The 83312-nt window shown below is 38.0% G+C and carries 68 protein-coding genes, 19 tRNA genes, 7 pseudogenes and 1 riboswitch; of the genes and pseudogenes, 23 read left to right on the top strand and 71 right to left on the bottom strand.

Annotation, left to right across the window (positions count from 1 at the left end; translation table 11 throughout):
- Nucleotides 1-8: 8 nt before the first annotated feature.
- Nucleotides 9-1165 (top strand): IS3 family transposase gene (locus MKZ02_RS23890; RefSeq protein WP_340856945.1). Its coding sequence is split into 2 segments (ribosomal slippage): nt 9-258 and nt 258-1165, totalling 1158 coding nucleotides; the frame shifts between segments, so codons are not numbered across the junction.
- An 87-nt stretch (nt 1166-1252) separates the two neighbouring features.
- On the opposite strand, the pseudogene MKZ02_RS23885 reads toward MKZ02_RS23890, so the two are convergent.
- The 4 genes and pseudogenes from MKZ02_RS23885 to MKZ02_RS23870 all read right to left on the bottom strand — a co-directional run bounded on the left by MKZ02_RS23885 (nt 1253) and on the right by MKZ02_RS23870 (nt 5224).
- A pseudogene (locus MKZ02_RS23885) lies at nt 1253-1986 on the bottom strand (SMP-30/gluconolactonase/LRE family protein).
- Between the two features lie 126 nt (nt 1987-2112).
- The gene (locus MKZ02_RS23880) at nt 2113-3051 is read right to left on the bottom strand and encodes an SDR family oxidoreductase (protein ID WP_340856920.1); all 939 of its coding nucleotides are present in this window, start codon (nt 3049-3051) and stop codon (nt 2113-2115) included.
- Nucleotides 3052-3524: 473 nt separating this feature from the next.
- A complete protein-coding gene (locus MKZ02_RS23875) occupies nt 3525-4007 on the bottom strand; it encodes a hypothetical protein (RefSeq protein ID WP_340856919.1) in 483 nt (160 codons plus the stop codon).
- Nucleotides 4008-4073: 66 nt separating this feature from the next.
- Nucleotides 4074-5224 (bottom strand): IS3 family transposase gene (locus MKZ02_RS23870; RefSeq protein ID WP_445324346.1). Its coding sequence is split into 2 segments (ribosomal slippage): nt 4074-4987 and nt 4987-5224, totalling 1152 coding nucleotides; the frame shifts between segments, so codons are not numbered across the junction.
- A 264-nt stretch (nt 5225-5488) separates the two neighbouring features.
- On the opposite strand from MKZ02_RS23870, the gene MKZ02_RS23865 reads away from it, so the two are divergent.
- Genes MKZ02_RS23865 through MKZ02_RS23855 form a run of 3 tightly spaced genes read left to right on the top strand, consistent with a single transcriptional unit; the run spans nt 5489 to nt 9157 of the window.
- A complete protein-coding gene (locus tag MKZ02_RS23865) occupies nt 5489-6580 on the top strand; it encodes a GerAB/ArcD/ProY family transporter (RefSeq protein WP_340856914.1) in 1092 nt (363 codons plus the stop codon).
- Nucleotides 6567-8030, top strand: a complete 1464-nt coding sequence (locus tag MKZ02_RS23860) for a spore germination protein (protein WP_340856913.1) — start codon at nt 6567-6569, stop codon at nt 8028-8030. Before MKZ02_RS23865 ends, MKZ02_RS23860 begins: the two co-directional genes overlap by 14 nt.
- Nucleotides 8027-9157, top strand: coding sequence for a Ger(x)C family spore germination protein (locus MKZ02_RS23855; RefSeq protein WP_340856911.1), 1131 nt, complete (start codon nt 8027-8029; stop codon nt 9155-9157). Before MKZ02_RS23860 ends, MKZ02_RS23855 begins: the two co-directional genes overlap by 4 nt.
- A 237-nt stretch (nt 9158-9394) precedes the next feature.
- On the opposite strand, the gene MKZ02_RS23850 is transcribed toward MKZ02_RS23855, so the two are convergent.
- From MKZ02_RS23850 to MKZ02_RS23815, 9 genes and pseudogenes are all read right to left on the bottom strand, one after another.
- Nucleotides 9395-9601 carry an IS3 family transposase gene (locus MKZ02_RS23850; protein WP_340856910.1) on the bottom strand — a complete coding sequence of 69 codons (207 nt, stop codon included), beginning with the start codon at nt 9599-9601 and terminating at the stop codon, nt 9395-9397.
- 6 nt (nt 9602-9607) lie between these two features.
- A pseudogene (locus MKZ02_RS24045) lies at nt 9608-9862 on the bottom strand (DDE-type integrase/transposase/recombinase); the annotation flags it as partial.
- Nucleotides 9863-10786: 924 nt separating this feature from the next.
- Nucleotides 10787-11023, bottom strand: a complete 237-nt coding sequence (locus MKZ02_RS23845) for a hypothetical protein (protein ID WP_340856908.1) — start codon at nt 11021-11023, stop codon at nt 10787-10789.
- A gap of 525 nt (nt 11024-11548) precedes the next feature.
- Nucleotides 11549-11752, bottom strand: a complete 204-nt coding sequence (locus MKZ02_RS23840) for a hypothetical protein (RefSeq protein WP_340856906.1) — start codon at nt 11750-11752, stop codon at nt 11549-11551.
- A 23-nt stretch (nt 11753-11775) separates the two neighbouring features.
- Nucleotides 11776-12294, bottom strand: a pseudogene (locus MKZ02_RS23835) (GGDEF domain-containing protein).
- Between the two features lie 1656 nt (nt 12295-13950).
- Nucleotides 13951-15603, bottom strand: coding sequence for a DUF4368 domain-containing protein (locus MKZ02_RS23830; protein ID WP_340856904.1), 1653 nt, complete (start codon nt 15601-15603; stop codon nt 13951-13953).
- Nucleotides 15604-15660: 57 nt separating this feature from the next.
- The gene (locus tag MKZ02_RS23825; protein WP_340856903.1) at nt 15661-15864 is read right to left on the bottom strand and encodes a transposon-encoded TnpW family protein; all 204 of its coding nucleotides are present in this window, start codon (nt 15862-15864) and stop codon (nt 15661-15663) included.
- Nucleotides 15865-15939: 75 nt separating this feature from the next.
- Nucleotides 15940-16839, bottom strand: a complete 900-nt coding sequence (locus tag MKZ02_RS23820; protein ID WP_340856901.1) for a phage major capsid protein — start codon at nt 16837-16839, stop codon at nt 15940-15942.
- 273 nt (nt 16840-17112) lie between these two features.
- Complete coding sequence (locus tag MKZ02_RS23815) at nt 17113-19407, bottom strand: phage/plasmid primase, P4 family (protein ID WP_340856900.1); 2295 nt, start codon at nt 19405-19407, stop codon at nt 17113-17115.
- A gap of 641 nt (nt 19408-20048) precedes the next feature.
- Between MKZ02_RS23815 and MKZ02_RS23810 the strand changes: the two genes are divergently transcribed.
- From MKZ02_RS23810 to xerS, 10 genes are all read left to right on the top strand, one after another.
- Complete coding sequence (locus tag MKZ02_RS23810) at nt 20049-20288, top strand: helix-turn-helix domain-containing protein (protein ID WP_012103576.1); 240 nt, start codon at nt 20049-20051, stop codon at nt 20286-20288.
- Complete coding sequence (locus MKZ02_RS23805) at nt 20281-22185, top strand: DNA methyltransferase (protein WP_222125550.1); 1905 nt, start codon at nt 20281-20283, stop codon at nt 22183-22185. The genes MKZ02_RS23810 and MKZ02_RS23805 overlap by 8 nt, the downstream gene beginning before the upstream one ends.
- Nucleotides 22186-22199: 14 nt before the next feature.
- Nucleotides 22200-25160, top strand: a complete 2961-nt coding sequence (locus MKZ02_RS23800) for a type III restriction-modification system endonuclease (protein ID WP_144928087.1) — start codon at nt 22200-22202, stop codon at nt 25158-25160.
- A gap of 22 nt (nt 25161-25182) precedes the next feature.
- The gene (locus MKZ02_RS23795; protein WP_340856895.1) at nt 25183-26802 is read left to right on the top strand and encodes an ATP-dependent nuclease; all 1620 of its coding nucleotides are present in this window, start codon (nt 25183-25185) and stop codon (nt 26800-26802) included.
- A gap of 461 nt (nt 26803-27263) precedes the next feature.
- Nucleotides 27264-27416, top strand: coding sequence for a hypothetical protein (locus MKZ02_RS23790; protein ID WP_340856893.1), 153 nt, complete (start codon nt 27264-27266; stop codon nt 27414-27416).
- Nucleotides 27417-27526: 110 nt separating this feature from the next.
- Nucleotides 27527-28647 (top strand): IS3 family transposase gene (locus MKZ02_RS23785; RefSeq protein ID WP_340856892.1). Its coding sequence is split into 2 segments (ribosomal slippage): nt 27527-27776 and nt 27776-28647, totalling 1122 coding nucleotides; the frame shifts between segments, so codons are not numbered across the junction.
- 441 nt (nt 28648-29088) lie between these two features.
- On the top strand, nt 29089-29325 hold the full coding sequence (locus MKZ02_RS23780; protein ID WP_120038391.1) for a hypothetical protein: 237 nt from the start codon (nt 29089-29091) through the stop codon (nt 29323-29325).
- A gap of 196 nt (nt 29326-29521) precedes the next feature.
- On the top strand, nt 29522-29932 hold the full coding sequence (mntA, locus tag MKZ02_RS23775) for a type VII toxin-antitoxin system MntA family adenylyltransferase antitoxin (RefSeq protein ID WP_340856944.1): 411 nt from the start codon (nt 29522-29524) through the stop codon (nt 29930-29932).
- Nucleotides 29922-30326, top strand: a complete 405-nt coding sequence (hepT, locus tag MKZ02_RS23770) for a type VII toxin-antitoxin system HepT family RNase toxin (RefSeq protein WP_340856890.1) — start codon at nt 29922-29924, stop codon at nt 30324-30326. Before mntA ends, hepT begins: the two co-directional genes overlap by 11 nt.
- Nucleotides 30327-30423: 97 nt before the next feature.
- The gene (gene xerS / locus MKZ02_RS23765; RefSeq protein ID WP_340856889.1) at nt 30424-31539 is read left to right on the top strand and encodes a tyrosine recombinase XerS; all 1116 of its coding nucleotides are present in this window, start codon (nt 30424-30426) and stop codon (nt 31537-31539) included.
- 610 nt (nt 31540-32149) lie between these two features.
- Here the strand turns inward: xerS and MKZ02_RS23760 are convergent.
- The 16 genes and pseudogenes from MKZ02_RS23760 to MKZ02_RS23685 form a co-directional block, all read right to left on the bottom strand.
- Nucleotides 32150-32287 (bottom strand): hypothetical protein, encoded by a 138-nt coding sequence (locus MKZ02_RS23760; protein WP_340856887.1) that lies wholly within the window; start codon nt 32285-32287, stop codon nt 32150-32152.
- A gap of 30 nt (nt 32288-32317) precedes the next feature.
- Complete coding sequence (locus tag MKZ02_RS23755) at nt 32318-32575, bottom strand: YciI family protein (RefSeq protein ID WP_340856886.1); 258 nt, start codon at nt 32573-32575, stop codon at nt 32318-32320.
- A gap of 12 nt (nt 32576-32587) precedes the next feature.
- Nucleotides 32588-33744: pseudogene (locus MKZ02_RS23750) on the bottom strand (aldehyde dehydrogenase family protein).
- Between the two features lie 115 nt (nt 33745-33859).
- A complete protein-coding gene (locus MKZ02_RS23745) occupies nt 33860-34153 on the bottom strand; it encodes a hypothetical protein (RefSeq protein ID WP_340856884.1) in 294 nt (97 codons plus the stop codon).
- A gap of 48 nt (nt 34154-34201) precedes the next feature.
- A complete protein-coding gene (locus tag MKZ02_RS23740; protein WP_340856883.1) occupies nt 34202-34642 on the bottom strand; it encodes a riboflavin kinase in 441 nt (146 codons plus the stop codon).
- Nucleotides 34623-35183, bottom strand: coding sequence for an NADPH-dependent FMN reductase (locus MKZ02_RS23735; protein ID WP_340856881.1), 561 nt, complete (start codon nt 35181-35183; stop codon nt 34623-34625). Before MKZ02_RS23735 ends, MKZ02_RS23740 begins: the two co-directional genes overlap by 20 nt.
- A 53-nt stretch (nt 35184-35236) precedes the next feature.
- Entirely contained in the window at nt 35237-36736 is a 1500-nt protein-coding gene (locus MKZ02_RS23730) for an aldehyde dehydrogenase (RefSeq protein WP_340856879.1), read from the bottom strand.
- Between the two features lie 12 nt (nt 36737-36748).
- Nucleotides 36749-37555: an alpha/beta fold hydrolase gene (locus tag MKZ02_RS23725; protein ID WP_340856878.1), complete on the bottom strand. Its 807-nt coding sequence runs from the start codon at nt 37553-37555 to the stop codon at nt 36749-36751.
- The gene (locus MKZ02_RS23720) at nt 37555-38133 is read right to left on the bottom strand and encodes an amino acid synthesis family protein (protein WP_340856877.1); all 579 of its coding nucleotides are present in this window, start codon (nt 38131-38133) and stop codon (nt 37555-37557) included. Before MKZ02_RS23720 ends, MKZ02_RS23725 begins: the two co-directional genes overlap by 1 nt.
- Nucleotides 38117-39283 carry an LLM class flavin-dependent oxidoreductase gene (locus MKZ02_RS23715; RefSeq protein ID WP_340856875.1) on the bottom strand — a complete coding sequence of 389 codons (1167 nt, stop codon included), beginning with the start codon at nt 39281-39283 and terminating at the stop codon, nt 38117-38119. Before MKZ02_RS23715 ends, MKZ02_RS23720 begins: the two co-directional genes overlap by 17 nt.
- A gap of 21 nt (nt 39284-39304) precedes the next feature.
- Nucleotides 39305-40012 (bottom strand): GntR family transcriptional regulator, encoded by a 708-nt coding sequence (locus MKZ02_RS23710; RefSeq protein ID WP_340856874.1) that lies wholly within the window; start codon nt 40010-40012, stop codon nt 39305-39307.
- 212 nt (nt 40013-40224) lie between these two features.
- Entirely contained in the window at nt 40225-41811 is a 1587-nt protein-coding gene (locus MKZ02_RS23705) for a BCCT family transporter (protein ID WP_340856873.1), read from the bottom strand.
- Nucleotides 41812-43179: 1368 nt separating this feature from the next.
- On the bottom strand, nt 43180-43494 hold the full coding sequence (locus tag MKZ02_RS23700) for a hypothetical protein (RefSeq protein WP_340856871.1): 315 nt from the start codon (nt 43492-43494) through the stop codon (nt 43180-43182).
- Nucleotides 43495-43810: 316 nt separating this feature from the next.
- Nucleotides 43811-44836, bottom strand: coding sequence for a ketopantoate reductase family protein (locus MKZ02_RS23695; protein WP_340856869.1), 1026 nt, complete (start codon nt 44834-44836; stop codon nt 43811-43813).
- Between the two features lie 117 nt (nt 44837-44953).
- Nucleotides 44954-45916, bottom strand: a complete 963-nt coding sequence (locus MKZ02_RS23690; RefSeq protein WP_340856868.1) for a 3-hydroxyacyl-CoA dehydrogenase NAD-binding domain-containing protein — start codon at nt 45914-45916, stop codon at nt 44954-44956.
- A gap of 19 nt (nt 45917-45935) precedes the next feature.
- Nucleotides 45936-46676 carry an acetoacetate decarboxylase gene (locus MKZ02_RS23685; protein WP_340856867.1) on the bottom strand — a complete coding sequence of 247 codons (741 nt, stop codon included), beginning with the start codon at nt 46674-46676 and terminating at the stop codon, nt 45936-45938.
- A 171-nt stretch (nt 46677-46847) separates the two neighbouring features.
- Between MKZ02_RS23685 and MKZ02_RS23680 the strand changes: the two genes are divergently transcribed.
- Nucleotides 46848-47735 (top strand): LysR family transcriptional regulator, encoded by an 888-nt coding sequence (locus MKZ02_RS23680; RefSeq protein ID WP_340856866.1) that lies wholly within the window; start codon nt 46848-46850, stop codon nt 47733-47735.
- A gap of 195 nt (nt 47736-47930) precedes the next feature.
- Here the strand turns inward: MKZ02_RS23680 and MKZ02_RS23675 are convergent, their stop codons facing one another.
- From MKZ02_RS23675 to MKZ02_RS23660, 4 genes and pseudogenes are all read right to left on the bottom strand, one after another.
- Nucleotides 47931-49856: a TRAP transporter permease gene (locus MKZ02_RS23675; protein WP_340856942.1), complete on the bottom strand. Its 1926-nt coding sequence runs from the start codon at nt 49854-49856 to the stop codon at nt 47931-47933.
- Between the two features lie 46 nt (nt 49857-49902).
- A complete protein-coding gene (locus tag MKZ02_RS23670) occupies nt 49903-50415 on the bottom strand; it encodes a DUF1850 domain-containing protein (protein ID WP_340856864.1) in 513 nt (170 codons plus the stop codon).
- Nucleotides 50416-50462: 47 nt separating this feature from the next.
- Complete coding sequence (locus tag MKZ02_RS23665) at nt 50463-51449, bottom strand: TAXI family TRAP transporter solute-binding subunit (RefSeq protein WP_340856863.1); 987 nt, start codon at nt 51447-51449, stop codon at nt 50463-50465.
- 168 nt (nt 51450-51617) lie between these two features.
- Nucleotides 51618-51932, bottom strand: a pseudogene (locus MKZ02_RS23660) (DDE-type integrase/transposase/recombinase); the annotation flags it as partial.
- Between the two features lie 398 nt (nt 51933-52330).
- Here MKZ02_RS23660 and MKZ02_RS23655 point away from each other — a divergent pair.
- From MKZ02_RS23655 to MKZ02_RS23645, 3 genes are read left to right on the top strand one after another with little or no spacing between them, the layout of a single operon-like run.
- Nucleotides 52331-53389: an ABC transporter substrate-binding protein gene (locus MKZ02_RS23655; protein ID WP_340856862.1), complete on the top strand. Its 1059-nt coding sequence runs from the start codon at nt 52331-52333 to the stop codon at nt 53387-53389.
- 29 nt (nt 53390-53418) lie between these two features.
- Nucleotides 53419-54237 (top strand): ABC transporter ATP-binding protein, encoded by an 819-nt coding sequence (locus MKZ02_RS23650; protein ID WP_340856860.1) that lies wholly within the window; start codon nt 53419-53421, stop codon nt 54235-54237.
- Nucleotides 54238-54257: 20 nt separating this feature from the next.
- Nucleotides 54258-55082: an ABC transporter permease gene (locus MKZ02_RS23645; RefSeq protein WP_182917191.1), complete on the top strand. Its 825-nt coding sequence runs from the start codon at nt 54258-54260 to the stop codon at nt 55080-55082.
- Between the two features lie 673 nt (nt 55083-55755).
- Here the strand turns inward: MKZ02_RS23645 and MKZ02_RS23640 are convergent.
- Nucleotides 55756-56877 carry a class II histone deacetylase gene (locus MKZ02_RS23640; protein WP_340856859.1) on the bottom strand — a complete coding sequence of 374 codons (1122 nt, stop codon included), beginning with the start codon at nt 56875-56877 and terminating at the stop codon, nt 55756-55758.
- A gap of 148 nt (nt 56878-57025) precedes the next feature.
- Here MKZ02_RS23640 and MKZ02_RS23635 point away from each other — a divergent pair, with 148 nt between their 5' ends.
- Nucleotides 57026-57742: a LuxR C-terminal-related transcriptional regulator gene (locus MKZ02_RS23635; RefSeq protein WP_340856858.1), complete on the top strand. Its 717-nt coding sequence runs from the start codon at nt 57026-57028 to the stop codon at nt 57740-57742.
- 239 nt (nt 57743-57981) lie between these two features.
- Here the strand turns inward: MKZ02_RS23635 and MKZ02_RS23630 are convergent.
- A pseudogene (locus MKZ02_RS23630) lies at nt 57982-58433 on the bottom strand (asparagine synthase-related protein); the annotation flags it as partial.
- Nucleotides 58434-58714: 281 nt separating this feature from the next.
- Nucleotides 58715-60667 carry an S-layer homology domain-containing protein gene (locus tag MKZ02_RS23625; protein ID WP_340856856.1) on the bottom strand — a complete coding sequence of 651 codons (1953 nt, stop codon included), beginning with the start codon at nt 60665-60667 and terminating at the stop codon, nt 58715-58717.
- A 279-nt stretch (nt 60668-60946) separates the two neighbouring features.
- Here MKZ02_RS23625 and MKZ02_RS23620 point away from each other — a divergent pair, with 279 nt between their 5' ends.
- A complete protein-coding gene (locus MKZ02_RS23620) occupies nt 60947-61468 on the top strand; it encodes a WGR domain-containing protein (RefSeq protein ID WP_340856939.1) in 522 nt (173 codons plus the stop codon).
- 32 nt (nt 61469-61500) lie between these two features.
- On the opposite strand, the gene MKZ02_RS23615 is transcribed toward MKZ02_RS23620, so the two are convergent.
- The 9 genes and pseudogenes from MKZ02_RS23615 to MKZ02_RS23580 form a co-directional block, all read right to left on the bottom strand.
- Complete coding sequence (locus MKZ02_RS23615; protein ID WP_340856855.1) at nt 61501-61800, bottom strand: antibiotic biosynthesis monooxygenase family protein; 300 nt, start codon at nt 61798-61800, stop codon at nt 61501-61503.
- Between the two features lie 315 nt (nt 61801-62115).
- Nucleotides 62116-62310 (bottom strand): DUF6980 family protein, encoded by a 195-nt coding sequence (locus MKZ02_RS24040; protein WP_406910346.1) that lies wholly within the window; start codon nt 62308-62310, stop codon nt 62116-62118.
- 60 nt (nt 62311-62370) lie between these two features.
- A complete protein-coding gene (locus tag MKZ02_RS23610; protein ID WP_340856854.1) occupies nt 62371-62931 on the bottom strand; it encodes a hypothetical protein in 561 nt (186 codons plus the stop codon).
- A 539-nt stretch (nt 62932-63470) separates the two neighbouring features.
- Nucleotides 63471-63620, bottom strand: a complete 150-nt coding sequence (locus MKZ02_RS23605) for a hypothetical protein (protein WP_340856852.1) — start codon at nt 63618-63620, stop codon at nt 63471-63473.
- A 20-nt stretch (nt 63621-63640) separates the two neighbouring features.
- Nucleotides 63641-63726: riboswitch (cyclic di-GMP riboswitch) on the bottom strand.
- Between the two features lie 1387 nt (nt 63727-65113).
- Nucleotides 65114-66264 (bottom strand): IS3 family transposase gene (locus tag MKZ02_RS23600; RefSeq protein WP_340851290.1). Its coding sequence is split into 2 segments (ribosomal slippage): nt 65114-65991 and nt 65991-66264, totalling 1152 coding nucleotides; the frame shifts between segments, so codons are not numbered across the junction.
- A 421-nt stretch (nt 66265-66685) separates the two neighbouring features.
- Nucleotides 66686-68371, bottom strand: coding sequence for a methyl-accepting chemotaxis protein (locus MKZ02_RS23595; RefSeq protein ID WP_340856851.1), 1686 nt, complete (start codon nt 68369-68371; stop codon nt 66686-66688).
- A 270-nt stretch (nt 68372-68641) separates the two neighbouring features.
- The gene (locus tag MKZ02_RS23590) at nt 68642-68878 is read right to left on the bottom strand and encodes a hypothetical protein (protein WP_340856850.1); all 237 of its coding nucleotides are present in this window, start codon (nt 68876-68878) and stop codon (nt 68642-68644) included.
- Between the two features lie 395 nt (nt 68879-69273).
- Nucleotides 69274-69820, bottom strand: a pseudogene (locus MKZ02_RS23585) (site-specific integrase).
- A gap of 178 nt (nt 69821-69998) precedes the next feature.
- Nucleotides 69999-70460 carry a hypothetical protein gene (locus tag MKZ02_RS23580; RefSeq protein WP_340856849.1) on the bottom strand — a complete coding sequence of 154 codons (462 nt, stop codon included), beginning with the start codon at nt 70458-70460 and terminating at the stop codon, nt 69999-70001.
- Nucleotides 70461-70892: 432 nt separating this feature from the next.
- Between MKZ02_RS23580 and MKZ02_RS23575 the strand changes: the two genes are divergently transcribed.
- Both MKZ02_RS23575 and MKZ02_RS23570 read left to right on the top strand, forming a co-directional pair.
- On the top strand, nt 70893-71381 hold the full coding sequence (locus tag MKZ02_RS23575) for an RNA polymerase sigma factor (RefSeq protein ID WP_340856846.1): 489 nt from the start codon (nt 70893-70895) through the stop codon (nt 71379-71381).
- Entirely contained in the window at nt 71378-72286 is a 909-nt protein-coding gene (locus MKZ02_RS23570) for a zf-HC2 domain-containing protein (RefSeq protein ID WP_340856844.1), read from the top strand. The genes MKZ02_RS23575 and MKZ02_RS23570 overlap by 4 nt, the downstream gene beginning before the upstream one ends.
- 459 nt (nt 72287-72745) lie before the next feature.
- Here the strand turns inward: MKZ02_RS23570 and MKZ02_RS23565 are convergent, their stop codons facing one another.
- On the bottom strand, nt 72746-73276 hold the full coding sequence (locus MKZ02_RS23565; protein WP_340856843.1) for an immunoglobulin-like domain-containing protein: 531 nt from the start codon (nt 73274-73276) through the stop codon (nt 72746-72748).
- 174 nt (nt 73277-73450) lie between these two features.
- Nucleotides 73451-73885: a hypothetical protein gene (locus MKZ02_RS23560; RefSeq protein ID WP_340856842.1), complete on the bottom strand. Its 435-nt coding sequence runs from the start codon at nt 73883-73885 to the stop codon at nt 73451-73453.
- A 485-nt stretch (nt 73886-74370) separates the two neighbouring features.
- Here MKZ02_RS23560 and MKZ02_RS23555 point away from each other — a divergent pair, with 485 nt between their 5' ends.
- Complete coding sequence (locus tag MKZ02_RS23555) at nt 74371-74739, top strand: hypothetical protein (protein ID WP_120038691.1); 369 nt, start codon at nt 74371-74373, stop codon at nt 74737-74739.
- A 656-nt stretch (nt 74740-75395) separates the two neighbouring features.
- Here the strand turns inward: MKZ02_RS23555 and MKZ02_RS23550 are convergent.
- The 24 genes from MKZ02_RS23550 to MKZ02_RS23435 all read right to left on the bottom strand — a co-directional run bounded on the left by MKZ02_RS23550 (nt 75396) and on the right by MKZ02_RS23435 (nt 83311).
- The gene (locus MKZ02_RS23550) at nt 75396-75656 is read right to left on the bottom strand and encodes a hypothetical protein (protein WP_340856840.1); all 261 of its coding nucleotides are present in this window, start codon (nt 75654-75656) and stop codon (nt 75396-75398) included.
- A gap of 137 nt (nt 75657-75793) precedes the next feature.
- Complete coding sequence (locus MKZ02_RS23545; protein ID WP_340856839.1) at nt 75794-76609, bottom strand: transcriptional regulator; 816 nt, start codon at nt 76607-76609, stop codon at nt 75794-75796.
- A gap of 319 nt (nt 76610-76928) precedes the next feature.
- Entirely contained in the window at nt 76929-78035 is a 1107-nt protein-coding gene (locus MKZ02_RS23540; RefSeq protein ID WP_340856838.1) for a hypothetical protein, read from the bottom strand.
- An 85-nt stretch (nt 78036-78120) separates the two neighbouring features.
- The gene (locus MKZ02_RS23535; RefSeq protein ID WP_340856837.1) at nt 78121-78828 is read right to left on the bottom strand and encodes a YiiX/YebB-like N1pC/P60 family cysteine hydrolase; all 708 of its coding nucleotides are present in this window, start codon (nt 78826-78828) and stop codon (nt 78121-78123) included.
- 960 nt (nt 78829-79788) lie between these two features.
- Nucleotides 79789-80909 (bottom strand): IS3 family transposase gene (locus MKZ02_RS23530; RefSeq protein WP_340856835.1). Its coding sequence is split into 2 segments (ribosomal slippage): nt 79789-80660 and nt 80660-80909, totalling 1122 coding nucleotides; the frame shifts between segments, so codons are not numbered across the junction.
- 591 nt (nt 80910-81500) lie between these two features.
- Nucleotides 81501-81574, bottom strand: a tRNA-Arg gene (locus MKZ02_RS23525).
- Nucleotides 81575-81583: 9 nt separating this feature from the next.
- Nucleotides 81584-81674 (bottom strand) — tRNA-Ser (locus MKZ02_RS23520).
- Between the two features lie 13 nt (nt 81675-81687).
- A tRNA-Asn gene (locus MKZ02_RS23515) sits at nt 81688-81759 on the bottom strand.
- Nucleotides 81760-81765: 6 nt separating this feature from the next.
- Nucleotides 81766-81839 (bottom strand) — tRNA-Ile (locus tag MKZ02_RS23510).
- Between the two features lie 11 nt (nt 81840-81850).
- Nucleotides 81851-81924 (bottom strand) — tRNA-Gly (locus MKZ02_RS23505).
- 9 nt (nt 81925-81933) lie between these two features.
- Nucleotides 81934-82008, bottom strand: a tRNA-Gln gene (locus MKZ02_RS23500).
- A 16-nt stretch (nt 82009-82024) separates the two neighbouring features.
- Nucleotides 82025-82100, bottom strand: a tRNA-His gene (locus tag MKZ02_RS23495).
- Between the two features lie 9 nt (nt 82101-82109).
- A tRNA-Tyr gene (locus MKZ02_RS23490) sits at nt 82110-82194 on the bottom strand.
- A gap of 37 nt (nt 82195-82231) precedes the next feature.
- Nucleotides 82232-82307: transfer RNA gene (locus MKZ02_RS23485), tRNA-Phe, on the bottom strand.
- 51 nt (nt 82308-82358) lie between these two features.
- Nucleotides 82359-82435: transfer RNA gene (locus MKZ02_RS23480), tRNA-Asp, on the bottom strand.
- 3 nt (nt 82436-82438) lie between these two features.
- Nucleotides 82439-82512, bottom strand: a tRNA-Met gene (locus tag MKZ02_RS23475).
- 23 nt (nt 82513-82535) lie between these two features.
- A tRNA-Ser gene (locus MKZ02_RS23470) sits at nt 82536-82628 on the bottom strand.
- A gap of 3 nt (nt 82629-82631) precedes the next feature.
- Nucleotides 82632-82705 (bottom strand) — tRNA-Met (locus MKZ02_RS23465).
- 21 nt (nt 82706-82726) lie between these two features.
- Nucleotides 82727-82799, bottom strand: a tRNA-Ala gene (locus MKZ02_RS23460).
- A 25-nt stretch (nt 82800-82824) separates the two neighbouring features.
- Nucleotides 82825-82901 (bottom strand) — tRNA-Pro (locus MKZ02_RS23455).
- A gap of 14 nt (nt 82902-82915) precedes the next feature.
- Nucleotides 82916-82992: transfer RNA gene (locus tag MKZ02_RS23450), tRNA-Arg, on the bottom strand.
- Between the two features lie 13 nt (nt 82993-83005).
- Nucleotides 83006-83094, bottom strand: a tRNA-Leu gene (locus MKZ02_RS23445).
- Between the two features lie 6 nt (nt 83095-83100).
- Nucleotides 83101-83175, bottom strand: a tRNA-Gly gene (locus tag MKZ02_RS23440).
- Nucleotides 83176-83229: 54 nt separating this feature from the next.
- Nucleotides 83230-83311 (bottom strand) — tRNA-Leu (locus MKZ02_RS23435).
- Nucleotide 83312 lies beyond the last annotated feature (1 nt).

Genomic DNA, 83312 nt, shown 5'->3' with positions numbered 1-83312 from the left:
TGTCCGAATTGGAACGTAAGCCTGCAGGTAAAAAATATAATGATGACTTTAAGAAAACAATTGTGGATTTATATCATTCCGGTAGCTCAGTTAAAGAGTTAAGCAGCGAATATGGCGTATCAGAAGTAACGATTTATAAATGGTTGAAAGATTTTACCCCCATCAGTTCGGAGAAAGAGGCCCTGACACCGAAAGAGTTAGCGGATATTCAGAAAGAAAACCTTCGGTTAAAACAGGAAGTAGAAATCTTAAAAAAGGCTATGGCCATATTCGCGAAAAAGTAACCGAAGCAGAGCTTAATGATTTTATCGAGGAACACAAAGATCAATACCCTATCCAGAAAATGTGCGAAGTACTGGCCGTGCCAAGAAGTAGCTACTATGATTCCCTTGAAAAAACAACTTCAAAGCGTGCGATAGAAAACCGGGAACTCACGAAGGAAATCCGACGGATTCACCTGGAAAGTAAGGCTCGTTATGGCGCTCCAAAAATTCATAAAACCTTATTAAACAGAGGGTTTTTCCTAAGCCTAAAGCGCGTCCAGCGCCTAATGAAAAAGGCCGACATCCGTTCGATTACCAAGAAGAAGTATCGTTCCTATCCCTCAAAGGAAAAGGTCGTGCAGCTGGACAACCTTTTAAAGCGAGACTTCTCTACCTGCACAATCAATGAAAAATGGGTGGCGGATATTACCTATATCCCTACGGCAAGAGATGGCTGGTGCTATTTGGCCTCTGTATTGGATCTGCATTCGAAAAAAATCGTTGGCTATTCTTTTTCTCGTTCTATGACATCAGAATTGGTAATCGAAGCACTTCAAAATGCCTGTTTTTCCCAAAAGCCCCGAAAGGGCTTAATTCTTCATACCGATCTTGGCTCACAATATACCAGCAGTAAGTTTACTCGGCATGTTCAAAAACAAAGAATCAAGCAATCTTTCAGCCGGAAAGGCTGTCCTTATGATAATGCCTGTATAGAGTCGTTTCACGCTATATTAAAGAAAGAAGAAGTGTATCATACGCAATACACGGACTATCTAGCTGCAAAGCTGGCCATATTTCAGTTTATAGAAGGCTGGTATAACCGAAAGAGAATTCACAGCAGCATTGACTATCAAACGCCTCAAGCCATTGAGGATCAAGTAGAAGAACAGCTTAAGACTTAACTTTTTTGTGTCCAAATTATTGACTCAAATCCAGTAATCAAGTTTTCTTAAGGGTTTAATGAACACTACATGTATTTAAACAAAACCTTAATATAAATATAGATAAGAGGACATAGCATGAAAAACCCTACTTACCCTCCAAAGGCATATGTTGGAAGACCTCTTACTTTGGGTATTGACAACAAATAAGCCGCCAGTATAAGATTCCTTCGCCAATATCCTTTCTTTCAAACCGATCCGAGCAGAGGGAATATAGAGTTCATGCAAATCATCACCGCCAAATACGTAAGAGGTTGTGTGAGTTGCAGGAACATTAACAATTTCAAGAAGCTTACCTGTTTTTGGATTCCACCTTGTTACAGCACTACCGTTCCATATCGCAACCCAAAGCATTCCTTCTTTGTCGGTGAATTGATATAGTACATCGTTGAATTGTCAGGACTCCAAGTGATACCATTCGAAATAGTGACATTGTCTAACACCTTTTTGATTCTCCAATCAGTCTCCAGGCACTAAAGAGCTCCGACATTCAGAGTCGAGTCATGACTCGTAGTACCCGCTCAGAAACGTCCAGCCGCGTCGCATTTTCCGTCATTAAATCGTTTGCTTGGCTTATGCAACTCGACAGCCCCGATAAATGTCATATTCCCTGTTTCGAATTCATAAACATAAAACCCATGTTTTAATGTGATCACAACGCCATCCGATTTTCTCGGAACAACTGAGCCAATATACTGTCCGCTGTCAAAGATCGTATGTTTATTCTTCGATGGACTATATACATGCAACTTTTGCCTTGTACACTCTACCCAGTACAGCACTTTTCCGCGTGAATCCCAACTCGGCCCCTTACTAAGTTCAGCTTTTGCATCCAGAACTAATTAAATTGAATGCATTTTTTTCCTCCTTCAATAGCTTAATTTTAACAGTTGGACAGACACCTTTAATTAGGATGACGTCCATTCCCCTCCGTTAACATGAACTGTTTGACCTGTCACGAAACGCGAATCGTCGGAAGCAAGATAAACATACGTAGGGGCAAGTTCAAAGGGCTGACCTTGACGTTGCATTGGATTTTCAACAAGTGTAACCTGGTCCGCAGAGAAACTTGCTGGTATGAGAGGTGTCCATATCCTTCCAGGAGCAACCGCGTTTACCCGTATGCCTTTATCTATAAGGTTGTTTGCTAAAGCACGGGTGAAACCAACAATAGCCGCTTTAGTCGCTGTATAATCAATCAATTGTTTATTCCCAATATACGCCACAACAGAAGCTGTATTTATTATTGAACTACCTGCTTTTAGATACGGAAGTGCTGCTCGAGTTGTGTAGAAGTGTGAGTAGATATTTACCTTAAAGGTATCATCAAATTGCTCATCGGTAATATCTAGCAGGCTTAATTGTTGAAACTGGATACCAACATGGTTACAGAGGATATCGAGACGCCCGAACGTATTTACTGTTTGTTCCACAATGGCGATACACTGTTGTTTGTCTCGCAAGTCACCTGACAATAACAAACAACGTTGTCCAACCTCTTCAATTCTCCTTTTTGTTCGGTTCGCATCCTCGTGTTCGTCTAAATAAGAAATGGCAACATCAGCTCCTTCTTTAGCAAACGCGATGGCGATTGCTGCACCAATTCCACTGTCACCGCCTGTGATAAGTGCGACCTTTCCTACCAGTTTTCCGCTTCCCTTATAATTGGGATTTTCAATAATAGGCCTTGGAACCATCAGCTTTTCTACACCAGGCTGGCGAAGCTGACGTTGTTCTGGCACAGTAATTGGAATGTCTTCATATCGTGTTATTTTCCCGTAGTTTGGATACATTGGATAACCTTGCTCATTTGTGTTTTGTTGATATTTTTGATGATCTTGTGACATAGTGCTCCTCCTCGAAATAACCATTCTTCGGTTACTTTATGTTGTATGGGCTAATAAAGTGCATGGTCAAGTTAATTTGCTAAACACTATCGTTAGTACGGGCTCAATACTTTGAAAAGTTGAATAAGGTGAAGGAAAAAGAAAACTCTAGGGAGGTTATCACTTTGCATTATTATAATCCAGAAGTAAGGTTTTTGTTGGTGGATCACTCTAATGAAAAGATTGAAATGTTATACGATTTCAACTCTCATCCTTGGCAAATGCCTAAAATTGGACCTAGACCACCATATTATTGTAATCCACGGTATGAGCAGTATTATCCAGTCATCTAATCAATCGTATTTTGATTTATAAGAAATCTTTTATTAAACTCCCGCAAGTTTTGGGGAATTATTCCTTCTTCCATTGGAAGCTACTGTGATAAGTGCTTTTAGTTGAAGAAGGAAATCTGCATTTTGTCGGCAGGAACCCACTTAATAATCATTTGACTTTTTTATTAAAATTATTCCTAATATTCCACCTAAAAAATATCCGCATAAACCTAAAAATATTGGTCCTGGGACATGTTTAGCCCCTATAATAATCCCGACTGTTGAACACATCCCAGATAAAATAAATGGAAGGTAATGAGAAGTAGGCATTGAACTTAGATATTGCTTCTTATACCCTTCCCTATACCCATCACAATGAGAAGCAGTAAAAAAAGCTGGGTAGTATAAAATCCATTGAAAATCCAACAAAGCTTGAGATTTATCAATCTCACCGTAAAAGGAGTATAGAATTGCTTCATTTAAATGACCCAATTGGTTGTTGATAAAATTAGGAATTAAAAAAAGTAAAGCTTTAAAATATTGACGGTTATATAATTGCGAAAACCCTGTCATTAGCCACCCAAAGAAAATTGCCATAAAAGCTTTATTATTAACAATTTTAAATAATTTTTCGTTAACAGACATTTTTTCTCCTTTTTATTATATATTTTTGGATTTGAGTCAATAATTTGGACACAAAAAAGTTAAGTCTTAAGCTGTTCTTCTAACTTGATCCTCAATGGCTTGAGGCGTTTGATAGTCAATGCTGCTGTGAATTCTCTTTCGGTTATACCAGCCTTCTATAAACTGAAATATGGCCAGCTTTGCAGCTAGATAGTCCGTGTATTGCGTATGATACACTTCTTCTTTCTTTAATATAGCGTGAAACGACTCTATACAGGCATTATCATAAGGACAGCCTTTCCGGCTGAAAGATTGCTTGATTCTTTGTTTTTGAACATGCCGAGTAAACTTACTGCTGGTATATTGTGAGCCAAGATCGGTATGAAGAATTAAGCCCTTTCGGGGCTTTTGAGAAAAACAGGCATTTTGAAGTGCTTCGATTACCAATTCTGATGTCATAGAACGAGAAAAAGAATAGCCAACGATTTTTTTCGAATGCAGATCCAATACAGAGGCCAAATAGCACCAGCCATCTCTTGCCGTAGGGATATAGGTAATATCCGCCACCCATTTTTCATTGATTGTGCAGGTAGAGAAGTCTCGCTTTAAAAGGTTGTCCAGCTGCACGACCTTTTCCTTTGAGGGATAGGAACGATACTTCTTCTTGGTAATCGAACGGATGTCGGCCTTTTTCATTAGGCGCTGGACGCGCTTTAGGCTTAGGAAAAACCCTCTGTTTAATAAGGTTTTATGAATTTTTGGAGCGCCATAACGAGCCTTACTTTCCAGGTGAATCCGTCGGATTTCCTTCGTGAGTTCCCGGTTTTCTATCGCACGCTTTGAAGTTGTTTTTTCAAGGGAATCATAGTAGCTACTTCTTGGCACGGCCAGTACTTCGCACATTTTCTGGATAGGGTATTGATCTTTGTGTTCCTCGATAAAATCATTAAGCTCTGCTTCGGTTACTTTTTCGCGAATATGGCCATAGCCTTTTTTAAGATTTCTACTTCCTGTTTTAACCGAAGGTTTTCTTTCTGAATATCCGCTAACTCTTTCGGTGTCAGGGCCTCTTTCTCCGAACTGATGGGGGTAAAATCTTTCAACCATTTATAAATCGTTACTTCTGATACGCCATATTCGCTGCTTAACTCTTTAACTGAGCTACCGGAATGATATAAATCCACAATTGTTTTCTTAAAGTCATCATTATATTTTTTACCTGCAGGCTTACGTTCCAATTCGGACACATCCTCTCAAAATAATTGTAAGGACTTAATTAAACTGTGTCCATGAAACTATACTAACTCCACTCCAGATAATAGTCTTTACATACAGTTTAATTTCATAATAATCAAGTTAAACCATACTTAATATTTTAAAAAGCATACTAATAAAACTTATTTAAGTTAAGAATGTCTCTAGAGTAATATGAAAAATATGAATACTATGAGTTGTTTTTGGAAAGACAATATTATAAATAGGTTTAATGGAGGGATTGTGGAATGACAAAAATCAACATCCCACAGCTTTTTTCAATCTTTATATTAAGCATAGGGTTAACTAATCATGTCATTATAATCCCGTTTTTAATTGATGCTGCAGGTCGTGATGCATGGATAAGTGTAATTATTAGTTATGTAGTAACCCTTTTGTTCTCGTTATTATTACTGTATGTTACTAGAAAATTTCAATCAGTATCTATTTTTGAATGGATATCATCTACATATTCCAAATTGCTTAGTCGAACGATTGCTTTTTTATTGGTTATTTATTTGTCCATAACTGGTTTTATTACCTTAAAAGAAACGGTATTGTGGATAAATGAAACTTTTTTGTTTAATACACCGGTAGTAGTAATATCTCTATTCATTTTGACAGCATCCATTTATATTTCATACGGTAAGATAAATGTAATCGCCATTTGCGCAGGTGTTGTACTTCCATTAGTTATTATATTTGGTTTGTTTGTCGCAATTGGTACCACTCCTGATAAAAACTATAAACTTATTACACCTGTATTAGTTGAAAATGGGTGGAAGGAAGTGTTTCATGGTTCATTTTTTGCATTTGGTTCAGCCATCGAAATAATATTGCTGATATTTTTACAGCATCACGTCGATAGAAAACTGAGATTTTTACACATTTTATTGCTTATCACTTTTTTATGCATTCTAACAGTCGGACCATTACTTGGCAGTATTTCAACCTTTGGAGTAGAAGAAGCAGGGAAGTTGAGATATCCTGCGTTTTCTCAGTGGCGTATCTTAGGGATAGGTAATTATTTTAATCACCTAGATTTTTTATCCATTTATCAATGGTTATCTGGTACATTTATCCGTATCAGTATGATTTTATATATGATTACACAGCCCTTTGACATAAAAAAGAAAAAACATCGCTTTTATATTCAGGCCTTTATTTGTGTTATCTATCTAATTGTTATTGTGTTACCTATTTCAAATGAGGAGTTCTTTATTTTTTTATCCCGTTTTTACTACTTTGGAAGTATCTTTTTTGGTGTTTTTATCACAGTTTTTTTTGCTTATTTAATTAAAACTTCAACGAATAGGGTGTCTACAAATGAGAAGAAATAATTATCAAATAGATGAAGAATATATTACGAATCTTTTCCGACATTCAACAGATGTATCTATTGAGAAACAACACCTATACGGAAATAAAAAAAAGGAACAAATCCTTATCATTTACTGCAATGGGTTAATTGAACACAAATTATTAATAAATAGTATACTTCCAGACATTCAAAACAAATACTACCGCGATGGACTAAAAGGTGTAGATAACATAAATTGTTCTGAACGCATTACATTGCGTAAGCATGAAATAAATATTGATAATAAGCTTCAAGAAAAAATCTTCAATGGCTATACAGCAATACTGATTACTGAAAATTTATATTTCTTTAATACATCCAGTCCACCAAAACGATCACCTGAAGAATCCCATACCGAGGTATCTTTGCGTGGTCCAAGAGACGCTTTTGTTGAAGATTTGAGTACAAACATTGCTTTAGTAAGGAAACGACTTAAATCAAATTCTCTGGTAACAAAGTCTTTTACTCTTGGTAAAAGAAGTAAAACGCAAGTTCGATTAGTATATATAACAGATATACAAAATAATAAGATGATTAAAGAAGTTACTCATCGTTTAAATAGTATTGATATAGATATTGTAAACAGCGACAATCAATTACTGGAAATTCTTGGTGGTTCTAATTACTCTCTTTTTCCATTAATGCAATCTGTATCTCGTCCAGATGGTGTTGTCAGCAGCCTAGTTAGAGGCAGATTTGCTATTTTTATTGATAATGTCCCAAATGTATTAGTTGCACCAGCAAATTTGGGATTACTTCTCCATACTGCTGAGGACGAACATACACCATATTACTATGCCTCTTTTGAACTTTTACTTAGACTTTTGGGCTTGATGTTGGCTTTGTTTTTACCAGCTTTTTGGGTTTCGTTATCTGCATTTAATGTAGACCAAATTCCATTACCGTTACTTGCAACAATATCATCTTCCAGGCTAGGTATACCCTTTAATACAACAGTAGAAGTATTATTAATGCTTAGTCTATTTGAGTTATTTCGCGAAGCAGGTGTCCGATTGCCAAAAGCAGTTGGGCAAACCGTAGCAGTTGTAGGTGGATTAATCGTAGGTGATGCAGCAATTAGAGCAGGTTTAACGTCTCCAACTATGTTAGTTATTTCTGCAATTACAGCTGTTTCAACCTTTACACTTGGTAATCAGGCTCTTTATGGTACAGTTTCAATTATGCGATTCTTTTCCATTCTTCTTTCTTCTGCTCTAGGATTGTTTGGCTTTTTTATTAGTGTCTATCTAACACTTGGCTACCTTGCGAAGCTAGAATCATTTGGTGTTCCTTATTTAAGTCCAGTCTCACCATATGTAAAAAGCGATTTCTCTAAATCTTTACTGAAATATCCAGTTGTTCAACAAGATGAACGCGCAAAGATCCTTGACACAAATGATACTGACCGTCAGGGAGATGAAAAAAAATGAAACAATTAATAATAACGCTACTATTAGCATTGGTATTATTGATTTTAACAGGGTGCTGGGATGAACGCGAAATTGGTGAAGTCAATTACGCCACAACAATAGCAATTGACTATAAAGATGAAAAATATATAATTTATGTTCAAATTCTTGACTTTTCCAATGTAGCTAAAACGGAAGGTGGCAAAATGGGACAACCCGTACCACTATATATAGGCAATGGCTCAGGTCGTACAATTAATGATGCTATTTTCGATTTATATCGAACATCCCAACAAACAATGAACTGGTCACATATAGGAACGATTATCTATACAGAGTCTGTTTTGGAAAAAGGTATAAAAAAAGTGGAGGAATCCTTGAAGAAAAATGGAGAATTTCGTTATACACCGTGGATGTTCGGGACAAAAGAGTCAATTGAAGAAATACTTAGCTCTACTGGTTTTTTTCAACTCCCTCCAATATATACGATCTTGTATAAGCCAACAGATACATACCATCAATATTCTTATATAAAACCTATGCGATTGCATAAATTTGCTTCGATTTATAACGAACCAGGAGGGACAGCTTTGCTGCCTTCTATTTCTATTGACGAAACCGATTGGAAGGAATCTACTACAGAACCAAAGACTAAAAACACCCTGAAAATAAATGGGGCTTTTCCTGTGAGTGAAGGAAGCTATAAAGAGTGGATGTCGTATGAAGAGCTTATTGGTCTTAGATGGACGCAAACAAATACTAAAAATACACCAGTAAATATTATTGAGGACAATGAAATAAAAGGGGTTGTAAGAATAACGTCACCATCTGTAAAAATAAATGTAGTTAAGGATGGTGGGAATTTCCATTTTAACATACATGTTGATGCAAAAGGAGAATTAACAGATTTGGAAGAAGACTTTTCCTCAAAAAAAATAGAAGAATTGGTAACAAAACAGATTAAAAAAGAAATAAGGTCCACTTATCTGAATGGAATTGATAAGGAAATTGACGTATATAATCTAAAAAATATACTTTTCCATGATGGGGTTAAACCACAACAATTAAAAGATTATACGTTATCTGCTAATTCTATAAAAAATGTTACGGTAAATTTTCTCTTGGAAAACAAGGGTCTATATAATTGAAACTTGAGTTAGGCAAACTTAGTTGTGGAGTCAAATGATTTTTTTATAAATATTTAAAGCAGTAATATAAAGTGAATAAATTACTTAATGATGAAAAAGAGTAAAATAAAAATGTCTGGGAGACTATTATGAATAAATCTAACGGTAATAAGAAAAGTAATTCCCTTACTTCTTTACAAGTAGCATCACTTTGGGGACTGTACATGTGGATCGTCAACACTAGATCAGACAACTTTTTTAAGGGACAGCCGTTTGTTTGTATTCAATCAGGCTTACATGGCCTAGTGCCCCATGAATTCTTAGCTTGTTAAACAAGTTGACATAGTCACTGAATCCAAGTGTAAGATGCTCTAAATTATCAAGCTTTATTTGTCGGACAGATTCCGTTTTAATAATTTTAAACGTGGCTTCTGTCACCGTATTATCATATAGACAGCCTTTCATGCTTAAAGAGCGGCCAATCTGGAAGGTTGCTAGCGTTTTATCAATGAGCTGGTTTTTAAATTCGCTACCACGATCAGTGTGGAATAGCTGAATGTCCCACAGATCACTTTGAATGGAAGAAAAAGCCTGTACGACAAGGTTTGCATCTTTGTTTAGTCCTGTACTAAATCCGATGATTTCGTGGTTAAAGAGGTCGACAAGGATACATACGTAATGCCATTTGTTTTTGACTTTGACGTATGTTAAGTTACTGACGACAATTTTTTCTCTTCCGTCTGCTGAAACTCACATTTCAATTCATTTGCCTAAGCTGATTGGTTCCATGATCAGTGCGGCTTGTTTTAAAATATCATTTTCCATCCTCAACTGCTTTTAGTCCCTTGCGAGGTTCTAAGAGCTCCTGCTGTTCAGGAGACCGGTTGTTCTTCTCTATAAAAGAACTGGAGGTTTAGTCGATTTTTTGGGGAGCTTTTAATCAAAATTTCTTCTAAAATTGTGCAAAATATATATGTTTTTCATTAAAGGGCCTTCGAGCCTTTACATAATTGATTTTAAGCTCAACGAACATAAAGCGCTTAATGAATTTCACGATATATCGTATTGTCTATGTTGTTTGGATTACTAAAATAAAAGTAAACCATGTATTAAATTAAGGGAAGCTAAAGTTTTCGGATTGTTTTAATCTTCCTAGTGATCATTCTATCCGGTTGTTACTTGAAAGTACCCCAAAAGACCCCGGTGATAACCGGGCTTTTTTGGGGTGAATAATGAGCTTTACAATGAGAAAAACCGCACGGTGTCTTGGTGGACAGGCGGTTTTTTCCGGCCATAAGAGGAAAGAGCTCCTGGTGTGGCTTCCTAACATTCATCCTGCCACATAGGAATGAACTTTATTCAGAAATCAAGGAGTAGGGAAATGCAAGTGACAAGTGTGTTCTTTGTTTTGTGAGCGAGATTATCCCACACATGAAAAGTGGATCTCTTTTTACTTTATGTCACAATTCCATACAAGGTTCCGGTCATATTTTTTAAAGATGTAGGATAAATCTCTATTTAAAAAACCGGAGAATCCAGGGGAATATTTCTGTAGCGCACCAACAATAGAGAATCGAAAACCAGCAAAGAAAACCAACAAAAAGAAAGATATACTTGAATATTTTCATGGATATAATACGCCCTTCAGGCTTAATATTTTTCGTTTTTTTCTTGGTTTTCTAGCAGTTCTTTGTTGTTGTCCAAATGCACAGCAATATGCTGAAATAATAAACCATTTCCAAAACAAAGAAGCATACTTTTCCAAGCTTCTAATACAGGCAAATGCACATTTGAATAAAACATGATATGTAAGCCTAGAACGCCTCCGTATAAAATGAAAATCATGGAGTCTAGGATTAACATCCATTTGATTACTTTTTTAAGCATGTATCTTCATCTCCTCTCCGAATAGCAAGAACTTCATGTAACTAGTATGATCTTCGTTTGATCAGCTTATGATAATTTATTACAAAAAAGGGGATTGAATGGAATGTTATTCAAACTCATATAAAAAGGAGAAGGTTGCTTGCCCTTCTCCTTTTTTGTACAACCCAAACAAGTTGAGTATTAAGCATGAATAAAGTTTACACACGGGTGTTTTACTTCGGATGCCAAGCATTCACAACCTAATGGTATAAAGACTTTGCGGAAGACAGGGAAAGAGGGTGGTTCCTTTAGATGAGGTTTACACATTGCTTTAACATGTTCTCGGGAATAAGCCTTTTTGAGCCTTCTTTATTTCTTCAGGTTTAAAAAACTTTTACAGCGTGACTATACTTATAATATGAAGAAGATTTAGGATGCAAGATGAACCCCGTTCACCTTGTATGGTAACTTTCTTGCTGTAGCGGTCAATTTTTGTGACTTTCCCGACTCTTGATACAAGGCATCCACTCTTCCAAGCGGTTACTTTTAACAAAGTGTTTTCCTGCAAACTTTTAACAAAGTGTTTTCCTGCAAACTTTTAATTAAAAGCTGCTCCATTTCTTTGGCTTGTGTTTCGTCAGGATGAGGATGGGAGAGTTTGTAATCATTCTTACTATCATTCCTCAATAGTTTTTTATGTTTAAACATTAAGGTTCCTTGCCATCTTACGGTTTCGCTATCTCGCAGCATTAAAATCGCTCCTTTTTATCTTTTTATTTTAAGAACGTTTGATTATGCGTTGATGTCGCCTGCTCCTTGAAAAGCACTTTATTTGCCTGTGTTTTTGCTTTATACATTTTCTGATCAGCAACATAAAGAAGTTCATCTAGTGAACGGCCTTCCTCCGGATAAAAGGCATATTCAATCGAAATTCCAATTCCTATGGAGGGTTCGGCTCGCGTACTTTGATCGAATATTTCCTCTTCCAACCTGTCCACGAACTTTTCCACATCCTCAGGAATAAAATTAGGGGCAATAATGACAAATTCGTCGCCGCCTCAGCGGACGAGCATATCGGATTTTCTGGTATGATCTAGCAGCATCGACAGCCTTTTTAAAGTGCAGTCTCCCGATTTGTGGCCGAATCGATTATCTCTTTGAAATGATACACCTACCATAAAAACTGCCAAAGAAGAATAGGAAGATCTTGCGCTCCTTTTTGAAAACATATTTAAGGCAAATCTTCGATTATATATTTCCGTCGGGTCATCATGATAGGCATAAAAACGCATTTTATCATACTGTATGCCGATAAACCAGACAATGGCTAAAGACAGCAGGCCATCTATCATCTGCTTATGAACCAATTCACCCAAAAAAGAACCTATATGAACGAGAAAATAAGTACGATACTGATAAAACTGATTTGACCATAATATTTCATTTTAAAGTACCTCTATTATTTATTTGCCGGTGTCTAATGAGTATACCACGAAAAAGGTAAAATTACCCCATTTTTTAGGGTCCGTTAAATAATCTTGACAATATAAATTGGTTCCCTTATTTTCCATAGAATCGGCTCCTACATAACACAATCACTAGGAACAGTTAAGTAAAAGGCTAGGAAAAAGAACCAAAGAATGAATCACTAAATGAATCTTAAATGGTTGCGCTCTTTTAATACGATTAATTCAAAAAGCGGCAAAGCGTTTTCTTTTAATAACGCAAAAAGGAATAAGGTTAAGAGAAGCACCTGTCCTAATGGTGAGAGAATATAATTGCGAAATTTCACAAGGAACTCTCTGTAAAAAAGAGGTCCAGCCAAATGCATACTGAACAAATTTTATGCGAATATAGCAAAGGGAAAAATAAGTGATGCAAGTTGAGAGAGATAGCTGATTTTTGGAAACCAAAGTTGTGTTTTCACTTTCGTTATGGTTTCATGCAAGTTTTAAAGTTTTAGGCTACTGTAGGTAGCGCTGTTGAAAGGCGCTACAGGTCTTTCTTCTTGATTTTTTCTTCATCAAGGGATTTACATTTTATTTCAATAATGTATGAAAATACCGATATTATATTGTATATATAAGGATTTGGATTAGGGGAACTTTTGTCTTCATACGAACAACTGCCAGATAGTCTTTTAGCCGGCCTTTTTGTGGAAATCAGTAAGAGGATAAAAAAGGGGATTCTTTCTGAGGCGATGTATCATGAGATCGCCCTCATCAAGGCAGTAGGAGAAAAAAAGGTCTCTCAGAACTAGATCTCCAAAAGATTCACCTGGAACAGATTCACTCTCAATATAAAAAAGTGTAGACAAAATCCTGAAGTTTAGGGATTTTTTAATTTGGCCAAGTCCCGTTATTTTGTTTACTCCATACAATTAGCTTATTATTTCTCAATTTTTTTCCTTTTGAACAAAAAATATCAATAAAATTACTATACATCCTATGCTGGTCTATTTTCTCCACTTTTTTTGAATGGATTTCTATACAGACTGGATTTTTTTATCACAATGAGTGGAAGCTTTGGTATTCTGCATTGTTATACCCAATCATCTTTTTTACCCTTGTGATTAATATGAGGTTTGTCCAAAAGATTAACAGATAGCTTTTAGTACTCATTCAAGTAAAAATGGCACGATTGTTGAGAAATATAGATAGAAGTGATCAAATTTTTTATAAAAGAATGAGTCAATTGAAAATATTAGTAGTATATTTTGATCAATCTTTTTTTCAAAACATGTTCTTTTCTTTTGTTCGTTTATAAAGATTAATAATATTGTTTCAATTAAACATTATTTCAAAGCTACATCTATACGGACAAAAAACGAACAAAAATCGGACAAATTCCGGACAAAATGGGTACCATTTAGGAGCGGTCAGATAGGGATTTATAATTCCTGAAAAATTCGGCATAGTCGTTGATATTCGGCTATGCCGTTTTTTCGTTTATTTTGGTAAATCGATAGCGCCAATGCAGTTATAAAAAATTTGAATCCGCTGGGTTCTGCGGCCATCTACCTTTTCAGCCTTAAATACTATAATTTTATCAATGAACTCTCGGATAATCTCTGCATCCAATTCTGTAATTTCTGTGTACTTTTTAACCAGTGCCAAAAAGCGGTCGGTATTGAGGGACTGTTCATTTGCTGTATCAATGGTATGCTTTAATTTGATTATCCTTTCTTCCAGGACCTTCTGCTCGGCTTCATATTCAGCCGACATCTTGTAAAAACGCTCTTCGGGAATTTTGCCCATCACATTGTCCTCATATAGTTTCCGAATGATTTTGTCTATGTCAGCAATACGAGTCTGTGCTTGTTCGTACTCCTTTTGACTTTGGCGGAGTTCCTTGGCAAGTTCCTTTTCTGAATTATTCATAACTATACGAATGAATTCCTGTTCATGGTCTTTGGCAAAGGAGGTTACACGTCTTAAGTCTTCTAAAAGAAGCTGTTCCACTACAACATTGCGTATCTGATGTGAACTACACATACCCTTTTTCTTGCGGTAAGTCGCACAAACGAAGTATTCCTTATCGTGTGTCCATCCCTTGCCTCTAACCTGATACAGCTTTGCTCCACAGTCGGCACAAAACATCATGCCAGAAAGCATTCCCATTTCACCTAATCGTGATGGTCTTCGCTTGCCATCTCTAATTTTCTGCACTGTTTCCCAAGTACCCTCATCAATAATTGCTTCATGGGTATTTTTGAAAACCAGCCAATCTTCTGGATTGTTCAATATCTTGACTTTGCTCTTATATGACTTTTTAGAAGTCTTGAAATTTACCGTGTGACCTAAATATTCCATTTTAGCCAGAATATCTGATACGGTACGAGCCGACCAAGCATATGGGTTTTCAGGTGGTCTTGCTGGAGTGTTAATACCCATTTTGCGAAGATGCACCGTAGGTGTATCAATGCATCGCTTTTCAAGTTGCTTTGCTATCTGCGTGGGTCCAAAGCCAGCCATGCACAGTCGGAAAATATCTCTGACCACTTCGGCGGCTTTCTCATCTATAATCCAGTGCAACTTGTCTTCAGGGTCTTTAATATAACCGTAAGGCGGATTGGTGCAGAGCGGCTTGCCAGACTGTCCCTTGGATTTGAACACAGCACGGATTTTCTTGCTAGTATCCTTAGCGTACCATTCATTAATAATGTTAAGAAACGGTGTAAAGTCACTGTCTGCTTGGTTTGCACTATCAATACCATTGTTAATAGCAATGAATCGTACATCCGCTTCAGGAAACATAATCTCTGTGTAATAGCCTACCTTAAGGTAATCCCTGCCGAAACGGGACATATCCTTGATTATAATCGTTCCGACTCTACCAGACTCTACATCTGCAATCATGCGGTTAAAGTCTGGTCTATCAAAAGTTGTACCGCTGACCCCATCATCCACATAAAATTCGATGTTGCGAAAACCGTTGTCCTCAGCATATTTTTTTAGAATTGCCTTCTGGTTTACTATGCTGTTGCTGTCTCCTGCAAGCTCATCATCACGTGAAAGCCTGCAGTAAAGAGCAGTAATTTTCGCTTCTTCAAATGCTAATTTTGATTTACGTATAGTGCTAAATGTTGACTGTCTATTCATTTTTATCCTCCATTTCCGACAGTCTTCAAGCGGTTTAGCACTATGTATATTACCGTACTACCTTGAAGAAGTCGAGTTGATTTCCGTGGGTTTATATGAACTATCAGATAACTTTGAAAGGCTTTTTGCGTTGACTGTAATCAGTCGTTTCAGCTTGGAATATACACTTTCCTTTGCTGAATCACTTATTCGTGATTCCACCACATAGACCGTACCTCCGATATCGGATTTGGTTGTGCGGCAGTTACTTTGGTTTTCCATATCGTGACCTCCTGTCCGATGTTTTGAAGGAACTGGCACTGAGCCGAATTGATGACTCAGTGCCTAATCCATCATTTAAGCTTTTATTTGTAATATTTTCAGAGCATCCGGTTGAATTAGCTTCCCATCCAATCTCTCGTAAGCAGAAAAGCCAATCTGCCCCTGCAATGCATATAATTCACTTAATTTTTTTATTGTTATTGGCTGACGCTCAATCAGCCAGTAGTATGATAGATCTCCAAATACAATGCTTTTTGCTCCTGCAGATAATGTAGGCATATATGGAGAGGTAACTACAGGCTTTCCGAAAATGGTGTTATCTGAAGAATTCCACAGATAACTACCGCTTGTATTTTTAAGGGTTCTAAGGAGCATGGCTGTATTATCATGCATGATAAACACAGCGTTATTTCGGTATTCATCTTTTAATGAAAAATACAGCGAAATAATCTCGTCAAAAGAGATAATAGCACTATCTGCTGTAGTTACATCTGCATCTGCTGTAAGGATACCTGTTGGCTGAGTTGTGCCATTTCCATTAAGCAATGCATTTTCCTCAGCCTTGCCAAAACGCTTCGCAAAATCACCCATCAGATATTTTTCAAGATTAAAGTTCATATCGGTGACGAATGAGCGGTTTAGCTTGACAAGAGATGCCAGCTTGTATGATTTCACCAGAAACTGTGTAAATGTATCGGCACTTTCGGGGATTGGATCTCCGTCTTCAACCCAATCTGCTGTACCCGTTGAGGATACCGCTTGAATTTTACCTTCTGCAGAAGATAGATTGATAACAGTAGCAAATCTGCGGAATATATTCTCCTTTGCCAAAGCAGTGTTAAAGCCTTCTCTGAACTCATCTGGTGCGACATAGGCTCCTGCATTATCAAAGCCCTCGCTTAGATTTTGATTATTTTCTTCTTTTCCTTTCATAACATTCCAAAACGCTCTATTATAAGTTGTTGATGTTGCCATAATCCTTTACCTCCTAAATTAAAATGGATTGTGGGGTATATACCCCGTTTGAAACCGCGTTTTTTTATGCGTTGCCCCACGCCCGTTGTCCAGATGAAAAAGTGTGGAGATTTGACCTCCCCTAGGGGCAGGTATTAACACATGGAGTTGTATCCATTGTTTTCACTGGTTTTAAGCTTTGTAGCAAGATGTAGCAGGTAAAAACTAAACTCTCTATACGAGAGCGATTTTTTATATAACCTGTTTTTCTTGCTACAAGCTGCTACACTGTGTTTAAATAAGAAGAAATTCTTCTTCAACCAGCTTATATCCGATAAGCATTGTGGTCATTCCACCACCAGAACGTGGTCGTTTCCGTTCTACACGGGCGATAGCTGTTAATGCTTGTTTGAAGTTTCTTGCATTCTCCGAATAACATCCATTGGCACTGCACCAACGCTGATACCGGGCATACACTTCGGATGTCCGCACCTCACTATTAGGACTTTCCTCCAAGGCATCCTCGAAAAATAATGCTATTTTATCGCTGTCACGCTTATAAGCCTCTGTTGCTGTCTTAACGGAATCAGGTAAAATCAAGCCCTCCTTCTTTAACAGCTGATAGCCTTCAATTAGCCAGTTGAGGATAGCACTCTGATTCTTCGGTTTGGCGAATTCGCGTTTTAAGTTTTTATCCTGCTCGCTTTCATCGAAGTGTCGTTCAAAAGGAATAATCACCACTCTGCCACTAGAAAACAGCGTCATATCCGTAATAACGGGCAGATAATTGGTGTTGATATACAGCTTAAACTTTGGCGAAAAGTCAAAAGAATTCTCATGTAGAAACCTTGCATTGATGGTGTCACCACCCGTCATGCTTTTTACCTGTGCAGCATTTAGGACAAGTCCTCTGCTAGGTTCGGAGATATTCACAAAGCGTACTCCTGCAAGCCGGGCAATATCTTCACTTGGACTTGAACTGTTATTGTTCTTTTTCAGACTGATAGTCTCTGGCCTTGCGGTACAGCCATAACTGCCTAATACCTTAAGAATGCTCTCACATAGCGTACCTTTACCGTTTCGAGTTGTAGCACCATAGAGAACAAACAGGCATTCATACCGAGTGTCTCCGCTAATACTGTAACCAAAGGCTTTTTGGAGGAATTTTGCCTTTTCCTCATCTCCGCTCATAATCTCATGAATAAATCTATCCCATCGCTCACTTTTTGCTTCTGGGTCATATTTAACACCAGATATCTTTGTAAGTCTGTCCTCGCTGTTGTGGGGATTAAAATCCATAGATATTAAAAACAATGTGCCATTGGAACAGTTGAACATCTGCGGGTCTTGGTCAAATTCAGCCATTGATATGGGATATACGCTCTGTGCATCCTTAAGAACCGTTTCTCGGTATCTTCTTGACTGCCACTTTCGGCAATAGTCAATGTATGCCTTTCTTTGATGTTCATCCTGAATAGTCAAAGCATAGGTTAGTAGTTGGTTAGCCAATGATTTACACATTTCCATCACTTTGAGATTACCTACATCAGGAATCCAAATACCATTCTCGTAGCAAAACCACATCTTCCTTTCGGGAACAAAGCGGGCTAAAGATTTATAATAATCAGCAAACAGCCTGCTTGCCCCAATATCCGTCCAAGGGTAGCGATCGTTACTCTCAGGCTTAAAGTCAGTAAGAGAACATTCACCAAAATCTTCTGTAGCTGATGAACGCTTGCCACCTGGTTTATATATTTCAGTAGCATTTGCGATAGCTTTTTCTATGGTTATCATTCCATAAGTACTGCCAGACTGTGGTCTATTCCATTTATCCCGCATTAAGCCGCTCTGCCGGAAAAGTCTGTCAATCTGTCCAATATCTCTTCCACACCAAAATGCCAGCATACCGCAAAGTGCCAAATCAGCTTCACTGGCAGAAGCATAGCCTGATGTATCCCCTTGCCATAATGCTTTGAACCTTTCTCCATTTGCCGATTTTAAACCCTTCTCAATAACAGACTTGTCAGACAGATAGGATTGGCTTTCTCTATCCAGAAGTTGCTTCACAGTGGTAGGACGTAGCATATACTTGTCTAGTATCATCTGTAATTCATTCGATTTCTCCGCTATATCACCATCTACAAATACATTGCCTGTTACGGTAACAAAACGATTTGTTGCTCCAGCCACATAGACCTCAACTCCCAGCTTTCTGTTGTTGATATAGTATTTTGTTTTGTCAAAGTTAAAGCCTGTGGCCTTAAAGAAAATATGCAACCCTTTCCCAGATGGACTGTGTTCCATATAGCAACCACTAAAAGCCTCTACAACAATTTGGGTAACAGGCTTAAGCTTACCGCTGCTATCAAAGCAATCATCTAAGTCGATAACACATATGTCATTACCCACCAAAAATCCGATACCGTCATAATCACTTATAGCAGCTACCGCCGAATTAAAATCTTTAAATGTACCACGTTGATTTGGTTTTGCCCTTTTTCCTGTTACTGGGTTATAGGGAACTTTGGTTTTTCTGCCACTTCGTTCTTCATATTTCCAACAGCAAAACTGTGGCTTATCTTTAAGCATCTGCGGCAAGTTTTCATATTGTGTATTCAGTTATTTCACCTCCTTGCCTGTTATAAATGACCCGAAACGCTACGGTTCCAGAGGGTTTGCCTTGTTTGACACAACCTCGTTATCTTTCAAGGAATACGCTCGAAATCTTGTCATGGCATATTCACCTTGAAGTATCTCTTGCATTTCGGGGTATTCAGTTGTCAAGGAGCAATGAGAGAAAAACTATACTTTCGTTGGGGGATTATTTTTCCTCTCACCTTATAGCCTTGGTAGATCACATTAGTTGAGGATTTTCTAAAAATATTTTTCTTCCTCATCTATAAGCGAAGAATTCTATTGATTCGAACCCCTAAAAATACAAAAACAGCCTGTCTATTTTCCAAAAAAGACGGCTGTAATGCTTATGCTTTTGCTCAAATTTGAGCTAAAGCGATATTTAGTTTAAGAAGGCTGAATGCTGTAGTTTTGGATTTTTCAATTAGACTTTCCGACTTTTTTGTCTAAAAGTCTTGATTTGAACCCCTTTGATTAAATGCGTAAATAGAAGATTATGATTGAAACAGATGAAAAATAATGTGAAATTAAAAATTTATACTGTTTATAGCGTGTTTCTGTGATATAATTATTTATATTTGTGGGAGGTGCAAAAAATGGCAATACATTATAACAAACTATGGAAGCTGCTAATCGATAAGAATATGAAAAAGAAAGATTTGCAACGCCTTTCCGGTGTTAGCTCGGCAACTATCACAAAGCTTGGCAGAAACGAAAATGTAAATACAGAAATACTTCAAAAAATATGCACAGCTTTAGAATGTGACATCTGTGATATTTTAGAGTTTGTACCTGATAAAATTGAGAAAGGCAAGGTGAATGATAACAATGATTAAGGATATTATGAATGCCAATGATAGTGCAACACCGAACAGTCGAGAAATGGCTGTATTAAAAGAAAATTTCCCCTCATGTTTTAAGGCAGATGGATCCTTTGATATTGAGCGGTTTAAGGAATTTTTAAGTGATAAGATTGTTGTAACGGGAGAGGGTTATGAACTTAAGTTTTTGGGTAAAAACTATGCCCGATTGCTGGCTTCAATTGATACTACAACAGTTGTTGTGCCAGACGAGGAACATAACTTAAAACCAGAAAATATGAACAGTGAAAATATCTACATAAGTGGCGACAACCTTGATGGATTAAAGCATCTCTTGAAGTCCTATTCACGCAAAGTCAAATTGATATATATTGATCCGCCATATAATACGGGAACAGACGGATTTGTCTACAATGACAGCTTCAATTTTACTATAGAGGAATTATCTGAAAAGTTGAGTATAAGTGAAGAGCAGGCAAAACGTATTCTCGATCTAACAAAGCGTGGTTCAGCGTCTCATTCTGCATGGTTGATGTTTATGTATTCACGTCTTTTGCTTGCTAGGGATTTGCTATCCGATGATGGTTTAATCTTCATTTCTATTGATGACAACGAGAATCATAATCTTAAACTTTTATGTGATGATGTTTTTGGAGAAGATAATTTTCGAAATCAAATCGCTATTCGTAGAGGAGCAAAATCTGTTCAAGCACAGTTTGAAACATGGGATAAACTTGGTCAAAGTGTTGAATACTTGCTATTTTATTCGAGAAATTCTAGTTATAGATTTCCTAAACAAATGAAACTACTTGATGATATGCGTCAAGGTTCTTGGAATAATCACTGGCGCGGAACTGACCGTCCAACGATGCGGTATCCTTTATTTGGAATCACACCAGAGAGTGGTCAGTGGCGTTGGGGCAAAGAGCGTAGTTATCTTGCCATCGAAAATTATAAAAAGATGTTAAATGATATAGGTGTTGATGAAAAGTCAATCACACAAGAGCAAATTGATGAATGGTATTCAAATCAAGATGATGACTGTGATCTTCTTCGGCTATCCGATTCCGGTAAACCTGAACACTATATACCACCGACAGATTCAACGCTGTTAAATACTTCTTGGATGGATTTATTGGTTGGAAGCTCATCCGAAATAAAAAGATTGTTTGGGAAAACTGTTTTTGACACAGCAAAACTGACTGCGATGTTACAGAGGGTTATTGCTTTCGCAGATAATGATGCAATTATTCTGGATTTCTTTTCCGGGTCTACCTCTACCGCACATGCCGTTATGGCACTTAATGCAGAGGATGGAGGAACACGTAAATATATCATGGTGCAGATACCAGAGAAAGTTAAAGAAGGCAGCATAGCTGATAAGTGTGGTTATTCTACTATTGATCAAATCGGAATGGATCGTATTAAGCAAGCTGCAAAAGCAATAAAAACTGATTATCCAGATACAACAGCGGATCTTGGCTTTAAGCATTATACACTTGTCGAGCCAGCTAGCGATACTCTAGACAAGATTGAAAAGTTTGACCCTACTGAAAATAAATTATTTGCTGACAAAGACATTCTTAGTGATTTTGGAAAACCTACCGTCCTTGCAACGTGGCTTGTTAGAGATGGATATGGACTTACAGCAGATGCTGAGGAGTTAAATTTTGCTGGATACAATGGCTATTATATAGGAAAACATCTTTACCTAATTGACCCGGAATTGTCTAATAAGGCGATTGAAGCCATTGTAGTAAAATATGAAACTGACGGCAGCTTTAATCCTGAGAACGTGGTGTTATTCGGTTATAGTTTTACATGGACGGAAATGGAAGCTTTAAAAATTAATTTGAAACGGTTGAAGGATACAGAGAAAAACTTGCGTATCAACTTCGATATCCGTTATTGATTGGAGGGTATGTTATGGAACTTATCCTACAACGAGGATTACCACACCAACAAAAAGCTGTAGATGCAATAAGTGCTGCTTTGAATGGGGTACAGATAACTTCTCCTGTACAATTTTATGAAAATCCAAGCATTTCTCTTTCTGATCCTAAACTAGCTGCAAATATTAGAGAAATTCAAAAAAATATACCTTCAGAATATCGAAGCAGTATGCCTATTAATGACTGCTTGAATATTGATATTAAAATGGAAACCGGTACAGGAAAGACTTACGTTTATACTCATACTATATATGAGCTTCATAAACGTTACGGACTTAATAAGTTTATTATCGCTGTGCCTTCACTTGCGATTAAAGCGGGAACAGCGCAGTTTTTGCGTGATGAATATGTAAAGCGACATTTTTCCGATGTTTGTGGCTATGGTACAGAAATTGAGGTTGGAGTACTAGAAGCGCCAAAAAACAAGAAAAAGGGTCGCTCCTATTTCCCGAGTGTTGTGAGCGACTTTGTAAAAGGTTCTTGCCAGAACACGAAGAAGATTTATGTATTATTAGTTAATATGCAATTACTTGTTGTCCGATCAAATGGTATGCTTAGCCGTGACGACTATGATTATGGAGTAGAAGGTTTTTATAGACCACTTGATGCTATTCGTGCAACAAACCCTGTTGTTATTATTGATGAGCCACATAGATTTTCTCGTGACCAGAAGGCATTTAAGGTTATCGTTGATGAAATAAAACCACAGTGTATTATACGCTTTGGTGCTACCTTCCCTGAAACTACAAGTGGACGTGGAAAAAACAAAATAACCGTAAAAGACTACCAAAACCTGCTCTATGATTTAAATGCCTGTGAATCTTTTAATCAAAATTTGATAAAGGGAGTAACGAAGGAGCATTTTGAACCGGTATCCAAGCGTGAAGAAAAGGTGAAAATCACTTCCATCACAAGCAAGGATTCTGTTACCTTTCAGTATAAAAAGCGTGATGAATCGACTAAAACATTTACTCTTAAAACTGGAGATTCACTATCTATCATTAATGAAGCTTTCGAGGGAATTACGGTTCATGCTATTGGCAAATCAACAGTTGAGTTTTCTAATGGTATTCAAAAGTCAACTGGTGAGGAATTGGATGTGGATATCTATATGACCTCTTATCAAGAGCAGATGATGCGTCTTGCCCTTGAGCGTCATTTTGAAACAGAAAAAATAAACTTCTGTGGTCGCAATTTCAAGATCAAGACATTGGCATTATTTTTTATCGATGATATATCATCATATCGACCAAACGAGGAAGGTAAAACCCCTTATCTATTACAAGCTTTTGAGAAATTGCTTAAGGAACGGATAGAATCGGTGCTATCTACCCTCAGTGAGCATGATACTGAATATCGGGCATATTTGGAAGCAAGTCTTGCAGATATTTCTGCTTGCCATGCAGGCTATTTTTCACAGGACAATAGCGATTCGGATGAAGATATAGCAAAAGAAGTAGAAACTATCCTTCATGGAAAAAAACACCTTCTCTCTTTCAAGAATAAAGACGGTAGCTATAACACTTTACGTTTTCTATTTTCAAAATGGACACTTAAAGAGGGCTGGGATAACCCTAATGTATTTACGATAGCTAAACTTCGTTCTAGTGGAAGTGAAAACAGTAAACTGCAAGAGGTTGGACGAGGTTTACGACTGCCTGTAGATGAGAATGGTAATCGAATCTCCAATGAAGAATTCCAGCTTAATTATATTGTCGACTTCACAGAGGCAGACTTTGCTAAACGATTAATAGACCAAATAAACGGAGAAATTCCACAAGCTTCTTCTATTAGCGAAGAAAGATTGGAACAAGTGGCCAAGAAGCTTGGCATGACTTCAGATGAACTTTTTGATGCACTATATGATAAACATTACATAGACAGGCGATTAAATATAAAACCCGATACAAGGGACGCTTTCTTTGCAGAATACCCGGACTTTGCTACAGGATTGTCTTCAGGTAAGGTAAAAGACCGAAATGTAGCAAAACCAAGACCTGTAAAAATCCGCAAAGCTGTTTACAGTGAAATACGCGAATTATGGGAAGCAATCAATCAACGATACCTACTTTTCTATGATGATGATCTGGATGCTGATATGGCTAAAGTTGTTTTATCTTTGCTGGAAAAACCCGGTGTTTTTACAGACGTTGTCATGACTAGCTCCAGAGATATCGTTAAGAGCAATGGCTCACAGATGATGATTGTTTCAGATACAGGCGCCCAATATATAGTATCCAAACCTATTCCCTACAATGAATTTCTTAAGAGGATCACAAATGCTACAAACATTCCAATTAAAGTATTGCATGAGGCATTGTGTGAGTATGTTAAGAGGAATGGAACTATAAATCCAGAACGTATTAATGGAAATTCTGTCAGCATGTTTATCCAACAATTTCATGACTGGAGAAGCAATAATTTGCAAGGTCGATTCCATTATGCAAAAAGCAATACGCCTGTTGGTGCAACAGCACTTACCTATTCAGACGGTTCTCCACGTGAAGATATTGCACAGGGACGTATCGGCACAAAGATAGCTCCAGGAACACCAAGCGAGAAGTATTTATATGATGCTTTCGCTTATGACTCACCGTTGGAACAAAAGAATATTATGTCGGACATCGAAGAAGTCATTGTATATGGAAAAATTCCACGTAGCAGCATTGCCATACCGACTATTACTGGTGGAATGTACAGTCCAGACTTCATGTATGTTGTAAGAAGGACTTCCGGTGAGAAAGAGCTTAACATTGTAGTCGAAACAAAAGACGTAGAAAATAAATCCGACTTACGTGGTACAGAAAAAGCAAAAATTGATTGTGCTCGTGTTTTCTTTGATATGCTCTCGAAAGATGGATACACTGTTTATTTCCGTGATCAGTTAAACAACAAACAGATGGCTCAGATTATTAAGGAAGTATTGGCAGAGTGATTTAATTTAGGGGGATGAAAGGTTGAGGTTAGAAGCATTTTTAATTAAACATTATCGGTCGATAGAAAGAGTGGCTCTTAAAATTCCTCCAAATAAGCCTCTTGTTCTATTCGGACCGAATAACGCAGGAAAATCTAATATATTATCAGCTATAAATAGATTACTTGGTGAAAGATATCCAACTTATATCGAGATGTTGGAAAGTGATTATTTTAAACGTAATCAAAATGAATATCCTACCGCACATATTACCGCTAAATTCACTGAGCCTTTATATTATGATAATAGAGGAAATGGACATGACGTTATAGCTGTAAGTTATGGCTATAATGGACAGGCTAATAATAATCTTTTGCACGATGGCAGTGGAAATAAAATATATCCCACAAACGAACAACGTTCTGCCTGTCAGTCCTACTTGATTGATGCTGAAAGAAATATCCAGAGTGCTTTTAATTATAGTAGTAGCTACTCTCTGTTAAGCAAGTTTTCAAAGAAGATACATGAAGCCTTAAGTACAGAGCATAAAGATGAATTATCACAAGCCTTTAATCAAATTACAGCATCCTTTGAACAGACTGATGAATTCTCTGGTTTTTTTAATCGATTTTCTGAAGCTCTAAAGGGGGCAGTAAAAGGGTTTGTTCACTCGTTGGCTGTGGATTTTTCAGCCTATGATCCAAACAATTATGCAAAGTCACTTCGGATCTATGCAAAAGAGGGAGATAATATTCGTGGATTTGAAGAATTCGGCACTGGTGAACAGCAAGTCTTGTTAATGGCTTTTGTTAAAGCATATATGGAAGTATTCACAGGTGAAAATTTTGTGTTGATTATTGAAGAACCAGAAGCCCATCTCCATCCCTTAGCTCAAAGATGGTTAAAGGAATATGTTGTAGATATGTGTTCATGTGGTATTCAAGTAATCATTTCAACACATTCCGCAGAGTTCATAGATGCAGAATACTTAGACGGACTTGTTCGAGTACATAAAGAGGGTGGAGTTACTAAAGCAATACAACTATCCGCTCAGCAACTTTGCGATTTTTGTATAGGGTCAGGTGTTCCAGAGAATTGTGTGTCACCAGAAAATATAGTTGATTTTTACTCGACAAAACTATTTTCAGACCAGTTAAAAGGAATGTTTGCTGAAACAATCATTTTAGTAGAGGGAGCTACTGAATATTTTGCTCTGCCAGTGTATTTAAAACGTAGTGGGTATTCTTTAGCTGAACATGGAACCGAAATTGTTAATTGTCGCGGTAAGGATGCAATCCCCTTGTACTGGAGGTTATTTAAAGCATACGGTTACAATTGTTATGCTATATTTGATTGTGACAGGAATGCATCAAAAACTAGGGATGTGTTTAATGGCATCTTTTGCGAAGAAGAATGGGATACAGAAACTGAAAATTGTATTGTTAGAGCCGATTATGCATACTTCGGTAAAGACTTTGAATCCTATTTGCGTACAGCAATAGAGGATTATACTTCAATGGAACAAACTATTTCTGAAAAATATCATATTTCTTCAAAGCCAGGAAAAGCTAAAGCTATTGCACAACATATAGAGGAAATTCCTCATTTTATTAAGGATATCGCAGATAAACTATTAATTATAGAACTATTGGGACAAAGTTAGCTGAATGTTAAAAAGACCACACAGGAGTATAAAACTCTTATGTGGTCTTTTTTGCCCCGCTTGAAGCTGTTCATTTAAGTTTTTCTTCAATCCCTAAGTGAACGCTTCTTTTGGGCACCTTTTTATTTTTATATTGGCGGTAATATTTTCTTATCAGCTAGTTACCTGGCTGGTAGGAGACGCATCTTTTCTTTAACTCCTTTATCAATGGTGCACTCGGATGGATCGAATGGCGATGAAGGTTACCAGCTGTACAGGGGGAGTAACCGGAGCCTAGCAGGATTGCGCACGATCGTCATGGGGATGCAGTTGGTGAAAGTCCAATGCAAGGCGTGGTGCAATAAGGGCCTGCCGTTTCCACAATCCTAGCTATCCTCCTGGGAGATTGAATGGATACGGAGAACCTAAAAAAATATAAAAGCAAATAGCGCAAGGCGGTGCTTATTGAAAGGGAGATAAAAATGAAGATGAAAGAGCACTTATCTGCAGCTGATAAAGAGAAATTAGCTGCTGTTTCTGCTGAAGAGAAGTTATCCAGAAGAGATATTTTAGAGCTTATGGGCACCAAACGGGATACATATAAGAGAGTGAGAGGGAGCATGAGAAGGAAGTAAGACCAGCAACCGATTCTACGCTTATATAGCTTTTGGAGCGTCTACACTTATCTGGACAGAAAAATTAAGGTCACGTACACTTGACCTAAAACAGATGAGGAGCTCCAACTATGACAAAGCGAGAACGCCGCACCTTCACGCCCGAGTTCAAAAAGCAAATGGTGCAGCTGTACCAGAATGGAAAAACGAAGCGAGCTATTATTGATGAATATGATCTGACTCCGTCATCTCTCGACCGGTGGATCAATCAGGATGAAACCTCCGGTTCTTTTAAAGAGAAAGACAATCGTTCTCCTGAACAGCAGGAGTTTTTGGAACTCCGCAAGGAACTAAAGCAGCTTAGAATGGAGAATGATATTTTAAAGCAAGCCGCGCTGATCATGGGACGAAAGTAAATGTCATTAAGCGAAATAAAGACAAATACTCGGTATCAGCAATGTGCAGCGTCCTGCAAATTTCACGTAGTACCTACTATTATGATGCCAAAGAACGTCAGGCAGAAGACGATGTAACCGGCGCTGTGATAGAGATTTTTGAACAAAACCGAAGTGCCTACGGCACGCGCAAGATCAAAGTCGAACTGCACAAGCGTGGACTGACAGTCTCCAGAAGACGTATTGGACGCATCATGAAGGAGCAGGGGCTTGTTTCTTCCTATACAGTGGCACAGTTCAAGCCACAAAAAGCTCCGTGTAATGAGTCATCCCAGGCGAATGAATTGAAACGCAAGTTTCAGCAGACAGAAGCCAAAAAAGTAGTCGTCAGTGATTTAACATACGTCAAAGTCAAAAACAAATGGCATTACGTATGTATCTTTGTCGATCTCTTCAACCGCGAAATTATTGGCTTCAGCACGGGACCAAACAAGGATGCAAACCTTGTCGCACGGGCTTTTTCTTCGATTCAAGGTGATCTGCGGGACATCCAGATGTTCCATACCGACCGTGGCAGCGAGTTCAAAAACCAGCTCATCGATGAAACGTTAGCGGCCTTCCAGATTGGCCGCTCTTTAAGCATGAAAGGTTGTCCATACGATAATGCCGTGGCGGAAGCCACATTTAAAATCATCAAAACAGAGTTTGTCAGCCAAATGAAGTTTAATAGCCTTGAGCATCTTACGCTGGAATTCAGTGATTATGTTAACTGGTTTAATAAGCGGCGGATTCACGGAACACTAGGCTATGTAAGCCCGATTGAATACAAACGATCGTCCCTTAAAAAGGCTGTCTGATTTAGTGTTGACAATCCATTCAATGTATCTTTAGATATAGATTTATCACAAAGAATGAACATGGCTACTAACAGATATACAAATTATTTAGAGAAACACAAAGAAGATAGGAAGACCGATTGAAATAGTCTTCTTAAGTTACCAAAAAACAAAGACTTTTGTGTCAACCGTCATTTCTTGTCGCAGTTCAACTGTACAAGGAGGAGGCTTTCTCTGAGTTTCATACTGTTCGCCAAATTCTTATTTGACGAACAATTAAATAGGAAATGGAACGAGAATGTGGTAAACTATCCCTGACGAAATCAAAATGCAAAATACGAACCAAACCTCCCGTTATAATGAAACTTATTCCATGGTGAAACGTAGATAAGCTAAACTTGATCACCAATCACAACGTGAATGATTAGCTGCTATCATTTCAATTTTTAGGAGGTTTGGTTCATGAGAATGTCCAGCAAGTTCTTAATGAAATTAATGTTGGTAAGTGTTTATCTCGTTGGCGGTGCTGCTTTTTTTATTTTTCTATTAAACGACAGAGTATTAACAGCATCAAATCCTTTATATTGGTTGAGCGTCTCTGTATTTATGTATGGATGGGTTTGGTTGGCGCGTACATATTTGAGTAAACGAAAGAAAAAGGAATCGATAGCTGCCACGTCACATAAAGTCGTCTTTTAAACATGGATATTGATGAAAATTCCTAAGATGATGGTGACCCTTAACTCGTTTTGTTGAGCATCATGAACAGTGATAGAATCTCTACAGACTCCATAACTAAGAGCAAACCGACCAGATTCCATTCCAGAGCTTACTTTGGTAATCATATAAAATAGCAGCAAGTATTTGTTAGGACAAAATTGACGGAGGTCTTTTAATATTGGATAAAAATATGGAGAGCATGATCGTAGAAACGCTAAATGAAGACGTATCTCCAGTTTTAATCTATTTATTCGGTTCAACGGCTAAAGGCATTACACATCAGGACAGCGACATTGATGTCGCCTTTCTCAGCAGTGAGGAGAAAATCGACCAATATGAACTCTTTTTGCTTGCTCAAAAGCTGGCAGCAAAGCTTAATCGGGATGTAGACTTGATTGATTTAGACCAAGCGAGCACAGTTTTTAAAGCACAAATAGTTTCCACGGGCAAGGCGATTTATTGCGCAGACGAACAGAAGAAAGCTTATTGGGAGCTACACACCTTGAAAATGTATGCCAAGTTAAACGAAGAACGTTCCCCCATCCTGAAAAATATAGGCGAAAGTGGGTCTGTTTATGAAAAGTGATGTGGTTTTAAACAAAGCCAGTATGATTGAACGCTATATTAAGCGGATACATGAAGAATACAACAATACGCCTAAAAATCTAGAGAACTGCACCAAGCAGGACTCGATTATTTTAAACCTCCAGCGGGCGTGCGAGGCCAGTATTGATCTCGCCATGCACATAGTGGCCGATAAAAAGCTCGGCTTGCCGCAGAGTAGTCGGGATGCTTTCACGCTCTTGGAAGATCACGGGATTATTCCCTCCTCTCTCTCCTCCAAAATGAAAGCGATGGTGGGATTTAGGAATATAGCGATTCATGGTTATCGGGATATCAATCTGGACATCTTGCAAAAAATTCTTGAAAACCATTTAGTTGATTTCATGCAATTTACGAAAACCATTCTCTTATATTAATCAGTTTAGAATAATAAAATTATGTAAACTGTTCGCAAAAATTGTGTTTGGCGTACACTTGATTGTTTTTGAATAATAAACTATGGCGGTGATCATCATGCCTTCTTCATCAAGAGAATATCAGCAAGCCGAAATCCGGATAGAAGAACAATTAAAGCAAATGCCTGATTATGTAAAAGAATATGTCCGGGCCAAAAAACGTGCTGGGCTCTCCTCTACCACTTTGCTGGAGTATCTTTACGATTATAAAAAGTTTTTTGAATGGCTCCGATTAGAAGGCATTGCTAGTGAGCCTGATAATGCCTCTATTCCCTACACGGTTTTGGAAAAACTTCGAAAAAAAGAGGTAGAATTTTTCATTGATTATTTAAGTGAAGAAAAAATAGAGGAACGACAAGGCGTATGGAAGACCCGTTCTGCTGCTCGCGTGACGCGGTATATACAAGCCCTTAAATCTTTGTTTAACTATTTGACAAAAGAAACGGAAGACGATGATGGAGAATGCTATTTTTACCGGAATGTGATGGCAAAAATTACGACGGCAAAAGATAAAGAAACAGCCAATCACAGAGCACGGCGTATCAACAGCGTAATCCTAAATACCGAAGAAATACAGAACTTCCTCTTTTTTATGAAAAATGAATATGAACATACCCTTTCCAAACGGCAAAAGTCCCTTTTTATCAGAGACAAGGAACGGGAGGTGGCGATGATCTCCTTAATGCTGGGCAGCGGTGCCCGAGTCAGCGAGATCGCGAGTCTCACCCTTTCGGATATCGATATACCAAAAAATCAGATAGATGTGATCCGAAAAGGAGGAAAAGCCGACTCAGTGAACGTCCTCCCTTCTTCTATGTCAGACCTGCAAGCGTATCTAAGCATACGAAAACAGCGGTATGGAGCGACGGACAGTGATATATATGTTTTTCTCTCTAAGTATAAGGGAAAAGCGCAGCCTATTACGGTGAGGGCAATACAGAAGAATCTTAAAAAATATACAGAGGCTTTCACCTATGGAAAAGCATTAAGCCCCCACAAGCTACGCCATTCTTTCGCAAGCGAATGGCTTCGCAATGGAGGGAATCTCGTCCTGCTTCGAGATCAGCTTGGGCATAACTCTATTGAGACCACTTCCCTCTATACGAACCTTTCGGATAGAGACAGCCAGCGGTTCATGAACGAGATGGAAAAAAATCGAGGAAATAAGCAATGAGTTTTCTGCCTACAATTTAAATAGTTTTTAATAAAAATGGTTTATAGAGATTGGGAGGTTGTTGTTAATTTGAAGAAAAGTACTATCTTTAACTTTTTATGAAGCGTCTTATCTAGTCGAGTACACTTAGAAACAAACCTGCGTAAAATTTATATTTTTACGCAGGTTTGTTTTCCGCATGTCCATCAGTCTCTCATCACCTTTGTTTTTCTTACATTTTTTCAATGCATATACGCCCTTTTTAGTAGACAGTTTATGCATCTTTTTTCTTATCACACGCGGGCATCATTTAATATTGAGAAAAACCTCTTCTTATATTCTATCAGCGGTAGTCTATTAGCTAAAGGTTACCTTCAATTTGTTCTAATTTATACCAAAAATCCAAGAATGCAATAAATCTTCGATATAAAAAATCTACAGAAGACTCTTTAAGGATGGAAAGAGACTTCTGTAGATGAACGATTATTTATAGTAAATTGAATCGAAGCTGTTTTTATCGAATTTGTCTATACTTCACACTTTTATCAACAAATTCCCTCCAAATTTTTTATTATCATCCCCCTTCACTCGCATTTTCATGCCACTTTTTTTGTACTGTAAATTCTATACTTTATTGTTCTAGTTCCCTACCAATCAATTTTGCTAATACTTCCTGAGCTGCAGCTTTCTCAATCATACTTTCTGTATTAGATTCATGATCGAGGAGTATAGAAACAGAGTTTTTTTCGACCTCTTTTGGATCAATCATTCCCAATGTCCAACTTGCCCAAATTTGTTCTTAAACGACTTGCCACTCTTTAAGCTCAAGACGCCGAGCTTTTTCAATAACATGGGGATCTTTTTCTGCTAATAAATGGGCTTCTTCAAATGTGTCGGCAATATACACTACCAACCCTCCAGATCCATCTGAAAAAGGGCCTCTTGCGTAAATTTTCCCCTGCTTATCTAATTCATCTAAATAATCGATATGAAAGGGTCTTGTTTCTTTGTTTTTTTCAGTATCGATCATATGCAATAATGCTGCATAGTAAGGCATCTTTATATCCTCCTAGTTACGATTCCAGACAACAAGCTTTAGCTCTGTCATTTCTTCTACGGCATATTTCAAGCCTTCCCGACCAGTTCCGCTTTCTTTCACTCCTGCATATGGCATGTTATCCACTCGGAAAGTGGGAATATCATTAATCATAACGCCTCCGACGTGCAGATTACCCGCTGCGTCTAATGCCGTATGAATGTCATTCGTATAAATGACCGTAACGTGAATCATTTACTTTCTCAATGGCTTCTTCAACGGACTTCACTTTATTTATTAAAATAATCGGAGCAAGTACTTCCTGACACGAGGCTCTCAAATCCGCTTTTGCTTCCAAAAGAACAGTGGGATGAAGTATATTTCCTTCTGCTTTTCCGCCTGATTGTTCAGTCTCTTTTATCCACTCCATTTACACATCGGGAGATTATCTTACCAAGCTTAATTTCCTTATCAATGATTGCTGCAGCATTTGATCCAAACTTCAATGTGACTATTTTCAATCCTTCTTTATTCCGAATGCTGATTCCAACTAGCCGGCTTCCTGTAAACGTGATCATGTTCACTCTGTCATCGGTGACAATTTTATCCCCAACAATCCTGCCACTCTCCGTAATGACATTTAACGCTCCGTCTGGCAAACTAGCTTTCTGAAGAAGTTCTGCAATAAAAAATGCAGACAATAGTGTTTATGAAGCAGGTTTCAACACAATCGTGTTACCGCTCGCAATCGCTGGACCTACTTTGTGAGCCGCAAGATTCATGGAGAAGTTAAAGGGAGTAATCGCGCCGATTATAATTATACCAATCGGTTCGCGCTTCGTATAGGTAAGCCTATTTTCACCGCCACTGGCCGCATCTAATGGCAATGTCTCCCCATGTATTCTTTTTGCTTCTTCCGCTGCAAACTTGTAGTTTTCAATTGTTCGGGCTACTTCTCCTTTAGCCGTTGTAATGGGTTTGGCCTCTTCTAAGGTAATGATTTCAGCAGCTTCCCCCGCACGTTCTTCTAGTAGTTTGACGAGGTTTTCTAAGATCTTCGCGCGCTGATGAGCCGGCGTTTTGGCCATAAATTTTCGAGCTTTGTATTCCGCTTCAATTTCTTGATCGATCTCCACCTCTGTAGCCAGTAGAATTTTCGAAATCACTTCTCCTTAGTAAGGAGAACGCAATTAAGTATATTCTTTTGCTTCTATCCATTTTCCATTAATAAGCAGGGATTTTCTTGTTGTGCTACCTATATAAGTCATGTTATTTCAACCCCTCTCTTCTATGACCATAGTAACTTTAGAAGCTGGAAGCAGCTTTTGAAGTGGTGCCGAAAAAATACTCCTGTAAGTTTATTGTTAAGCCGCCATTTCCAAACTTCTGTTTAGACTGTGCTTTGTTTCGCTTTCTCTTTAAGTACTCTAGAAAAAGTAAAATATTTTTACGACGATCCAGTATATTTGTTACCCCTTGGTTGTAGAACCAAGCGTCGATTGTATTGTAAATTCCCTTATTAATTCCGTAATTATCGGAACACAAGCGTATAAATGATAAATCATTCAAATGTATATTCTCTTCCATCTCCGGATTCATGACGCCCCTCCTATCCCAGGAAAAAAATATATTTCCATCCTTTTATTCTTACAATCTTTTTCGAATAAAGTCGATATCTTTTCTTATTTGTTCCATCAGTTGGTCCAAGGAATCAAACTTCATTTCCTGCCTTACAAAAAAGCGCACATTTACTGTCAGTACCTGATCATAGATCATTTCACTAAAATTCAAAATATGCACCTCATAATGGATTTTCAGCTCTTTGCTATCAATTGTTGGCCTTGTTCCAATGTTCATAATCCCGGTGTATTGTTTATTATTATGGAACACTTGAACGCCATAAACACCTTTTTCTAAAAAAGACGGCTCCGTGCCAATATATAAATTAGCTGTCGGAAAACCAATGGTACGGCCAATTTGGTTTCCACGTACTACTTTACCTGTGATAGTGCTGACCAGCTTGTCAACCTCGCCGTTTTTTTCCTTATTCTTAGCGGAGGATACGTTTTTAGTTGTACTGATACTCATGTTCATTCCCCTTTAATGCCTTTTGCATTAAAACAACTTCCTTGCTCAAATTAGCTATTCTTCCTAAAACCGCTTCATCGCTCAGTTCACCTTGAGGGCCAAAATGGTCGTGTTGTACATAAACGGAACTTGGTGCGACGAACGCTCGGAAATAACCAGCGATTGGCTTTAGTTGGTTTTCAATGACTAAATAGTGTTGATATGTGCCTCCTGTAGCGGCAAATCCGATTACCTTATTACGAAAAACTTGAGGAGGAACTAGATCAAACAAATTTTTTAATGCTCCGGTTAATGACCCTTGAAAAATGGGTGTACCGATTATATAAAAATCAGCAGAGGACACTAAATCAAGCACTTTCTTCGTATCTCCTGTATAAGTAGAGGGATCACGGCCATCGCAGAACTGAATATCGTACTCTTTTAAATCAAGCAGTTCTACCTCGATCTCCGGATAACTGCTTCTTACTTCTTCTAATAACTTCTGGATTACTTTCTTTGTTTTTGAGCCTGTAATTGTTCCTGAAATCCCCAATAACTTCATTATATTTCCTCCCTTTAGTAAGAACCTGATGTCTTTTCGGTCGCCTATTTTCTTTATCGCATGATAAATGGATCCGGAATTGGTTCAGATGAGGTATTGACCCAAACTACTTTACTTTGTGTATACTCGTGAATGGCTTCATATCCGCTTTCTCTGCCATAACCGCTAAGCCCTGATCCACCAATCGGCGCAATTGGAGAGATGCTCCGGTATGTGTTCACCCAAACGATTCCTGCACGGATAGCCTTCGCTACACGGTGAGCCTTCGCTACGTCCCTCACCCATATACCAGCTGCCAAACCATAGTCTGTACTGTTGGCCAGTTGAATAACCTCTTCCTCACTTTTGAAGGGAATGACGCTTAATACTGGTCCAAAAACTTCTTCTTTTGTGATACGAGATGTATTATCTGTGTGTTCGAAAATAGTTGGTTCAAAATACCATCCCTTTGTTAAATGTTCCGGTTTTTTGCCTCCATAAGCTATTTTCCCTCCGTCTTCTAGTCCGACAGCTACATAACGTTCTACACGCTCTAATTGCGCTTGTGTGGCAAGAGGCCCCATTTCTGTTTCAGCTTGAAGCGGGTCACCGACCTTGATTTTAGACACACGATCAATGAGCTTTTCTATCACTTTGTTATAAATATCCACATGCAAGAATGCCCGTGAACCAGCGACGCAGCTTTGACCAGATGCTCCGAATATTCCAGCGATAATCCCCATAGCTGCGTTATCCGGATCTGCATCATCAAACACAATATTCGGAGATTTCCCTCCCAGTTCAAGGGTTACCTTTGCAAAGTTTTCTGCTGAATTGCGGACTACATGGCGAGCTGATTCGGCACCGCCAGTAAAAGCTATGCGCCTAACGAGAGGATGAGATGTTAATGAATCCCCTACCGGCATACCAAAACCGGTCACTACATTAACAACTCCTGGCGGAAAACCGGCTTCTTCTACAAGTTTCACAAGTTCTAATAGGGAGGCTGATGTCATTTCAGAAGGTTTAATCACAATCGTATTCCCTGCTACGAGGGCAGGTGCTAATTTAAGGGTTGTTAAATAAAGAGGTGAATTCCAAGGTGTAATAGCAGCAACAACTCCGAGTGGCTCTCTTGAGGTGAATACAAACATATCTTTTTTATCAATCGGCAATGTTTCTCCATGAATTTTATCTGCTAGTCCGGCGTAATAATAGAAGAATTCAGGAAGATACTTCAATTGGCCGCGCATTTCACGGATTAGCTTTCCATTATCCAGCGTTTCAAATTGCGCTAGCTCCTCTACTCGTTCAGCAATAAGTTCACCAAGCTTTCGAACAAGACGTCCCCGTTCTGTATACGTCATATTTGACCATTCCGAATTTAAAAATGCCTGGTGAGCGGCTTTGACAGCAAGGTCTACATCTTCTTCCGTACCCTTTGCTACATAGCACCACGGCTCACCTGTAGCTGGATTATAACTAGGAAAATATTCTCCGCTCGTTGATTCTACCCATTCACCATTTATATACATGTTGTATTTTTTTAGCTTTGTTTTAACTGATTCTGTCATCCTGTCCCCTCCTCACTTTGCTGGAATTGCTTGTTTTTCAATAAAAAATCTAATCGCTTTATTTACAATATCCGCTCCTTCCATTGGCAGCATATGTTTCATCCCAGGCACAATGAAAACCTCTGAATGTGCAATTTCCTTGTGCATTTGTTTTGCCATTTCCGGGTTTGAACCAATGTCATCTTCTCCTGTAAGAATAAATGTCGGCTGGCTAATTTGCTTAAGTTCAGGCCACAACTCTTCATCTGCTGTAGCAAATAGTGTATAGGCTGCTAAGTAGGAAGCCGGATTATTAGTTTCAAGTCTCTTTCGAATTTGATCAACTATCGTTCTTTCTTTCTCTATAAATTCTTCGTTGAACCAACGCTGAATAGCCGGCTCAATCGTCGATGCCGGACCTGTTTTTTTTACTTCTTCTACCCTAGAAAGGATGGCCTTTCGCTGTTCTTCCGTTCGATTGGCCACGGCACTCATGATTGTTAGCGTTTTCAATCTTTCTTTATATTTCTTTGCAAAAGCCTGAGCAACCATTCCACCCATGGAAAAGCCGACAACATGGCTCTTTTCGATCTTCAAATAATTCATCAGTCCGGCTAATTGCTCTACAAATTGGGAGAGCGTATAGGGAGCAGGAGGATGCTCAGATCCTCCGTGCCCCACCATATCATACACAATCACACGAAAGTGTCCTGCCAAACCTTCCACTTGTTTTTCCCACATTGTATGATCCAAGCCGACTCCATGAATGAGAATAAGTGGTTCTCCAATTCCTTTTTCTTCGTAACGGATCATTCCTTGATCACACACTGCGGTCGCCATTAAACAAGCCCCATTTCAACCATATCCTGGTGGCGGTTTCCTGTCCTAGGGAACGGACGGCCTCCTGTAGAAGCACCAATCGCAACCACAATTTCATCTGCCCGCGGAGCATCCGGAATAGAAGCTTCAAATGTGATATAGTGAGAACGCTGCGATTCATCATTTTTATGAACCATTGGAATGATGACTGCTGCCCCTGCACCGCCACGCTTATTCGTAAAAGGTAATATACTTTTTCCCTGTACAGCATCGCGGAATTTGTTTCCGAACTTTAACGTATGGATGAAAGCGGAAGCATGCTCTACTTCTCCATCTACACCAACCACAGCTGCTTTTCCAAAGGCTTCAACATCGTCTGCAGAACCAATATGTTTAAATAATTCAGCTACTAGGACTTCACCAATTTCTGGAGCATATTCGTTAATTTCTGTCATTAAATCATCTACAAACCCTTTGTCAGCCCAAGGATTTTTCATTACTAGCATGGCTGTGATCATTTTAATTGGCGTTTCTAGCTTTTTGCCGCCTTCCATATGGGTCTCTTCAATAGCTGTATATACTTTACGAATTTCTAACATGAACTTTTACCTCCTGATTTTCATTTGCAAATTTAGGCATGACTTCTTCTGTAAACAACTTCAAACTCTTCATCATCTTGTCATGAGACAATCCGTTGTGGTTCACCCAAAGCAATAATTCTTGTAGATTTAATTCATCCTTCAATTCTTGAATTTTTTCAGCTACATATTCTGGAGTACCGAATAACAAGTTTCTCGGATGTAAGAAATCATAATTTAATTCCTGGCCTTCTTTTACTTGTTCACCTGGATCCATCAGATTTCCAAGCCCTCTCCAATGACAAATCCAGCGGTAATTATTTAATACAGCTTCTGCTGCGTCTTGGCGGGCTTGTTCCATTGTTTCGGCTACATATACATCACGAACCAAGGCAATGCCTTCACCGAGCGGAACTTCATACCCGCGTGTTTTTGAAGCGGTTTCACGATATAGCTCAAAGCGTTCTTTTAATTCTTTAACTGTTGGCATCCAGAATATGCCTTTCACATTGTTCTCCGCAGCCCATTTAATGGAGCGTGGTGAATCAATCACTTGCCATAGAGGAGGCATAGGCTTCTGGTACGGTCTTGGCATTAAAGAAATTTTATTAATTTCGCCCTTTTCCATATCCATAAACTCAGAAGAGGCTGGGCTCATTGGATGACTCCACTTTAATCCTTTTGGAGGAAACTGATAAATTTCTCCTTCATGGGAGAAGAAACGATTTCCCCATGCTTTCTTTAATATTTCTAAAGTTTCTTCGAATACCGCGCGGTTTTGCTCTTGATTCGTCGGGTCTGCTAAAGTGTTTAAGTTAGCTGCTTCTCTACCATATAGTCCGCGTGCCAAGCCTACTTCTACACGCCCCTTGCTAAGCTGATCAAGCATCGCAATGTCTTCTGCCAAACGAAGAGGGTGCCAGAAAGTAATGACATTAGCTGCCTGCCCAATACGAATTCTCTTTGTATGAGCAGCAATATCTGCTCCCATTAAAATAGGGTTTGAAATTAGTTCATTTCCTTCATGTCCAAAATGATGTTCTGTGTACCAAATAGAATCATAGCCGTTCTCATCGCAGTAAATAGCCTGTTCGCGGGCTTCATCAAGGACTTTGTCGTATTCTTCATGCCGTCCTGGTCCAGCTAAGTTTGCAAAAATTCCGAATTTCATGAATTTATTCACCTCTGAAATTTATTTCTCTTCATACAGCTTTTTGGCTATTGCTTCTTTTAAGCGGATTCCACTTGATTTCACGTGTTCACGCATAGTTTTTTCCGCCTCATCACGGTTTCCTTTTTCAATTGCTGATAAAATAGCTTGGTGCTCTGCCAATGATTTTTTACGGCGATTAGGGAGCCCAATACTCAAATAAACATAGCGGGTATAAGGGATTTGATTGAGTAGCATATTCAACATAAAGTTTAACTTTGAATTATCTGCGCCATCTAAAATCGCTTCATGGAACGTATCATTTGCCTTAACATAGAGGTCATTATCCGATGTCTGGATAGCTTTCTCCATGTCGGCTACAGCTTTGCGAATGATGCTGATCTCTTTCTCACTTCCTCTTTCGGCTAATAAACCAGCAGCGAGCCCTTCCATCACTTCTTTTAATGTAAATAACTCATCCAATTCTTTTTCAGTTGGTTTTGTTACACATGTTCCTACCCGAGGAATAATCTCAACCAACCCTTCTCTTTCTAACTGTTTTAGAGCTTCTCTGATCGGTGTTCGGCTAACCTTATAGTGTTCTGACAAAGCAGCCTCTGATAGTTTTCTTCCGGGCTCATATTCTCCCTTTAAGATTGCTTCACGAATGGCATTCGTTGCCTGTGAAGTGATACTGGTGGTTAAAATAGTAGTAATAGTAAATCCCTCCTTATTTTTACCATGTACCATGGTAACCTAGATGAAAATTAATGGAAAGAAATCGCAAGGATCCTTTCTTTGAAAAATGCTCTCCCCTTAAGAATAGCAGGATTATCAATGTTCTCTTTTTATTTTTACCATGTACCATACAAGATGTTACGTTCAGTATAAAGTATCTAACAAAATGCGTCAATTACTTATTTTAAATTTTCTAAAAAGTTAATCAAAAATATTTTATTAGCTTATAAACTGTTAATATTCTGTATCTCATTAGTTTCTTTCGCAATATTTCTTTCTTCTTCGATTATTCCTTGCTCTACGCCCATTATTTTAGCAATTCGTGGAGCATGCCACAGTATAGGGAGCATTAAAATTGAAACTGGGACAGCTGCTATAACAACGAATGATTGTAAGGCGCCTACGCCTCCTTCTCCTATTTTGATTAAAATAATCGCGATAACCGCCATAATGACTGCCCAAAACACACGCATAGCCTTCGGAGGATCTCCCACACCCGTTACGCTCATTGCAATAGAATAGGACATAGAATCAACCGTTGTAACAACAAAGAGCACGGTTAATACAAGAAAGACAGTCGGCATTATCGACCCTAGCGGCATTTGTTCAGCAATTGCGATAATAGCTGCTGGCAAGCCTCCTTCTATTAGAGGACCGCTTACTGAGCCAGCATGATTTAATTCGTAAAAAATTCCCGTCCCTCCTAAAACAGTAAACCAAAAGTTTGTTACTAAAGCCGATATAACAGAAACCATCAAAAAAACTTCTCTAATTTTGCGCCCTCTTGAAATTCTGGCAACAAGTAACGCAACTAATGGACCAAAGCCAATGAACCATCCAAAGAAAAAGAGCATCCAAGCCCCCATCCATTCTGGGTTTCCACGATAAGTACTGACAGGAATAAACTCATTCAGATAGGTTCCAGCAGACGAAATGAATGAATTAATGATAAACTCACCGGGGCCAAATAACAGTAAAAATATAGCGATTGCCACGGCCATGTTCACATTTAACCTACTCAGCCATTGTATTCCTTTATCAATACCGGTCAATGTTGAAAATAAAACAACGCCTGTAAGAGCAACGATAATGATAACCTGCGTACTGTATGTGTCTGCCCATCCAAAGACAGCATTTACACCATAACTTACTTGTAGCCCAAGGAACCCAATGGGTCCTATGGTTCCCGCAACCGCTCCGATAATACAAAATACATCAGCAAATGTTCCCCAAAGACTATCTTTAATTTTTTCACCGAAGATCGGATATAACAATGTTCTCGGCTTAAGAGGCATTCCTTTATTATAATGAGCGTACATGATAACAATCGTACTGATTGCTCCATAGATAGCCCAAGCTGTAAATCCCCATGACATATAGCTTTGTGCTAGCGCAGGTCCTATTGCCTCTGCGGTTCCAGCTTTAATGCCTGAATACATAGGCGGAACATCTATAAAGTAATACATTGGTTCCGCGGCTGCCCAAAATACACCACCGGCTCCCAGACCAGAAGTAATAATGATGGCAGCCCATTTAAAAAAACTCATTTCTGGTTTATCTAGATTGCCAATCTTTACTTTGCCGTATTTTGAAAGAGATAATGTTGCGCCCACAAAAAAGGTAGCTAACAAAAGCAGTTGCCAGTAGGCTCCAAAGTATTTAATCGAAAGATCAAACCCCATATTTACATACTTTGTAACCATGTCCACTTTAATGACTGATAGAAAGACAAAGAGCACCAAAACACCGCCGCTCAGGCTGAAAACAGGCCAATCTACTTTTTCTTTAAAAGAGTTCCAATAATTGCTCATATATTTGCCTCCCAGCAATTTTTATAAATTCTCTTTAAACATTCCATTCACTTCACTTTTACAAGCTTAAGATCTACAGGAAGCGCTTTCATTAAACACATTATTATTTATTACCAGCAATGATTAATAAACGTTTTTCTACTCCCCCTTATAATAAAAATCCCCTAAACTCATAACAACTTACAATCAATGCAACAACAAATTACCAAGTAATAAATCAATACGTTGCATGTACCATGGTAGTTATGTAATAAACTATCTCATTCTCAAAAAATTGTCAATAAATTTAGTAAATTAAAAATAATAAAGTTCTTTACACTCTGACGAACGGTGTTTCTTCTCAAAGCTCATTGATTCATTCCTTATATATCTGAATGTTTCGCTATTAGAATGACATCTTTTTCACTTGAATTTGAAAGCTTTTCTATAGCCATATCCTGGACCTCTTGTGAATTATCCCAGTTTAGCTCTTGTATCAATTCCTTAATACTTTTCATAAGATGCATTCTAAAAAGAGAATTTTAATAGCTATTACAGAATTTATAACAAAAATTTAGTTTACATATTTCATACACTTATAGTTCACATAACACTACAACAAAGAAGCTTCTACACGAAGAAACCCCTTAGCCGACAAGAGATTCTCTTCTCACTCTTCCCTATACCGGATTTATACATCATTGATTTCACCGAGTTTCTGGCCATCTAATCGGTCTAGTTGTTGTATGAACAAGTAGGTTTTTATACATTTCACTTTTATTAAACGAACTTTATAATATAATACCCTGTTCTTTTGACTAGATGTTGGATTTGGCGTAAGTACATATACTGCATCCGAACCAGGATCTCTCTCGTGTATACAAATCCACGACTGATAAGGTTTTTCAAATTTTCAAGTTGTTTTAGTAAGTTATTGTACAATGCTACATGAGCTTTAATGTGCCCTCCTCTTATCTTTAAACTATTTCCCCGACCTAGTAAAATCCAGGTATATATGCCAAAAAACAAACGATGATTCACTATCAATATTTAAATCACAAGTATTAATTTTCCCCACAAATTGTGGAAGTATCTTTTCTTCCCTCGAAATTTTCTCAAGTTACTCCTCTCCTCCTACCAAAGTTAGCTAAAGAACCATTAAATGCTGAATTTTGTCTGATACACACCATTACTTACAAACTGGAAAGACTTAAATTTGTTTTTTTAAGCATTCAGGATCAAGAATGATGAATAGTAGACACAAGCTGTGTAAGAGAAACGAACAGAAAAAAGATAAACCCAACTAGGAGTTATCTGTAGTTAATGTCTTCATACAAAAATTTTTTCAGCCAATCCATTTAAGTGTTGACATTATGTTATTTAGCTTACTTATTCTCCATTTGCAGTCGGTACAGGAAGAGGGATATTTGAAGGAGAGGGGTTTTTACAATGATCTGGGTTTAAGTTACTAAAGCAACCATCTTTAGATTTAATCACTGGTCGAACATCAGTAATCGTAGTTTGTAAAATAATTTCGACTCTTGAAATGTCACGAACACCTGCGGCTAAACCTATTGTTATTGCATTTGGTTTTATATTGTTTCTATTTGAATTATACACAATCTGTATTATTAAAATGTTGATTTTTTTATTTAAATTTCTCCCCTTTGTTTTTCGGGCTGTTTCAATTTTAATAAGATGCATCACTTCTATTCCTAAAATAATAGATTCAACTGTACAAAAAGATCTCAACCCTAACATCGAATAAGGATGGATAATTATTTCAATAACAGAAAAAACTTCTGCCCCCCTTCATTTTTAGCCCCTCTTCCATATAACCTCTATACCCTCACGCTTAGTAATCTTTAGAAAAAGTTTGATGATTTTTGTGATCGTTAGGCCATTAAAGCGCCCAGTTTGTTAATAGTCTTCACTTATCAACAGCAATTAGCTAAGTTAGAATAAGGAAAAGGGGTGTTGCCCTATGATGGTCAACACCCCTCTTAATAAAAAACATTTCCTATTTATTTAGTTCTTCAAAAAACTTAATGTTTGTTTCAAAATTCGGAACGGATTGGGTTTCTTCCGCTTGTTTTACTAATTTTACAACCATATCATTATAAGGTGTTAAAATTCCTTTGTCTGCTGCCAGCCGCGGAACGACCCCATTTATATAATCAATTTCAGTCTTACGTTTCTTTTCCAGATCCTGCAGCATGCTTGCTTTTAACAGTCTGGAAGATTCCATGAATTTTCGAAGTGTTTGAACACGCTCAGGAATATCTTTTTCGCTTTTTATTTCTAATGATGCAATATCAAAGGTATTCATTTTAGCAAATTTCACACCGTTTACATGTCCTACTTTGATCGTTTCATCAGCAATATGCGCAGCACTTACAATACTGACTTCATGATCAAGTACCCCTCCAAACTCCTTGTTTAGTGCAGCTGATAAACCGCTAAATGCATTGTTAATCAATAATTTTGACCATTTTGTCCCAACCAGGTTATCGGAAATATGGGTACCCCCCACAAGATCCAAAATGGATTTAATCTGCTGAATTCTTTCCGTTGTTTCACCGTTTAGTTCTCCAATTTGGAAAGCATACTCTTTAAAATGAGTAAATTCTGTTGTAAGTTTTGATACCCCCGGCTCCATAAACGTCGCACCGAATTCAACAGACCCAGCAATTACTCGTTCTCGGCCAACAATGGAAGCCACCTTTTCTTCAGGTATGCCGTTTTGTAAGGAGAGGACTACACTTTGTTCACCTAAAAATGGCAGCAAGTTTTTTAGTACAGAATCGTTAAATAATTGCTTTGTTAAAAGCAAGACTAAATCATAGGTTCCTGACATGTCATCAGGGGTAATAGCTTTCACCTTTGCATGAAAATCTGTTGTGCCGATTATTTTTGCCCCTGTCTGATTTAAGGCGTCAACATGTGCTTGATAGACATCAATCAACTCTACATCTTGTCCGCCGGCAGCAATATATGCACCAGCGATGGTTCCTAAAGAACCTGCTCCTAATACGGCAATTCTCATTCGAATTTCCCCCTACCTTTTCATACTCATTATAAACATCGATTCATCATCAGCTTTTTTGATTTGCTTTTGTTACTGTTTGATCAGTCGCATGAAATATTCCTATCTTTATCGGGATTAATGTTGATTGTTCATTACATGGAGAACCGATATTTGCTTTTGATCACGTTTGTTTTCCAATTCCTCAATCTGTACTTTTCCGTAAGAATTCATTGCCTCATTTGATAATTTTTGAACGATGGATTCGTCTAGGGTTGGATTTCCAAGGTTTTTCCATCCTGATTGTAAATTAGGACCAAGATGTTTAAGAAATGCCGGGAGTCCCCCTTTCCCCCCTCCAAGATGGAATGTGAGGAACGGACCGCCAACTGCCCATCGTAAACCGATGGAATTCGTTACGATTCGATCCAAATCTTTCATTGAAACGACTTCTTCAAGAACTAGATGGATCGCTTCTCGAAAGAGGGCGGATTGCAATCGATTAGCAACAAAACCGGGGATTTCTTTTTTTAATACCATGGGCTCTTTTCCTAATGATTTATAGAAAGCAATGGCATCATTAACGGCTTGAACTTCTGTATGTTCTCCTGGTACCACTTCAACGAGCGGAACGAGATGCGGGGGGTTAAATGGATGTCCGATTAAAAGCCGACCCGGATTCTTCATTCCTTTTGCTATTTCGCTTGAAGGGATTCCGGAAGTGGAGGACAGCAAAAGCGTTTCTTTAGTTACTGCTTTTTCAATTTTAGAAAACAATTCCTGTTTGAATTCAATTCGTTCTGGTCCATTTTCTTGGACAACAGCCGAGCCTTGAAGCGAACGTTCCAGATCCGGCTCTATTTCTAAATGATCTGTTAGATTTTCAGTTGGCAGTCCAAGAGCTTTTAACGTAGGCTTGATTTGTTCAATCCCATTAAGAACTACTTCTTTTAAGTCAGGACGAGGATCATTCACACGCACTGTCAATCCATAGGCTAAAAACAAGGTGGTCCAGGAAATCCCTATTGTGCCAGCTCCAATAACGGTTACTGGATTAAATCGTTGCAATTCTTCAGAGAGCGTTATCTTTGAATTGGACATGTATGGTTTACCTTCCTTTCTATTTTTCAGCTAAATAATCATATATAACAGTTGGAGAGGGCAATGAAAGCTCTGTTAGAATATGAGAAGCCGATACGACCTCAAGGACAGGCAAATCCGCCATTGGTGCCAACGCATGTGCGAACAGCTCCAGCCTTGCAGGTCCTGACCAAGCACCAAGTATTTTAATATCCGTAATTTGGCTCCGGACCAATTCGCAAATTCTTGGATAGCCATCATATCCTGGCATTTTTTTTAACATATAATTCGGTCTAACGATTTCTTTAAGCGCCTCCGAATGATCAAGCGGAAAATGCTTATACCCCATTGTAGCTGTGGCCACCCGCAAAGTACTATAATCCAAGGTTCCGACTAAGGTGTCGGAATCAACATATAAACTAGGCTTGCCTAACTTTTTAGGATACGCTGCTATTTCTCTGCCGGAAGCGATGGCAGGAAAGCTATCTACATACATGGCATGAAGATAATCGCCTTCTTCCCCTTCAAAGCTTACAGGGATGACCTGCCCACACTCTGTATAGGATCCTAGCCCTGTAACATCTGGCATTTTCATAATTTCAAATCTGATAAGTGGATCTTTAACCTCCAATGGCTCCGGAACTATTTTTTTCAATCTTTCAAGATCGGTCCTATACAAAATATTTAAGTATTCACGATTATAAAAGCGGTATGGACCTAAAGGAAACGCCCCCGCATCCAAAGGAGTTGTAAACTGCTTAACTACTTCATCCTTTCTCACTTAAATGACACCTTCCTTTTTTAATCAGGTTCTTAAAAAATTTTCATGTTTATCTTGCCCTCTTGTACTTTTTCTACATCCATAATTTTATATCGGATTTTATATTTAATCTAATACATGTTATTTTATAAATATATTTATTTTAGTAAATAATAGGGGTGTAAAAAATAGATGGAACTGCTTCAATTGAAATACTTTCAGACGGTTGCTTATACAGAGCATATTTCTAAGGCTGCCCAACAACTAAATATTGCTCAACCTTCATTAAGCCTCACAATTAAGAGACTTGAGGATGAATTGGGAACAAAGTTATTTGATAGGAAAGGAAGAAATATTGAATTGAGTTCTTCTGGAAAAATTCTTTTGAAACATGTGAACAAGATTTTTACCGAAATTGAAAATGCAAGAACGGAAATTCAAGCGAAAGATCAGGAAAATACACGCACCATTAAAATATCGATTTCCAATCCTAGATTCCTCACAGGGCTGATCAGTGAATACATTACCCAATATCCGGAAATAAAAATACAACAGGGAATTGGAGTGAGAAGTGGAATACTGGAAAGCTTAAAGAAGGGGGAAATTGATTTAGGTATAGCAGGTCCACCTATAGTGGATGAGGAGATAAAAAGCTGTGTGTTGTTAGATGAGGACATTGTCCTGGTATTGCCCTCCACCCACAAGTTGGCAGGCCATTCAGAAATCTCTTTAAGAGATGTTGCCAATGAACCATTTATTTCTCTGGCTGGTAATGAGGAATACAGTAAATTTACAAACGAACTTTGTGAAAAAGAGGGATTCACTCCCAAAAATAATTTTGAGGTAGATTCTAATCTATTAGCAGAAATTATTAAGTTAGATCAAGGTGTAGCATTCCTTCCCATTTCAGTGTGTAGAAAACACCATTTACATTACGTAAAAATTGCAGATATTGCCCCGACCTATACAGTCGGACTGTCTTGGGTAAAAGATGGGTTGTTATCTCCTTCAGTAAGAGATTTCCGGGACTTTATTATTTCCTATTTTAAAGATAACCACCAAATGTTCAAAGTTCCCTAAACGCTTTCAATATTACTAAGGTAACAACCTGGTCCGTTTGTTCGATAAAATGATTGTATTTTTTAACAAATTTATTATCTCTATGCACGGGAAACCTTTGAAAGTTGGATTTCCTTTAAATTTATCCAGTTATCAATATTAGATTTTAACAGAGCCAAAAAAAGCCCAAAGACCGCGGCCTTTGGGCATCATTCGTTACATGGATGGCGAAGATGGCACCTGTGTATTGTCTTTTTTCAATAGCCAGTATTGGCTGCCGAGCATAAGAACAAACGCAACAAGACCAATCGCACTATAGATTCCTTCAGGGTAGACCAAAAGGAATCCAATGATCACCGCAACTGCTCTTTCTAAAAAGTTAAGCCTTCTCATCCAGTAGCCGATCATTCCTGCACCGATTGCAATCATGCCGACGAAGGCAGTGGAAATGACCCAAAGTGCTTCTATCCACGTCGTATCAATCAGCATCAATTGTGGAGAGATGACAAAGATATAAGGAATGATAAAAGCCGCTATAGCAAGCTTTGATGAGATGATTCCTGTCCGTACCGGTTCACCGCCAGAAACCCCAGCTGCTGCAAAGGCCGCGAGTGCTACAGGAGGCGTGATATCGGCAATGATTCCGAAATAAAAAACAAACATGTGAGCCGAGAGAGCCGGTACACCAAACAACAGAATAGCCGGAGCTGCGATTGTGGACGTAATGACATAGTTCGCTGTGGTAGGCGATCCCATGCCTAATATAAGTGATGCGATCATCGTTAAGATCAGGGTAGGTATCAAATATCCACCCGAAAGCTCAAGCAAACCATTTGCCATCTTAAGTCCAACACCTGTTACCGTAACAACGCCAACAATCATTCCGGCAGCCGCTGTAGCCGCTGCTACACCAAGAGCTGTTCGAGCACCATCTGCCAGCGCTTCAATAAAGAGCTTCGGACCCATTCTTGTCTGCTTATTGAACATTCCGACTGCAATCGCACTGACGATCGACCATAACGCCGCCTTCGTTACACTCATTCCGCTCATTAAGAGGATAATAACGACCAAGATTGGAATAAGCAGGTAAAGTTGTTTAATAACCCTTTTCGTTTCTGGCATCTCTTCCCGGGACAGTCCTCTGAGTCCGATTCGTTTCGCTTCAAAATGGGTCATAATCCAAATCCCTGCAAAATAGAGGATAGCCGGAATGGCAGCAGCCTTTGCAATATCCCAATAGGTGATCCCGCCTCCAATAAATTCAACCATCAAGAACGCAGCAGCCCCCATAACAGGCGGCATAATCTGTCCTCCAGTAGAAGAGGCAGCCTCAACCGCTCCAGCAAAGTTCTTGTTATAACCTAACCGCTTCATCATCGGAATGGTAAAAGCACCCGAAGTTACTACATTTGCAACCGAGCTTCCACTGATCGTTCCCTGCAGGGCACTTGAGAAAATGGCTACTTTAGCAGGCCCCCCCACTCTTCGGCCCGCAATAACAATTGATAGATCATTAAAATATTCTCCTACTCCTGTTTTTACAAGAAATGCCCCAAACAAAAGAAATAAGAAGATGTACGTTGAGGAAACCGCGAGCGGCGTTCCCAGTATTCCTTCTGTCGTAAAAAACATCGTTCTAACGATACGTTCAATCGTCAAACCTCTATGCTCTAAAAACCCTGGCATATATGGCCCGAAATAAGCGTAAAGCAGGAATAAACCCGAAATAACCGTAATAGGAAGCCCGACGACACGTCTTGTTGCTTCTAAAACAAGTACAATCGCGATGGCTCCAATCAGAAAATCCTGTGTTGTAAGCTTTCCTACCCTCATAACAAGATCATCCATAAATAAGTACCAGTACGAACCGACAGCTAGAGATAATAAGGCCAGGAGCATGTCATACCAAGCTACTTGAAACCGTTGCTTTTTTTCTCTTTTCTTTTTTGATGCAGGAAATAATAAAAAGATCAGTGTAAGTGCAAAACCTAAATGGATCGTTCGCTGCAGCTGTGCTGGCAAAACGCCAAATATAGCTGTATAAAGCTGAAATAAAGAAAAGGCAACAAGCCCGATAAGCGTAACCCAGTACAGGACTCCTTTTAATTTTCGAAAGCCTGCTTCTGGATCGTATTTCTCCATTAGCTCTTGTACGGTATCATCTGAAATTTGATCGCCCTGCAGATGTTTATTGTTTTCCAAGCCTTTTCCCTCCAATCATCCATTGCCACATACTCCATTTTTTTGTTTCTATCCTTACCCATGATCCTTTATCACTGAAGCTGGAAAAAGGATATTCTTCTCCATCAATGATCAACCTATGATCTGCAACTACTTGTCCCACCCGAATATCAAGAGAAGAAAAGGTCCTATTCATGTTCGCTAAAATATAAGTTCCATTCTTTTGGGTGAATGTCTCATTTCCGCTTGGTCCTGAAGGCATCCCTACTCCAAATTCCTCAAACCTTATTTCCGTCTGTACAATCTCCCCATTTTTATTGGTCAGATAGGTCTCAAGAACAGGCGTCCTATGGATAGAGTGTATATACTTTATACTGAATTTTTCACCTGGCTTATTCAGAAAAAAAGCTAATGGTCTGCCGGACTCACCCTCTTCTGTAACGACGGCAGAAAAGAACGGATACGAGACGGCAATAACAAGAACAGTTACAATAATTAATATTGCTATTATTCTCTTCATAAGAACACATGGACTAAAGAAAAATCTTCAGTCCATGCTTTCACCTCTTATTTTAGAATTCCTTTTTCTTCAAAATACTTTTTAGCTCCCGGGTGGAGGTCGATTCCCATCCCTTCTACAGCCTTCTCAGCAGAAATCAGTTCTCCTTTTGCGTGGCTGATCTTATCTACATTTTCAAAGATAGCTTTCGTAATCTGATAGACTGCCTCCTCATCCATGTCTTTACGGACAGTCAGCATGGATAATACAGCTACTGTTTTGACATCAGCTTCTAATTTGTATGTTCCGCTTTTCACTGTATCCTCAATGTAATAGGGATGAGTATCAATCAACTCTTTAATCTTATCATCTGCAATCGGAACGACCGTTACAGGATTTGTTGCAGATAATGCATCCACAGCGCCGGTCGGTGTTCCTGCCGTAATGAATGCCGCTTGAATGTTTCCGTCTTGAATTCCTTCAGTCGATTCATCGAATGAAAGGTGCTGCGCATTAATGTCTTCCATCGTGATGCCGTGGACTTTTAGGATCTGCTCTGCGTTTGCGAAGGTTCCGCTTCCAGGAGCTCCTACTGAAACTTTCTTTCCTTTTAAATCTTCAACGCTTTTAATGCCGCTGTCTTTTAGCGTGACAATCTGAACTGTTTCAGGATACAACGTACCAATACCCGTCACCTGATCAACCTTCTCTTTAAACATTTCTTTGCCTTCTACCGCATAGCTCGCAATATCTGTTTGTGTAAAGGCAATATCTGCATCACCGTCTTGAAGAAGCTGCATGTTTTCTACAGATGCTCCTGATGACTGTGAGTTCGCTTCAACGTCCAGCTCTTTACCGATAATTTTCGCCATCTCACCGCCAAGTGGATAATATGTACCTCCTGTACCACCAGTCACAATGCTGATTCGGTCAAGATTCAAAGCAGGACTTTCCCCTGATTCCTTTTTCTCAGACGGCGTGTCAATTTTTTGTCCGCATGCAGCAAGTGAAAATGCCAACAGTAAAACAAATAATAAAGTGAGCCCCTTTTTCATGCTTTCCCTCCTAGTGAAATTAATTATTTTCTATTTCAATAGTTTAGCATAAAATCCCGAAAAGTTTTCCAATAATTTAAATATTCAGATTAGTTATTTGCGTAAAATGTAGATGCGGAATAAGTATTAATTAAAAACGGTTCTGATGCAAATACTTGAAGAATATATAAAAAAGCGCCTGACTGCTTGTTTTCCTCTTAATTCGCTTAGACGAAAATGAATAGTATTTCCTTCTGAATCAACAGCACGATACAGATACATCCATTGCCCTCTAACTTTCACATCGGTTTCATCTACTCTTCAGGAGTCATGAATTGACTATAGATGACGCTGCACTCTTTCATCTAATCCATATCCATATTGATAAAACCAGCGCATGATGGTTGCATGAGCCATGGATAAGCTTCGTTCCTCCATCGATTCCACCAAATCACAAAAACTGAGTCCGTACCGAAGATACCATCTAACCGTTAATAAAATAATATCAGGCTGCTATTATTTCCACTTGAATTCTACGGGTTTTATCACACCGATACGCACGTCCTTCTTAGTTTAGTAGGATCCGTATGTTCTAGATTTAGAGATTAGTTCAAGTTAGCTGAAATCTTTGCACCAGAACCAACCTATGGGCACTATTGTCACTAATCATACTTGCCCAGTTATCTGCGACTGCGAAATATTCGTTGATACTTCTCCTCTTCTTTCTTTGAAAATCGAACAGATTTATTACCAATCATTCAAGCTCTTCTATTTAAAATTATTCAAATTTTCTAAAAATATGTTGACGAAATTTATAAGAGAAAGATAAAATTTGTTTATATACAAAAATATGTTTTATATATGAAACTAATCATTGAAATTATTTTAGGAGGGGAAATAATATGTCTAGGAAAAAGTTTTTGGTAATAGTTCTTTTATGTTTAGTGTTAATAGTATCTGCCTGTAGTCAAGGAACAACGACGGAAAGTGAAGACAGTTCAGGAAAAAAAGCAGTTAAGCTTACTTTTGCAGAACCAGCAAGAATTTTGTCAGTTGCTCCATTTTATGTAGCTATTGAGCAAGGATTTTTTAAAGATGAAGGCATTGAAGTTGAAATTGCATCTGGCGGTGGTGGCTCACAAGTAATCGCTTCTGTCTTATCAGGTGAAGCTCAATTTGCGGTCTCAGGTCCCCGCAGTATGTTTGCTCCCCTTGATAAAGGAGAGGATTTACTAGCAATCCAATCTTTAAACTCGGCTCTAACTTATCAAATTACACTCTCTAAAAAGTACCAAAAGAAAAAGAACATTTCTAAAGATTCACCACTTAAGGATAGAGTTGCCTCGTTAACTGGCGCCACCATTGGCACAAACCTTGTTGGGGATTCCGGAGATGTTTACACCCGGTATTTAATGAAACTGCATGGTGTTGATCCAAACACTCTCGAAACTGTCAAATTAGCAGGCGATGGATCGAAAATTGGCGGTATGCAAGAGGGAATTGTTGATGGTGGCATTGCCTCACCCCCAATGGGCTTACAAGCAGAAAATAAAGACGTCGGCGAAATCGTAATTGACACAATGGAAGAGCCCATGTACAAAAATATGGTTTGGGAAGTTGTTTTTGCCGATAAAGATTATTTAGAAAAAAATCATGAAACATCTTTAAAAGTGGTTAGAGCAATTGGAAAAGGAATGGAATTCACGCGTGATAACCCGAGAAAAGCAGCGGAATCTATCACCTCCTACTTTGAAGGCATCGATGTAGAGATCCTTGAAAAATCATTAATCGGATTAAAAGATACGTTTAAAGGCTACGGAGAAATGAATCAGAAAGCTTGGGATAATGCGCAAGATCCATTAGTTGAATTTGGAGAGATGTCAGGTGTTTCTACCAAACAAGATACCACTGAAGATGTTATTTGGACAAACAATTATATCAAAGAAGCTTTTAAAAAATAATTAATCTAGAAAGGAGAGAATCTAACTAAATGGGGGCTACAAAACCACTCCAAAAATTAAAACTGTCGACTCGTTTTTTAAATGTTGCCTACGTAAACAATAAAACCGGTACAGAAGTAATTGCCTTAAAAAATATAAATCTGGATATTAAAGACGGCGAATTTATCTGTATCGTAGGACCAAGCGGCTGCGGGAAAACAACTTTTTTAAATACGGTAGCTGGCTTACTAAAGCCTAGTAAAGGAGAAATACTGCTGGACCAAAAGAAAATTGATGGCCCAGGCAAAGATAGGGCGATGGTTTTTCAAAATCCTAGCCTCCTGCCTTGGAGAACAGTTCTAGATAACGTACTCTATGGAGCTGAGCTACAAAAACAAGTATCCACAGATAAAAAGCGGGAAGCTAAAGAATTTATTGAGATGGTTGGTTTAAAAGGCTATGAAAACCACTACCCTCATGAATTATCAGGGGGAATGCAACAGAGAGTAAATTTGGCTCGCGCATTGACAGTCAATCCATCATTGCTATTACTGGACGAGCCGTTTTCAGCATTGGACGCGCAAACTAGAGAGTTTATGCAAAGGGAGTTACTCAGAATATGGAGCGAAACAAAGAAGACCAGTATTTTTATTACTCATCAAATTGATGAAGCCGTATTTTTAGCAGATAGGGTATTTGTCTTTGGAGCAAGACCTGGGCGCTTGGTGGAGATTATAGATGTAAATACACCGAGACCAAGAGATCTTCATGTGAAGCGCAGTCCAGAATTTTTAACGCTTGTAGATCACATATGGTCTATTATTGAAAAGGAATCTTCAAAGCAGGGTTTTGACGATAAAGAAAAATAATGAAGGGAAAGGAGACTATTATGACTAAAGGTGCTATCCAAGTTGCACAATCGGAGCCTAAAATAAAAAAACCAAAGAAATTAAAAAAGGAAAAAAAACCTTTCATTATTAGCTCTGTTTCTGTTTTACTTTTTCTACTCCTCTGGGAAATTGCTTCCCAAAATGAATGGATAAACCCATTATTTATCAGCTCACCAATTGAAATTTCACAAGCAGCATTTTTAATGGTACAGGAAGTCTCCTTTTGGGAAAACATGAAAGTAAGCGGTTACGAATTCTTAGCAGGATTTGTTTTGGCTATACTTATTGGAATTCCAATTGGCGTGTTCTCGGGCTGGAACACTAACTTTAATGCAGTAGTCAATCCTTTTATTTCAGGACTATATGTCACCCCTAAAGTTGCCCTTTTACCCGTGATTGTCATTGCATTCGGAATTGGACCTGCATCCAAAATTGTTATAGTATTTTTGATGGCCTTCTTTCCAATAGTGATGAGCGCACAAAAGGCGATGTTAACTTTAGACCAAAATTTGATCAAAGCAGCAAGAACATTTAACGCAAGTGAGTTTCAAATTTTTAAAACAATAGCATTGCCTTCAACCGTACCGTTTCTGTTGAATGGCATCCGACTGGGGATTGGTCAAGGGCTAATCGCTGTAGTTGTAGGTGAGCTGTTTGCTTCAACAGCTGGCATTGGATATCAGTTAACAAGCAATGGCCAAAACTTACAAACGGATCGGATGTTTGTCGGAGTATTAGTAATTACTATAACAGGTCTAATCCTTACTTCTTTATTGGGTATGATTGAAAAACGATTTTCCTCTTGGAAACCAGACCATAGTTAATAAATTGGGTTCTGAAGCACAGATAGATAAAAATAGTAAACTCATATATTGCTAACGAACTCATACTTCTCAAGCCCAAACAATTGGAGTTTCTTCTGATCTTGGACAGATTGATTTACGACATCAATCTGTTCTTTTTTGAGCATATACATCGCTTTGCTCAAGTGTGACTTTGAAATAAAATGAAAGCTTTCAGAAACTCAAGAACTGAGCATTCTTTTTACAGCAGCCAAGAAGGCTGGTAAATTATCATCATTCAAAAAGTGACCAGCGTTATCTACCGTCATCAATTGACAACTCGGAATCAGCTCAGAAACTTCCTGCAATTTGTTTTGAGGAATATGACCGGACCCATCTCCTATAATAAGAGACGGTATGCTTATGTGGTTAATACGCAGCCACCACTTGGGATTAGGCTCATTAAGTTGATGTAAAATCGAAGGACAACTAGCCAATCAAACGGTAGAGGATCAGAAGGTTTCGAAGGGACTTCGATCGGCTTATCTCAAAAAGGAGGTGGAGTGTCTTCAACAATCAACCTTTCTCTCCTTGACGGAAATGTTTCCGATAAGAGATAGAATACTGTTTTGCCCATGGAATGACCAAGTAGCCAGTCCATAATGCATACAAATATAAAAGAAGAAACCCCTATTTCAGGGGTTTCTTCTAAAAACTAAGCTTTCACAGTCAAATCCCAATAAGCTGATTGAATTTCCTTAACCTTTGACACGTATTCTTTTTGAATATCATATAATTCGTCATATGGTAGGTCTTTAAATCCTTCTACAAAAGGATCTTCAACTTCTGTACGATTACCACTCATTTCCTCAACAATTGCTAAAGAACAGAAAGGTACGTATGCTGCACTATATCCGCCTTCATGACAAGCCACTAATTTACCTTCGCAGTGCTTCTCAGCTACATTCATCATAAATTTAGTCATTTGTCTGTAACCATCTGCATTTACCATCATCCGTGCAAGTGGATCAAATATACCTGCATCCTGACCAGCAGAGATGATAATTAGCTCCGGTTTAAATTGATCAGCAATAGGCTGTACAACTTCTTCTAACGCATACATGTATCCAGCGTTTCCTGTACCCGCAGGAAGTGGAATGTTAATATTTCGACCAATCCCCTCTCCCTTACCAACATCCTCTCGACTTCCCCGGCCTGCTGGATACAAACGTTCTTGATGAAGTGAAATGAATAATACATTTGGGTCATCATAGAAAGCTGATTCCGTTCCATTTCCGTGATGCACATCCCAATCAAGAATCATAACACGCTCTAATCCAAGTACATTACGAGCGTACTTTGCTGCGATTGCAACGTTATTAAATAAACAGAAGCCCATCCCTTTATCTGCCTCAGCGTGATGGCCTGGGGGACGCGTTAATGCGTAAGCATTATCCACCTCACCCTTAACAACAGATTCAACTGCTGTAATCGCTCCACCGGCCGATAGCAGGGCAATTTCGTAGGAACCTTTCCCTACGAGCGCTAGTTCACCTGCATCGCCAAAACCAGCTTCACTCAACTCTTTTACTTTATTTATATATGACTCGGGATGGTAAAAACTAATTTCTTTAATAGTTGCAGGGCGAGGTTTAATTTGAGTTAATTTGTCCATTAGTCCACTTACTTCAAGTAGATTTTTAAAGCGCCTTTTAGTTGCAGGGTTTTCAGAATGCACATCGGTTTCGATATAACCTCCAGGAGGCATAAACAAAGCACCATTCCCTGTATCATGCCAGAAATACTTCTCATCACAAATAAATGCTGTTTTCTTCACCGTAACCCCTCCAATCATTTAATTCATCCGCTGCTAATTTCATTAAATGACATTTTTAAGAATATTACTATTACCCGACCGGGTGATTTGATAGAATATTCTTAATATTATATTTTTATTACATTTAATCAGTTAAAGGAGGGATTTTATGAACAGCTATACGTTGACCCCTAAAGAGTATGAGAAAATTATTCATTTTTCAGCCCAAATTACTTATCCAGTGGAAGATATCCGCTTACACATTCAACATAAATTAGAAGAATATTTTGGATTCACTCAAACCATCTTTTGGTATTCGGATGATCAAGGGAATTTAAGCGATCCTCTTAACTATAAACTAAGTGATAGAGCACTCATAGATTACTTGACTGAATATCATTTTTACGACCTCTTGCATCCAATGAAAAATGTAGAGTTATTTCGTGAAAAAAAAGTTATTCGATTAGCCGACCTTGTCTCAAGCGATCAGTATGAAAATTCACCTTTTTATCATTCGTTTTTGAAGAAATACGGGTTTCACGATGAAATGGTAGTGGTGCTTGCTCATCAGGGGAAATTCGTAGGAGCCATTGGAATGGCTCAAAAAGAGAACACGAATAAATTTACAACTAATGATCGCAACATATTACACCTCATATCAGACGTTATAGCATCTGTGCTTTTACATCAATTAAAAGATGAAAACGAATTTGGTCTATTGTCAAAAAGAGAGCAAGAGGTTGTTGAGCTGATTAAAAAAGGATGGACTAACCAAGTTATAGCAGATACATTGCACATCTCCGTAAACACGGTAAAGAAGCACTTACAAAATATTTATGAAAAATATAGCGTAAATAACAGAACACAATTAGTCCAAAAACTATAACTAACCTGCCTGGCATAAAGGATTGCAAAACTACATAAGAACGAGAACGATGGGGTTTATACGAAGATCCATGTAAATTATAAACTAAATGTTATTTGCTCTAATGCAACTTCTCCACGATTGATTAATTGAAACAAATTTTATAATTGTAAGTCTCAGTCTTTTGTTTCCATTAAACCGCTATTAGTACGAAGCCATCTATTGAAAAAAGCTCCCCGACAGCAGTCTAAGCGCACCAACTAAATTACGGTTATTGGAAAACCAGCTGTTTTTTTATGTTGTGTACTAAACGCTTTTTCTACATCATATACCTCTTCAACATAAACCTGGTGCCAGATTATAAATACAAGAATAGTCCAGATTTTACGGCTATTATCCTTTTTGTTATATACGTGCTCTTGCAGCAGCCGCATCACTTTCTACTTGTTAAATAAATAGTCAGTCTTGCTTGAATTAAGTTAACCGCCCAATTGCACATTTTATCTTTTAGCCAGTAGCGGACTGGCACGGAAAAACCAAGCTTTTTACGATGTAAGACATGATCGGTCACAATACCTGCTGCCGCTTTACGTAGGACTTATGTAGTCGTGCTGTTTTTAACTTTTTGATCTGTAGCAATCGTTGAAGCGATATCGAAGACTTCCCGATCCAAAAACGAGGTACGCAATTCCAGCGAGTGAGCCATCGTCATAACCTGCTGACGGCCAGTAGATGGGATCGGTAATACCTGTATAAGATAAGTTTAATGTGCAATTAGACTGTTACATAGTATAGACGAATAGACACTATAAAAAAGTTTGCTCAAGGAGATATTTTTACCGTTCATAAAGATTGCTTGCAGGAAAACTAAAACACTCCCTTTATCTTTCCGTTCTTTTTTCATGCGCTTTCTAAATAAAAAAACACGCTGCTATTGAGCAGCGTGTCATACGGTAGGCGAAAATAATTATTCTTGGTATTCTTTCATCTTTATTACTTCTGTAAATGAATTGTCCGATATAGAAAGGCAGCAGTTTGTGCGCGTGTGACTTTTTGAGTCGGGCCAAATGTTCCATTTGAATTTCCGATAGCGATATTATGGGCTGCGAGAGCGTCGATATACGGAGAGGCCCAGTACTCTTTATTTACATCCTTGAATGGCTTTGTCGGATGCCCCTTCAAGTTAAAAGCGGCTGACAATAGTTTCGCTAATTGTGCACGAGTCAGTTCCTCATTTGGTCTGAATGTTCCATCCTTAAAACCGGAAATTATACCTTTTTGCTTAAGAAAGTGAATATACGGTAAGAATTCATTGTCAGATGCTACATCTTTAAATACAGTTGAATCTTTGGCAAGTGTGTGATCAAAGCCTAGGGCATTGGCTAAAAGTTTAGCAGCGTGTGCTCGTGTTACCGTTTTATTTGGCTGAAAACTGCCATCCTTGTATCCACTTATATACCCTTTATCAACGAGGAATTGGATTTCTTTATAAGCCCAAAAATCAGACCCGACATCTGTAAATGTCATAGAAACCTTCTCTCCTTTTACCCAATTGCCGATATCTTTAATAACTTCTATTGGGACATTCGCTGGAATAGCATACTCAGAAAAATCTGGTTCCCCCTTATAGTTAACAAGCAAATGGATCAAATCAGGGTACATTTTATAAGAAACATTTTTCCGCTTCGATAAAGCATTCTGCCAATCTTGCAAATCTGAAGGCGGTACTTGTAAATCCTTTGCTCCCTGCATAATAAATAAAGGAACATTCTGCTTAGCTGCTAGCTTTGTAGGGACATAGTCGCGAAGTTCATACCACCAATAGGCATTTGGAAGCTGAAACTCCTTTGGGATATGATCTTTAGAATAAGCGGGATTATTAATTAAAGCTATTTGTTGCTCCCAAAAAGCAAGATTTGCTTTTGCTGCTTCTAGCTGCTCAGGAGGCAATCCTTGTTTCTTCGCTCTTTCCAATGCATCTTTTTGCTGTTGTAACATCAAGTCTTGAAACTTGCCGCTTGGTCCTGATACGATGATTCCACCTTTAATCAGGTTATTTTTATCTGTTTCCAAAATGCGCGGCATTGCATACCCGCCTTGACTATGCCCCAATACATAAACTTGATCACTCACTTCAGGCAGCGTATGTAACAGTTGGACCGCGTTTATCGCATCCTGAATCGTTTCTTCTTGAAGGGTAAATTTAGGAGAGAAACCTGTCTTTAAATGATGTTCTCTTGTTACTTTTTCATACCGAAGAACAGCTATCCCCTCATTGGCCAGACCTACTGCCATATCCCGAAAGGCTTTAGTCGAGTTTAAGGATTCGTCTTGATCATTGGGTCCTGAACCATGCACAAGAACAATCGCTGGAAAGGGTCCTTTTCCTTGTGGAATAGTTAGCGTACCTGGAAGCGCAAACTCTCCTTCGCCAATCTTCACTTGCTGCTCAATATAATTCTCTTGTTTTTCATATGTCGGTTTCTTATACTGACTTGGCGGTGAATAATAAAACGGGATAAAAAAGTCATCCACACGACCGGTTTCATCTAAATTAACAGTCACTTCCATAGGGGAAATCTCCCCCTCATAGGTCATTACGATATTTGTATGTACGGCATTTCTTACTTTTTTTACAGATACTTGCTTACCGATTTTTCCAAAAACAGACGTTTTCGCCTGCCAAATATATGATAATTCTTGTTGGGTCATATGTTTTTTTAAATTTTCATTCAATAATGCATAGGCCTCGTCCCATTTTTCATTAGTAATTGCCGTTATAAATGAAGTGGCTATTTGTTCAGCATTTGCTGGCGCCATCGTGTTCACTGCTTCCTGCGCTTGCACATGAGATAAGTCATCAGCAGGAATCGCTATACCGCTTATACCGATAGTCGTTGCAAGTAAGACTGGACTAATCTTTTGCCATTTTTTATGACTTTTCATTTTTTCCCTCCGTTCCATATTTCAGGAAATACCTGTTAAACTTATAGTATAATAGGCAGATTAGTACTACAAGCTTTTCTAATAAAGTAATAAACTGGTTATTCAAAAAGACAGATCATTTATTTTCTTATCAGAAGACAAATGATCGTACTATTTGATTCAGTTTCTCCTGTCCCGCACCCATAATAAAGATAAAAATCCCTTATACTTTTTCTGCTTTCAAAATAAAAATGATAAAATCATTAACATAAAGTAACGGTGGTGTTCATTTTGATTAAGATGATTAAACAACTTGATGATGAAATTGTTTATTGGGAAGTTTGGCGAGATGGCAAAACTTTAGTAATACATTATGGCACTGTTGGAAATACTGGCGAAACCGTGAAAAAGAAATTGGCCTTATCTCAAAAGGCGAAAAAAGTAATGGATGAATTGGCCAATGAAAAAGCTAACGAAGGCTATGATTATTTAGATGAAGATGAATTATTTGAACTTGTTGTTCAATACCCTTGCGAAGAAAATCAAATGGATGCAGTGCTTAAGAAGAGACACCATGTAGAGGAATTAATGAACGAATGTTTAGGCTGGACAGGCAATGGTGCGTGTGACGGTGGAGATATTGGCAGTGGAACAGCCAACATCTTTAATTATGTGGTAGACATAGAAAAAGCTACAAAAACCATCCTAAACGAATTAAAGAACAATAACCTTCTTGAGGAAGTAAGAATGGCGTACTTTCATCCTGAAGAAGAGAACTATATCGCTTTGTATCCTGAAGGGACGAAATTTGATCTCATATAAAAAAGCATTGAGATGACTCAATGCTTTTTTAATTAATTACTAAAATCAATATTCTCAAAGTGCTCCACTAACGGAAATGGATCATAGAAATGGTGCAATAATTCTTTCCACTCTTGATATTCCTTAGATTCTCTAAACCCTACGGTGTGGTCTTCTAATGTTTCCCAGTTTACTAGAAGTAAATACTTTCCCTGTTCCTCCATACATCTCTGAAGAGTATGATTCACATAGCCATTCATTGATGAAATAATAGTTGAGGCTTTTTTGAACGTTTTCTCAAATTCCTTTTCTCTTCCTCGCTTTACCTGCAACATGGCAGCTTCTAATATCATGTAAAGTCCTCCTTTTTTGGTTTTTATATATCATACGTCTTTGAATAGTTAACGTAAAGCTTGATAGAGAGCTAATTAAATTAATCTCAGATTCATTTCTGAGTCAAATAACTCCAATCACAAAGATAAAAGCAACGGATTTTTTAATTCGAGAGAGAATGAGTTAGTAAAGAAGCTCGTTAAATTAACTCTAGATTTTATTGTGTACAGTAGCTTTCTTGGTTATAGGGAGAGAACGCCTTGAAAATTTAAAAACCAACTAAAAAAGACTTCCTTGCAGCAATCTTTTCTGTACTCTTACTAAATTAATTTTATTTAAAGCTTGCTGCCACACCAAGGACAAAATTCAATAGTAACTGTAGAGCTCCCTCCATCATGAATGATTAGCCCATGCTCTCCATCGTCCTTATTAAAGTAGATAAGCTGATCTGGGCAATCGAAAGGATTATTATGAGTGTCGCAGCTAAATGTAGCATGGTATTCCATATCCTTACAACAATAATTTTTCATCTCTTAGCATCCTTGCCTGAAGTATTTTCTCTATTTACATAACACTTGAAATAGTAGTGTTTATTTGTTCTGCTTTTTCACCCATTCTTTATATTCAGATTCAGTATATTCGTCCGTTTTCACAACAGTCCAGCGGCCATCTTTAACTTTTAGGGAAATCTCTATTAAAAGCTCCCCTCCTGACTCACTGTAATCATCATGCAAATAACTAATGCCGCCATGAATAAGAGCAATTACTTCTTTGTCGCCTGTAACTTTTACCTTCATTCGGTCATGGCTTTCGATACTATAATTGGCATCTATCAAGTTAAAACCTTTATTTAAGGATTCAGCTTCATTTCTCTCTACATTAACACCTTTTTGAAGATCGTAATTTCTTTTTAGGTCTGAATATTGATTCCAGAGGAGATTCATATCGTTGTTTATCACTGCTTGTGTTCGGTAATACATATACTTTAATACAATTTTGTTGTATTTTACCCAATCGGATGGTTCGGGTTCAATAAAACCATCTACACTTTTTTCTTTATTCACATTTACTATTTCGACAGTATTTGGTTGGCATCCAAACAAAGAAAACATAATAATAGCCATGAAAGTTCTAAATAGACATTTCCTCATGATTTCCCCCCATATATTCAGCTGCTAAAAGGAAAACTACAGGCTTTCTTCTCCTTGTAGAGCCCCTTCTTTAACCAATTATAAAGGAAACTAAAACTCAGGTAAATTTTTCCTAAAAAAGATGAGTTAAAGGAAAATTTAGGCGCGATAGAATGAGAGTTATAAACCCATGAAAATCACAAAAAAGCTATCTATCCGCCATGATAACAACCTGACCCTTAGATTCCCTATAGTCTGAAATACTAAAATGGGCATAGAAAGTTAAGCTTTTCTTGTTCCTAATGCAATTTTTCAAGATTTTGTTTTGAATTTTGCACATATTGAAGTATGAAAAATCCCTCCCTAAATGCTTATGGTTTTGCACCAAAAGCTCTTATACTTAGAGATTCAAATGGAAGTGCAAAGTAGGAATAACCTATATACTCCTCTTGTATTACAAAGATTTAACAGGGTGGAAAGTATAAATAGACGAAAAGAGCCCCGGAACCTAAAGATTCAGGGCTCCCGGAACACAACATATTTACGTTTATGTCGCTTTTCTACTGAGATAGTAACTCAATGGCTTTTTCTAAAAGAACAAGATCTTTAGTAATTTCTTCCTTAATTTGTTCATCTTTGCAACGTTCACGCTCGTCATACAAACGAGTAAGTTCTCTCATAAAGATAAATTGATCTTTATCATCATTCATGACGATGCGTACCTTCCTAATTCTGCAGCCCGGCTATCTTAGCATTAAATGCCTTAGATCCGTGGCTTTGCGTCCTAATCTTTCGATTAGTTTGCCTTTTATATTTAGAATTAATTTTACTATGAATTGGAAAGAAAATCATCAATAACTCCAAATTTTCTCCTGTGTCGCTGGGAATCGGTCGTATTTTTTACTACATCATAATCTCCTATATGGTGCAATTAGCAGATTAAATCAATGTATTGTTTCTTTTTGCCGCCTGAATATTTGAATACCTAAATTTTTTCTTTCTCGTTTTATTTCGTCTATCCGTCCTTCTATGGCCGCTTGATGCCACTGGATTATCATACGCTCAAATTCATCCATTGCGTTATGTCTATTTCTTTTGACAGTTCTTTATTTTTCTATTATAAATTGAAGTACTCCTAGTAAGATTTATCTTTTCACCTAACTTCATGATATAGACCATTTTGTCTTTATGTGGGTTTTTATACAATATTGATGGGTCAATATTGTATAAAAAAGTGATATTTTATTCCCTTCACTCCTTACAGAATGGATAATCTTGAAGCATCCTTTTTCGTGTAACTAAATCCTAACTATCCAAAAGTATAAAAACCAAATGATTAGCGAACCCTTATAAAGTCCATAATTATCTATAAAAAACTGGAAATGCAGATGAGGTTAAACGCCATGGAAAGGAACCAATTAAAATTCTAGATAAGACCAAAAAAATAATTAACAGAACACCGAAAATACAACCCAGCTGAAGCTTCCCAAAAATTATTAAGTAATAAAAAGAAAAAGCTAGAAAGCAGAATTGAAAAGGGAATGATAAATCTGGAGAGAAAGTACATAGAGAAATAGTGTTTATTGTAGGGAACTTTTACGCTGTTAAAACTTTAGTATAATGGAGGGCCATTGTAGCGATACCGTAAGGAAGGGATATATTATGTTGACGTTTCAAAGATTACTAACTAGTCAAAATTTTGAATTTTATAGAATTATTACTCTGGCTTTGGCGATTTAGGATACCTGATATTTTATGATACCCATAGAAGAACTGTATTAAGTAATAATAACTGTTCTAGTTGATAGAGCGATGACTGAAGAGAAATTCGAAGATTATTCTAGGGCTAATCATATTTCTGTCTTGTTCTTTTCATACTTTGATACTAATGATAAAAAGATGAAGGTATTTTATACAATTACATACCTGCTCATTAAAATAAATACTTCTACAACCAGATATGGCGTATCATAAATGCAATATAATCACCATTTAGTTCACACGCCGTATAAGAACCCTAGAAGCCTTTGTAGCATTTAATAGTTACACGGGCTATAATTTTATTCACCTTTCATTTAAAATGGATGTGATCGCTTTCTGTGAAGCTACAAAAAAGAAACCTTTCGGCTCTGTGGCCAATAATAATAAAAGCCCTTACTCTTTGGGACTGACCCCTATTTTTGAGACAGGGATCAAAACACCTTTAAGCAGCCAGCTGCCGATATTTGACCGGTGGCTGGTTGTTTAGTTTCGCTTGAATACGGATATGGTTATAATAGTGAATATAGCTTTCGACAGTTTGCTCTACGATAGCCGTCGTAGTGCTTGTCAACTCGTCGAGATAGAACGTTTCAGACTTTAGCGAGGAATGAAACGATTCGATGGAGGCATTATCAGAGGGTGTCCCTTTCCGGGACATACTCATGGTAATGCCTTTTTCTTTGACTGCCTGCTGATAAGCATAAGATGTGTACACAGATCCCTGATCGCTGTGCAGAATGCATCCCTCTGGGAGGGGTGGCAACTGGGCCAGCGTATGTAGCACAAAATCTGTATTCTGGCAGCTTCCTAAAGAATAGGCAATGATTTCGCCGTTAAATAAATCCTGAATACTTGAAAGATACAGCTGTTTCTGGCCAAAAGGCAAGTATGTAATATCTGTGACGAGCTTTTGAAGAGGCTGATTTGCCTGGAAATCTCCTTTTAACAGGTTATCGGAAATATGACAGGGCTGTCCTGTTCGTTTGCGTTTCTTCACTTTTACCCGGCACTGCCAGCCATACTTCTGCATTACACGCTGTACCGCTTTATGGTTAATCGACATCTCTCGTTTTAATAAGGCCGTGATTTTACGATAACCATATCGAAACTTAAGGTCCCGGCACAACGTGCCGATTTTTCGTTCAACGATCTGCCTGGCTGTTTCTTTCCGGCTCCTGCTCTTCCAGCGATAATAAGTGGATCTAGCAATGCCGAGATGCCGGCATATTTCCCTGACGGGCATGCTGGTTTGGAGTTCTTTTACTAATTCTACAGCTGTTTCTGGGACCACTTCCTCTCCAATTCTTTGTACTTTTTTAGTACTTCAATCTGCTGTTTCAAATACCGATTTTCTGCCTTCAGTTTCTCTGTTTCACTTTCATACTCAGCCCCTTTTCCGAAGGAATACTGCTTGCCCACTGGCTGTTCAAATCGATGAAACTCGCCTGCTTTGTACCATTTCATCCATGTTTTAAGCTGTGTCTTATTTCGAATGTTTAATTCCTTTAAGACTTCTTTGACCGGCACCCCAGCTAATCTCATTTTTACAGCCTTCATTTTTACTTCCGCTGGATAACTGACTCTTGTCCCCATAGAAAAACACCTCCAAGTTATTTTCGAGTATCCCATACTCGTTTTCAACTTAAAGGTGTTTTTTATTTGTCTCACTTTATGGGGTCAGTCCAGAAACCCCTTATCCAACGAGGGGTTTCTTTTTCTTCTCTCTGGATTCTCTATGCAACCTTTTGTACACCGTTGATTTATCAAGGTTTTCAGCTCTCTATCCAACTGAATCTTGTATAAAAAAAGGAAGTTTTATGCACTTTTACTCTTTTTTCGTATTTGGATTGTTCCTAAGTGCCGATTTTGTTGTCTTTAAGGCGGCTTTTACAACCTTAAAGGTTACTAGTTTTTAAACGAAGTTATATTTCATTTAGGTGTTTAAAACCGAACAGCTTTTTAATTTCTCTAATCCAAAAGCCCCGCTGCTTAATGCCAATGAGATTTTTTTATATTAAGCCTTAAATCTACTTATTACTTCTTTTAATTCCCGAGCCATTTCGCTTAGCACTTCTGCTGAAGATGAGACTTCCTCCATTGCAGCGTTTTGTTCTTCGGCTGAAGCAGCAATACTTTGTATATTTCCTGTCGATTGCTCAACAACGTTACTGATGTTTTTCGCCATCCCTACCATGTTTTGTGAACTCGAATTCACTTGCTCCACAATAACAGAAACCCCTTGAGATTCAGCAGCCATCTGTTCAATTGACTGCACAATATCTCGGAAAGCTTCTCCCGTTTGATCGACCATTTTGATGCCATCTTGGACAATGGTTGTACTGTCATTTATCGATCGAACAGCCTTATCTGCTTCAGTTTGTATTTCCTGTATAAGATCACGAATTTGACCTGCTGCATGAGCAGATTCTTCAGCAAGTTTTCGTACTTCATCTGCTACAACTGCAAAACCCTTTCCATTTTCACCCGCCCGAGCTGCTTCTATAGCAGCATTTAGTGCTAATAAGTTTGTTTGGGTTGCAACCTGTGTAATCAGTTCTACAATTTGTCCGATTTCCCTTGATTTTTCTCCAAGAGCGTTCACAACCGTAGAAGATTTGGTTGTAGAGTCTTGTACAAGATTCATTTGGTCGACTGTTTGAATAACAACTGTATTTCCGATGCTCGCTTTCTCATTCGCAGCAGCTGTTAAATTTTTCATAGATTGAATAGAAGATGCAGCCTGATCCATCCCTCTTGAAATTTCATCGATCGCCTGTGCAGATTCTACAGCACTTGAAACCTGTTTTTCTGAGCTGGATGCTACTTCTTGGATGGCCCCTGAGATTTGTTCTGTCGCTCTACTGGTCTCCTCAGCACTTGCTGATAACTCTTCTGATGTTGCAGCTACCTGCTTTATATTGGAGTTAACTTGATGAATCAACTCTCGAAGATTCATCTTCATTTGATTAAAGGAATTTGCCAATTGTCCAATCTCATCTTTATATTTCACCTGAATGTCCTCTTGAGTCAAATCGCCTGATGCAATACTTTCTGCTCCTTTTGCAAGAGACAAAATAGGATTCGTAATAATCCGTGTAATGATAGTACCGATTATAATAGCCAAAACAAGAGCTGTTATACTCAAGATAAGAACAGTTCTTACAGAAGTATTAACTAGTTCGGTGTTTGTTTTGCTTCCTTCTTCCATCAACTTCGCTTGCCCTTGCTGCAAGGCATCTGCTGTATTCTCTATCTCAATTGCCAGAGGAATAACTTCTTCGTTAGCAAATCGTTGAGCTTCCGCTTTGTTAGTCTTCATCAAAGTAACAATATCCGACGATTTGCTTTCAAACTCCTCATTCATGTTAGTCAGTTCATTTAGTAAATCTTTATCCTCTTCACGTTTTATCAAGTTACTTGTAATATTAATTTTTTTATTTAAGTTAATAATTGATTCTGATAAAAATTCCGCCGCGCCTTCCTCTTGCAACAATACGCCTCTTAATCCAGCAATTTCTTGAGCCGCACTCATTTTAATGTCTTTTGCATTGGATAAGATAGCAGACCGACGATCTACTAAATCTGTATATGAATCGTCTATTTGTTTTATGTTGTAGTATGATACAAAACTAATAATGCCAAGAAGTATTGCAACGCTCAAAAATCCAATCATTAACTTTTTTCCAATTGTAAAATTCATTGATAACACTCCATCATTGATTATTTGATGCTTGTGTTTATATCGGTAATTCATCTCAGATATTGAATAAAACTATTCAATATTCTTTCCGTGTTATTTCATATAATTTTACACTTGTTTATTAACCTGCTGTTGTCTGTATTTATATGTGTTAAAGAGAACCAATGACTATTCCATACGGTAATATTAAGATTCTATATACGCCCTAAATTGAGTGAAGATCGGATCGTTATTCATGATTTCTCTTCGTTTTTCAACCGTCATCACATTTCACAATGTGTCAAAGAAATAGGCATTAAAAGAACCTTTAATGCGTTTGTGTTTATGAGAGAAGATCGCTTCTTTAAAGAATTGAACCACTAATGGCGCTAACTCTTCCAAAGGCGTGTCTAAACGAGCGATACGATAAGCCAGCATGGATTTTCCCCATAATTTATAGATTTCCTTTGCTTGTCCAAAGAACGGTTTAACGGCCAAAATAAATCTTTTTGGAATATGAGAAGGCATAAAACTTTCATCTAAAACTGGTTTTTCTTTACGTATGTATTTATTAAAAGATTTTTTTAATAGTAAAGAATAGGTAGGGATTTTTTTCCTCTTCGTCCTTAGATCCACAAGGGATTTCATCGTTTTCTGTTTGGGGATTTGCTTGGAAATCACTTAAATTTAGCAGTTCTTCCCAGTATGAAAAATACGGATGGTCCACAAATAAATGGACCGGGGCACCCCGTCCATTTTGCTTCGTGGATCTCCGATACACGGTAAACAGCACACCATGTTCACGTATACTTTTAATCTTTTAAGTCTTTCTTAGAGTAATCAACTCAATTTAAACCTATAATTGGAAAAAATGGTATAAATCTTAAAAAGAAAGATTATTCGTAATATTTACACAAATTCTCTTATAGAGAAAATTGTTCTAACGCCTTGTCCATCATCTCATCATTAATGCCAATATACCGTAAGGTAATCGATGGAGAGGAATGGCCAAAGATCTGCTGCCACATCGCCACATCCTTCGTTCGCTGGTAAAAATGATAGCCGAAGGTTTTCCTCATGGTGTGGGTGCCAATGGCCCTTCCACCCCGCACACGCGAGAAGCCTCGTTAATGATCCTCCAAGCCGTTTGACGCCCGATGGGTACTTTCATAGGGGATCAGAATCGGCCATCTGGCGCGTATACTTCTCGATTTCCTGTTTTAACGCCGCCGACATTTTGATTTTCCGCACGTTCCCCGTTTTTTTCTCGCGAATCCGCAAATGTTCCGTGTTTCGAACATCCATCACCCGTAACGGCAAAATATCGCCGATTCTCAGGCCGGAATTGATGCCAAACGTAAATAAAAAATAATCTCGGTACGATTGATGCAATAAGTACTCTTTGATCATCCGGATCTTTTTAAGATCCCGGACCGGTTCGACACTGTTTTGTCCTTGTTTGTTGGTCATATCAGGTTGCCTCCAGTTGCCATAAAGATGGATTATGTCTCATTTAATACAACTATATTATTCAATATGTTGCATTGAAACCCCTACTAGGGGTTGACACCAAAGAAAAAACCCTTGGTAGCCAAGGGCTTTCATAAGGAAAGAAGGGGGGAACAATGCAACATAATAAAAACCATTTTCATTCTTTTAACCACTGCTTCACTTTCTTTTCCATCTCTTTTTGCAGATCTTCCACATTTCCGGCATCTTGATATATCAACTTCAAGTATTCTTTTGGAAACATTTTCTTTAAAGAAGACTGATATAAACTGCCATCTTGGGGTTCTATATATTCAACAACAGAATAACGCTTTGCATCTTTCTTTAATCGAATGACAGCAGGTAAAGAGTGGCCTGCTTGGTTTTCTATGCCAGTGGATTTATTGAAGCCACCATAATAAGACCACATATAGATACTGAGTATTCCATTTGACCCGCTCGTTCCATACACTTTATGGACTTCAAATTGTTTTTCTATTTCAAGATGATAAGATGAGTATTTTCGAATAATATAATTAGAAATTGTTTCATCCATCTCTTTGGTAATATGTTTATCTCCGTTTCTAAGTGTTGTTTCATTGCAACCTGTTGTTTCCGGCATTTAAATGATGTAGGTTTTGGTGGTATGTTTATTAATCTCACTGAATTATTGCTCAACAAAATTTGTATAACTGCTTATATTTATACATGTATATTAAACACTGCTTATTATAGTAGCCGGCAGTTTAGTTGTAGAGTGCTATTTAACTTGTGTTCAACAATCGGGCCAAATTGTGGAAGACCACTTGGTGATAAGATATTAGTTAGTATAAAGATTGTATATATTTCACTTAAACTTAACCGATTTTAGTGTGAACAATGTGGAAAAGAACTGGTCCCTGAATATTATAAAGGGATACATGGGCAGGAGTATCGACTACAGGATTCCAATAATTATGGTGGAAGAAAAAAGGACCGGGTGTAATTTGTACGGTTTTTCTCCTACTTTTGTAAGATATTTGAGTTTATCGCGTCTTATATGTAAGGAGGTGAGATGGTGACACAGCTTGAGGATATTTATAATACATACTTTAAAGATGTATTTTTATATTTGTATAGTTTATCTGGCGATAAGCATATCGCTGAAGATATTACATCGGAAACTTTTATGAAGGCATTAACATCGCTAGACAGTTTCAGAGGGGATAGTGATATCCGTGTTTGGTTATGCCAAATTGCAAAAAACAGTTATTACTCTTATTTGCGTAAGAAAAAAAGCTTTGTAGATTTAGAGTCACTTCCAGAACCAGCTAGTGAAGACAATGTAGAACAAGAAATAACCACTTCAGAAGCGTCTATGAAGGTACATGAAATTATCCAGAATTTAAAAGAGCCCTATAAAAAAGTCTTTACGCTCCGTGTATTTGGAGAACTGTCATTTAAGCAAATTGGCAATTTGTTTGCAAAAAGTGATAACTGGGCTTGTGTTACTTATCACCGTGCTAGAGAAAAGATTAAAGCGCGATTGGGGGATTATCGATGAAAATTAGCTGTAATATGATTAGGGATTTACTGCCGTTATATGTCGAGAATATGGCAAGTCAAGATACTAGAGATATCGTTGAAGAACATATAGCTTCTTGTGAAAACTGCAAAAAACGACTTGAAGAAATGAGGACACTTGAAGAACTGCCAATAGATACCGATATAGCTCCCTTAAGAAATATACAAAATACATTGCGAAGGGAAAAGCTGCAAACGATTATTCTTTCAGTCATGGTAACATTGGTTTTTGCAGTGGTTACAATGGCTTATCTGACAGCGCCAGCATACATTTCTTATAATGAAAATGCGGTTTCAATCATTGAAAAGGGTGATGGAACTGTACTTTTGAATTTTAGTGAAGAAGTATCCGGATTCCATGTGGAACAATATCCAGCAGCAGACAATTCAGGTTATGTCTATGATATAACTACATGGGAAACGATTTGGCACCAGAAAATAAGCAAAAACAACCTAGAAAATACTGTCTTAAACCCGAATGGAGAAACGGTCGCTTCAATCTATTATTACAATACCGATGGAAGTGAAAATACTTTAATTTATGGAGATCCAATAACGGATGGTTCTGTCATTACGTTACCTCGGTTATTTTTAAGCTACTATGTGTTGTTTGCTATAGGATCTTTACTTACTTGTGGAATTGGATTGGCCATATTCCGTAAGAATGAAAAAATAAGAAATGGGCTAGAAAAAATTATTCTATTGCCTATCTCCTACCTGTTTGCTCATTTACTTATAAAAGGTCTTAACTCTACAACTTACCTTGCTAGACGGGACTTTTACGCAATATTACTAGTCACAATTTCTTTATATTTCGCGTTGTTAGCTGGAAGGAATATATTAAAAAAATTATCAATCAAGAAGCCGAAAAGCACTTTAAAATAGTTGTTGCTTTCACTGGTATAATAGACTCACCAATCAGCGATTCTTTTTTTAGTTTCAGTTCTATTTTACTTGATACGGAAAGGTTTCCTGATGGATTGAGATTTCTAAAACATGGCCAAAAAATATCCTTTGTATTGGTTGAAGCCCCAAATTCTACTGATTAGAGGCCATCTTCAACAAACGGGCGCTTTTCTTTAATAAGAAGGCGTCTTTTTGCATGGACAACGCATTTAGGGGATTGAGTTTAATGAGGTGTAAAAAAAGATTGTGAAATCTTACACTTAAAGTAACGGGTTGCTTTTGTTTAATTACCTTAAATCATTAATATACTTAAAAGGTATTCTCCAAGACTTCATTCCAAGATGTAAAGCCTAATTGGTTTGCAAAACCTTCATATTCTCCAAAGAAAAGCGTTTTTATGAATTTAGAGATCCGTCTCATTAGTTCTTGCACTCCTTTTTATTTAATTACTTCAAAAGGTGCAGCAAGAAAGAATTCTTCATGTTCATTACGTACTCCGTTGTTATTTATAGGAGTTTCGTTAAAAGATTTTACAATTCGATACTTTCCAGGAGAGAGCTCATTATCAGACCGATTTAACAATATTTCTTCTTGAACAACAGTATGTGGTTTAACGGAAAGGAGGACATCTTCAAACCCTCCCATGCCTGATTTGAATGGAATAAGGTACCACGTGCCATCAATATTTTTTTCAAGTTCATAAGCTTTTCCATAAACAAATGGGATATCACTGTTATTTTGAATGTTGATCGTAACTGTAACTTCATTGTCAAGTTTTGTGTATGTTTTCTTTTCAAGGGCTAGTTTCAACCCATTTTTGGAGTCGGAAAACTTTTGAACAGGTGCTTCTTGCGTAAGCTTTTCATCTGCTTTGTCTTTTGATTCGGTGCTTTTCTGTTCGCTAGACTGACAGCCTAGCAGTGAAAAAATTACCATAAAACAAAGGAAAAGCATATATATTCTTCTCATTGAAATCCCTCCTTTAGTTAAGGATAAAGGAATATTTATCCAAATTGAATGTTTTCAGAATCACAAATATGAAAAAAGAAAATTGAATGCTCCATACAAATATAGTTCACATAACACCACATTATCGGCATTAAAAAAGGACCTCCATTGAAGATCCTCTTAATTTATATTGGATTATACATCTTGCCCAACGATAATTTTCCACTCTTTTTCCTTTTGCTGAATTGGGAATATATGCTTGCCTAAATTTCCGTTTTCAACAAATTCGACAGTAGCTTTAAACTCAGTTTCACTTACCCTCTTAAGGTTCACTATCTTCGTATCAGTAACATTCTGTTCAGAAAAAAGGATCGAGTATTGTTCCTTTTGATTTTCTTTATCTGGAAACCTTAAATCATCAGCATATTTTGTCGCTGCTGAAATATTTTTTGTTTTTATGGCTTCCAAATAATCAAATACAATACTTTCGATCTGAAGCATTGTATGTTCTTCCTCTACTTCTTGCAAGTTTCTTTTCAAAATTTCTATATTGTAATGGTTCAAGTCCGATTTAGATACATTTTCTTTTAAGTATTTCTGTAGTTCTTGTTTACTTTTGTCTTCGTCCATTACAATCCGGATTGTTGGGTCTGTATTACCTATTTCAAAACTGAATAAACCATATTTATCAAATCCAGTATTTAGGACAGATGCGATACAATCGACTCGAGTTTTTCGTCATTGCTGGTAGAAACCTCATCTTTGTTGCTGCAAACATTAAATACTATAACAAAGACAACAACTATCATTAAAACAGAAATAAACTTTTTCATTACATTATTTCCCTTCTAATGATACTTTACCATAATAACCCAATCATTTACTAAGCTATTTTGTCCCTTTTAATTTAACAAGATCTACAAGTATCACATGCATACTTTATACAGACCTAGTTCACGTAACACCACAAGAAGGAAGTTTGAATAAAAAATATACCTTTATATACCATTTCTTCTTTTATATGGTATCATATTAGGAGCGAAAAATAAGTAGATGTAGATATGATATGCTTACTCATTTTTACTTAATTCTTTTTAATTGGAAGGAAGAATGTTGTGAAAAAACTGATCAAGCTAGTGCTCCTATTCTTTGTAGCTATAATTGTTTCTTTACCTGTAATCTGGATAAATTGGCAGCACATATTTGGCACAAATCGCCCTATTGAAAATCTGAAAGCTGTTTATCAAATAGAATTTCAAGATAAACAAATATCTAGTACGAAAAATGTTTACGATAAAGAATACTATGTCGTACCCGAAAAGAAACTTGAATCATTTATCAGCTTGATGGATAAAAAAGGATATAACTTGGCGGAACATGATTCATTAAATAACAAGATGCTGTTTGAGAAAGGTAACGGAAGTTATTCCGTCTCCTACAAGCCTTTTATGAAGAAGTATACAAAAGTAGAAAGTCCGGAATAACAAAAGTATTTGTTCCCTTGTTTTTATATCTAACCTACGGTGGTGTATCCAATGAATGGTTCGAGAAAGAAAAAAAGAAAAAGAAGATTATATAGTTATATTGAACTTTGCATTATATGTATTTTCGGTATTGTTTTAACTTTTATTTTTAACTGGCCACGCTATCCCACCCTTACTGTAATAGGGGGAGGATTCTTAATTCAGATGTTATCCATTGAAATAAAAAATAGAGATTGAGATGATGCAAGTGTCTAATAGTAATAAGTATCAGTATTTTCCATATCTATTTTGGTCGTTCTTTAAATACCAACGAGCGAATAGAACTATTGGGAGAATGAGTCGAATAATGATAAAAAATAAAGATGTCCAAGCTGAAAAGAAGTATAGTGTTGCTACATCCTTGTGTCCCACATTCTGTTGCTCGAAGTCCTTTCTCACTTGTGGATGAAAAATAACCGACTAATCATATCCCCAATAAGGAAAACCATACTATTATGATAGCAATTAAAATTAAAAGCAATTTAAATCAAAATCTAATTCACTCCATCTAAAAACCTACTCAAGATTTAACCCTTTATCGTTTCTCAAGAGTACTTTACAGACTTTTGGTTCGCATAGCGTTCCAGGAAGGAAGCTTCCACCAACAGTAATCCCGTCTATGGTCTATTCCAAATAAAAGTACGCATCAATATTGGGAAAACAATAAAAACCAAGAGGAAAGTCAGATTAACAGCCAAAGCAATCGTTCTCAGCAAACTTTTCTCTCCATACCATGCAAGCCCAATGCCCATGATCGAAATAACAACAAGTAACGGAAGAAATATAGGATTTGAAACATTTTTAAAGATAAAATAAGCGTAAAACGTCATATTCAAAACAAACGAAATAATGGATAAAACATTAAAATAATTCCTCATAACTTCACTCCTCTCCAAGGGAAATTTTACCACAAAGAGAGTGGATTGAGTTTTAAAAACCAACAATGAATTTCTATTTGAGATAGAAATAGCCTCAGGATTCTATATATGCTCTGAATTGAGTAAAGATTGGATCGTTATCCATGATTTCTCTTCTCAATAGTCATCATGTTTCTCAGCGTGCCAAAGAAATAGGCGTTAAAAGAGCCTTTAATATGTCTGTGTTTATGAGAAAAAATCGATTCTTTAAAAGCTTGAATGACTAACTCTGTTAATTCCTCCAAAGGCGTGCCTAAACGAGTGATTCGATAAGCCAGCATGGCTTTTCCCCATAGCTTATAGATTTCCTTTGCTTGTCCAAAGAACGGTTTAACAGCCAAAATAAAGCTCTTTGGAATATGAGAAGGCGTAAAGCTTTCATCTAAAACGGGTTCTTCCTTACGTATGTATTTATTATAGGTAGGAACTTTTTTCGACTCTTCGCTCTTAGAGCCACAAGGGATTCCAGCGTTTTCTGTTTGGAAATCTGCTTGGAAATCACTTAAATTTAGCAGTTCTTCCCAGTACGAAAAATACGGGTGGTCCACAAATAAATGGACCGGGGCACTCCGTCCATTTTGCTTCGTGGATCTCCGATACACGGTAAATAGCACACCATGTTCACGCAGCTTCTTTGCTACGTTACGGATGGTTCTGTCAGATATATCGTGTCGATCAGCTAAATAGTCATCTTTTGCGAAGAAAAAGCCACGCTCTGAAGACAGCCAGCACATCATGTCGATGGCCTGGCGTGTTTCTTTCTTTAATCGATAATACGAATCGCCGTACACCTCTTCTACGACTTTCAATAACTTTAATTTCATAGATTGTTGTTCTTTTTGATTTGTAGCGTGTGGCTTGTAGCTCATCATTTGTTTGAATTCTTCCTTGGATAACATTCTGCTTACGGTCATAAGTTTCGTCTCCTTTAGAGAAAAACAAAAAAGACGTATTTACCGTGTAAATCGGTAAACACGCCTTTTGTTAATCTGTAAAAGGTAGACTTTTCCCTTGAATTTTACGTTTATTTATCGTAAGATACAGGCATAAATAAAGTAAGACGGGTAAAAGCAAGTGTTTACCGTGGGTGGTTCACGGTGGACGGTTATAGGTGGTTGCCGCCACACTATAACGCGCTTTTGCCTTTTTTATTTTCCGTTCGATTTAATTGACTCTATTTATAGCAAACTTCCAATTATTTCACAAGTGATAAATTAGACAATATCATTTTAATCAAAAATTTTCAGGCAAAATTTCTACACCTGCGATCCAAAGATCATGGTTTCTAGGCTTAGGAATCTCTAGTTGGGCTGTTTTTTTATAATCTTTATTGATATTAAACTCCCCTATTATACCGGAACCTCCACTACCATCATCTAATGGACCAATTACATATAACTTATCGTTTTTAACGAATGCCTCTACATAGGGAAATTTTAAATTTTTTTCATTTTTTACTTGTAAATCTTTATCTAACTCCAAAATGTTTATTCCTGAATCTTCACTTTTACTAGAGGAAGTAATTAATAACCTCTCTTCAGAAACTTTTAATAGCTTTGAAGTTTCATATTCTTCATTTATAGGCGGTAAATAGGAAACACCAAAATTATTAGAGTTTATTACAGTTGCTCTCCCTTTAGTGCCTACGATTACGTTATCACGGAAGAATTCTATATCATTCGCAAATTTATATTTCATATTAAGTTGTTTAATGAGTTTCCCACTTGCTAAATCAAAAACATATAAAGAGCTCGTTTCCCCCTTGTCAACTAGATCGGCAAAAGCATACACGTATTTCCCATCCGACTCAGCGACTCTTATGTAACCTTTTACCGTTTGTTGAATAACCTTTTTTTCTTTATATTCAACATCTAATTGACTAGAAAACATATCTTCTTTATCTTTGTATACAACTATTTTAATGTCGTTGTCAAAAGTAAAATAGTTAGTCATATCTTTCGCTTTATGATCTTTTAAAACATCCTTACTAGGATTGTAAGATAATAAACTAATTGATTCTGTTCCATTTAACCAAAAGTTTTTTCGATCATCTACTTCTATCCCTCCTAACCCAATACTGTCCTTTATAAAATAATTTTCTCTTTCTTTACTATTAAGAACTAAAATCTCACTCCCCTTTTGAAAAGGACTAGAATATAAAACAGCGAATTTTTGACGCAATTCTCCTTCGTTTTTCTCATCTTTATGAGCATTATTTAATCTAGATAGATTTTCATTACCAATATAAACATTTTCCTTAAATTTCATGAGAAATAATAGGGAAACTAGAATGATTACTACAATTGCCAGTACTAAACTGACTTTTTTTTTACTTTTCATGCTTTCTCCTTTCAAAAAAGTAACAAAATTGAAGCAAGTACAAAAATCTCTCTATATCCTTGTACTTGCTTCAATAAATGCATCCTTAAGCTTCCATTCCTTTTTTGTAATATGCTTTTGTATCTTTATCTTTGACGATATCATAAGGAGTCACGATTTTGTCCGAACCACCATTTATACCGTGCCCAGCTTCCTTATATGCTCTCCAAATAAGAGATGAACAATAGTATGCATCCGTTCTTTCTGGCTTATGGAAGAGATAATTGTACGGTTTTCCCTTTTGATTACCTGCGAATTTCCTAGCAATCTCTTTAGCCTGATATGTAGCCTTATGTACCTTTAATGCTACCAGGGTTTTCATTTTTTTATTAGAAGGTTTCCACTTATCAATGCCATGCAATCGGACACCGTCCTCCCTATAAGATTCCATAGTGTATTCATTAGCCCAATATACAATTGCAGAATGCCCCCATCTAATACCTGCACCAAAACTCGAAAACCCATTGTCCATAGTAACTAAAATGTCTCCAGGTCTATAATCAGGATTTTTTGCGGCTGCTGTTGCATCTATGCCACTTTCCTTGATCTTTTCATCGATAACTTTGTTCCAATTATTTAATACATAAGCAGCTTCAGCATCTTCTTGTGCGTACATAGCATCTATTTCATCTTGAGTAGGCTCACTAGCTTTTACAATAGATTGCTCAGTCATTGAAAACTCTATTAATACTCCAGTTACCATTAGTGTTGAAATAAACCTTTTGACCATTTTCTCAGAAGAAAACAACCCCAAAAAACCTTCCTTGCACGCTTATTTGGAAAGTAAAAAAAGTCTTCCGAGACTTCGGAGGGCTTTCTTTTACAGAAAGGTATGTATCTTGTTCAAACACTCCGTTATGATCTTTGAAGGAGCCTGGCCAACGATTTGAATTCATCTTGAGTTCCAATCTAAGCTCTTAATTTGGTCCGTTAAAATAGCCCCTTAAAAAGCCAATCCCATTGGAAGCTCGTCTTCAAAAGGCCCTCCCTTGATTGTATTTCTAATTGAGCAAATCATAGCAAATCCTGTGATTTTGTTAAACTCTTTTAGGGATAGTATAATACCTGGGCGACGAACATTTATTGATGACAATAAAGTGTTTTCTAAGCAGCTTTTTCATCCACTAAGGCTCACTTATTAGCTGTGTTTTCAATTTCACAGATCCATCTATAATAACTTAAAACAGCGATAAGCAAAAATGGATAAACCAGGAATGAGTACCAAGTATTCCACCAGCCATAACGAAAATACCCCCATGGTTCAGGTAACAATATGATGGTTTCATACAACGTGATAGCTATTGTCCAACTTAGTATATAAAGCGTTTGTTTATAGAAAGTTTTCTTAAAGGGATACCAATTTAAGAAAATGATATTAACGGGCGGAATTAAAATAGTCAAAGCAGGAAGCACCCACCAATTAATTTCTTTAGTAAAGTACCAGTAACCATGATATTTAAAGTCAATAAAGGTCTCTGTAACTGCTTGGGTAGCAATTGTAAACATCCATATATGCACGAATTGATTTTTGGTTAGTCGCCTATTGGTTGTAAAACATATCAGATTAAATACAATAATTGAAGTAACAAATCCTATCATTGTAAAGTGATTATCCTTTTTATAATAATTTTTTCATCCATACCTTTAATTATTCAAGTTTTTGAAAAAGATTAATTTAAAGAGCATAAGGAGTTTTTGGGTTGTCAACACTAAATCAGACAGCCTTTTTAAGGGACGATCGTTTGTATTCAATCGGGCTTACATAGCCTAGTGTTCCGTGAATCCGCCGCTTATTAAACCAGTTAACATAATCACTGAATTCCAGCGTAAGATGCTCAAGGCTATTAAACTTCATTTGGCTGACAAACTCTGTTTTGATGATTTTAAATGTGGCTTCCGCCACGGCATTATCGTATGGACAACCTTTCATACTTAAAGAGCGGCCAATCTGGAAGGCCGCTAACGTTTCATCGATGAGCTGGTTTTTGAACTCGCTGCCACGGTCGGTATGGAACATCTGGATGTCCCGCAGATCACCTTGAATCGAAGAAAAAGCCCGTGCGACAAGGTTTGCATCTTTGTTTGGTCCCGTGCTGAAGCCAATAATTTCGCGGTTGAAGAGATCGACAAAGATACATACGTAATGCCATTTGTTTTTGACTTTGACGTATGTTAAATCACTGACGACTACTTTTTTGGCTTCTGTCTGCTGAAACTTGCGTTTCAATTCATTCGCCTGGGATGACTCATTACACGGAGCTTTTTGTGGCTTGAACTGTGCCACTGTATAGGAAGAAACAAGCCCCTGCTCCTTCATGATGCGTCCAATACGTCTTCTGGAGACTGTCAGTCCACGCTTGTGCAGTTCGACTTTGATCTTGCGCGTGCCGTAGGCACTTCGGTTTTGTTCAAAAATCTCTATCACAGCGCCTGTTACATCGTCTTCTGCCTGACGTTCTTTGGCATCATAATAGTAGGTACTACGTGAAATTTGCAGGACGCTGCACATTGCTGATACCGAGTATTTGTCTTTATTTCGCTTAATGACATTTACTTTCGTCCCATGATCAGCGCGGCTTGCTTTAAAATATCATTCTCCATTCTAAGCTGCTTTAGTTCCTTGCGGAGTTCCAAAAGCTCCTGCTGTTCAGGAGAACGATTGTCTTTCTCTTTAAAAGAACCGGAGGTTTCATCCTGATTGATCCACCGGTCAAGAGATGACGGGGACAGATCATATTCAGCAATAATAGCTCGCTTCGTTTTTCCATTCTGGTACAGCTGCACCATTTGCTTTTTGAACTCGGGCGTGAAGGTGCGGCGTTCTCGCTTTGTCATAGTTGAAGCTCCTCATCTGTTTTAGGTCAAGTGTACGTGACCTTAATTTTTCTGTCCAGATAAGTGTAGACGCTCCAAACTAACAATCATTCGAGCATAGCGACAATCATTTCAAGTATGAAATTTTGAAAAAATGAGTACTTAAAATGATCAGGTTGTAGGAAGGATTCCTATCAAGACAAAAACGAAGTTTTTGGGGAGTGTGGTCGTACGCCCGTAACTTGCCCCTCTATTCTGTTCTATAAGTTTAAACTTTAAAAATTACGTGTGAAATTATGAGCCATGAAGGCTAAAAAAGCTAGCCTTTAAGACCATTCTGTCTCTAAAGAAAATTGTATAAAACTCCACTTTTTTATACAGACAAGAGGCTTTTTTGAAAACGAGAAGCCTTGTGAAATCAACGATGTATAAAATCTTGCATAGAGAAAAATCCGAGTAAGAAAGAAGAACTCATAGCCAGTAAGGGATTATGACTGACGGCTACTTCCTAGATTTGATCGTTATGTAAATTAAGCGATCTATTAATACACAGAAAAGGCACCTAGTCAGTCTTCCTAAAACAGAAGTGACCCGATGCCTTTTTATAATTTACGCGCCTTAGAGGATTCGAACCTCTGACCGACGGCTTAGAAGGCCGTTGCTCTATCCTGCTGAGCTAAAGGCGCATCTATATATGGCGGAGAAGGAGGGATTTGAACCCTCGCGCCGCTTACGCGACCTACACCCTTAGCAGGGGCGCCTCTTCAGCCTCTTGAGTACTTCCCCAGAAAAATAAAAACTCCGCAGGCAAGATTCGAACTTGCGACCGATCGGTTAACAGCCGATTGCTCTACCACTGAGCTACTGCGGAATAAAGTGGGCCTGAATGGACTCGAACCATCGACCTCACGCTTATCAGGCGTGCGCTCTAACCAGCTGAGCTACAGGCCCATTTATGCAAATGGAGCGGGTGATGAGAATCGAACTCACGACATCAGCTTGGAAGGCTGAGGTTTTACCATTAAACTACACCCGCATTAAAAACTGGCTGGGCTAGCTGGATTCGAACCAGCGCATGACGGAGTCAAAGTCCGTTGCCTTACCGCTTGGCTATAGCCCATTAATAATAATATGTATGGGGCGATCGATGGGAATCGAACCCACGAGTGTCGGAGCCACAATCCGATGCGTTAACCACTTCGCCACGACCGCCATTCTCACTGGTGGAGGGGGACGGATTCGAACCGCCGAACCCGGAGGGAGCGGATTTACAGTCCGCCGCGTTTAGCCACTTCGCTACCCCTCCATCTGAAATAGAGATAGTTTTTTAGACAATGAAAAAATGGTGGCTCAGGACGGAATCGAACCGCCGACACATGGATTTTCAGTCCATTGCTCTACCGACTGAGCTACTGAGCCACACAAAAATATTATATATCAACAGCAAGACACTCCTTGCTGGAAGAAATATGGCGGTCCGGACGGGACTCGAACCCGCGACCTCCTGCGTGACAGGCAGGCATTCTAACCAACTGAACTACCGGACCAGATTGCGGGGACAGGATTTGAACCTGCGACCTTCGGGTTATGAGCCCGACGAGCTACCAGACTGCTCCACCCCGCGACGATAACATATAAAAATAATTATGGCGGAGGAAGAGGGATTCGAACCCCCGCGCGGTTTAACCCGCCTGTCGGTTTTCAAGACCGATCCCTTCAGCCAGACTTGGGTATTCCTCCATATAGCGGCGGAGGGGATCGAACCCCCGACCTTACGGGTATGAACCGCACGCTCTAGCCAGCTGAGCTACACCGCCAAACTAAATATTAAACATCAATGGAGCCTAGCGGGATCGAACCGCTGACCTCCTGCGTGCAAAGCAGGCGCTCTCCCAGCTGAGCTAAGGCCCCACGTTATGCTATTTAGAGCAATAACTGGTCGGGAAGACAGGATTCGAACCTGCGACCCCTTGGTCCCAAACCAAGTGCTCTACCAAGCTGAGCTACTTCCCGTAAAAACGGTTAAATGGCGCGCCCGAGAGGAGTCGAACCCCTAACCTTTTGATCCGTAGTCAAACGCTCTATCCAATTGAGCTACGGGCGCATTGCTTTATAAATGGTGCCGAGGACCGGAATCGAACCGGTACGGTAGTCACCTACCGCAGGATTTTAAGTCCTGTGCGTCTGCCAGTTCCGCCACCCCGGCATGATATGGAGCGGAAGACGGGATTCGAACCCGCGACCCCCACCTTGGCAAGGTGGTGTTCTACCACTGAACTACTTCCGCATTTCCGCAGAATGTTCTGCCTTTTCACTAAAAAAGATTTAAGAGAAAAAACGATGCGGGTGAAGGGAGTCGAACCCCCACGCCTTGCGGCGCCAGATCCTAAGTCTGGTGCGTCTGCCAATTCCGCCACACCCGCA

The sequence above is a fragment of the Pseudobacillus sp. FSL P4-0506 genome, assembly GCF_038003025.1.
Classification (GTDB): domain Bacteria; phylum Bacillota; class Bacilli; order Bacillales; family Domibacillaceae; genus Pseudobacillus.
The sequence above is the reverse complement of the archived record's forward strand: the minus strand, read 5'-3'. Positions and strand labels throughout refer to the sequence as shown.

What these genes read in the sequence shown, in the direction of transcription:
- MKZ02_RS23880 (WP_340856920.1), bottom strand. Translation starts at nt 3,051, where the DNA reads ATGTCACAAGATCATCAAAAATATCAACAAAACACAAATGAGCAAGGT.
- MKZ02_RS23875 (WP_340856919.1), bottom strand. Translation starts at nt 4,007, where the DNA reads ATGTCTGTTAACGAAAAATTATTTAAAATTGTTAATAATAAAGCTTTT.
- MKZ02_RS23865 (WP_340856914.1), top strand. Translation starts at nt 5,489, where the DNA reads ATGACAAAAATCAACATCCCACAGCTTTTTTCAATCTTTATATTAAGC.
- MKZ02_RS23860 (WP_340856913.1), top strand. Translation starts at nt 6,567, where the DNA reads ATGAGAAGAAATAATTATCAAATAGATGAAGAATATATTACGAATCTT.
- MKZ02_RS23855 (WP_340856911.1), top strand. Translation starts at nt 8,027, where the DNA reads ATGAAACAATTAATAATAACGCTACTATTAGCATTGGTATTATTGATT.
- MKZ02_RS23850 (WP_340856910.1), bottom strand. Translation starts at nt 9,601, where the DNA reads ATGAAAGGCTGTCTATATGATAATACGGTGACAGAAGCCACGTTTAAA.
- MKZ02_RS23845 (WP_340856908.1), bottom strand. Translation starts at nt 11,023, where the DNA reads ATGCTTAAAAAAGTAATCAAATGGATGTTAATCCTAGACTCCATGATT.
- MKZ02_RS23840 (WP_340856906.1), bottom strand. Translation starts at nt 11,752, where the DNA reads ATGCTGCGAGATAGCGAAACCGTAAGATGGCAAGGAACCTTAATGTTT.
- MKZ02_RS23830 (WP_340856904.1), bottom strand. Translation starts at nt 15,603, where the DNA reads ATGAATAGACAGTCAACATTTAGCACTATACGTAAATCAAAATTAGCA.
- MKZ02_RS23825 (WP_340856903.1), bottom strand. Translation starts at nt 15,864, where the DNA reads ATGGAAAACCAAAGTAACTGCCGCACAACCAAATCCGATATCGGAGGT.
- MKZ02_RS23820 (WP_340856901.1), bottom strand. Translation starts at nt 16,839, where the DNA reads ATGGCAACATCAACAACTTATAATAGAGCGTTTTGGAATGTTATGAAA.
- MKZ02_RS23815 (WP_340856900.1), bottom strand. Translation starts at nt 19,407, where the DNA reads ATGCTTAAAGATAAGCCACAGTTTTGCTGTTGGAAATATGAAGAACGA.
- MKZ02_RS23810 (WP_012103576.1), top strand. Translation starts at nt 20,049, where the DNA reads ATGGCAATACATTATAACAAACTATGGAAGCTGCTAATCGATAAGAAT.
- MKZ02_RS23805 (WP_222125550.1), top strand. Translation starts at nt 20,281, where the DNA reads ATGATTAAGGATATTATGAATGCCAATGATAGTGCAACACCGAACAGT.
- MKZ02_RS23800 (WP_144928087.1), top strand. Translation starts at nt 22,200, where the DNA reads ATGGAACTTATCCTACAACGAGGATTACCACACCAACAAAAAGCTGTA.
- MKZ02_RS23790 (WP_340856893.1), top strand. Translation starts at nt 27,264, where the DNA reads ATGAAGATGAAAGAGCACTTATCTGCAGCTGATAAAGAGAAATTAGCT.
- MKZ02_RS23780 (WP_120038391.1), top strand. Translation starts at nt 29,089, where the DNA reads ATGAGAATGTCCAGCAAGTTCTTAATGAAATTAATGTTGGTAAGTGTT.
- hepT (WP_340856890.1), top strand. Translation starts at nt 29,922, where the DNA reads ATGAAAAGTGATGTGGTTTTAAACAAAGCCAGTATGATTGAACGCTAT.
- xerS (WP_340856889.1), top strand. Translation starts at nt 30,424, where the DNA reads ATGCCTTCTTCATCAAGAGAATATCAGCAAGCCGAAATCCGGATAGAA.
- MKZ02_RS23760 (WP_340856887.1), bottom strand. Translation starts at nt 32,287, where the DNA reads ATGATTGATCCAAAAGAGGTCGAAAAAAACTCTGTTTCTATACTCCTC.
- MKZ02_RS23755 (WP_340856886.1), bottom strand. Translation starts at nt 32,575, where the DNA reads ATGCCTTACTATGCAGCATTATTGCATATGATCGATACTGAAAAAAAC.
- MKZ02_RS23745 (WP_340856884.1), bottom strand. Translation starts at nt 34,153, where the DNA reads ATGAATCCGGAGATGGAAGAGAATATACATTTGAATGATTTATCATTT.
- MKZ02_RS23740 (WP_340856883.1), bottom strand. Translation starts at nt 34,642, where the DNA reads ATGAGTATCAGTACAACTAAAAACGTATCCTCCGCTAAGAATAAGGAA.
- MKZ02_RS23735 (WP_340856881.1), bottom strand. Translation starts at nt 35,183, where the DNA reads ATGAAGTTATTGGGGATTTCAGGAACAATTACAGGCTCAAAAACAAAG.
- MKZ02_RS23730 (WP_340856879.1), bottom strand. Translation starts at nt 36,736, where the DNA reads ATGACAGAATCAGTTAAAACAAAGCTAAAAAAATACAACATGTATATA.
- MKZ02_RS23725 (WP_340856878.1), bottom strand. Translation starts at nt 37,555, where the DNA reads ATGGCGACCGCAGTGTGTGATCAAGGAATGATCCGTTACGAAGAAAAA.
- MKZ02_RS23720 (WP_340856877.1), bottom strand. Translation starts at nt 38,133, where the DNA reads ATGTTAGAAATTCGTAAAGTATATACAGCTATTGAAGAGACCCATATG.
- MKZ02_RS23715 (WP_340856875.1), bottom strand. Translation starts at nt 39,283, where the DNA reads ATGAAATTCGGAATTTTTGCAAACTTAGCTGGACCAGGACGGCATGAA.
- MKZ02_RS23710 (WP_340856874.1), bottom strand. Translation starts at nt 40,012, where the DNA reads ATGGTACATGGTAAAAATAAGGAGGGATTTACTATTACTACTATTTTA.
- MKZ02_RS23705 (WP_340856873.1), bottom strand. Translation starts at nt 41,811, where the DNA reads ATGAGCAATTATTGGAACTCTTTTAAAGAAAAAGTAGATTGGCCTGTT.
- MKZ02_RS23700 (WP_340856871.1), bottom strand. Translation starts at nt 43,494, where the DNA reads ATGCATCTTATTAAAATTGAAACAGCCCGAAAAACAAAGGGGAGAAAT.
- MKZ02_RS23695 (WP_340856869.1), bottom strand. Translation starts at nt 44,836, where the DNA reads ATGAGAATTGCCGTATTAGGAGCAGGTTCTTTAGGAACCATCGCTGGT.
- MKZ02_RS23690 (WP_340856868.1), bottom strand. Translation starts at nt 45,916, where the DNA reads ATGTCCAATTCAAAGATAACGCTCTCTGAAGAATTGCAACGATTTAAT.
- MKZ02_RS23680 (WP_340856866.1), top strand. Translation starts at nt 46,848, where the DNA reads ATGGAACTGCTTCAATTGAAATACTTTCAGACGGTTGCTTATACAGAG.
- MKZ02_RS23675 (WP_340856942.1), bottom strand. Translation starts at nt 49,856, where the DNA reads ATGGAGAAATACGATCCAGAAGCAGGCTTTCGAAAATTAAAAGGAGTC.
- MKZ02_RS23670 (WP_340856864.1), bottom strand. Translation starts at nt 50,415, where the DNA reads ATGAAGAGAATAATAGCAATATTAATTATTGTAACTGTTCTTGTTATT.
- MKZ02_RS23665 (WP_340856863.1), bottom strand. Translation starts at nt 51,449, where the DNA reads ATGAAAAAGGGGCTCACTTTATTATTTGTTTTACTGTTGGCATTTTCA.
- MKZ02_RS23655 (WP_340856862.1), top strand. Translation starts at nt 52,331, where the DNA reads ATGTCTAGGAAAAAGTTTTTGGTAATAGTTCTTTTATGTTTAGTGTTA.
- MKZ02_RS23650 (WP_340856860.1), top strand. Translation starts at nt 53,419, where the DNA reads ATGGGGGCTACAAAACCACTCCAAAAATTAAAACTGTCGACTCGTTTT.
- MKZ02_RS23645 (WP_182917191.1), top strand. Translation starts at nt 54,258, where the DNA reads ATGACTAAAGGTGCTATCCAAGTTGCACAATCGGAGCCTAAAATAAAA.
- MKZ02_RS23635 (WP_340856858.1), top strand. Translation starts at nt 57,026, where the DNA reads ATGAACAGCTATACGTTGACCCCTAAAGAGTATGAGAAAATTATTCAT.
- MKZ02_RS23625 (WP_340856856.1), bottom strand. Translation starts at nt 60,667, where the DNA reads ATGAAAAGTCATAAAAAATGGCAAAAGATTAGTCCAGTCTTACTTGCA.
- MKZ02_RS23620 (WP_340856939.1), top strand. Translation starts at nt 60,947, where the DNA reads ATGATTAAACAACTTGATGATGAAATTGTTTATTGGGAAGTTTGGCGA.
- MKZ02_RS23615 (WP_340856855.1), bottom strand. Translation starts at nt 61,800, where the DNA reads ATGATATTAGAAGCTGCCATGTTGCAGGTAAAGCGAGGAAGAGAAAAG.
- MKZ02_RS24040 (WP_406910346.1), bottom strand. Translation starts at nt 62,310, where the DNA reads ATGAAAAATTATTGTTGTAAGGATATGGAATACCATGCTACATTTAGC.
- MKZ02_RS23610 (WP_340856854.1), bottom strand. Translation starts at nt 62,931, where the DNA reads ATGAGGAAATGTCTATTTAGAACTTTCATGGCTATTATTATGTTTTCT.
- MKZ02_RS23605 (WP_340856852.1), bottom strand. Translation starts at nt 63,620, where the DNA reads ATGAATGATGATAAAGATCAATTTATCTTTATGAGAGAACTTACTCGT.
- MKZ02_RS23595 (WP_340856851.1), bottom strand. Translation starts at nt 68,371, where the DNA reads ATGAATTTTACAATTGGAAAAAAGTTAATGATTGGATTTTTGAGCGTT.
- MKZ02_RS23590 (WP_340856850.1), bottom strand. Translation starts at nt 68,878, where the DNA reads ATGCCTTCTCATATTCCAAAAAGATTTATTTTGGCCGTTAAACCGTTC.
- MKZ02_RS23580 (WP_340856849.1), bottom strand. Translation starts at nt 70,460, where the DNA reads ATGCCGGAAACAACAGGTTGCAATGAAACAACACTTAGAAACGGAGAT.
- MKZ02_RS23575 (WP_340856846.1), top strand. Translation starts at nt 70,893, where the DNA reads ATGGTGACACAGCTTGAGGATATTTATAATACATACTTTAAAGATGTA.
- MKZ02_RS23570 (WP_340856844.1), top strand. Translation starts at nt 71,378, where the DNA reads ATGAAAATTAGCTGTAATATGATTAGGGATTTACTGCCGTTATATGTC.
- MKZ02_RS23565 (WP_340856843.1), bottom strand. Translation starts at nt 73,276, where the DNA reads ATGAGAAGAATATATATGCTTTTCCTTTGTTTTATGGTAATTTTTTCA.
- MKZ02_RS23560 (WP_340856842.1), bottom strand. Translation starts at nt 73,885, where the DNA reads ATGGACGAAGACAAAAGTAAACAAGAACTACAGAAATACTTAAAAGAA.
- MKZ02_RS23550 (WP_340856840.1), bottom strand. Translation starts at nt 75,656, where the DNA reads ATGAGGAATTATTTTAATGTTTTATCCATTATTTCGTTTGTTTTGAAT.
- MKZ02_RS23545 (WP_340856839.1), bottom strand. Translation starts at nt 76,609, where the DNA reads ATGACCGTAAGCAGAATGTTATCCAAGGAAGAATTCAAACAAATGATG.
- MKZ02_RS23540 (WP_340856838.1), bottom strand. Translation starts at nt 78,035, where the DNA reads ATGAAAAGTAAAAAAAAAGTCAGTTTAGTACTGGCAATTGTAGTAATC.